The organism is Dehalobacter sp., from assembly GCA_023667845.1.
In the GTDB taxonomy this organism is placed as follows: domain Bacteria; phylum Bacillota; class Desulfitobacteriia; order Desulfitobacteriales; family Syntrophobotulaceae; genus Dehalobacter.
Genome location: JAMPIU010000143.1, coordinates 64,574 through 179,916, shown reverse-complemented (window position 1 = coordinate 179,916; position 115,343 = coordinate 64,574). Strand labels below are relative to the sequence as shown.

Below are 115,343 nucleotides of genomic sequence, written 5' to 3'. Positions count from 1 at the left end.
GCGACGAGACCAAGAATAACCGGAATCCAGGTGTTCTGCATTGCATAAAAAGCGCGCGGCAGAATCTGAATAATAGCCTGAGCGGTAATCCCCAGCGAAAAATACAGCAGCGGCACAGCCATGATATCCGTATCCCCCGCACTGAATTCACCATGCTGGAACAGAACCCGGATCAAAGGAAAGCGCAGAACGACCATCCCAATCGATATTGGAACCGTAATAAAGATAATCAGCCGAATTGCACTCGAGATCGTCTCGAGAAAATCTTTGGCCTTTTTCAGAGCAGCCTGCTCTGTTAAGGTCGGAAAAACAGCGACACCGATGGCCAGCGCGAAGATTCCGACCGGGACTTGGAAAAGACGGTAAGAGTACCAGACCGCAGTCAAGCTTCCCGGATCAAGCGCAGAACCGAGGTTGGAATTCACAATGACTTGAAATTGATTCAAGGTGTACATGATAATCATCGGGACAGCCAAGACCATAATCTTCCGGACCCCGGGATGTTTCAGATCGATCATTGGATAGTAGCGGAAGCCAACCTTTCGCAGGGAAGGCACCTGAACAAGAAAGTTAGCTGCAGCACCGATGACGACCCCAAACGCAAAACCGGAGATACTCCGGGCTTCACCGGAATTAGCCCAAAGCGCTCCAAATAGGATGACGCTGGCATTGTAAAGGACCGTCCCCAGCGCGGACGGCCAAAATATTTTGTACGAGTTCAGGATGCCCATCGTAATCCCGCTCAAAGCCAGAATGACCGGCTGCAGCAGCAAAATACGGGTAAGATAGATGGTAAGTTCCTTATTCGCCGGACTAAATCCGGGTACCTGCATCTCAATAAACTTCGGAGTCAGCAGCATGCCTGCGATAACCAGGATACAGAGCAGAAGAAATGTCGCATTGGTTACCGAGCTGACGACTTTCCATCCTTCTTTTTCCTTTTCTTTGGCAATATATTCGGATAGGACAGGGATAAAGGCAGCACTCAACACCCCTCCGACCAACAGCCAGTAGAGCAGGTCAGGAAGAATAAAAGCCGTATTATACGCATCTGTAGCCGCCGTTTTTCCGAACAGTCCTGCCATCAGGGATTCCCTGACAAAACCGAGAAGCCTGGAAACAAGGTTGGCAGCCATCATGAAGCCTGCCGCTTTCATCATTTTTTGATTGTTTGTCATGTGATGCTGAAGGACCTTTCTATATACAAAGAAATGCACTTACTGCAGATTATATCATTTACCGAGATATTCCTTCAATACTTCGGCTATGGGTCCGGCTGCAGCCTGTGCTTCCTCCAACGTGTTTAGCTGACTGCCAATTTCCAGCAGGATTGCCCCGTCCGTGAGATACTGGTTATAGCGTGCTTCTGAGGCATAGCGAATTTTCGGGAAAAACAGTCCCGGGTAATTTTTCTCCGCAATCTTAATAATTTCACGCGCAATTGCATCATTCTTTTCCCAGTTTTGATTTTTCTGACCGATCACAATCATGACCCTGGCGCACTCCTGTCCGTTAATCTTTGCAGTATCTTTGCCCACCTGGGAAGGAAGTCCGTCTCGGTGAAGATCGATCAGCAAACGGGTTGTTGGGTTTTCCTCGAGTAATTTTTTTGCTACGAGATAGGAATGACTGTAGGCCTGGATATAGATAGCATCATTAACCTCCTCGGAATGTACCGTATTGATCCCTGCCTGGTTCAATTTTTCAGCCAATAGCCGTCCAATCTCCACAATATCTCCGTTTTCACCTCCAGCTGACCGATCTGCACCGCCATCCCCCGAATAGGACTCTGCACTGTGGGTGTGATAGATACCCACCAGGACATCCTGCGCACTTTTAACTGGTTCAGGGTCATGATAGAACGGATTATCAAGGGGCTCGAGCAGCGGTCCCTCCATTTCAGGATCATTGGGATAATAGGCCCAGCCCAGCCAGGTCGGCCCTTCGGAAGGAGGCGCATAAAAACTTAAAAAATACGTCCGGGCATCGGATATGTTGACTCCGGTCAGCAGATACATCCCGATCCCTGCAGCGGAATTCCGTGTATCATTGATATAAGTCCGCTGCGGATAAGACATCCCCGGGGCGCCTTCCAGAAGTAGAAGCTCAAACGGAAAACTTTTTTCGCAAAGTATTTTTATGGTATACTGAAAACTATCATTGGAAATGCAGAAGTAAACAGAAAATGCAAGCAGTGCCAAGAGTAGTATGACCCCAACAGCTTTCAGACGGGTATTCCAAAAAAACAGGATAATCTCCTCCTTTCCATAATTAGGAATATGAAGGACAAACCCGTCTTAGAACATTGAAATATCCTTAATATTTACACCTGCATTAACGTTGAATTTATACCGTGCAGAATTTTTAAGATGTACTTGGCATTTTCGCCTGAGATGTCATATAATAGATATAATTTGAAGACAATTCAAGTATCAAGCAGCAAGGAATGGGACAGTAGCTTAAAAGAAAGTCCACAGAAAGCAATCGAATGCTGAGAGATTGCGGCTGACTTTCAAGTGAAAATCACCCGGGAGCTGAACTTCAGAAATATGTACCTTGTCACTGTCAAGTGATCAATTAACAGGGTCCCAGTAAGAAGTTCCGCCTGCCCTGCGTTAACGGGCAAGAGTGATGTGTTTGACGTATTTTAATGTACCTCAGACATATAATCAGGGTGGTACCGCGGTTTAGTCGTCCCTAAGTTATTTATACTTAGGGATTTTTACTTTTTTCATATTATAACTTGAGCGTTGACGAAGAACTAACAGTCATTAATGAATTGATAAAGGAGAATCTCTATGGAAAAATTTAAATCTTTAGCTGAAAAGCCCGTTGCTGAACGGGAAAAACAAATATCGGATTACTGGAATTCGATTGATATTCTGCAGAAGACAATTGAAAACCGTGAAGGCGCGGAACCGTTCGTGTTTTATGAGGGTCCGCCGACAGCCAACGGCAAGCCGGGTATTCACCATGTCATGGCCAGAACCCTGAAGGATTCCGTCTGCCGGTATCAGAACATGAAAGGTTTTCAGGTCAAACGGAAGGCCGGATGGGATACGCACGGACTGCCGGTGGAAATCGAAGTTGAAAAACAGCTGAATCTTTCCGACAAACAAGGTATAGAAGCGTATGGGATCGCCCAGTTCAATGAAAAATGCCGCGACTCTGTGTTTACGTATGAAAAGCAGTGGCGCGAAATGACGGTCCGGATGGGTTATTCGATTGACCTGGATCATCCGTATATTACCCTGGATAACAATTATATTGAAAGCGTCTGGTGGATTCTGGACAAATTCTTCAAAGAAGGCTATATGTACGAAGGTCACAAGATTCTTCCGTATTGCTCCAGATGCGGAACCGGACTTGCTTCCCATGAAGTCGCGCTGGGCTATAAAGAAATTAAAACAAATACCGTCATCGCCAAATTTAAGCGCAAAGGAGTTGACGAGTATTTCCTGGCCTGGACGACCACACCGTGGACCCTGCCCTCCAATGCGGCACTCACAGTCAGTCCGACTGAGACCTACGTCAAAGTCCGCAGCAATGATGAGATCTATTATTTATCAAAGACGCTTGCGCCGAAAGTACTCGGCGGCAATTATGAAGTCCTGCAGGAATTAAAAGGCACTGAGCTTGAATATATGGAGTATGAACAGCTGATGCCGTTTTTAACCGCCGACAAAAAAGCTTTTTTTGTGACAACTGCCGATTATGTCACGACAGAGGACGGCACCGGGATCGTTCATACCGCACCCGCTTTTGGCGAGGACGACTATAACACCGGAAAGCGGTACAACCTGCCGGTTTTTCAGCCGGTGGACGAATCGGGCAAATTCATCGCAACGCCTTGGAAGGACAGCTTTGTGATGGATGCCGACCTGGATATCATCAAGTGGCTGCATGCCGAAGGCAAACTGTTTAAAAAGGAAAAAATGGAGCATAATTACCCGCACTGCTGGCGCTGTCAGACCCCTTTGCTGTACTACGCCAAACCTAGCTGGTACATCGCGATGACCAAATTGAAAGACCAGCTTGTAGCCAATAACAAAACGGTAGAATGGTATCCCGACTTTGTCGGTGAAAAACGTTTTGGCAACTGGCTTGAAAATGTCAATGACTGGGCATTGTCCCGTAACCGCTACTGGGGGACTCCGCTGAATATCTGGCGCTGCGAATGCGGCCATACTGCTTCCATTGGTTCCAGAAAAGAGCTTGTGGAAAAAGCGGTTGAAACAATTGACGAAACCATCGAACTACACCGGCCTTACGTCGATGATGTTCATATCCTCTGTGAGAAGTGCGGTAAACCAATGACCCGGGTCAGTGAAGTGATCGACTGCTGGTTTGACAGCGGTGCGATGCCCTATGCTCAGCATCATTATCCGTTTGAAAACAAAGAGAACTTCCATGAATTGTTCCCGGCTGATTTTATCTGTGAAGGGATTGATCAGACCCGCGGCTGGTTCTACTCCCTGCTCGCGATCTCGACCTTTGTGATGGGCCGTTCCCCGTATAAGCGGGTCCTGGTCAACGATCTGGTTTTAGACAAGCAGGGACAGAAAATGTCCAAATCCAAAGGCAACACGGTAGACCCGTTTGAACTGTTTGACCAGTACGGCGCCGACACGCTCAGATGGTATTTGCTTTATGTGTCTCCGGCCTGGACACCTAAACGCTTTGATATCGAAGGCCTCAAGGAAGTCCAGAGCAAGTTCTTTGGGACACTCCGCAACGTCTATACCTTTTTTGCGCTCTATGCGAATACCGATGAGGTTGACCCGAGCGATTTCTATATTGAATACAAAAAGCGGCCGGAGCTCGACAGGTGGATTCTCTCCAAATATCACGGCCTGCTCAATGACGTTGAGACCAATCTCGCTGTCTATGATCTGACCAAAGCAGTTCGAAAAATACAGGAATTTGTCAGCGAGGACCTCTCCAACTGGTATATCCGGCGCTCCCGCCGCAGATTCTGGGATTCCGGCCTGTCGGACGACAAGAAGGCCGTCTATAACACCACGTATGAAATCCTGGTCGGCATCGCCAAAATCTCAGCACCGTTCGCACCTTATCTGGCGGAAGAAATCTACCGTAACCTGACCGGTGAGACTTCGGTCCACCTGGCAGATTATCCGGAATATGTCTCGACTATGATCGATGAGAACGTCGAAAACAGAATGGATTTGGTCAGGAATTTAGTCACCCTCGGCAGATCTGCCCGGGAACAGGTCAGGATCAAAGTCCGTCAGCCGATCCAGCAAATCCTAGTTGACGGGAAATATGAAGTCCTGATCGCCGATTTGATTCCACTGATTCAGGAAGAGCTCAATGTAAAAGAAGTTATTTTTGCGAATAACTTAATCGACTTCATGAATTTCATTCTAAAGCCAAACTTCAAAACTGCCGGACCCGTCTTCGGCTCGAAAATCAAACTCCTCGGCAAAGCACTGGAAAGCCTGGAGGCTTCAACGGCTGCGGCTGCCCTGGAGGCTGGAGAATCGCTCTCAGCGGATGTGGATGGAGAACAGCTAAATATCGTCAAGGACTATGTCATCGTGTCGATTTCAGCCAAAGAAGGGTTCACGGTCACAATGGAAAACAACCTGTTCGTTATTCTTGATACCACGCTGACCAGAGAGCTTATCGATGAAGGTCTGGCCAGAGAGCTCGTCTCCAAAGTCCAGCAGATGCGCAAGAGTAATGATTTTGAAATGATGGACCGCATCAGGATCTATTTCGATGGGGATGACCAAGTCACGAGTGCGATTCAAAGCTATCAGGAATACATCAAAATAGAAACGCTCGCTGAAAGTATCGAAAAAACACCGAGTACCGCAGACCTGACTAAGGTGAACCTGAATGACCATGATTCCGGCGTCAGGGTCGAACGGATCTAAATGCTTTGGCTCAACCGTATAATGTTGGGCTAAACCCCAAAAATACGTAACCCTGAACCGATATGATGCTGGTAATAGTTTTTCAGACTGTTACCAGCATTTTTTTTGAATCTTGCTGAGGATGACGACAAGATACTATTTGCTTTTTACTATTATTTTCTAAGTACATGTTATTTTTTATTATTTTTAGTTGTTTTTGGTTGTATTAATTTGTATAATCTGATTGAGGTGATCATGATATGTCGATGGATAAGGAGCTTATGACTGCCCAGGCGCTGGCTGAAGCACTCGATCTTTCAACCGAGACTATTTGGAAATATACACGTGAGAAAAAAATACCGTTTATCGAGTTGAACGGCAAGCAGTACCGCTATATACTGGCAGATGTTCTCAACGCACTCACAAATACCGCCTCTTCCGTGCAGGAAAAATCAAACGAATATACCGCAGAATCTTCCAGGAAGCTGACTTACGAAGACTATCTGAAAATACCTGATGAACCCGGTTACCGCATCGAGATTCTCGATGGCATTATGGTAAAAGAGCCTGCTCCAAATGTCAGCCATCAGCGTGTTTTGCTTCGGTTGACATGGATTCTTGAAGATCATTTTCGGGGAAATGATCCCGAAGGCGAAGTATTTGTGGCACCTCTTGATGTAACATTATTAGATATCAACGTGGTCCAGCCTGACATTCTTTACGTTTCCGGGCAGCAAAAACAGATCATCAAAGAAGCCCGTATCAATGGCCAGCCAACAATCGTAGTCGAAATCATTTCCCCATCCAGCAGGCGCAAAGATCGTCTGCAGAAGCTGCAGATTTACCAGAAGACCAAGATCCCGCATTACTGGCTGGTCGATCCGGCTGAGAAAACCCTCGAATGTTTTGTACTCAGGGATGGTTCCTACGTCTTAGCTGCAGCAGGCATGGATGAAGATGTTGTAGATCATCCATATTTCACTGGTTTATCTATTCCATTGAAATCATTATGGTAGAAATTATGCGATAAATACGCTGGGTAAATCCGCAATATATTCACATCCGGGTCCGGCCCAAATAAGCCTCCTGAAGCAGAGCATCCGAGATTGCTTCTTTGGAGCTTCCGTAGTGAACAATCCTACCTCGCTCCATGACGAGTACACTGTCCGCCACTTTCAAGGCGGCTTTTGTATTTTGTTCGACCAGTACGACCGTGACGCCGGACTCTTTCATCCCGACCAGGATCGCCATGATCTCGCGTACGACAAGCGGGGCCAGCCCGATGGAAGGTTCGTCGAGCAGCAGCAGTGAGGGCCTGGCCATAAGGGCCCTGCCTATTGCCAGCATCTGCTGTAGACCGCCGCTTAAAGAACCGGCCAAATCCTTTTCTCTTCCCTGCAGCAGAGGGAATAATTTCAAGACTTTCTCCACATCGTTTGGGATATCCGCCTTGTCCTGACGATAACGGTGAAAAGCCCCCATCATCAGGTTATCCATCACGCTTAGCCCGCTGAATATCTCTCTTTTTTCCGGTATAAGAGCGATACCGGCTCTGACGATTTTTTCCGGTGACTTGCCGGCTATCTTTTTGTTCTGAAAAATGATTTCTCCTGCAGCAGGCTTGTATAACCCCGCGAGAGTCCCTAGCAGGGTACTTTTGCCTGCGCCATTGGCTCCGAGAATCGCCAGCAATTCTCCCTGCCTGACATTCAGGGATACATTTTTCAGCGCATGCACATAGCCATGATAAACATTGAGACCATTTACACTAAGCAATTTGCTCATCCTCTCCGAGATAGGCCTTGATCACTTCCGGGTGAGCCTGAATTTCTGCCGGGGTTCCCTGGGTGATCACCTCCCCGAAATTTAGGACAACAATCCTATCAGCAGCTTCCATGACCGTTTCCATATCATGTTCAATCATTATCATGGTCATACCTTGACTGCGAAGTTTTTTCAAATATTCTGTCAGGATTTCAGATTCAGCAGCATTTAATCCTGCAGCTGGTTCATCAAGCAGGATCAGTTTGGGCTGAGAAGCAAGGGCTCTGGCAATTTCCAACAGTCTTTGCTGTCCAAACGGCAAAACTGCTGCCGGCAGACCAGCTGACTCCGCTAAACCAACCTCTTCAAGCAGTTTCAGGGATTCAACCCTGATTTTCTTTTCTTCCGCAGAGCGTTCAGGGGAAGAAAGAAACGACTTGACGAAGCCTTTTTTTCCCTGCAGGTAAGCACCAGTCATAACATTTTCCAGCACAGTCATGCTGCCGAAAAGCTGCAGGTTCTGGAAAGTTCTGCTTACTCCAGCCTGAGCTGTCTTATACGGCTTCATTCCGGTGATCATCTTTCCTTCCAATAACACTTCACCCTCATCCGGTTGATACATTCCGGTAATCAAGTTAAAAATCGTCGTTTTTCCTGCACCGTTAGGCCCTATAAGCGCTGTGATTTTTGCTTCTTCAACCCCAAAGCACACATGTTTGACAGCCATAATGCCGCCAAAATGTTTTGTAATTCTGTGTAGCTCCAGAAGCATGGCCCTTTCCCTCCTTCTATAGCATTGATACGCAAATCTATCATTATTTGATATTTGAATCATCGTTCTGTATATAGGTTAGTTGACTTCATTTCCATCTTGAACCAGACTCTTTTTTGAACTTTGAAAGAATTCCCCGATACTGCTTAACCCCTGAGGACGGTATATCATGAGTGCAACCAGGATGATTCCGTAAATAATGATCTGGTATTCACCGCCGGCTCCGGGAACGATGAGCGGTATCAACTCTTTTAATATCTCGTTTAAGGCCACGACGACCACAGCCCCAAGCAAAGGTCCCCAAAAGGTACCCAGGCCGCCAATCACTGCCATCAGTACAAACTGGACGGAAGCATGAAAAGTAAACGGTGACGGACTGATAAAGGTCATATAGAAAGCATAAAGGCCCCCTGCCAAACCCGTAAGCAGCGCACTGAAAATAAAGGCCTGCAGCTTAAGCTTAACACAGTCAATACCGGCATTTTCTGCCGCATACTCACTCTCTCGGATCGCACATAAGGCCCTGCCTGTTCTGGAACGGACTAAATTTCGTATTCCCAGCAGTATCAGGACCAGAATGATCCAGATCAGGATATAGAATTTCCTGTCACTGTTTAAAATAAGACTGCCAATGCCCAGATGCGGAATACCGCTGATCCCGGACGGCCCTCCGGTTATTTCTCCGCCTTCGGTAAATACTATATGGACTAAAATCCCAAAGCCGAGCGTCGCGAGGGCAAGGTATAGCTCGCGCAATTTAAGGGTCTGTCGGCCAATTAGGACCGCAATAATTCCGGGAAAAAGAATTGCTGCCAAAAGGGCTAACAGTGACGGCCAATGAAAACGCGTCGTTAATATCGCGGCCGTATAAGCGCCTAAACCAAAAAACGCCGCATGACCAAACGACACCTGCCCCGCATAACCCATCAGTATTCCCAAGCCCTGGACAACGATCGCATACAGGCCGATAACAATCAGTAATCCATAAAGATAATTGCTGTTAAGCAGGAGCGGGATAATCAACAATACCAGCATGATGACAGCTCCGCTGAATTTAAATATAATCTTTTTCACCAAAGATACGCTCCTTACCATATGATGCTGTAAATCTTACTCAAAAGAAATCAAATCAATACCAAAAGGAAACCCTGTTTTAAGATTAAATTTTACGCTCGCTGATTGCACCCAGGATCCCTTCCGGCCTGATTAAAAGGACTGCAAGAAGAATCACAATAGAGATCGCATCATTCAACCCGGAGGAAATCAGTCCGGAACTGTAGGCTTCCAAAAGCCCCAGGATTAATCCCCCCAGAACAGCTCCGGATATACTGCCCAATCCGCCAATTGTTGCCGCGATAAAACCTTTGACGCCTAACATAAAGCCCATATCATACGTGACCATCGTCACCGGTCCGATGCAGATTCCTGCGGCGGTAGCCAGAGCACCTGAAAAAACAAATGCGGCTAGGGAAATCGTACTCAGATTGATCCCCTGCAGCTGGGCTCCGATGGGACTGAGGACGGAAGCTTTAACTGCTTTTCCCCAGTACGTCCGTCCAAAAAAAGTGTTGACGCAGATCAGTGTTGCCGCTGCCAGCAAAAATACCCAGATGCTCTGAGGATTGAGTGCCGCCCCGCCTGCCATGATTGGTCCGCTAGCCGTAAAGGAGGGCAGAGAGTAGGTATCCGTTCCCCAGATCAGGAGAGCCAGTCCCCTTAAGGATATGGAAATACCAATTGTAATGATCAGCATCGTCAGGCTGCTGGCTCCCCTGGCTTGGTTGATCGTCAGCCTTTCGAGCACCCCCGCCAACAAAGCGACAACAACCATGGCGAGAAGGGAGGCCGCTATTAGCGGCATCCCCATTGATTTGAAACTGACCGTCAGAAGTGCCCCGATAACCAGAAATTCCCCAAGGGCTAGATTTAATATGCCTGTTACTTTATAGGTGATGACCAGGATAAGGGCAATAATGGAATAAATACTTCCAAGCGTAAGCCCGCTGAATAATAGCTGCAGTAGTTGTTCTCCCATCAGGTTTCACTCCGTTACTGTAATTTCGCCCTCGTTACTGTAATATTTTCCATTTGCTGTCTTCGATCTGAACCAAAACGGCGGAATCCTCGCTTAAGCCATTATGATTCTGTTCAGACATATTAAATACCCCGGATACGCCGACAAGTCCCTGCGTTTTTTCCAGTTCATCCCGAATGGCGCTGCGGTCCGGACCAGCTTTTTCGATCGCCTTGACCAAGAGACTTAAAGCATCTGCCGCATAACCACCGAATGAATTGGGTGCGGTATTGTATTTGTTTTGGTAATCATTGATATAACTTGTAAGCACTGCTTTCTGCGGATCAGAATCCGCAATCTGATCGGCCACTGGAAGCTTGCCGATTGGAAGGATCACTCCGTCAGCAGCGTCCTTGGCAAGTTCGATGAACTTTTGATTACCGACGCCATGACTGTGAATGAGCGGAATCGTCAGTCCAAGATCTTTATAGTTCTTCGTCAGGATGGAGGCCGAAGGCGGAATCGCCCATACGACGACTGCCTGAGCTCCGCTGCTCTTGATATTCGTCAATTGCGGCGTCATATCATTGTCTGTCGCGTCAAATTTTTCTTCGGCAACGATGGTGATCCCATTGGGGGGAGCTGCAGCGCTGATGGCCTTCTTGCCATTGTCGCCATAGGCATTGTTCATATACATAAAGGCAATCTTCGTCATGTTATTCTTCTTGAGATATTCCATGATTTTATTGATCATGACAATATCGCTCTGGGCTGTTTTAAATACCCATTGTCTTTCAGCAACCGGTTCAACGATGCTGCTGGCTGCTGCCAGAGAAATCATCGGAGTTTGCGCATCCTGGACAGTTTTAATGATGGCCATCGAGGTTCCGCTGGAGCTGCCGCCTAAAACTGCAAGGACGCCTTTTTCGATCAGCTTATTCGCAGCAAGTACAGCCTCAGTCTCATCACTTTTATTGTCCTCAATGATCAGTTCAATCGGATGGCCTTGAATACCGCCTTCGGCATTGATTTTGTCCACCATCATCAACAGTGTATCGCGTTCAGGTGTGCCCAAAGAAGAGGAAGTCCCGCTGATATCGAGAACCGCACCCACTTTGTAAGGTTCTGCTGTCTCACTGCCTGCCGTACTGCTCTTCCCGGAGCTGCAGCCCCCCAATATCAGGCTGACCGCCAATAATAAAGCTACTACCATACTCCCTGTGAAACCTTTGAACTTTCTTTTCATCATCCTTCACTCCTACATTCATATTTTTCTGATACACCAGAAAACAACAAGCCACAGCCTTCGCCGGGACGAAAGCTGTGGCCTTCCGCGGTACCACCCCAGTTAGCCGGATCACTCCAGCCCTCTCTTAAGAGTACGAATAAAGAAATCTTTCCCTGCTGAAACTTAGGTGTGGTCCGTGGACATCCGTGGCCTTGCTAGCCGCTCCTTGCAGCCAACTAAAAAAACACTTCTCATCCCTGAAGGGACGAAAGTGCTTCGCGGTACCACCCTATTTGGGTCTAAGCAGACCCCACTTTTCAGTAGGTACGGGACTTTATTCTTCCTTATACCCCCTCCCTTTTAACGGTGGGAGCCTCCGTCCAGGCCTACTTACCCAAAGGTTTCAGTCCGGAAGTTCAGGGGTGAACCTTCAACGATCAATGCGATAGAAACGCTTTCAGTCTAAGACGTTTCCTCCCTGGAAAGCTCATACCGTTTACTTTACCCCATCATTACTTTTATACAATAATGTTATTGATTTGAATCTATATTATCACAGAGTTTTGAGATTCGTCAATTAGAAATATATTTGTTCTGTACCTATTTGTTCTGTATCACTATAGTAAAAAAGTAAAATATATTTCAGGATGGTATAAGATTTAGGGTTGACATGGTAATCCGTAAAGGCGGGTTATTCTTTTTTTAGAATTTAGTTGCATAGTATTGCTAAAATATGATAAAATAACTTTTGTCTAAAAAACGTGCGGTAGTTAGATGTTTCGAAGGGGGTGACTGTATGCCAAATATTAAATCAGCAATCAAGAGGGTCCAACTAAGCAAATTACAGAATGCCAAGAATACTGCTGCCAGATCTTCCTTACGAACCGCTATTCGTCGTTTTGAGGAAGCTGTAAACAATAATCCTGAAAATGCTGTTGAAGCTCTGCAAAAGGCTTCCCGTGCACTTGATAAAGCTGCTGCCAAAGGTTTGATCCACAAAAACAAAGCAGCTCGCAAAAAATCCAGAATGGCCAAAAAATTTCAGGCTTTGAGTAATAAAGCCAGCTAAGCAACGCTGCACGAGTCCCTCCATGGACGTCGCAGCATCCGTGAAGGCTATTTAAACGCTTCACGCTCCATAGACATTAGAGAGGATATCTCAGAACCCTGAGGCATCCTCTTTTTATGATTACGTTATTTCTTACATAATCGTATAACCATTATTTCCAGTAGCAGCTGAGGGTTCCCTCCGCTGCTTTTTAACGCCAGCTCAGTCTGAAGACAATCTTCCATGGCCTCAGCCAATCTGTTGGCTGAAAAAGAGCCCGCTTGCTGAAAGAGTTTATTTCCTTCAAAGAATGTCCTGATTCCTGCAGTGCCCATAAAATCATTGACTGTGCCCTTGCGGGCCCGCCAAATGCTCGCTGCCAGCAACAGCCGGATATGGCGGACAATCATGGTATGCACCTTGAGGTAATGTTCCTGACTGAGCACTTCGCTAAGCCTGGCCAATGCGTCTTTGGTATTCTCTGCCGCGATGGCATCCAACATCGCAAAGACCGTCGTCTCGATCATCGGCAAACTTATTTTCCGGATATCTTCAATTTCTATGTTTTGTTTTTCTCCGGTATATAGAGCTAATTTGGCCAGTTCCTGACTGAGCGCCCCCGTCTGGTGACCAGCCCATTCCAGAAGAAACGAAGCGACGGGAACACTCAGGTTCTTCCCGTTTTGAAGCGCTTCTTTTTGCAGCCAGGCCATCCATTCCGACTGGCCCCTCGGAAAAGCAAATTCCACTGTTTTCCCGTTTTTATTGATTTCCTTAAACAGTTTTCTGCCTTTGTTTACTTTTTCCGATATCAGAACCAGGCAAGTGGACGGATTAGGGTTCAGACAGTATTCCAGCAAGATATCCGGGTCGCTTTCTCTCCCTGAATCGGATCGTTCTGTTTCTTCGGTGCTTTTTTCCGGTTCGGAAGTGCCTTTGGTCCTGCCCGTACTGAAATATGAAAGATCGTCAACAACCACTAGTTTTCCGGAAAAAAAGGCTGTCATATTGGCAGCCTGGATCATTTCTTCCCGGGTTTGTTCTTTTCCGTTAAGAAGTTCTGTATTGCTGCCGGAAGGATCATCCAGCAGATAATAATTTTTCAGTAGTTTCAAAGCCTCGGTGAGAGAATAACGGTCCTCGCCGTACCAGAGATAAACGGAGGGAATACCATGGTTCTCTATATCATGTTTGATTATATCTAATGTCATATCCTATTTTCTCCTTGAAGTTAAGAAGAAATTCTCTTATTTGTAATCAAAGGTTATTTTTGATAATTCAACCAAGTTTTGTGAGTTTTCACTTACTTCCTCGATTGCAGCGGTGATTTCCTGTGTTGCTGCTGCCTGATTTTCAGCAATACCGCCAATTTGGTTGATTTCGTTGATAATGCCTTCAATAGATTCTCTCATCTGAGTAAGTATTTCGTTAACCATTTTAGCTGAGTCGTTACTTTGGGCGGCAAGTTTACGCATTTCTTCCGCAACCACCGCAAAGCCTCTTCCCTGTTCTCCTGCGCGGGCCGCTTCAATTGCGGCATTCAAACCCAGCAGGTTAGAATGTGAGGATATATCAGAAATGGCGCTAATGACCTTATTAATTTCTTTAATTTTCACGGCGGATTCATTTGCGGATTTTACCACATTGCTGATTTTGAAAGAAAGCCCTTGTGATCCTGAGGCAACTTCCTGCAATCCGGCGTTTGCTTGCTGAAGCGTTGCTGCTAAACCTTGAGAAATTTCTTCAACTCTGCCCTCTTTTTCTAGGCTTTTACCGATTCCGACACAACCAATGATTTCTCCATCGGGTGCTTTAATTGGGTATGTGAATGACGCAAACGGGATACCGTATCTCTCTTTGGACATAATATCCGATCTGATTTTACCTGTTCTCATCGCTTCAACAAGGTGAGGGTGATCACTAACCTTAAAACTTGAATCCACCTTCGTATTAAGTTTATAGCCGGAGTAGTGACAGAGCGCGTCCGTCCTATTCGTAATCAGCACCATAACGTCTTCCTGCATTATTTCTTTTAAATTGGCTAATACCATCACGTAGGCTTCCAAGATTTCTTCATAGCTTTTTACATGGTTTTCTGCAAGATCCATAGAAATATCTTCCTCTCTCTTCACAAAATGACCTATTTAGTAATTATTTTGAATTATCTCTACTATAACGCAGAACAAATAACTTTTCAACCAAAGATCATTGGGATCTTACAACAAAAAAAGTCCCCCTCAACGGATGAAGGGGAAAGAAAGAGGAGGAGAAAAGAGATGTTCATTTGGTATTATTTCCATGCACTTCCTCTTTTTATTCATGTTCTTTGATATTTTTTTGTATTTCCGTATTAAAATTAAGTCTTTACTGGACAAATTTAATGTTTCAGACCGAAAATATTTAGACGGTTTCCGGTTCAGCGTAATCTACACCTTTGGTGTCGACGGTTACGCTTTTCATTACCTGTTCCTGATTGGGCCTGTCCTGATAGTTACTTTCGACAGATACAATATGATCGACAGATTCCATGCCTTCGATCACCTTGCCGAAAGCTGCATATTGGCCGTCTAGATGAGGTGCATCATTAACCATGATAAAGAACTGAGAACCAGCTGAATCTGCCATTCTGGAGCGGGCCATTGACAGGACTCCGCGGCTATGCTTCAGATCATTAATGAAGCCGTTGCCGGAAAATTCTCCTTTGATACTGTAGCCTGGATTGCCCATTCCCGAACCCTGCGGGCATCCTCCCTGAATCATAAAACCAGGAATGACTCTGTGAAAAATCAGACCGTCATAGAAGCCCTTCTTAATTAATGAGATAAAATTATTGACAGTATTCGGGGCTATTTCAGGGTAAAGTTCGGCCTTCATGACATCCCCGTTGGCCATTTCAATCGTCACAATCGGTTTTTCCATGATCGATAACTCCTTTTCAACGTATGAATTATTCATTCAGTTGTTGATTATAGCATAAATTTACATAAAAAAGAAATGAGTAGTTTACCTGCCTGTCGTTATCTTACAGCCCTTTTTATTGATGATTAATTGTATTGTACCGTCCATATCTGTCCGATATACGGGTACACCTCTTTGGTCCCAATAGCTGATAACTTCCCGGGAAGGATGGCCAAAGCTGTTTTTGCCTACAGAAACAAACACCGCCCGGGGATTGGTTCTGTCAAACCAGGCTGTATCCAGTGAGCCTTTTCCGCCATGATGCGGAATTTTTATAAAATCCGAATTCCAGTCAGCCCCTCTGTCTAATATAGATTCCATTTCTTCTACTTCCATGTCCCCTGTAAGCAGAATTTTCCATCCGAGATATTCCAGCTGCAAAACCAAAGAATTATTATTTGGGTCAGCTCCGGTGTTCTTTATTTCTTCGACCGGGGCCATGATCTCGATCTGCAACCCGGAAAAGAAGTGGATACGGTCTCCTGCCTTGAGGGTTACAAACTTTTTGTAATTCCGGAAATATTCCGCCGGAATTCCCGACTGCCATTCTTCATTTGTTATTCTATCACCCGCTTCGGGAACTGCGACTTCTGCCACAGGCAAATTAGCCAGCAGATATTGCGCCCCTCCCAAATGATCAGCATCCTCGTGCGTGATAAAAAGAAAAGCCAATTTACCTATTCTTTTTTCCATCAGATAAGGAAGCACAATTTTTTCTGCTGCATTGTAGTTCTCCTTACGGGGACCGGTATCGACAAGCAGGTTCTCTCGGGCCGTCTGAATCAGGATACAGTCCCCTTGGCCCACATCAATAAACGAAATTTCCAGGGCCTTGCCGGCCGACCAGGGGTGCCAGAGCAGCATCATCATAAGCAAAGCGAAGACATATCTAAATTTAATAAAACTTAACAGTTTCGCAGAACTTAGTTGTTTTGTAGAATCCAGGAACTTTGCAGCCCACAGATTAAAATATCCCGGCTTCGTATGGTGCGGCTTATTTTCGTTCTTACCAGGCTTGAGTGTGTCACCTATTCTGCTCAGGCAGGGCAGTAATCGTAATCTCTTCGCAGCTGATCTGAGTCTTCTGATCTGTACGCTCCAAATAAATTTTATTCTTTCCGTACCGAATAACACCCCTGCCAAAAGTGCATACCAGGCTATCCAGAAGATCATGCCGGGATTCAATACCCAAAAATAGGCCCAGGGGAAAGATGCAATCAGCGTCAATATATGGTCAGAGATCTCAAGCAGCCATACTGCAGCTTGAAAAAAAATGGATGGGATACCCGGAACAAAAGATAATACCGTTCCAATAAGCCCGATCTGCAGAACCGCGCCGAGCATAAAAAGGATACATATATTGGTGATCAGCCCAGCCAAAGACAGTTTGTGAAAAACATTCGTCATAATGGGTATCACGGCAATCTGAGCGCCAAATGATACTGCTGCAGGTAGTCTCAGTAATTCAGGCAGCCTGCCGAACCAGGCATTTTTCATCAACTGGGGTGATAGAACCAGCATTCCCCAAGTAGCAGCAAAGGAAAGCTGAAAGCCTATATCACGCAAAAATAAAGGATTCCATAAATAAAGAATCAACGCAGCAAAGAGAAGCCATCTAAGCGGCGACATCTTTCCACTGCCTAAGCGGCCGATCAAGACTGAGGTTCCTAAAATGGTTGCCCTTAAGATAGGCGGATTACCGCTGCATAAGACTGCATAACACAAGATAACCCCAATCGTTGCGACAATCCTGGCTTTCCGGGGCAGGCCAAACAGAGACAGCCATGCCAGGGCCATCACAAAGGCCACATTAGATCCCGAAGCCGCAAAAACATGCATGACTCCTGCGGCCTTGTACATCTCCAGTGTTTTCGCAGAGATCCCGCTGGAATCCCCAAACAAAATTCCTTCAAGAATACCGGCTTGCTCCGGCCAGGACGCAGTCAGAATATCATGTACATGCTGACGTATCCTTCAGGTAAAACCCGGAACACCTTCCTCCAGTACATCAGCTTCCCCGAAGGCTGTAATCGTGCCACTTAAGCCTCTTACAGCATAATAAAGCGGAAGGTCAAATTCGCCCTCTGTTCCCGGAGGTTTGGGATGCTCCAGCCTGGCTGTGACCAAGATGGTGTCTCCGGGCTTAACCCGATCCCATCCCTTCATATACACCCCATCTTCTTCGGGGTAAACACGAAAACTGTATTTTTCCCCCAAGCGTTCTTCCGTTCCGGGATAAACATCTTCCAGGATGAAAATCCCCTGACCGGTCTTATCATCAATCCGCCAATCCGATAGTCTGCCCTGTATCTCAATTCTTTCTATAAGCAGCGGAGAAGCGATATTGTTCTCTGCCGGCATCCCATACAAAAAACCTGTTAAAAGCCCGCAGGCCAGCAGTACCGCTTCAGGTTTGGAAGCCCTGCCAAAAAAATCGAGTGGTTTCCAGATAACCACGATTCCTATGACTAAAAGCAAGCAGATGGCCAATATGAATATTCTTGCTTCTTTTTCACTTTGAACGGCCAGCAATCCACCTGTCAGCACAGCTATAGCCTGACTGACCAGTTTATCTTTCATGACGCTTTCATGCCCCTTCATGACCTTTTTTTCATTTTAGTATGCAAACACCCTATGATCAGTCTGAGAGCTGCAGTTCCGCTATGAGCGGAGCAGGATAACGCAGCGCGGCTATTTGCGGATTGTGTCCTTCATGGCACGCGGATATTGTGGCCCACAGACTTGCCTCAGACATACTGTTTTATCACGTTACGGACCGACAGAGATATACTTCTCCATTTTCTCATAGGTCTTTGAACCGATCCCCGAAACATTTTGAATCTCTTCCGGTGCGGAGAACCACCCGTTTTCCGTACGATAATCAATAATTCGCTGGGCTAAGGCCGGACCGATCCCCGGAATAGTATCCAGTTCATTAATACCTGCGGTATTGATATTGACTTTTGTCGATAATCCGTCTGTTGTACCCGCCGACTGAGCTACGCTGTTCTCGGTCTTATTTTGAGTCTTATTTTGGACCTCATTTCCGGTTAATTGACCCGTCCCGGTACTCTTTGAGGCCACAATTATTTTTTGTCCATCCTTGAGCTTTTGGGCAGGATTCAATACTTCAAGGTCAGCTTCACCTGTCAATTCCGCTGCCTGCAGCGCATCATCCAACCTGGCATTCAAAGGGAGGCGCAAAAGACCGGGATGCACAACTGCACCCGAAATATAAACCACAATCTCCCTGTTTTCTTCTGCCTGATTAACTTCAACCGGGCTGTTTACTGGCAAAAACAGTTTCACAACGGCCAGAACCAGTAATACACCCAAAATGCCCCACCAAAGCAGCCTCAGCTTTTTCTCCAAACGTCCATACCCCCCTCTTTTTCCATTATTCTCCATTTACTTCCAAATTCCTTTGTGTGGATCACATTTTTTTGCCGTTTCCAAGTTAATCAGCGCGCTTAAACTTTAAACCTGATCATGAGAATGTTCCCATTTCTATTCCAAAACATAGAATATATCAGCCGAAACTGGCAAATTTTTACAAGGAGGTGCTCTCGCTCCCAATGACATTATTTAGAGGAACCCATCTGAATTATGAACTTGTTGCTCCTTATGCAGGGAATCAGGCCACAGTAAGTCTCTTTGACGGTAAAACCTACCACGGACAAATTGTTGAAGTCCGTCAGGACGGTATTCTGTTTCATTCCAATAACCCGGGATTTCTGTTTCTTCCGTTCCTGGCTATAGCCGCTTTAGCACTGAGTATTCCTTTTGCTTACGGGGCAGGCCTGGCCTACGGCTCCCGTTATGCTTATGGCCCTTACCCGTACGGGCCTTACAGGCCATACCCTTATTATTAATTCCTCATTCTGATCTTCTGAATTGCACCGCAGCATTAGGCCAGTTGAACACTTTGTTATCCCTAACGTGTTGACACCAGGCACTTCGTGTGTCATTTTCCGTGGCAAACCAGCCACGATTCTCTATTCGAATCGTGGCTGGTTTTAACTGTATATTTAAATTTGACACAATTGGTAAATATGTTACAATTGCATTAGCTAATTTTTTATATTAGCTAATGTGGAGGTGCTCTAATGGAAATTACCTCAACTGAAGCCCAGAATAATTTTGGCCGCTATCTGAAGCTAGCCTGGTTTGAAGACATTATTATCACGAAAAACGGCAAAAAAACAGTAGTCGTTAGACGCTATGAGGAGCCCGGAAAAGATGTTTCAGTCGTTGCTGAAAGAGCTGAAAGCTATTCCTGGGGCCAAGAAAAGATCACGTATGAAGACTTTTTAATGCTCTCTGAATCAAGTGAAAATCGCTACGAGTATATTGACGGAGAGGTCTACCTTTTGGCTTCTCCTACTTATGACCACCAGTGCATCATCATGGAAATATCCAATGTCCTGTACAACTATTTCAAAGGCAAGAAATGCCGTCCGCTGACTTCTCCGTTCGACGTAACCCTTTCAGTCAGTGACAATAAAAATGTTGTCCAGCCTGATATGATTGTGATTTGCGATACTGAAAATATCAATGAAAAAGGCAGGTATACCGGCGTACCTACCCTGGTTCTTGAAGTATTGTCCGATTCAACACAAAAAAAAGACCTGCTGAAAAAACTAAGTTTATATCTGCAGGCCGGTATATTGGAATATTGGATTGTGAATCCCTGGCGCAGAGAAGTGTATTTATACTGCTTTGCCGAACAGGATATCAGGGAATACCGCGTTTATCAGAGCAACGATACGGTCAAGTCTCTATATTTTGAAGGCTTGTCTGTCCCTCTTGAACAGCTATTTTCTTAAACCGTCTTACCTCACAACGATATTCACCAGTTTACCCGGAACCGTGATCACTTTGATGACGGTTTTTCCTTCAAGGTGCTGTTTGACTTTTTCTGAAGACAGAATCATCTTTTCCAGTCCCTCTTTAGAAATTTCGGCTGGGACCTGAACCTTGTCGCGAACTTTTCCGTTTACCTGGAGAATAATCGTGATCTCCTCTTCGATCAGCGCCGTCTCATCTTCAATGGGCCAAGCCTGTTTATGAATGCTTTCGGTGTTTCCAAGTTCTGCCCAGAGCTCTTCGGCGATATGTGGCGCAAACGGTGCCAAGAGCTTCAGCAGTGTTTCAATGCCTTCTCTGGCAACGGCCAGGTTGGCATCTTTTTCTTCTTTATATAGGTAAAGCGCGTTAACCAATTCCATAATGGAGCTGATCGCGGTATTGAAATTAAATCTGCTGCCGACATCATTGGTAACTTTCCTGATGGTACTGTGCGTGGTAAAACGCATTTGTTTGGCTTTGGCATCGAGCTCCGCGAAGGATTCACGTGTAGCACTGCCATTTCCTGCAGAAGCCAGAGCAGCTTGATACTGGACAATAAGCCGCCAGACACGGTTTAAAAAGCGGTAGCAACCTTCAACACCCTGTTCGCTCCACTCCAGATCCCGTTCAGGCGGGGCAGCAAACAGAATGAACATTCTAGCCGTGTCTGCACCATATTTGCCGATGATCTCCTCAGGGCTGACGACATTTCCTTTGGATTTGGACATCTTGGAACCGTCCATGCAGACCATTCCCTGGGTAAGCAGATTCGCAAATGGCTCATCCACCTGGAGGTAGCCAAAATCTCTCAGGGCTTTAGTAAAAAAGCGTGAATAGAGCAGATGCAGGATCGCATGCTCGACACCGCCGACATACTGGTCGACGTTCATCCATTTGGCAGCGTTTTTTTCGTCAAAAGCCTTATCCGGATTCCGCGGGTCACAATACCTCAGATAGTACCACGAAGAGCACATGAAGGTGTCCATCGTATCGGTTTCTCTTCTGGCAGGGCCTCCGCACTTCGTACAAGTTGTTTGCACAAAGCTCTGGGAAGTGGTCAGCGGGTTTTCACCGGCCTTGAACACGACATCATCAGGCAGCAGCACCGGCAGCTGGTCATCCGGCACAGGCACAACGCCGCACGTATCACAGTAAATCATCGGAATAGGCGCACCCCAATAGCGCTGACGGGAAATCAGCCAGTCTCTAAGGCGGTAATTGATTTTACGCTCACCAAGCTGCAGCTTTTCCAGTTTGGCAGCCATCCTGTCCCAGGCCATCCGGTTATCCAGTCCGTCAAAATCAAGGGAGTTGACCATGGTCCCGTCTTCAATATACGCTTCTTTCATCGGCATATCTTTATCTGCAGTGGAAACTTTAGGATCAAGAATGACTCTCGCGATCGGCAGACCGTACTTCCCGGCAAAGGCAAAATCTCTTTCATCATGTCCCGGAACCCCCATAACAGCTCCGGTTCCATATTCGAGAAGAACGTAATTGGCAATCCAGATCGGGATCCTCTCTCCGCTTAATGGGTTGATGCAGTAGTTTCCGATAAACATACCTTCTTTTTCTGCTTCCGATGAGGTTCTCGCAATTTCGTTCAAGCCTTTCATCTTCTCGATAAAAGCGAGCACGCCTTGTTCATACTGTGTTCCTTTGACGAGCTGTGTAACCAGCGGATGTTCCGGGGCAAGAACCACATAGCTCACGCCAAAAATCGTATCGACTCTGGTCGTGAATACAGTGATCATATCCGTGGTGCCTTCAATTTTAAATCTAGCTTCGGCCCCTTCAGAACGGCCAATCCAGTTGCGCTGCATGGTTTTTACTTTTTCCGGCCAGCCTGTAAGCTTATCCAAGTCATTTAAGAGCTGCTCCGAATAATCCGTAATTTTGAAAAACCATTGTTCCAGATCTTTTTTGGTAACAGGTGTATCGCAGCGCTCGCAGGCGCCGTCCACGACCTGTTCGTTCGCCAACACTGTCGCGCAGGACGGGCACCAGTTTACAGCGGCCTTCTTCTTATAGACCAAACCATGTTGATAGAACTGATTAAAAATCCATTGTGTCCAGCGGTAATACTCGGGGTGGCAGGTTGCAACTTCTCTGTCCCAATCGTAGGAAATACCCATCTCCTGAAGCTGTCGCTTCATGTTCGCAATATTTTTCCAGGTCCACTCTGCCGGCGGTGTCTGATGCTTGATCGCGGCATTTTCAGCGGGAAGGCCGAAGGCATCCCAGCCAATCGGGTGCAGCACATCATAGCCCTGCATCCTTTTGAAGCGGGCAATCACATCAACGATCGAATAATTGCGGACATGTCCCATATGTAAATTTCCAGATGGGTATGGAAACATGGCAAGTGCATAAAACTTTTCTTTACCGCTATTCTCCTCAGTTTTTCCTGCTTTGTTCTCCAGCCAGGCTTTCTGCCATTTTGACTCAATCTCGTTGAACAAATATCTTTCCTGCATAGATCCGACCTCCAAAGTTCTTTCCAACAGAACAGTCTTTAATTGTTCTGCAAAAATAGATAAAAACCCCCATCCCCAAGGGACGAGAGTTTGCTCCCGCGGTACCACCCTAATTCTGTGCGCTTAAAGATTATAACGGTTCTCACCGGCATCCGTTGCTGCCCGGACACTGCTCAAGAACGAGTTCCCCGCCTGGTGAAAACGGCTCACACCAACCGCCGTCTCTCTGATTCATCCCTTTCAGGTACTGCTTTCCTTCAAAGCGTAAAAATATTAGATTGGATATTCAAATTAATGATTTAATCGTTTAGATTTTAATTCTATATAGAATCAAAAATCAGTTATATAATACGACTTCCCGGGCATCGGCCCACAGTCTTTCCAGACTATAAAACTCTCTGGTATCTGGTGTCATAATATGTATAACCAGATCCCCACAGTCGATCAGCACCCACTGAGCTTCAGGAAGCCCTTCTATCCTTAAAACCGAAATCCCGATCTCGGGTAATTTTTCTGCAAGGTACTCGGTAATTGCTTTGGTCTGAGTTGTGCTGTTTGCCGTGGCAATCATAAAATAATCTGCAATGACGGATATTCCCTTTAAGTCAAGGGTCAAAATATTTCCGCCTCTTTTATCATCAATAAAGTCAACTACTTTCTGCAGCTGGTCATGACTTATTTCCAAATTCTAACCTCCTTTAGACGCTTTTCCATTTTTCAAATCTTCATACGTCAGAATCGTCAGCGGATGAATCGGTTTATTGTTCTCCTTCAGATAGTACAAGGTATGCTCCACACAAGCCAGTGTACCTGTCTTAAGGTCATGATACAACTTCTGACGAAGCTTGTCTACACCGGGGAAATTCCTCCCGGGTTCCGTGAGATCGGCACTGTAAATCAACATTTCCAGAAGGGACATACCCGGTCTCCCCGAGGTATGATTCGCAACCGCATTCAGGACATCCTCGTTTTTTATCGCGTAAAGGTTCTGCAGCATATAAGCTGCGACTCTTCCGTGAATAACCTGGGGAATTTCCAGATCTTCCGGATAAAGAATAAGGCCCCATTCCCGGGCTTTTTTCAGCTGTTCCGGATAAATATACTCCTTAGCCAGGTCATGGGTAAGCGCAGCTAAGCCCGCATCTCCCTCTTTTACACCGAACTTCGGGGCAAGTTCCACGGCTAGAGCTTCTACCCCAAGCGTGTGCTGAAATCTTTCCAGCGAAAGTTTTCGTGAGGCTAAAGTCCTGAAATATTCCAGCCGGTCGTTCACAACGTTCAACCTCTCTTAGTTTAGCGCTCCTTGCCGTCCATGATACCGGCAGCTTTATATCATCCTTGGTAACGCTGCACCGTAAAGGCTATTTAACGCCTTCCTCTCCACGGACGTCGCGGCATTAGGCCACCCGTGGGCAAACTACAAGAATACGGTACAGTTTGCTGTACCGTATTCTCTCGGGTCCAGGGTCCGAAAATGTAAGATAAACCAGGATTCTTCGTGCTATTTATATAGAGCCCTATGACTCATTAAAGATCAGAATTTATCTTAACAGAAACCCCTAACCAAAAACATTAGACAGTTTGGCGAGGTCTCGCTTCGTTTACTGTCAATGAACGGCCATTGAACTCACTGCCGTTAAGTTCTTCTGCTAAGCGCTCGGCGTCCTCTGAAGCAACTTCTACAAAGCCAAAGCCTCTTGAGCGACCGGTTTCTCTGTCGGTAATGATTCTGCTGCCGATTACATTGCCAAACCGAGCAAAGTACTCAGTCAGTTCCTCCGAAGTCGTACTCCAGGGGAGATTGCCCACGTACAGGGTTTTTGTCATGGAATTCACCTCTAAAATAATTTTGTTTATAGTATGAAACAACTATTACTATAGTATACAATCCTATCGGAAGTCAAATGTTTATTTACTGATGTAAATATTATTTTCTATGATGAAACGCCGCACTTCTTCTGGAAGCAAATAACGGATAGACTTGTTATTCCAGATCCTTTTTCTGATATCTGTCGAAGATATAGCCAGAGCGGGAATTTCCATCTCGAATATTCTGTTTTGGGCATAAGGATATCTGTCAAATAATTCTCCCAAAAAAACACCAATTTCATACCCCGGTCTCGAAGCCCCGATAATTTGGGATATTCCAATAATCCCTTCTGCTTCCCGCCAATTCAAAATATCCCGGAGCGCATCCGAACCGGTGATAAAAAAAAGTTCCTGTTCGGGGAACAACAGATGCAGGGCTTTTAAAGTGTCATAGGTGTATGAAGGGCCTTCCCTGTCGATCTCAATTCTGGATGCGATAAAATTCTCATTGTCGCGGATAGATATTTCGACCATCGCAAAACGCAGATCCGAATTTGCAATCTGGTAATCAACTTTATGCGGAGGAATGCCTGTGGGGATGAATAAGACCTTGTCAAGCGCAAATTCGACCCTGGCTGTCTCCGCAGCCACCAGATGGCCGTAATGAATTGGATTAAACGTTCCTCCCATGATGCCAATCCGGCGTCTGCCGGCGATTGACTCGCGAACACTCCGTTCCATTATTTATCTCCTAAATTTTTATTATTAGGCAAGTCTCCGTAACCTATAGCCGTTTACGTCAGGCTGCGCCCTCTATAGTGAATCGTTCTTTGTCATGCATGACGCATTCGGCCCCGTAAAGGCAGCAAAAAAAAATATGTCAGGGCAGCTCTATTTTTGGTTTTTCGCTGGCCTTCCGATAGAGCAGAAAATTCCGCCCGATCACCTGAACCAATTCTGAACGGGTAGCTTCGGCCAGCTCGGAGGCGATATTTTTCGGGGCATCGGCACAATTCTGGAGCACCCGTCCCTTAATCAGCTCTCTTGCCTCCAACACATCGGCGGCCTGTTTAATCATATTATCTGTAATTTCATCTTTGCCAACGATTAAAATGGGTTCCATTTCATTCCCCATAGCCCTTAAAAACCTTTTCTGTTTGCCTGTCAGCATGCTATTGTCCTCCCTCCGACCATTCCAACTCCAACTTTCCGATCGATACTTTATTACCTTCTTTGATCCCCTGTTCCTTCAGTGCATCGTCGACTCCCATCACTTTAAGGATATTCTGGAAGCGCATGACACCGTCATCCGTATCAAGGTAGGCCATCGCCGCATGTCTTTCAATCTCTTTGCCTGTAATGATATACATGCCGTTTTCACGCGTAATGACAAATCTGTCCTCGCTTTGGACCTGCACCATGCGATGTTCATCAGGATCAGCTGAAAGTCCAATCAGCGGTACTTCAGGAAGGATTTGTATCACCTTGTGCAGTAATTTATCGATTCCCTCTCCGGTTACCGCTGAAATTGGGTAGATTTCATAGGCATCCCCAAATTCCTCACGGAGGCGCCGGAGATTTTCCTCGGAACCGTTAACATCCATTTTGTTCGGAACAACAAGCATCGGCCTTTCAGCAAGGGCTGGACTGTGCAGTTTGAGTTCCTGGTTGATGATTTTAAAGTCTTCCAGCGGGTCTCTGCCCTCGGAACCCGAAATGTCCAGGATATGAAGAAGCAGTCTGGTACGCTCGATATGACGCAGAAATTCATGTCCAAGTCCTGCGCCGGAATGAGCCCCTTCGATAATTCCCGGGATATCCGCCATGACAAAACTCTCATCCTCTACCTGAACGACGCCAAGATTCGGGATTAGGGTCGTGAAATGATAGTCTGCGATCTTGGGGCGGGCAGCCGATACCCTCGAGATCAGTGTGGATTTTCCGACGTTCGGGAATCCCACCAGGCCGACATCTGCCAGAAGCTTCAGTTCAAACAGAAGCCAAAGCTCTTCCCCTGGTTCTCCGCGCTCCGCCACTGTAGGAGCCTTGTTTGTATTACTCATAAAACGGGCATTTCCACGGCCGCCCCGGCCGCCTTTGGCAATGGTGATCCTTTGCCCATGCCGGGTAAGATCAGCCAGAATTTCGCCTGTACCCTCATTTTTGATTATCGTTCCCGCCGGTATACGCAACACCAGGTTTTCTGCGCCTTTTCCGTGCATATCCTTGCCTTGCCCATGTTCGCCGCGGTCTGCCTTATAATGGCGGCGATAGCGGAAATCCACCAGGGTCCGCAGACCCTCATCCGCTTCGAGGATGATATCCCCGCCACGGCCGCCGTCTCCGCCATTAGGCCCTCCCAACGGAACATACTTCTCCCTGCGGAAAGATACAGCTCCTGCTCCGCCGTCTCCAGCTTTTACATATATTTTTGCGCGATCATAAAACATTCATTAACCCCTTCATTCGGATTTTTCTAAAGAAAACTTGGCTGGCGCCAAGCCTTTGGCGTCAGCCTTAGCTGCGCTTAGACCTATCAGAAAGCACTTATGCTTTCCGATAGACTGTGGAATATACATTCTGCTCAGAAAGATTGTCTGCTTTATATAGTCTGAATTCGCAGGAAAATCCTCCGCCGACAACGCCGAACTGGATCTTTGCCATTAATGTTTCAACATCCTGATCTCCCTGCACGAATAGGTCTAAACAGTCTTTAGTGTATCCAGAAAAACTCAGGGCATATTCTTCCTGCCAATGATCAAGCCAAAATTCTTCATTTTTCATTTCCGAAGGAAAATCCAACACAAATTCTGCACCTTTCAGACGCAGCTTAAAATACCATCCCAGGAGAATACCAAGCAGTGTTTTTTGGCCAATCTTGTAAATATCTTGCTGCGGCCGAATCTCCCCCAGGACTTCATCAATATAAGCCAACGCTTTGTCCGGCATATTCAGCTGCAAATACCCCTTGATGACCTGAAAATAATTCAGAAAATCATGCCGAAGGATCTGGAAATTATCCAACTGCTCATAAAGGATCTTTTTATCAAGATTGACCATTTTTCTTCTCCTTACCAAAGATAATTAACAATAAAACATACCCCCGGGCTAACCCAGGGGTATGACGTGTAATCTGTTATTGGGCTTGAGTAATCCCGTTTTCCGCATGAACACTTACCTGCTTGCGGAATTTATCTTTGCGTTCGAACTTTACGTAACCATCTGTGAGCGCGAACAGCGTATCATCTTTGCCGATGCCGCAGTTTTTGCCAGGATGGAGTTTGGTTCCACGTTGGCGAACAAGAATATTTCCTGCCAAAACGTACTGTCCGTCAGAGCGTTTGACTCCGAGTCTTTGCGCATTACTGTCTCTGCCGTTTCGTGTACTTCCTACACCTTTCTTGTGGGCCATGAAGATCACCTCCTAAAAAGAACATGCTGATCGTATTCTAATTTCAACCATTAAGCATTGATTGTTTCAATTGAAAGCTTCGTGTAAGGCTGACGATGGCCTTTTTTAACACGAACGTGTTTTTTGGGTTTATAACGGAATGCAATGACTTTGTCGCCTTTGCCCTGTTCCAGAATTTTTGCGACAACTGTCACGCCGTCAACAACTGGAGCTCCAACCGTTACATTACCATCTTTTTCAACAAGCAGTACCTGATTCAGGTCGAGAACCTGGCCGACAGCTGCATCAAGTTTTTCAACATTGATGACATCGCCTTCCTTAACTCTGTACTGTTTGCCTCCTGTTTCGATAATTACATACATTTTTCTACACCTCCCAGTCCCAGACTCGCCTGCGTAGGTCGGTTCGCTGCCGCTTAAACGGCAAGAAACCAGTTCATACCTAATAAGTGCGGTTGTGGTGAGAAGCCACCACGTTCTAATATCTTAGCATTTTTCCTTATATTCGTCAATCAGTTAATCCTACAGTTCAATTCATTCTTCTCTCATGCCAGCCTTTTCCGCCGCACTCCCGGCATTTTTCGGTGTTCCTGGCAGCTAAGGTCTGACCTTCTTTTTTGCGTGTTACCTCAACGAGCCCCAGCCTGGTGCGGCCCACTACTTTACATCTGACCTTATCCTGTTTAAAAGACTTTTCCAGCATTTCCAGCAGCTGATTCCAATCCTCATTTTGTTCCATGTCAATAAAATCGACGATAATAATCCCGCTAAGGTTTCTAAGTCTTATCTGCCTGGATATTTCTGAAGCAGCCTCCATATTCAGACTCAGCAGGGTATGCTGCAGGGAGCTTTCCCCAGTGTATTTTCCGGAGTTGACGTCAATGGCGGTCAGGGCTTCAGTCTGTTCAATCACCAGATAGCCTCCGCTTTCGAGCGGAACCTTGGGTTTTAATGCTTTTAGGATTTCATCACCGATATGATAGCGTTCAAACAAATTCCCTTTAAAATCAGTCCATATTTTCCCGGAAACTGAGCATCTGACTTCCCGGAGCTTTGTCCGGAGCAGCTCAGCCATTTCCCCGTCATCGGTAATAACCCTGGTTACCTCTTCATCGATTGTCTCCCTTAAAAGACGGGACAATGGGTCGCTGCTGCTGTAAATCAGCCCTTTGCCAGACTTGCTTTTGATTCTTTCCGTTAAGGTCTGATTGATTTCTAAAATCTTTTCAATATCATCAGCCAGTTCTTTTTCCGCGACGCCTTCCGCCATCGTCCGGACAATCAGACCAGCATTCTCAATGCTGAGATTCTGGGCAAGTTGATTAAGACGTTCTCTTTCTGTTTCCTCCGTTATTTTACGTGAAATCCCCAAATATCCGCGGTTTCCGGGCAAGAGTACCACAAAACGCCCGGGCAGTGAAAGATTGGTCGTAACTCTGGCTCCTTTATTACCGACAGCTTCCCGGGTGACCTGAACAATCACCTCCTGGCCTTCTTTTAAGAGGCTTTCAATCGGTGGCACCGGCGATCCGGGTACATTTTGCACCTGGACATATTCTGGATTGACAATATCCCCCGCATAGAGGAAGGCATTCTTCTCGAGCCCAATATCGATGAAAGCAGCCTGTATGCCTGTAACAATATTACTGACCTTCCCCTTGTAGATATTGCCGGCCAAACGGGATTCTCTTCCTGAATCATCCAGGACTTCTGTCAGTCTGCCTTCTTCCAGTACCGCAGCCCTCATCCGATCATCCTCAGTGGTAATGACAATCTCTTTCAATCTTATCCCTGCTTTCAGGCTTAGTATCACATCCAAATTTTTAAGATGACACTATATCGCTGCGATCACTTCGAGTGGGTTTCTGAGCACCCCGTCGGACTGTTCGATAAACAGGCCTTCCCGTATTGTCGTTACGCCTGAAATATCCACCGGAAGTCCTTCCATGTTTTTCAGACTTTCCAGGATTTCAACCGGCCGGACTGAACCAGCGTTTCCGGTAATGATATCCAGGCGCAGTTGTACCTGATAATTCTGAGCATCCCCAGAAATAACCCCTTCTTCAGAAATCAGTGTTATGTTTTTAACAAACGGACGAATATTCCGCTCTATTTTTTTGCCCTGCTGATAGCGAATCCCTGTTGCTTCGTCCCTGTTCAGCCAGTTCTGGCAAACTTTACGGAGTTCTTCTGCCTCGACCGGACGAAGGAGAGGCACTTCAGTCCGGTATCTGGCAAGATTAATCACAGCCATCAGTGCCTTGCTTCCCTTTACTGCGATCCCAGCGCCTATGATTTTTATGCCCTCGGGCAGCTGGCTCTGAAGCCGCTCAACGATATTCCCAATATCATATGCCCCGGCTTCTGTTGCTTCTCCGGCTTCTTCCCGAATAGCTTCCTTTTCTTGTTCTTTATTCTCTTTGACTTCGATATCGACATATTCCTGTTCTCCTTCCACACCGACCGGCAAAGGGGGACCAAAAGCAATCTTCGGATGAGGATTGAATCCTTCGGAAAAAGCCACTTCAATTTTGGCTCTGCGCAGGGCCCTGTCCAACATTCTGGTTAGATCCAGATGCGCAATATATCGGGCTTCACCTTTCTTGGTGTAGGCCAACCTTATCTTCATCATAACCGCCTCTTTTCCAATCTTTCCAAGGTAAAAATATCAGAGCTATCTTCCAAAGCTTTGTTGTAAAGCCTTTCTTTATTCCGGCATGTTTGTAAAAAAGCCGAATACATTACTTGTAAACGAGGAGGGATTTCAATGCAATTTTCTTCTGGCGAACAGACGCCGCTAAGATTGCTGGATGAGGCCAACTTCTGGAAACACCAGGAATATGAGCATACGAACGTCATCCGGGAAATTGTGCCGGATCTGGAAAGAAAATTTGTCGAAGAACTTAAAGAATGGGAACGGTCTCTGACAAGGACGCATAGCCAGGTTATCCAGCTCACTGAAACATTGGTCAGATATGGCAATACGCAACCGGTTGTCGCCGATCAGGCTCTTCGTCTGATCAGCTTTTCTCTTGAACAAAGCGGCCGGTTTGTAAAATTCCTTTTTGAAATTCTAGATTTGAGTCAGGCAGTCAAGAAGAATCCGACTGCTGCAGCTGTAATCAAACACATCATCCGTGAATCTGAATATTTCATCGGGATCACCCAGACCATCTGCAGTCAAGGCTAGGTTCTGTATAAAGTTAAGGCGCACTGAATTTTACGGGTCTGGCCAGATCCGGACAGACTCCGCAGTGGCTGCATTTTTCCCGGCAATCAGGCGTGACAGCCTCTGCGAGGGCTTTCTTGTATTCTTCAAGCAAATAAGATTTTCTGACCCCTGAGCTCAGATGATCCCAGGGAAGAATTTCATCCTCCGCTATCTGCCTGTTGGCATAGAAATGCGGATCGATGCCGATTTCCTCCATTCCCTGCTTCCACAGATCATACCGAAAATGCTCACTCCACCCGTCAAATTTGCAACCTGCGTTAACCGCCCATTCCAGTAGCTCCGCAACTTTTCGGTCACCCTTGGCAAATATGGCTTCCAGAAAGCTTGCTTCCACATCATGATAGATAAATTTAATCCGGTAGTCCCGCAGTCTCTTGCGGAGGTATTCCTGTTTTTCCCGTAGAACCACCATAGAATCCTGGGCCACCCATTGAAAAGGTGTGTGGGGTTTAGGAACAAACGAACTTGCCGATACCGTGATCCTGCAGCCGCGTTTTCCAAGTTTTCTGGACAACTCCAGGACTTTTCTGGCCTGTTCGACGATTCCGTCCAGGTCCTCATAGGTTTCGGTCGGAAGTCCGATCATATAATACAGCTTGATACTGCTCCAGCCTCCTTTAAAGGATGCTTCCGCCGTCCTTAAAAGATCCTCTTCCGTTACGCCTTTATTAATAACATCCCTTAAGCGCTGGGTTCCGGCTTCCGGCGCGAAGGTCAATCCGGATTTACGTACTTTTTGGACCTGTTCGGCAATCTCAACATCAAATGAATCCAGGCGGAGTGAGGGAAGGGATACACTGACCCCTTTGGGTTCCATTTTAGCCATCAGACCTTTAAGGACACCGTTGATGCAAGTATAATCGCTGGTCGACAGCGAAACAAGTGAGATTTCTTCATAACCGGTGGTCTTGATGGATTCCTCCGCCTGTTCCAGCAATGCTTCAGGAGACCGTTCCCGAAGCGGCCTGTAGATCATTCCGGCCTGACAAAAGCGGCATCCCCTGGTGCAACCCCTCATGACCTCAAGCATTACCCTGTCATGAATAGCCTCCGTATACGGGACAATCACTTTTTCCGGGAAGTAGGCCGAGCTGAAGTCCTGCAGCACTGCCTTTCTGACTGTCTCAGAAATTCCTTCCCTAACTGTGATTTGCTGGATCGAACCATCAGGTTTGTATTCGGCCTCATAAAAACCCGGCACATAGATTCCCTGAATCTGGGCCAGTTCGACCAGAATAGCTTCCTTCAGTTTTCCGTTTTTCCTGGCTTGCTGAATCACGTGAAGAACTGCGGGAAATTGTTCTTCCCCTTCCCCCAGGAAAAAGAAATCTACAAAAGGCGCCAGAGGTTCAGGATTGTAGGCACATGGACCACCGGCAAATATAAAGGGATACGCGCCCCCGCTTTCCGTCCCGTTTTTTCTGTCTTCGGATTTTAACGGTATCCCGCTGAGCTTCAGAACATTTAATAAATTGGTATAGCTGAGCTCATATTGCAGCGTGAAAGCGACCACATCAAAATCCAGCAGAGGACGAAAAGATTCCAGTGTGTAGAGCGGGATCCCTCCCTGTTTTAGCTTTTCTTCCATATCCGGCCACGGAGCAAAGGCCCTTTCACAGAGAAACTCTTCATAAGAATTGATACGTCCGTACAGGATACGTAACGCAAGATTGGACATGCCGACTTCATATACATCAGGAAAGACAAATGCCACCCGTACATCTGTCTTTTCCCAGTCTTTTTTTATCATATTCCATTCACCGCCGACATAACGACCAGGCTTAATCACCTGCGGTAAAATCCGGTCGAGTTTCTGGCGGATCCATTCATGATCCTTCTGATTCATATGTATTTCCCCCTTGGCCTATTTATCCGGGTAGGTCTCGTAATATATAGCGGTTTTGGGCAATATAACGGCCTTGACCGGCCTTTATGCCATCCATGACATCGTGACACTAGGCCATCCATAGCCGTCGGGCGCCGCGCTCTGCATCCCTGCTCCGCTTGACGTTTGTCTATATATTACAGAGACGGGTCTCTTAAAGTATTTTTGTTGTGGATAAATTATTATAGCACAACACCTTATTCTTAAGCAAAGACCTACCTTCCAGACGCAGGAGGGCTTCCTTTTTTTCCAGGCCGCCGGCATAACCGGTAAGTTTTCCATTGCCGCCAATCACGCGGTGACACGGAATCAAAATGGAGATCGGATTATGCCCGACTGCACTGCCTACCGCCTGGGCGGACATCGAGGTTAACCCCCGGTCCAGGGCAATACGTTGGGCAATTTCCCCGTAAGTTATGACTTTTCCATACGATATCCGCAGCAGGATCTCCCAGACAGTCTTTTGGAAGTCGGTTCCCGCAGGAGCCAGACACAAATCCATTTTGGGGACTGAAATACCTGCCATGATACCTTTCGCGTTTCTTGCCGTGCTTGCTGCCTGTTCCTCTTCCCAAGTTTGTCCTTCTTGTCCCGAAAAATAAAAATCCAGCCGCCGACGCAGCGTCTCAAAAACGGGATATTCCGGATTCTCTGTCCATTCGGAAGTAACGACAGGATAATGCTTCTGGCCAATGAACCATAAACCGCTTAGCTCATCTTGGACTGCCGCAGCTGTCATTTTTCCAAGAGGTGTATTCACAGTGCAGGTATAGGTCGTGTTCGTTTTCATGTTGATAGGGTACCAGCTCCCTTCACCTATTTGAATAGCCGGTCTGCCAGTCCAACCCTCTTCGGAGCTGAAAAGACAGAGTGACCAATTCTCAGATAGGATAATATAATACAGTAATTGCTCGTATGAAAGCAAGTGAAAAGAAGTATTGGAGGGAAAGTTATGTTCAAATATGCCGATGCGCTGTTATTTCCAGTAGAAGTCAATTATCCCGACCCGCAGTTCGGCCGGATCATGCTGGAACATTACGGCGGGAAAGATAGCGAGTTCTCCGCAGCCACCCAGTATATGAATCACCGTGCTAATATGCCCAACCACTTTGTAAGGGAGTTATTGGGTCTTATCGCAGCAGAAGAACATAGCCATATGGAGATGATTGCTGAGGCGGTCAACAGACTTGGAGGACCACCACTTTGCTACGTCAATTCCGAGGGTATACCCTGGAACCTGACCTATGTCGATCAAAGCCTTGATCCTGCTGCGATGCTGCAGGCCGATGCTGAAGCTGAGATCCGCGCAAAAATGCTTTATGACACACATTTGACAATGACCAGCGATCCTGGTCTGAAAAAGATGATTCGCTTTCTGGGTGACAGAGAAGATGTCCACAAACACCTTTTTGAGAAGTCCCAAGCTATGATCCTTCAGGGTGCTGACCCAGGAAGTTTTAGCACATTAATCAGGGAATACCGAATGAGCTTCCCGGTCTGAATGCTCCTCCATATTTACCGGTGCATGATATTTACATGCTTTTGAATCATTACCACAGTATTCCATTCTATATGATCTTTTTTATTCCTTTAATCTTCCGACCATGCAATTGAGTCCAAAGTCCATCATGCCCTGAATAACTTCAGTCTCACTTAGCGTTCCTTCGATCTTACCGTCTTTACCCATTACACTGACGAGACTGAAATGATCAGCAGAAAACTTATCAATAATCTGTTTAAGCGCAGTGTCCCTACTTACCGCGAGACTCCTTCCGGGCATCAACCCCTGCGCCAAAAGACGCTCTTTCTTGCGGCAGAGCTGCTTTAAAAAAACAATTCTGGCATTGTCCAGCTCTTTGCCGCTGCCAATCCAGAAAAAGATGCCAAGAACAATAAAAAGAACCGGTTCATAAATATAGAAGCCCATTCCCTGCATCAGGAAACCAGCGAAAATAAAAACACCCCCAAGGCATTTACCGGCTGCCGCCAGGAGCCGGGTGGTCGGGACAAAGCCAAAAGACCCCGCCAGCAGGCCACGGACCATTCTGCCGCCGTCAAGCGGCAGAACAGGAAGCAGGTTAAAGGCTGCCAGCCAGAAATTTGTTTTGGCAAATTCCAGTGCCCATGCTCCGTTCAAAATGCCGTTTTCGCGAAGAATCTGAATGAAGAAGAATAACACGATATTGACGGCTGGACCAGCAAAGGCAATGATTGTCTCCTCCTTCTTTTTCCCTTCAAAGCTGTCGTCAAGAACGGCCGTCCCCCCATAGGGATAGAGCTCGATACTCCTACACCTGATCCCGTAACCTCTTGCAGCAAGTATATGACAGGCTTCATGAACAATAACCAGGCCAAAGACTAGAAGTGCCCTGACAACCTGACCGGCAAGCATACATAGGATTAATAGGATGATAAAGGTCGGGTGAACCTTAACTTTCATCTTCATCTCCCTCTTTCTCCCCATCCCTGGCAGATCGATTAAAAGTACTAAGTACAATCGGAATTTTTGAATTTATATACTAGTTCTGAATTAGGTATGTCAAGGGGTCGACCGGCTGACCGTCTTTTTGCAGTTCTAGGTAGAGCCAGGGTTTTTCCCGTGCTGAGCTGACTCCGACTGTCCCCAATTTTTTTCCCATCGAAACAGGTTCACCCCGTTCAACATTAATATCGCCAAAATTCCCCAAAAGGCCCTCCCAGCCATTGCCAAAGTTGATCCGTATCACTTTTCCGAATTTTTCATTTTCACTGACTTCGAGTACAACTCCTTCCTGGGGGCAGAGCACAGCAGTCCCCAGCGCACTTTCAATTTCAATGCCGCTGCTGATCGTCCCATCCTCATTTTTGCTCTCAAACGCTACCTTGACAGCTCCGGCTACAGGTGGATAAAAAATCTCTTCTTTTACAGAATTCACCGGCAGGCTTTCAGAGTTCTGAAGGCCTATTGCTTCTTTTGCCATCGTGTTTAGTGCCACATAGATATTTCCACTGCTCATACCGCCTTGATAAACAGCATAGACGCCTTTGGAAACAAGGTCCTCTCCGCTGGCACTGAAAACAATCGTTAAAAACAAAAAAGCCGAAAGAAGTACTCTTTTCTGACTGCCGTTCCAACCGGCCAAAAGACCTCCGGAAGTTTTTTCATTAAAATAAGTCCGACGATCTTTCCAGTTGCTCCTGACATATTCCTGATCATCCCTATAACCACGTCCGATCTCCCGGGCAGCCTTTTCAAATTCCCAGTCATCCCAGCGCTCAAACGGATCCATTCATCCACCGCCTTATAAAGGTTTTCCTTCAGGGAGACAACCCTAATAAAGAATATGAACAAATACGCAAAAAAGAACATCTTCCTGACGAAAATGTTCTTTTACAAATTTCTTTACAGATTCGAATAATGGCTTGTTAACTTTTGTCATTGAAGGTGTCAGAACATTCGTCGTTCTCCTCTGAGACTTACGCTTAAGACCAGCCCGACCGCGAGCATATTTGCCCACATCGAGCTGCCGCCGGAAGTAATAAACGGCAGAGGAATTCCGGTGACAGGCATGATTCCTGAAGCCATCCCAACATTGATGAAAACATGGAAAACAATCATTGATACGACTCCGGAGACAATCAGTACCCCGTACCTGTCTCTCGATTTGGTGGCTACGGTAACCATCCGCAAAAGCAGGATGCAGAATATAAACAACAGTATCGATGTTCCGATAAAGCCAAATTCCTCGCCCACAACTGAAAAAATAAAGTCTGTATGATGCTCAGGTAAAAAATTATACTGGGCCTGGGTGCCTTGCTGGTACCCTTTGCCCCAAATGCCTCCGGAACCTATGGCCCAAACCGACTGAATAACATGATATCCATCCCCTGAAGTATCCTTGGCGGGATCCAGAAAAGCAATAAACCGGTTAATCTGATAATCTTTCAAAGGCAACGGCAATCCTTCCAGAAATTTCAGCGGTCCGGGAAGGTTCGTGGCTAAGTGCAATGCAACAGCACCAACGGCCGCCCCAATGCAGCCGACAATCACCGCCCCAAATTTAATCGGATTCGCTCCGGCAACAAACATCATTCCAATGAAAATCGCCCCGAACACCATCGCAGTCCCCAAATCAGGCTGAAGAAATATTAATAAAGTAGGCGGCAGTACAAACAGCAGGGGTAGAATAAAATCCTTTACATTATTCAGCTTTCCTTCCCTCTCATTGAGAAAGCTGGCAAACGTAACAATCAGCAGCACTTTGGCAAATTCCGAGGGCTGAATGCTTTGCGTAGAGGTGATAGGTATCCAGCGCTGCGCACCCTTCGCTTCAGAACCAAAAGCAAAAACGAGAAGAAGCAGGAATATATTGAAAGCGTAGATCCAGATACCAATCTTTTTATAGTTTTCATAATCAGTAAACGCAACAATGACTGTAAGAACAATTCCTGTAGCGATCCAGACCACCTGAGTTTTCACATAATGATACGGGTCTGACGCCATAACATTAATGGAAGCCGTGCTTAAGATCAGCAGGCTCGCCCCTAAAAGCAGCACAACTGCCAGGACCATTCCAAGATCGAGACCTCTGATAGAATTCCAATCTCTTTCCTTTATCATATCTGAAATACTCCATATATAGACTGCTAACCAAGATTATATCACAGATATCTTCATTCACAATGATAACTTGACAAGTAAAGGGTTTTTTCTTAGTAAAATGCGTTGAAAATCTTCATACTGGCCCAACTCCAACCGTTCAGGCTTACGAGTGTGACAAACCTCATATAGATGGCCTGTCCCAAATTCGAATGCGCATTCAAAATCGACACTGGTGTCGATTTTGGGACAGGCCTGGTTGGAGGCTAACCATCAAAATAAGAAGAGTTCCTGGATTCGTTTCCAAAAACCCTTGGACTTTACGTCTTAAAATTGTTGTAAATCAATCCTAAACTTCAAGTTCCGATACACCCATGTAAAGTCTTGTTCACAAAAAAAGAAGCTTAATGCTTCCTTTTTGTTTGACTTGAGCAGTTTACTCACGAAATCGACTGTGTTCTCTCCATATAGTCCCTTCTAATTTTCTTTACAGGAACACTGGCCATCAGCGCGACTTCCTTCTCATCTTGATTCAGGTATACCTCCAATCCCTCTTCGTTAATCACCATATAATTTGATATCACCTTGACCAGATCTTCTTTTAAGCGATTCATCAGGTAGGGCGATATCGTGGCACGGTCATGAACCAGAACCAGCCGCAGCCGATCTTTGGCCTGACTACGGCTTCCGGAATTGTCCTTGCCCAGCACACGATATAATAATTCCCACAACATAATTACCTCCCCCCAGTGCAGGGCTAGCGTATGCCAACTAAATTTTTCAGTTTATCCATCAGGGAATTCGATACATCCAGGTTCATTAATGGGACTTCTTCGCCTCTTACCCTCTGTGCAATCCTCCGGTAAGCTTCGCCCGCTTTGGAAACGCCGTCCATGACTGCGGGCTCTCCTCTGTTGGTCGATACAATAATCTTCTCGTCCTCCGGTACCACACCGAGAAGATCAATAGCCAAGATATCAACGATATCCTCAATGTCCATCATGTCCCCTTGTTTAACCATCCGTGGTCTGATTCTGTTAATAATTAGTTTTGGATTACGCAGATCCGAACTTTCCAATAGTCCGATAATTCTGTCGGCATCGCGGACTGCACTGACCTCCGGCGTCGTAACGACAATTGCTTTGTCCGCACCGGCGATTGCATTGTAAAAGCCCTGCTCAATCCCAGCCGGACAATCGATCAGCGTATAATCAAATTCTTCACGGAGCTCTTCGCAGAGAACCTCCATCTCATCGGGGCTTACTGCTGTTTTGTCTTTCGTCTGAGCAGCCGGAAGCAAATGCAGGCTGTTGAACCGCTTGTCCTTAATAAGTGCTTGTTTGATCCTGCAGCTGCCGCTTGTAACATCGACAATATCATAGACGATCCTATTCTCGAGGCCCATAACAACATCAAGATTGCGAAGGCCGATATCCGTGTCGACCAATACAACTTTAAATCCGGCAAAAGCCAGGGCTGTCCCCAAATTTGCTGTTGTAGTAGTTTTTCCTACGCCACCTTTCCCTGAAGTTACTACAATTGTTTCACCCATAACCAAGCCTGCCTTTCATCATAAATGGTTAATGCATTGTCTTACATTTTAGTTATAATTTACCATTGCTAAGTAAAAAATAAATCCCCTCTTCAGAATTTCAACCAGTACCTTGTTAGCCCAGCGTAAGCTTTGATCTGTTTCTGTGTAAGAAGATTCTACAATCCCTTTTGCTTTTCCTTTCGTAAAGAGAAAAAACCGAGGATCAAATTCCCCGGTATTTCTTATTTATATGACTATTTCCAGCCAAAATAATATTTAAATGCTGCTTTCGCGACATAACCCGATGTTTCACTGCCGTGTCCGCCATATTCCACCACGCCGGCAAATGCGATCCGAGGATTGTCATACGGTGCAAACGCGATAAACATCCCGTTATAAGCTTCTTCTTTGGATGTTCCCTTCGAACCGATCTGGGCCGTACCGGTCTTGCCGCCGCCGGTGAACTCCGGTATATCTCTGAAAAGCCAGGCCGCTGTCCCCTCACCGCTCGTTACTTCCGACATTGCTTTTTTGATCGTTTCAATATTTTGTTGGGAAACAGAAACTTCGTTTAGAACTTCCGGCTGGTTCTGCTGGACGACTTTCCCGGTCACAGGGTCAAGAATTTTGTCCACAACATAGGGCTTGTAATGTTTTCCGCCATTGACAATGGTCGCGACATAGTTAGCCATCTGAAGAATTGAATAGTGGTTTGCACCTTGACCAATCGAACTGTTATAACTGTCGTACAACCGCCAGTTTACATACTCATTAATGTTATTTTTATATTCCTGTTCGGCCTGAGCAATTTCATCTTCTTTATCATGCTGAAGCTTATTTTTCTCATCCTGATCTTTTGCACTGGCCAGAAGCTGCGCATATTTATCCCCAATTTCCTGAAGTTTTTCTTCTCTCTTTTTATCGTAGTAGGGTTTATAATAAGATTTCTTCCAGGCCGGGGAAGGCACATTTCCTTCCGCTTCATACGGTAAATCTACACCGCTAGTAACCCCCAAACCAAATTCATTGGCGATTTTCTTAATCAGCTCCGGATCTTTCTCGAAAACCCGCCGTCCGACAATCTGGAAATAGATATTTGAGGAGTGGGCAAGACCGCTGTAAAGGTTCACCATGCGAAAATAGTTGTTGCCCCATTCAGCAACACCTGCGCTCTGTACTTCTGGTGAGCCCAGGGAAGACAGCCTATCGTCAAACGCATCATCCGGGGTAACTACGCCTGCTTCCAGAGCGGCCATGGCGGTAATCATCTTAAACGTTGAGCCGGGTGGATACGTACCGGTCAGCGCCCGGTTGAATGACGCGGCATCTTCACTGCTGAAATACTTTTGAGCAGTTTCCTCCGAAATTTTCCCGATTAGGTCATTCGGATCCATGAAAGGACGGGAAGCCATGGCCAGTATTTTGCCTGTATTAACATCGATGACTACCGCCGCGCCGGCCTGGGCATCGGGATGGGTCTTCTGAATATCCTTGATCACTCTGTCCAGTTCGTTCTCCACGACACGCTGCATCTTGCTGTCGATGGTCAGCTGCAGGGTACAACCTGCCTGGGCTTCCTGGAGCGTTTCTTTGTCGATCGGTCTCGCGTTGCCGTCGACGCTGACAATTTCTACGCCATGACTGCCGCGCAGCCAGGTATCGTAACTTTTTTCCACGCCCATTTTCCCTACAAGGTCACCCTGCGTGTAGCGATATTCGTCATCATTGGACTCTGCCTGCTCATTGAATTGTTCAATTTCACTCTCGCTTATTTCCCTAACATAGCCCAAGATCTGACCAAGCAGTGTCTTTTGCGGATAAACCCTTTCCGCTATCGGTTCAATGCTGACGCCGGGCAGCTCATTGCTGTGCTCGGCGATAATCGCCTGTAGTTCTTTCGGTATATCTTCCAGAATGACAACCGTCTTGTAGCTCTTCCACTGCTGGTTACGAATCATCACCAAAAGATCCTCGGTAATCAATTCTACCGATTGGTTTGGATAAGGCCAGTACGGTTTAATATATTCTGCGAGGTTAGCAACAACATCTTTCCAGTTGGTGTTCACTTTCTGCAGGTCCGTCCAGTCCAGGGTCAGCGCAAACCTCGGCACGCTTTGGGCCAAAACGATATTGTTGCTGTCCACAATCTCTCCGCGGACCGCGGACGTCGTGACCGTTTTCATCACATTACCGGCCGCCAGGTCCGAATAATAAGAGGCTTTGGCAATCTGCAGCCACCACAGATTAAATCCTAAAATTAAAAAAAGAAGGACGACAACCACACTAAGCCCGGTTAATCGTCTCTGATAAGGTTGTCTCTCCCTTTCTTCCATCGTGTTCATCTCCTATTAAGCAATCATGTTTAACCAACACTATAATTGTTGTTCGATCTTCTTTTTAGGCTGCAAAATTCCTTCTGTAAAAGACTTGTGGACGAAGGGATAGGTAAGCGGAACCAATAGGCAGTTGTAGAAAGAAATGCCCAGAATGACCTTTACGGCATCGCCGAGGTACCAGTTAAGTCCAGCGGTGGTTGCAATCAAGGCCATCAGGGTCTGCCCAAGAACCGTTACGATAAAGACGAGCACCATGGTAAGGGGAATGTTTTCTCTGTACCAGCGCTGCTGAAGCATACTGATCAGCAGTGCAACCACAGCTAAAATGATCGCATAGAGTCCGATATACCTTCCGAGATAGAAATCCACAATCAGGCCGATCACAAACCCATACACAATTCCCTGAGCCGGCCGGTGATGCAGAGCGATATAAATAACCCAGAGCATGGCCAAATCAGGTTTTATGCCGGCCCATGACCAATAATGGAAGATTGTCCCCGGGAGGATGAGACAGACAATAAGAATCAGTAACATTACGATAAAACGTTTCATCGACTGCCCTCCGGAATGCTCACTACATAGACTTCCTCCAGAGAATCAAAATCAACAATGGGTTCGATCGAGGCTACTTTCAGCAAGCCTTTCGCATCAATTTTAATCTCGGTAACAACACCAATCGGAATGTCCTTAGGATAGACCTCTCCTAAACCCGAAGTATATACCAAATCTCCTGCATTGACTTCATCGTCCTGCCGGAAATTCATTTCGAGTTCTCCTGAGGAATTCAGCCTGGTGTTTTTCTTATACGTACCTTTGACAATCCCAAAAATCGCCTCACCTTTATTACCCCTGGCAAAGGCGCCAACCTGTCCCTCTCCGTCGAGTAGCAGTAAAACATCCGAGGTCTTCGGGGTTACAGAAATGACTTTCCCGACCAGACCCAAATTGGCAACAACAGGATCATCCACTTTTACGCCGTGATCACTGCCTTTATTGACGGTGACTGTCTGATACCAGGCTGAAGGATTACGGTTTATAATGGTGGCACCAATTTTCTCATAGTTCTCCAGCGAGGGACTTTGAAAAACAGCATCAAGTTCCTGATAGCGCAGGGCAGCCAGTACCTGTTGTTTGAGCTGAAGATTGTCTCCCGTGAGCGTTTCTACCTGTTTACGAAGTTCCTCATTTTCTGCTTTGACAGTCCGAAAACTGAAAATCGCCCGAAAATTATCTTTAATCCCATCTCCCAGATTCCAAATCGCACTTTCTATCGGTGAAAGTACTCTTTGCATGGCGTTCCCGACAGGGTTCGGAGACTGACTGCCGAGTCCGGTCAAATGGATCGTCGTCAAAGTGATCAGCAGAACAGCAAAAACGAGAACGGCTATACCCATGGGATTTATTTTTTTCCCCACCGATTTCTCCTCCCGCTTTTAATTCTTCTGCATAGCGGCAATCCTTCTTAGAATTTCCTCATTCTCAAGCACTTTACCGGTACCCAGTGCAACACAGGAAAGCGGGTCCTCAGCAAGGTGGACGGGTATCCCTGTCTGATCGGCAATTAGCCTGTCCAGATTTCTTAACAGTGATCCGCCTCCCGCCATAATAATGCCTCTGTCCATGATATCTGCCGCCAGTTCCGGAGGCGTTTTCTCAAGGCAGTTCTTTACCGCATCAACGATAGCATTTACCGGCTCATTTAAGGCTTCAACAATTTCTTCGGAAGTAATCTCAACGTTCTTGGGGAGACCTGTCAGGAGATCGCGTCCTTTGATGGCATACGTCAAACCTTTTTCCGGCATATAGGCCGCTCCGATCTCCATTTTGATGTTCTCAGCCGACTGATAACCGACGGAGAGGTTATAAGTTTTCTTGATATACGCAATAATGGCATCATCCATCTCATCTCCGGCTACCCGGATCGAGCCGGCTGTAACGATGCCTCCCATCGAGATCACGGCGACTTCAGTTGTGCCTCCGCCGATATCGACAATCATATTCCCGGTAGGATCGCTCACGGGCAGACCTGCTCCGATGGCGGCAGCCATCGGCTCTTCCATAATGATCGGATCTTTTGCTCCGGCTGCAAGAGCTGCTTCCTTGACAGCTCTTTTTTCAACTGCGGTAACTCCGGATGGCACACAAATGACGACCCGGGGCCGCGCAAATAAGAATTTTGATCCTAAAGCCCTGTTGATAAAATATTTAAGCATTTTTTGAGTAACATTGAAATCCGAGATTACGCCGTCTTTCAACGGTCTGATTGCAACAATATTTCCCGGAGTTCTTCCGATCATCTCCTTGGCTCTGTCTCCAACCGCCAGAGGCTCATTCTTCTCTATATCCATAGCAACCACTGAAGGCTCCCGTACTATGATTCCTTTGCCTTTCATATGTACAAGGGTATTGGCGGTTCCCAGATCGATTCCGAGGTCCTTGGAAAAAACCATGTTTTGTAAATCTCCCTTCAAGATAAATCATTTCAAATTTCAAGTGATGCCTGGCAGTCTTTTCTCAGTCTCCCACAAAGTGGAATTTTTCATACCATATTTCGTATTGCTATGGCATCGTTTTATTATATCATTTTTTTGCATCAAATTAATGAATATTTCCTATTTTTCAATATTTTTTTATATTTGTGGTCATCTTTCGACAGTGGTATTGTTAGGCTAAAGGTCGGGCTAGATGATCCCCTGTTCTTTCAGGCTGACATACTTTTTATCCCCGATGATGATATGATCCAATACCTCAATCCCTAATATTTTTCCGCCTTCGGCAAGCCTTTTGGTAATATCAAGGTCTTCCCTGCTGGGCGAAGGATCGCCGCTCGGATGATTATGCAGCAAAATAATTGTATTCGTGTTACGCCGGATGGCATCCTTAAAACACTCCCTGGGATGCACAATGGATGAATTGAGAGACCCGACCGATACAGGACTTATACCCAGTACATTGTTTCGGGTGCTTAAGTGTATGATCCTGAAGTGTTCCCGGTCGAGCTTCCGCATCTCCTCCATGACCAGATCGGCCGCGTCTGATGGCGTGTTGATCACCGGGCGTGACATAGGATCAGCGCAGACACTCCGTTTGCCGATTTCCAAGGCTGCCTTGACTTGAGCCGCTTTGGCCGGCCCTATGCCGTGAACCTGTTTTAATTCATCAACGGATAATCTGGCCAGGCCAGTCAGTCCGCCCGTTTCCGTCAAGATTCGTTCAGATAGTTCCAGGACATTTTCCCCTCTTGAACCGGTCCTCAGCAGTATCGCCAGTATTTCTTTGGTGGACAGGTTTTCCGGACCATGCTGATGAAGACGTTCCCTTGGTTTTAAATCTTCAGGCAAGTCCTTTAGCCGGCGGTAATTCATCCCTTTTCCCTCATGCTTCAAGGTATCTTTTATTTTTTAGGGGAAATCCCCTTATCCTCAAGCTTTCGCACCAGAAGCTCCATCGGCAGTCCGACCACATTCGACCAGGAACCGCTGACTGCTGTCACAAACCCGGCAGCTCCGCCCTGAATCCCGTAAGCGGCTGCTTTATCCATCGGTTCCCCTGTCGTAATATAATCCTTGATTTGCTGAACCTTCAGCTCCCGAAAAGACACAGTTGTAATCTCAACAGCAGTCTCCACGCTGATCTGCTGACGAACCTTGTCCATTGCGGCTAACGCAATCGCGGTCATTACCCGGTGGGTTTTTCCGCTTAAGTTAAGAAGCATTCGTTCCGCTTCCTCCTCGTCAGCAGGCTTTCCGAGCACAATATGGTCCAGCACCACAATGGTATCGGCGCCTAAAACCAAATCATCAGCCGAACCACTTAAATCAAGCCACGCTTCAAATCCGGAAAGCGCCTTGCGTCTGGCAAGACCCTGTACGCCTGTCTCAGGCCAAACATCTGGCGGAAGATACTCGTCGACCGGAGTGCTGACAAGTCTGAAGTCATATCCCCATTCCTCCAGAAGCTCACGCCTCCGCGGCGAAGCCGAAGCCAAAACCAACATCATCTGTCACACCCTTAATCAATGTAAGCTATGATAATGCTTACAAACTTGTGGCACGCAGACCTGCCCAAAAAGATCAAGTAATCATACGGCCCTTACGGAAGAATAATATTAACAAGCCGGGTTATCGTCCCCCGGCTGTTAAGTCTTCTATCAGTCTAGCACTATTCCCTTTTTTTGACAAGTCCAGCGTGTATTGACACTTTTACGACAAAAATGCAAAAGCCTATGCCTTGCCCTGAGAGCTCAAGATAACCAGATAGAGCGCATCAAGCAGCGCTTTGGCGCTGGCCTTAATAATATTGCTGGATACCCCGATCGTTCCCCAAGTATTGACGCCATGCTTTGTTTCAACCACAACCCGGACAACTGAACCTGTGCCCCGGGAACCGTCAAGAACCCTAACTTTATAGTCCGTCAGCTCACTCTCTTCAATAGCCGGGAAAAAGGCACCCAAAGTGCTTCTGAGAGCTTGGTCAAGCGCATGAACCGGCCCGTCTCCCTCGGCTGCAATATGAACCTGCTTGTCTCCGACCTGCACTTTCACAACCGCTACAGAGTCAAGCTCACCGCGCAGCGGATCACTCCAAACGTGATAATCTTCGAGTGTAAACGGCTGTTCGTATTTGCCGAGGATCTCCAGTAATAGCAGATCCAGGCTTCCCTCTGCCGTCTCATACTGGAATCCTTCGTTTTCGGCATTCTTAATTCTTTCCATCGCCTGTTCCACGAGCGGATCATCTTTTTCAATCTCAGGTTTGAACCGGCGCATTTTCAAACACAAATTTGCTTTTCCGGATTGATCGGAGATCAGAACCCGGCGTTCATTCCCGACCGAAGCAGGGTCAATGTGCTCAAAGGTTTTGTTATTCTTCATGACCGCATCGACATGCATACCCGCTTTATGAGCAAAAGCGCTTCTGCCCACAAACGGCTGTTTCTCATCAAACGGATAATTGGCGAGTTCCGCCACATACCTGCTTAAATAAGAAATATTGTGCAGAACCTCAGGTTCAAGCAGTTGATAGCCTAATTTCAGCTGCAACCAGGGTATCAGTGTGCTTAAATTCGCATTGCCGCAACGTTCCCCGAAGCCGTTCCAGGTTCCCTGGATCTGATTCACTCCTGCCTCAACAGCCGCCAGCGTATTTACGACAGCCAGCCCTCCATCATTGTGAGTATGAATACCAAGTATGGCAGGGAAAAGCTCCTGCCTGACAATCTGCACCCCGTTCGTGATCTCCCTGGTATAGGTACCGCCATTCGTGTCACAGAGGACAAGTCCTTTCGCTCCACCAAGCATGGCGGCTTCCAGACAGCTTAACGCAAATGCAGGGTCGTCCTGCCAACCGTCAAAATAGTGTTCTGCATCAAAGAAGACTTCCTTGCCGGCTTTCACAAGATATTCAACAGATTCTCTGATGATTCTTAAGTTTTCCTGTGGGCTTGTTCTTAAGACCGTTTCAACATGAAGTTTCCATGTCTTCCCAAAAATCGTCAGGGTATTCGCTCCTGAAGCAATCAGTCCGTTCAATGAATCACTTTTCTCCGGAGATTCGCCGACCCTGCAAGTGCTGCCGAATGCAACGACCCTCGTCCGCAAACGCCAGTCCTGATTTTCGGCAGAATCCGCCCAGGAGGCCATCGTACGGTAAAACTCATCATCTTTGGGATTCGCACCCGGCCAGCCGGCTTCCACATAGTCGATGCCGGCTTCAATCATTTTCTGCATATAGAAAAGTTTATCTTTGGCTGAGAAGTGAACGCCTTCTCCCTGAGCTCCGTCCCTCAGCGTCGTGTCGTAAATTGAAATACGCTTGTCTGCCATTCTCTTCCCTCCCAAAAGCTCTCTGTGCATCTGATAAATTGCTTAAAAATGTTTAATAACTTATTTTACCTGTAAATACAAAATTAATAAAGCCTTAATCCATTTTAGAACAGAAAAAGAAGGCATCCAGCGTTAGCGTATCTGGAATACCTTCCTTCATATACAAATGATCGATTCTAGGTTCTATGCCATTTTCCCGCCCAGATTAAATGTCAGCACTTCAAGGTTTACAGACAAATCCACATTTCTGAGTTCCACAGTGGGAGGAACATTTAAAACCACAGGTGCAAAATTCAAAATGGCCTGGACTCCGCCTTTAACAAGTTTATCGGCAATTTCCTGGGCCGCAGACGCAGGGACAGTTATTGCCCCGATCTGAATCTGGTTTTGGGCGACGACTTCTTCCATCGTTTCAATCGGCAATACTTCGATATCGTTAATCTTCATCCCAGTTTTTTGGGGATCATTGTCAAAAATATTAATAATCGAAAATCCGCGTTCTTTAAAACCCTTATACGTACTCAGGGCCAGTCCGAGGTTGCCCAATCCTACGAGGCAGACGCTCCACTCATTGCTGAGACCCATGATCCGAAGAATATTTTTATGCAAGTCTTTGACATTGTAACCTACTCCGCGAATCCCAAACTCCCCAAAATAAGCAAGGTCTTTACGAACCTGAGCAGGACTTACGCCTACTCCTTCAGCAATATCACCTGAAGAAATCGTTATGATTCCTTTGCGGTCTATCTCTGTCAAATAACGAGAATATACGGAAAGCCGTATAATCGTTGCTTCAGGAATTTTCAAGGTTTTCAAATCCAAATCCCCCATTTCGTCTACTTCAAAGATAAGTTAATTATATCACTACCTAAAGAAAATGCAATTAAACCGAAGGAAATGCAAGATATTACTGTTTAATCATGTTTTTTGACCCTACCCAAAATAATCAGGGATTCTGTTCAAAATACTTGTAAGTAACCCTTTTATACTCAGCAAAGACTTGAAGAAGCTGCTGATTATACTTATATTGAAGATTCCCCTGTCCATCCAGGGAAGCATTAAGGGCGCTCAAATTATCCTGCAAATGCCTGAAATCTTCCGGATAATCGCTGTCTTTAACATCCTGAATTTTCTCTGCGGCATCAGTTTGACCATTGTCTTGTCCAAGACCTGCACATAATGAATTCGCCAGCTCGAGGATTTCCAGAACCGTTTCCGTTTCGCTGCCGCTGACCTTATAGTGCAAAGCAGGATACGTCACTTCCCTGACCCATGAATCAATACCGTTTTCCAATAAGCCCTGGTAACAAAAAAGCGCCTCTTCATCGGAGCCAAAGGCACCCACCGCAACCTGATAAGGCTCCTTACTGATGATCACGGCCTGCCAGCCCTTGTTATGCAAATTCTGCAGCAATGCTTCGGCATTTTCTTTATCCTTATAAACACCGATTTGACAGGTCCAAAGTTTGATTTCTGGCAAGTTGAGAATCTCACTGTTTGTTTCTGACGGGTTTTCTGAGGTAACGGCGGTCTCTGAGGAAACAAGCCCGACAAACATCTTTCCAGTATACCATACAAACCAGCCGACAGCAGATAATCCTAGTATTACCATTATAATTGAAATCAAAACACCTGATCTATATTTTTTTCCCATCAGGCAACTCCTTCAAATCATTCTATTCCGATCATATGAAGGAGCTGCAATAATTAGTACATGGTAATATAATCAGCGCTTAAATATTGTGCAAATAAAAATAAATTTTAGTTCCATAATATGTTATAATATTTCCTGGAAAAATAAGTATCCCAATAAGGAAGGATATGCCGATATGGAAGAATATTTGATTCTTGCAGTGGATGATCAGGACTTTAATCTTATTTTTCTTAAAAAAACTTTAGCTGAATATCAGTTTCTCTCTGCCAGAAACGGCAGACAAGCCCTGGAATTGCTAAGAAGGTGCTCTCCTGACCTGATCCTGCTGGATATCGTAATGCCAGAAATGGATGGTTATGAAGTTCTCAGACAGCTAAAATACGATGAACGGACCAGGAACATCCCCGTTATTTTCCTGACAAGCCTTGACTCCATTGAAGATGAAGAAAAAGGGTTTAATTTGGGTGCTGTAGATTATATCACCAAACCTTTTAAGCCAACAATCATTCAGGCCCGGGTCAAGAACACTTTACGGTTCATCCATCAGCAAAAACTCTTGGAAAGAATGTCTCACCTGGATGGTCTTACCGAGATCCCAAACCGGCGATTTTTCGAAGAAAAACTTGCTGCCGAATTTGGCTTTGCAGCCACCAACAAGCGTCCGCTTTCGCTGATCATGATTGATGTTGATTTCTTTAAGAAATTCAACGACCAGCATGGGCACTCCAAAGGCGATGAAGCGCTTGTTAAAGTTGCCCAGATCATCCGCTCATGCTTGAATGAACCTCACGAATTTGTGGCCAGGTATGGCGGAGAGGAATTTGTCGTGATTCTTCCGGATACGGATGCGGCTGCCGGAAGTGAAATCGCCGAAAAAATACGTTACCATGTCAGTATATCCCAACTGTTCAACAATCCCGCCGGCAGCCACGCTGCTCTGACCGTCAGTGTGGGCGGATACAGTATGATACCGGCCAATTACGAATACTGTCATAGCATATTGGAAAAAGCCGATGCCTGCTTGTACCAAGCAAAAAAACACGGCAGAAATTGCGTGAAGTGGGATTATTCTTGATGCGTATAATGATCCAGCAAAAATTTTCTTACCCCGGAGATCATGTACAAGGAGCCGGTGACACAAAGCAGATCACCCGGCTTCATTATTTCAAGCCCTTTTCTTACCGCTCCCGCAGGATCTTCAACCGTCAATACGTTTTCCTGCGTTAGATACTTCTCCGCGATTCTGGCTACATACTCCCAGTCACCAGCCCTTGGGGAATCCGGCTTGGTCACGATGATTTTATCGGCCAGCGGTGCGATAATCTCAACGGCTTTTTCTATTTCTTTGTCCCTGAGCATGCCAAGACAAAGCAACAGCCTGTTTCTTCTCAAAGGTCCGCCGGCGTACTGCTGCAGCGCCTTAGCCAGAGACATCATCCCATCGGCATTATGTGCCCCGTCCAGAAGAACTCTCGGATTCCGCAGCAAGAGTTCCAGCCTGCCCGGCCAGCGGACTGCTTTGAGACCTTCCCTGACAGCACTTTCAGATATATCCAGGGAATACGTTTCAACTAATACTTCACAGACAGCTAGCGCAGCCGCTGCATTGGTAAACTGATGTTCCCCAAGAAGCGCGAGCTCCAGGTCCGGATAAGACCAGCACAAGCCTTCATAGCCAAAACGCTGCGAACCATCACCCGGGTGCCGCCAATGTACATCGCGGCCTACCTCAATCATTCTGGATCCTTTTTGGGCAGCCCGTTCCTCGATGACCTTCAGAACTTCCGGCTTGTCCGAGGAAGTGACCACTGGAACGCCATCCTTAATAATGCCGGCCTTTACCCCAGTAATTGCTTGAAGCGTATCTCCAAGATAATCCATATGATCCATGCCAATACTGGTCAGCACAGATATTAAAGGAGTAACGACGTTGGTGGAATCAATTTCACCGCCGAGACCAACCTCCAGAAGGACCAGATCGGGTTGTCTTTCAGCAAAATAACACAGGGCCAGCGCCGTACAGACTTCAAATTCAGTCGGATGTTCAATCCCGAGACTCACCATTTCCTCCAGATGGGGTTTTAGCTTATTGATCCCTGAAACCACATCTTCCGGCGAGATCATCTCTCCGTTGATCGTGATTCTTTCCCGGAAATCATGAAGGTGGGGGGATGTAAACATTCCCGCGCGATAACCGGCCTGCTTCATAATCGACTGAAGCATTGCCGTCGTCGATCCCTTCCCGTTGGTGCCGCCGATATGAATCACTTTCAATTTCTTTTCCGGGTGGTCCAGACGATCCAGCAAAGCCTTGATCCGCTCCAGTCCGAGGTTAATGCCGAACTTCGTCAGATTCTTAATATATTCCAATGTCTTTTCGTATTCCGTCATTATCCTTAATCCTTTGCAGATTTATTCAAGCTCTTCGCTTAAATCGGATAATCTGAGTTTTAGAGAACGCATTCTGACCATGATATCATCCAGTTTCTCTTTTTCCTTTTGAACAACCTCTTCCGGCGCTTTCGAGGTAAACCCTGGGTTGCCGAGCTTGTCTTCCAGCCTTTTCTGTTCCTTGATCATATTTTCGATTTCCTTGCGGACCTTGGCCACTTCTTTGTCCAAATCAAGCAGCCCTTTCAGTGGTATATAAACGGTAACACCAGTAAGAACCGTACTGGCAGACTGCGGCGGCTTATTCTCCATCTGCTGTAAAATTGTGATGTTTTCCGCAACTGCAAGCTGCCGGATATCCGCAAGACCGCTTTGTAGAACCGAGAGCATATCTTTTTCGGGAGCTACGAGCAGGATATCTGCCCTGCGGCCCGGAGCGACACCCATCTCCGCCCGGATATTGCGCACTGCCCGGATAATATCCATCAGGACATTCATATCTTTTTCAACCTGCTCGTTGCGATATCCTTCAACCTGCGGCCAGGAGCTGAGCATAATCGTCTTTCCTTTGATGGGCAGATGCTGCCAGATCTCCTCAGTTAAGAACGGCATAAACGGGTGAATCAGTCTCATTGTACCTTCCAGCACTTCAAAGAGAATGCGCTGGGCGGTCTGGCGTTCAGACTGGTTTTCTTTCATATAAAGTCGTTTTTTAGTCAGCTCGATGTACCAGTCACAATATTCATTCCAGATAAATTCATAGAGTAGTCTGCCGGCTTCCCCAAGGTCAAAGCGCTCTAAAGCGGCCGTGACATTCTGAACCGTATCTTCATAGCGTGACAGGATCCATTTGTCTGCCAGGGTAAGCTCAGCAGCGTACGGTCCGGCAGGCTGTTCCTTAGCTTCCGATTGGTAGTCCTCCAGATTCATCAGCACAAAACGGGAGGCATTCCAGATTTTATTCAAAAAGTTTCTGGTGGACTCTAATTTTTCAAAATGGAATCTCAGATCATTACCCGGTGTGTTGCCGGTGATCAGCATAAACCTCAGGGTGTCCGCGCCATATTGATTAATGACTTCGATCGGATCGACACCGTTGCCAAGTGATTTGCTCATCTTGCGCCCCTGCGGGTCAAGAATCAACCCGTGAATCATCACCTTGTGGAACGGAACATCTTCCCGGAATTCCAGTCCCATAAAAATCATCCGGGCTACCCAGAAGAAAATAATATCCCTGCCGGTAACCAGAACACTCGTCGGATAAAACTGTTTCAGTTCAGCGGTATTTTCGGGCCATCCCATGGTTGAGAATGGCCAGAGTGCTGAAGAAAACCACGTATCCAGAACATCGGGATCCTGCTGCAGGTGATGGCTTCCGCATTTCGGACATGCCGCCGGATCCTCTTTCACGCAAACTTCAGCTCCGCAATCCTGACAATACCAAACCGGAATACGATGACCCCACCAGAGCTGCCGCGATATACACCAATCCCGGATATTTTCCAGCCAGCCTGTATAGATCCTGGCAAAACGGTCGGGCACAAACTGTAGATCGCCATCCTGCACGACTTTGATTGCCGGTTCAGCTAAAGGCTTCATTTTGACAAACCACTGCCTGCTAACCCGGGGCTCAACCACTGTGGAACAGCGGTAACACTCCCCCACTGCATGGGTATGCGGTTCTATCTTAACCAAAAGGCCAAGCTCTTCCAGATCTTTGACAATCCGGCGGCGTGCTTCGTATCGATCCAGTCCCTGGTATTTGCCGCCATTTTCGTTGATGGTGGCATCGCTGTTCATGATATTAATCTGCTCCAGATTATGGCGGAGCCCCATCTCAAAGTCATTTGGGTCATGCGCAGGCGTAATTTTGACCGCGCCGGTGCCAAATTCCTTCTCGACATATTCATCGGTAATCACCGGAATCTTTCTTTTCACTAAAGGAAGGATTACATTCTTTCCTGCAAGATGCCGGTACCGTTCATCCTCAGGGTGGACGGCAACCGCCACGTCTCCGAGCATCGTTTCCGGACGGGTCGTCGCCACAACAACGCCTTCCCCGCCATCCGCTGCCGGATAACGAATATGCCACAGGTTTCCTTCCCGTTCATTATGCTCGACTTCAATATCCGAAATGGTCGTATGGCACTTGGAGCACCAGTTAACAATATAGTTCCCTCTATAAATCAGGCCTTTGTTGTAAAGGTTGACAAAGACTTCTCTTACAGCCTTGGAACATCCTTCGTCCATGGTAAACCGTTCCCGTGACCAATCACAGGAAGCACCTAGTTTGCGCAGCTGACGGGTAATTGTACCACCATACTGTTCCTTCCAGGCCCAGACTCTTTCCAGAAATTTTTCTCTTCCAAGTTCGTGTCTGTTCGTTCCTTCTTTGGCCAACTGTTCCTCAACTTTGGCCTGGGTGGCAATGCCCGCGTGGTCTGTCCCGGGAAGCCATAACGTATTATATCCCTGCATTCTTTTATAACGGGCCAGAATATCCTGCAGCGTGTTATCCATCGCGTGTCCGAGATGCAAAGACCCGGTTACGTTCGGCGGCGGCATCACAATGCTGAAAGGTTTCTGCTCCGGTTCAACTTTTGGCGTAAAAAATCCGTTCTGTTCCCAATACTGATACCATTTTTCCTCTACCTGGCCAGGATCATATATTTTGGCCATCTGTTGATCCTCACTCATAAAAAGGCTCCTTTCGAACCAAAAAAATCTTCCGGCCCAAAGGACGAAAGACTCACATAAATACTTCATACCGGAATATTATACGATTGTACAGTTCCAGCCGGCAATGAATCGGGAAATCTTTCAGCCCCTCTGCCAATTCCACTCTAAATTCTATACTGCCGCTAACAACAAAAGGCTTGGTGGCAGCCAAGTTTTCTTTAGTATGACAGAATGTATACATACTTTCTGTTACATCTAAGTGCAGCTAATGCTGCCGACAGCCACGGATGGCTTAGTGTCGCGATGCCAAGGATGGCAAGAAGCGACCGCCAAAGACTTGGCACCAGCCAAGTTTTCTTTATTATACTGAGGCAGTAAAAAAAAGTCAAAAGGTTTTAAGCGAAAGGATCCCATTCAAATTCGTATTAGCTGAAAGGTTTCCCAGGCAATGTTTGTTTAAAAACACAAATACGTGATATAATAATAATTAATGTGCCTCAGAACGGCTAATAAAAAATTACTGAAATATGCTTAAACACCGGGGCGTTTGGGTTTAACCGTATTTTGGCTTGTTTTCTGCTTGTTTGACACAACACAAAATATGGAGGTAAAAGTTTTTGACAAAAGAGAACAAACTGCAAATTATTCCCCTCGGAGGTCTCGGGGAAATTGGCAAGAACATGACCGTCATCCGGTATAATAATAAAATTATCCTGGTTGATGCAGGTCTGACATTTCCGAATGAAGACCTCTTAGGTATTGACATCGTGATTCCGGACTATACGTATTTGGTTGAAAACCAGGCAATGGTTGCAGGGATACTCATTACCCATGGCCATGAAGATCATATTGGGGCTCTCCCTTATCTATTGAAGGATCTTAATGTCCCTGTTTATGGGACACGCCTTACAATTGGCCTGATTCAGTCCAAACTGAAGGAAGCAAATATTACGAAAGCGACACTCAATGTCATTCATCCGAATGACACGGTCCGGCTCGGCGCTTTCCGGGTTGAATTCATCAACATCAGCCACAGTATTCCGGGCTCTGTCGGCCTGGCCATCCATACACCGATCGGTACCATTGTCCATACCGGAGACTTTAAGCTCGACCATACGCCTGTCAGCGGCGATGTCCTGGATATACACAAATTTACCGAACTAGGGGAACACGGCGTTCTGTGCCTGATGTCGGATAGCACGAATGTCGACCGTCCCGGCTTTACCATGTCCGAGCGGTCTGTCGGCCAAAATATTGATGAAGCCTTTTTCCACGCCGAAGGACGGATTATCTTTGCTAGTTTTGCTTCAAATATCAACAGGCTGCAGCAGGCGATTTCCGCTGCCGTCAAATGCCAACGCAAAGTTGCTGCAATCGGACGAAGCATGGTCAATGTCATTAATATTGCGATGGATCTGGGTTATCTTGATATGCCGGAGGGAACCCTGATTGAGGTAGACAAGGCAATGGATTATCCCGGCAACCAGCTCTGCATCCTGACTACAGGCAGCCAGGGGGAACCGATGTCAGCCTTAAGCAGAATAGCCAGTGGCGACCACCGCCAGATCTCAATCAGTGAGAACGACACGGTCATCATTTCGGCCAGCGCGATTCCCGGTAATGAGAAAGCCATTTCCCGCAATATCGACCAACTGCTCAAACTCGGTGCGCATGTCATCTATGAGCCGATTTCAGGAATGCACGTTTCGGGGCATGCCAGCGAAGAAGAACTTAAACTAATGTTCAGCATGGTGAAACCGAAATACTTCCTTCCTGTACATGGTGAGTACCGCATGCTTGTCAAGCACGCTGAACTCGCGCAGCAGGTCGGCATCCCTAAAGAAAATATCTTTATTGCCGAAAACGGCAGTGTTCTGGAATTTACAGACGAGGGCGCTAAAATGGCCGAAAGTATTCCAGCAGGCAGAGTTCTGATCGATGGTTTCGGGATTGGTGATGTCGGCAATATTGTACTGCGTGACCGTAAACAGTTATCGCAGGATGGGATATTGATTGCTGTTCTGACTGTCAGCCGTCCGACCGGTGCATTGGTTGCAGGACCTGATGTCGTGACCCGCGGGTTTATTTATGTGCGGGAGTCGGAAGAAATTATCAGCGAAGTCAGGTGCCTGATCCGAGAGGCTATGCAGGAATGCCAGCAAAAGGGTATCAACCAATGGGCGCCAATCAAAAACAAGGTCAAAGATATCGTCGGAAAACACCTCTATCAAAGAACCGGCAGACGTCCAATGATTCTGGTCATCATTCAGGAAGTAAACAGCGAAGCAATCAAGGACGCAAACAAGAAAGACACTGCTGCCAGAGAAGCAACCAACAAACCGCCCAACTACAAGGAAATGGCCGTAAAAGCGAGTCCGAAAAGAACAATGAAGCCTAAAATTCAGTCCCCGACATGATATTCCTTTAAAATATTAAAAACATTTTAGAAAACGAATAGATTTAACACATCAGACAATAAAAAGATTACCTGAGTCCGTTGAACGGACTCAGGTAATCTTTTTATCAGAAATTCTTAAAGCAGGACATTACTTCATGTTTAGTACGATGACCCCTGCCACAATCAATAAAGTCCCGCCGACCTTGGCGGCTGAAACCTGTTCCTGAAGAAAGAAAAAGGAAAGCAGCATCACCAGGATATAGCCCAGACTGACCATCGGATAAGCAATACTGAGCTCCAGCTTTCTCAGGACAAATATCCACATCAGCATGCTGAAAACAAAACAGCTTACAGCAAAGACCATCTTCAGGCTGATCATCGAATAAACAAGATTCCAGATTCCGCTGTCCGGCCGAAGTTCCCCTGCCGCCAGCTTAAGAACGAACTGCCCGGTCGATCCCAGTGCAATGGAAATCAAGGCCAGCAAATAAATCATTCGTTTATCTCACCTTAGCCAGCAGCGCAAAGTAACCTCTAATTGTCTTTGACACCTGCATTTTGCTGGCCCCTTCTTTCTGTTGATAATGAAGAATAAGCGGTACCTCCCCGGCTTTAACCCCCATCCTGCTGAATTTAGCAGCGATCTCAGCCATGCAGTCAAATCCGTTGGTTGTAATCAGTTCTTTCCAGCGTTCCTGTGCCTTTCTGATTATTCTCACCCGGTATGCCCTGTAACCAGATGAGTAATCATTAAGGTTTCTGATGCGGAAAAACAATTTGAAGAAATACCTGGCACCCCGGCTGAATAACTTTCGCAAGACTTTCAGCCCAATTTCATATCCTCCCGAAGTAAATCTGGAGGCCACAACCAAGTCAAGATCCCGACTATTCAGCGTTTCAATCATGCTCTCAATCAGCAAAGGGCTGTGGGTATTGTCGGCATCCATGGTAACCAGGACATCGTCATCCTTCAGGTTTTCCAGTGCATAACGCAAAATTGTTTTGACGGCTTCTCCGAGGCCCTTGTTTCCGTGGTGCCTGACCAGTGTTACATAACCATGATCCTGGGCGTAAGTGCTTACAATTTTTGCAGTATTGTCGCTGCTGCCGTCATCCACCAGCAGGACCTGAATATTATACCGGCTGACCTCTCGGTAGGATGCAATGCTGTTGAATAAATGAATAATCCCGGCTGCTTCATTATAGGCGGGCAAGCCAATCAGGACCTTCATATCACTCGCCTCCTCCAGGCAGTATTTCCAAAAGATAAACGTAAGTTTGCGGATAAGCTGTCACCGCTCACTTTAGTACATAAATCGGGTAACCCTGTACGACCTCGATCTTCGGATATTCTCCTTCGATATAGCTCAACAGCCTCTCATCCTGATCCCCATATATTTTCCCCTGAATTGGCACAAAATATTTGGCTCCTCTTGCAATATAATCGTCCAGTTCCTGAATAGGATCTTTGGGTGTTGCAGCATACAGCCTAAGATTGTACCGCCAGCCCCTTCTGTCCGTTAAGTCCAGCAGACACGGATCCAGAGAACCGACCACAAGGAGATCGTCCTGATCCGTCAGCTGCTTTACTACATTTACTTGTTGCGCCATCACCGTATTGATGGTGAACATCGGTTTGACCAGATCATAACTTTCCTTCATTAGGAGCAGCACCAATACCACTCCTGCAATTTTTCCCACTGGACCCGAAGCCGCCCTGGCCAAAAGATTACCGGCCAGCAAACAGCACGGCACCATCAAAAATATCAGGTAATAAAATGCCCGGATCTCGCTTACAATCAAGATTGCCTCCAAAATCATAGCGATAAACCAAACCAGAAATACTTTTTGCTTTTCCTGCAGAAAAAATATCCCTGCAAGGCAAAGAAGCAGCCCGCTTATGCCAAGGGCCCTCGGCAAATTTACCGTGAAAAAGTCAAGTGCTTCCGGACTGTAAAAGGCGGTAACCGCCTGCTTAAAAATAATATTACGGGTAATGCCCAGTGTAAATTTATACTCCGCAGCGGCAGTACTGAAATAGTAATAGCAGGCTGGAAACGCTGCCGTAATGAAGCCGTATATCCAAAAAACACGCATTTTCAGCCATTTCTGCCCATAATACTTAAAACAGAGATACATCATGGGGATTCCAATAAAAATCACAGGCGGTTTGGTCATGATTGCCAAAGCTAAAAAAAACGAGCTCAAAATAAGCAAACCGTATTTGCTTCGCAGATCGCCATAATCGCGATCATTTACATCATCATTCCTATGATTGCCGTTATTCCCATGATTCCTGTGATTGTTTCTTTGACAATCCCTGCTATTGTTTTGCTTGATAATCCATCGGTTAAAATAGTAAAATCCTCCGATCCAGAACATCAGGGCTGCGGACTCCGGCATAATCGCCCGGGAATAATACAGATTAATCGGAAGGATTCCATAAATCAGAAGACTGTAAGCTGCTCCGTTCCACCCCAGATACAGGCGTGCCAGCAGATACAGATATAGGGCTGAGATCAAAAAAAAAGCAATCGGAACAGCCCTTGCCAGAAAATAATGATAGCCGAATACTTTGTACAGGATCGCAATCAGATAAGTCGTAACTTGAATTTCCAATGCCGGAATATTTGGAAACGTCCCGTCGTAGTTCAAATTGGGATGAAACGGATGAAAGTCATAACCCGCAAAATTCCTGGCGATTGATGCTGTGTCAGCCTGCCGCCAGCTCTCCTCAATTTCAACAGGACCGACATTCATGTGATAGAGCCTGAGCAGAAGAATAAAAGTCAATAAGAAAAATAGGATAGTTTTTTCTCTTTTCGTCATCATCGGCACCCCTGTTTTCAGCTATCCAATTGCTTTCATTTCTTACTCTGTCCGCCGCGGCACTCATCATTCGGCTTAGCTTTTCCTGTATATGGATTACCTATACTAAAACTCTTTTCAATGAGAAAAAAACCTCTTCCCTCTTGCTCGTTCACTCTGAAACAATGCAAGTGGAAAAGAAGCTTAAATGAAGTCAACGCTTTTGGATTGTATAGTTACCGTCGCCGAAGCTGCCTCTTGGTTTCGACTTCCCACCAGTTGAAAGCTTCTTCTTCCTCCGTGAGTTCCGGTTCTTTGCTGCACAGTTCGTAGATCCGGGCCCTTTCCGCATTCGGGTCTTCACCGTACCAACTGGAATTTCTCCGAATCTCAGTTGTGGATTTCCGGTCTTCCTCTAACGGCCATTTAGATGGCCGCAGACTGTTTGGATGCGATATACTGTTTAGCCGTTCATAAGAGACAGGCTCGGAACCAAGAAAACCTGTACCGAGCACCCCTGCCAGCAATCCAAGACCTATTCCCTCGGAAATGATTTTGACGGCGCCAAGGCTTTCAATCGGAAAATAAAGAGCCAAAAGCAGTATGCCAACCACAGCATATCCCCCGGCAGCCAGTCCTGCAGGAAGCAGCCGGCCGGAGTCTCTACTGGCTCGAAAACCGGCTACCAGGCAACTCAGCAAAAGACCAAAATCCACAAGATAGGCGATGATCTTTTCATCAATTCCAGCCAGCGTTGTGACCAGTACAGCCAGGAGGGTCAGAACCGTGACGAGCAGACCTATGGTAATGCCTTTTAGAATGCTTGTTCCCATAAAAAATCACCCGGTTTCATATATTATCCTATTATAATATATTAAAACCGGGATAACCTTTATTCATAGTTTTGGGAACATTTGTCTATTTTTTTCTGTGATATCTTCCGCTCGGAATTAAATCGCTTTTAGGGAAAGGAATAAGAAGACCGCATAGAATACCCCGCCAATCATCAGGATTGCAGGATAGAGGGTTTTTGTTTTGACGATGATGAAATACTGAAGGGATGCGGAGGCTAGGGCAAGCAGCGCACTGACCAGCGCCAGCGGTTCCAGAACCCAGGAGGTCAGCGAAATGCCAATTGCCGGAATGACCGAGCTCTGGAAGACCATTGCTCCGGTGATATTTCCCATGGCCAATGTGTCTTTACCACGACGCACCCAGAGAACACTGTTGAATTTCTCCGGCAGTTCAGTTGCAATCGGCGTAATAATTATTGCCAGGATGAACACAGGGACTCCGGCAGCCGTCGATACAGCCTGAACAGAATTAATGAACAGTTCCGCGCCCGCAATGATAATTGCAAGCGCAGCTATGATCTGAACAAATATGACAATCAGTCTAGGCTCCCCCCTGCGGGAAAAGTAGCACACGGGAAGTTCCTCTTCTAAATTCGCTTCACCATGGCTTGATTTAATTGTCCGGTAAACATAGGCACAATAAGCCCCCACAAGAACAATCACGATCAGCATTTTCAAAGAGTGTGTCGGTAAAAAAGAAGCAACGATTGCGAGTAAATAGACAATCAGAAAGAACTTTAGATCCCGCTCAATGACTTCCGGATGAATATACATCGGTCTGTTTGTTCTTCGGAAAATCAGCACAGCAATCCCTGTGACGAAAAAAGCAAGTGTTCCAAGCATAAACGGCGCTCCTAAAATTGCCCCTATTCCAATGTCGTGCCCGCTTGCACCACTGGAGGTTAGAATCGCGAGAATTGGAATCAATGTTTCAGGCAAAGCGGTTCCTACCGCGGCAAAGATACTACCAACAGCCCCTTCACCCAGATTGAGCTTCCTGCCAAGCCACTCTATTCCGTTTGTAAACACTTCTGCACCGAGAAGAATAATACCCAGACTGACAACCAAAAAAATTATATCGATCATTTTTTCTCTCCCGTTTAGCTCAATAAACTATTTTTCTTAAACTATTACTTCAAAGCTATTAATGTTATTATTTTCCATATAATTCTTAAATTATTCTATGTTTTATTTTGCATTACTCTTCAAAATCTATTGCTCTTCTTCATCAATTATTCTTCCGGATCACTCTCCGGGCTTGTCTTCCGTATCGGGAAAAATAATATCATCCATGGCCTGATTCAATTCCTGAAGGCCGGTACCGTCCTCTGAAGAAAAAGGAATAATCGTCTTCCAGTCCGACATTTTGAAAGATTCCGCAATGATTTTGAGATATTTGGGTCGTTGTCCCCTCGCAATCTTATCTGCTTTTGTCGCTACCACCAGAACAGGTATGTTGTTGACCTTAAGCATTTCCATCATCAGCCTGTCTTCCTCGGTCGGCTGATGGCGGATATCAACCAGTTGAATGACGCCTTTCAAATTTTCACGCAGACGAAAGTACGTCTGCATCATCTTCCCCCACTGCATTCGGGTCTCCTGAGGCACTTTTGCATAGCCATAACCCGGTAAATCAACAAGATACCATTCATCATTAATATTAAAAAAATTGATCGTCTGCGTTTTGCCGGGCGTTTTGCCGACCTTGGCCAGTGCCTTTCGATTGACAAGTTTATTGATCAAAGAAGACTTTCCTACATTGGAACGGCCTGAGACAGCCAGCTCCGGCTTTGTTCCCTCAGGATACTGCTGCGGCTTCACTGCCGAAATCATAAATTCAGCTTTACGAAAAATCACACTATCACCTCAACGGAACATCGTGAGTACAATATCCCAACTATGTTATGTCCCAACGATGTCCTAAAACATCAACAGCTAATATTGTACTCCAAAATCGGGATTAATCCAAGGGAGACAAATACATCGGGAGACCGACTAAGGAGTTAGAAAACAAAGGAAAACACAGAGGGACGTTTTCTTTGTTTCCTCTGAAACAAGATACTAAAACGCCCCTCTGTCTCCCGTCTGCCGGTATATAAGACTGAAACCTGTTTAGCAGCAGATTATTTGAGCTGCTTACAGCGGCCTGCTTTCAGGCTGCGTAAAATCCGTGTTATAGACCGGCAGCTGCGGCAGGAATTCTTGTGATTTAGAAACCGGAAGAAGGGCTATATCCAGAACTTCCTCCATTCGTTTGACAAAACGGAATTCCAGTTCTTTCCTGATTTCTTCCGGAATTTCTTCCAGGTCCTTCAGGTTCTTTTCGGGAAGAATAATCGTTTTGATACCCGCCCTGTGTGCGGCCAGCACCTTTTCCTTCAGTCCGCCAATCGGCAGCACATTGCCGCGTAGGGTGATCTCTCCAGTCATCGCAACATCCTGACGGACAGCTCTGGAAGAAAGCGCCGAAGCCATTGCCGTCGCCATCGTGATGCCGGCGGACGGTCCGTCCTTCGGTACAGCTCCCTCCGGCACATGAATGTGCAAATCAAGCTGATCGTAAAAATCCTTGCTAATCCCCAAGCTCTCAGCCTGGGAACGGACAAATGTCAATCCTGCCTGTGCCGATTCTTTCATCACATCGCCGAGTTTTCCAGTCAGCGTCAGTCTTCCTTTGCCTGCCAGAGGCGTAGCTTCAATGGTCAGTACATCTCCTCCGACTTCAGTATAAGCCAGGCCGACGGCAGCGCCGATCTCCGGTTCGAAGCCCACTGTTCGGTAAAAATAGCGGGGAGCTCCGAGCAGGGTTTCAATATCTTCCGGTGTCAGCGTCCTCGGCTCCCATTCCTTTTTCACGACACGGACCGCTACTTTACGCAACACATTAGCAATTTCGCGTTCCAAATTCCTGACTCCGGATTCCCTGGTATAACCCCGGACAATCTTCAGGACGCAGGCGCTATCCAGCCGGACAACAATCTCTTTCAACCCATGCACTTTCATCTGTTTCGGTACGAGGTGCCGAACCGCAATATTGACTTTTTCATCTTCGGTATAGCCGCTTAAATGAATGACTTCCATCCTGTCCAGAAGCGGACGCGGAATATTTTCGATATAGTTGGCTGTCATGATAAACAGCACTTTGGAAAGATCAAATGGAACCTCCAGATAGTGATCCGCATAGGAATGGTTCTGCTCCGGATCAAGCACTTCAAGCATGGCAGAAGCAGGATCCCCGCGAAAGTCTGAAGACATTTTATCAATTTCATCAAATAGGAAGACCGGATTTTTCGTTTCCGCCTTGCGTATCCCCTGGATCACCCTGCCAGGTAATGCGCCGATATACGTCCGGCGGTGACCTCTGATCTCCGCCTCATCGCGAACGCCGCCCAAGGACATTCTGACGAACTTGCGGTCCAGAGACCTCGCAATGGATTTCGCGAGTGAGGTTTTACCTACTCCGGGCGGTCCGATAAAGCAAAGTATCGGGCTGCGCATATTTGGCGTGAGTTTACGGATAGAAAGATACTCCAGGATCCGCTCCTTGACTTTCTCCAGACCATAGTGGTCTTCTTCCAATATTTTTTCAGCCTTATGCATATCCCCTTTGTCCCTGCTCGCCTTATTCCAGGGGAGTGCGATGATCCAGTCAATATACGTCCGGACAACGGTTCCTTCAGCGGAAGCTGCAGCCATTTTTTCGAGGCGGTCCAGTTCTTTCAAGGCCTTTTCCCTGGCCTCATCCGTCAGACTCGCCTTTTCGATCTTCTCTTTATATTCTTCAATTTCAGCCTGTTTTTCATCCTTGTCGCCCAGTTCTTTCTGGATCGCTTTAATCTGCTCCCGCAGGTAATATTCTTTCTGGGCCTTTTCCATCTGTTTTCGGACCCTGAGCCCAATGCGTCTTTCCAGCTCGAGAATCTCGATTTCACGCATGATCAGTTCGGTGAGCTTTTCCAGACGTTCGCTTACATCAATCGCGCCAAGAACCACCTGTTTATCCTCTATCTTTAAATTCAGGTGGGAAGCCACCAAATCAGCCATCCGACCGGGCTCTTTTACAGCAAGCACCGATCCAATCGCTTCGGGGGATACTTTTTTGCTGAGACGCGCATATTCCTCAAACTGGTGGGTCAGACTTCTGGTCATATTCTCCAATTCGGGGGTCATACGCTCATTACCGGAGAATCTTTCTACCTGCGCTTTAAAGAAAGGATCTTCCGCCAAAAATTCTTTGACCTCGGCACGGCAGATCCCCTCGACGAGAACGCGCATTGTCCCGCCGGGAAGTCTCAAAAGCTGTTTAATATCGACAATTGTGCCAACTGTATACAGATCATCAATCGTCGGACTGTCTATTTCCATTTCCTTTTGCGATAGTAGAAGAATCTGGCGATCCAAGAGCATTGCTTCCTCAATGGCTGCCATGGATCTTTCCCTGCCAACATCAAGGTGAATCACCATATAGGGAAAGACAAGGATTCCTCTAAGCGGAAGGATCGGTATCTCTCTTTCTTGCATAATTTATCTCCCCTCAAAAGACTTGCCAGTGCTATATTTTAACACGGTTTACCTTGTTCATGCAAATTGCCGGATGGAATTTTTATCCTTTTCAGCACTTTATTCAGCGACACCTCCTTTTCCGACAAATCCACTTCAATCATGTCGGCGGCTGGCAGAACAGGTTGCAGTACTGCATTCAATATCTCATCAAGCGTTTCCACCGGAATGATCTGGATGTCCTTTTCCCAGTGAGCAAACCTGGCCTGCCAGTTTTCCTGCGGAATAAATACTTTTTTACACCCTGACTGGACGGCTGCCTCAATTTTGGCACTGATCCCGCCAACCGGTTTTACTCTTCCCCTGATCGATAACTCCCCGGTCATAGCTACGGTATTGTCCACCTTGCATTTCTTAATTGCCGAATATACCGCTGTCGCCATAGCCGTACCTGCAGATGGACCATCCATTGGAACTCCCCCGGGGAAATTGACATGGATATCGTAATGACGCGGTTCAATCTTATGCTCCCGGCAAAGCACGGTCAGAACATTTTCCAGCGAGGAGCGCGCCATGCTTTTCCGGCGCGTTTTTTTACCTTCATAGCCTGATTCTTCCTCTTCAACAATTCCGGTTACATAGAGCTCCCCCTTACGGTTCCTTACCGGGTAGGCTGTGACCTCTATTTCCAGGAGCATGCCAAGGTTTGCTCCGTAGATTGCTAAGCCGTTGACCAATCCAATCTGGGGGAAAGGAGGAATTTTTTTCTCAGGTCTTGGCGTGTATTGTCCGGTCATAACCACCCATTCGATATCCTCCTCATCGATACAGCGATGGCCTTCATTTTGAACGACTCCAGCTGCCAGCTGTACGATATTGACAGCTTCTCTGCCGTTCGTGGCATATTTTTTAAGAACTTCCAATGCTCCGTCTGTGATCTCAATATCAATTTTTTCGGCAGCATTTTTGGCGATGACTGCAATTTCTTCCGGCTGAAGCGCCCTGAAGAAAATTTCCATACAGCGTGAGCGTACTGCCGCCGGTATTTCCTCCGGTCTTCTGGTCGTCGCACCGATCATTCTAAAATCTGCCGGCAAGCCGTTTTGGAAAATATCGTGGATGTGCTCAGGGACATTGCTGTCCTCAGAGCTGTAGTACGAGCTTTCCAAAATAACCTTGCGGTCCTCCATTACTTTAAGCAGTTTATTAATTTGGATAGTGTGAAGTTCACCAATTTCATCAATAAAAAGAATCCCACCGTGGGCTTTGGTGACTGCACCCATCTTAGGCTGCGGTATTCCCGCCATCCCCATGGCGCCAGCTCCCTGATAAATTGGATCATGGACAGAACCGATCAGCGGATCAGCGATCCCTCTCTCATCGAATCTGGCCGTCGTACCGTCAATTTCAACAAATTTTGCCTCACTTTTAAACGGCGAGAGCGGATTTTTCATAGCTTCTTGAAGGACAAGCCTGGCCGCGGCTGTTTTGCCGACACCCGGAGGCCCGTACAGTAGAACATGCTGAGGATTCGGCCCACATAAAGCAGCCCGAAGTGCTTTCACACCTTCTTTTTGTCCAATGATTTCCGCAAAGACTTCCGGTCTGGTCTTTTCCGACAGCGGGATCGTCAAAGATATTTTACGCATTCTTTGCAGCTTTTCTTTTTGTTTCACGGACTCCTTCTCCACAGCAGATCTCGTCGAGTACTGCTGCCTTAACATCGTCCAGAAATAAATTCCAACAACCAATACAAAAGCCAACTGAATCATTGCCAGTAGTGACCCAAACCCCAAACCTTCCATTCCAGTACCTCCTGCTCAACACTCTCTATGTAGTATTTACCAGATCAGAAGATTCAAAACATATTGCGAAAGTCACCCGCAAAAATCGTTGCATTAATTATATTAGAATGATATCATTATTATATCAATTAAATGTTTGATCCAGTTTGATTTAAACTGGTTTTTCACAAAGAAAGGATGATAGCTATGATTGAAAAAAAAGCATGGAAAGTTAACGGGTTCCTGGGCATTCTCATTTTTTTAGCCCTTTTGGCTGCTGCAACATTTAATATTGTTGCCTCAGTTCAAGAAACAGGATTCACGAATATCGTACTAGCAGTGGTTCTGCTTCTTCTGGCACTGATTGTCTCAACCGGCATCCAGGTTATCCAGCCGAATCAAGCCAAAGTACTGACATTTTTCGGCAGCTATATCGGCAGTATCCGCGAACCCGGTATCTGGCTGACGGTTCCGTTCGTTGCCGCGAAAAAGATTTCCCTGAAAGTCCGCAACTTCAACAGCGAACGTTTGAAAGTCAATGATGTCGACGGCAATCCGATTGAAATTGCTGCAGTTGTCGTGATCAAAGTGGTGGACTCGGCTAAAGCTGTATTTGATGTAGACAATTATGAACAGTTTGTAGAAATCCAAAGTGAGACAGCGCTGCGTCATGTTGCAACCAAATATCCTTATGACAATTATGAAGAAGGTGATGTTTCCTTAAGGGGCAACACCGAGGAAGTAGCCGAAGAAATTGCGAAGGAACTTCAGGAGCGCCTGACACTTGCCGGCGTGGAAGTAATTGAAGCACGCCTAACCCACCTGGCCTATGCCACCGAGATTGCGAGCGCCATGCTTCAGAGGCAGCAGGCTAACGCAATCCTGGCTGCCCGTCAGAAAATTGTGGAAGGTGCTGTCGGAATGGCCCAGATGGCTATTCAGCAGTTGGAAAACAGCGGGACAATTGAACTCGACGACGAACGCAAGATGGCAATGATCAACAACCTGCTGGTCGCAATTGTCTCTGACCGTTCAGCCCAGCCAGTACTCAATACCGGCACTCTGTATTAAAAAATAAAAAAGGCGTCAGCAGGAGCAGGATAATGGCAGACAAGAAGAACTTTCCGCTGCGTATCGATCCAAAGTTATTCAGCATGATTGAAGAATGGGCGTCCGACGAATTCCGAAGCGTCAACGCTCATATTGAATATCTCTTACGGGAAAGCGTCCGGAAAGCAGGAAGGATTCCTAAAAAAAAATCCGATTGACAAAAAGGGCCTTCTATGCAATATTGTAAGCGTAGAGAAATGAGAAATGAATGATTGATCCTAGGTGCCTCAGAATGAGGAGACGAATTCTGAATGCCACTGGATATGATCCGGGAAGGCCGGAAGGAGAATGACCCGTAAGCCAGGAGACCTGCCTCGGATTAGGAAGATGATGTATGGTAAAAACGCTTCCTTTAATGATTAAGCCGACTTAGAATGGGAAAGTCTCTTAGAATTAAGAGACTTTTGTTTTTGTTTTATCTTAAAAGAATCAAAACAAAGGAGAAATGATTATGAAGAAAAAACCATTTGTACTACTGCTGATTCTGACCATGGTCCTTACCCTGGCCCTTGGCTTGGCCACAGGCTGTTCAACAAAAAACCAACAGGCCCAACAGGAAAAGATGTTTACGGACACGCTGGGCAGAGAGATTACCATCGACAAGTATCCCCAGAAAATTATTTCTTTAGCCCCTGCTATCACCGAAATTCTCTTTGCCATTGGACTTGATCAAGAAATCATTGGTGTTTCAGAATACTGCGACTATCCTGAACAGGCGCTGACCAAAGAAAAAATGGGCGGCTTTAAAGACCCGAATGTGGAAATGATTGTCGCTGCAGATCCGGATATGGTCTTTATCTCCGCCGGCGTACAGGAAGATGTTATCACGAAGCTTGAAGAACTAGGCACGACTGTCGTTGTGCTCGATGCCGATACGATTGATCAGGTCATCAGCAATATTGAATTGGCCGGTTCTCTGACCGGCAAGGAAGCTGAGGCTACTGCGCTGAATGCAAATATGAGAACCAGAGTAGAAAATATCACTTCCAAAGTCAAAGGCCTGGCCAAACCAAGCGTATTTGTTGAAATCTGGGATGATCCTTTGATGTCAGCCGGTTCAACCAGTTTTGTCAATAATATTATTGAAGTTGCCGGTGGTGTTAATATTGCTGCCGACAACACGGAAAGGTATTATAATTACAGCATGGAAAATTTGCTTCAAGCCGATCCGGATTACTATATCATCAATACCCATGCACATACCCCTGCAGATATCCAAAATCGAGCCGGCTATAAAGTCTTAAGCGCCGTGAAAAACAACAGGGTATTTGCAATTGATGACAACCTGATCAGCAGAGCAGGCCCGAGAGTTATCGAGGGTCTGGAACAAATGGCGGTAACGATTCATCCCGAAGTTTTCGGTAAATAAACGGAGTTATCAATCATGGATGTATTAAAAAGCAGGAAAAATTGGAAGTACTTGCTGATCATCTTCACTTTATTTTTGGTCATCGTGGGCATTTTCTGCACAACGATTGGCTCCGCGAACATTTCTTTTAAAGAGAGTGCCGGGGTTATCCTGAGCAAAGTACCTTTATTGAATCACTGGTTTCACGCGGAAGACTATTCACAGGTCCACCAGACAATTATCTGGACTCTGCGTATTCCAAGAATCATTCTGGCAGCTTTGGTCGGGGGAGCCCTAGGGGTTATAGGAGGTACGCTGCAGGGTTTTTTTAAAAACCCAATGGCAGATCCTTACGTGATGGGGGTATCTTCAGGTGCAGGTTTGGGAGCCACGGTCGCCATTGTTACAGGAGCAGCCGGTTTCCTGGGTATGATTGAAATTCCTGTTTTTAGTTTTGCCGGAGCATTTCTCACAACCTGGATTGTCTACTCCCTGGCCAGAGTTGGAAAAAAAGTTGTTGTCACTACACTGCTACTGGCAGGTGTCGCACTCAGTGCGTTCCTGTCAGCAGTCATGTCTTTTCTGATGGTTTTAAATACGGAAGATATCGATAAAATCTATCTGTGGCTCATGGGCAGTTTTGCCAATAAGAGCTGGGAACATATCCAGCTTGCCGCTCCGTTCACGATTATTGGCATCATTGTCTTATTTACTTTAGCCAAGGAAATGAATGCGATGGTTTTTGGCGACAGTACCGCTCAGCATCTGGGTATCAATCTTGGGAAACTGCAGATTATTCTTCTTGTCGCTACTTCACTGACAACAGCTGGCGCTGTGGCTGCCTGCGGCTCGATTGGTTTTGTCGGATTGATAGTTCCGCACATTGTTAGGATTCTAGTCGGTCCGGATCACCGGATCCTGCTTCCGCTCTCTTTCTTAGTGGGCGGAACTTTTTTGGTGATTACCGATACGATTGCCAGGACATGCATGGGTTCACAGGAAATCCCTGTCGGTGTCATTACCGCGCTTTTTGGCGGGCCCTTTTTCATCTATCTGCTGAAGAAAAAGAAAGAGAGAGGAATATAAGTGGAGCCTTCAATCATTGCCAGTAACCTCACATTTGCCTACGGCAGTAAAAATATTCTGGAAAGCTTAAGTCTGGAAATCAGCAGGGGCAGTTTTGTGTCCATTATTGGACCCAACGGGTCCGGCAAGTCTACCCTGCTAAAAAATATTACCGCAGAAATTACTCCCCAGAAGGGGGTTGTCTTGCTCGACGATCAGGATATTTTTAAGATTAAGAAAAAAGATCTTGCCAAAACGATTGCAGTCGTCCCCCAGGATACCGGAGGGGATTTTGCTTTTTCTGTCATGGAGACGGTACTGATGGGCAGAATGCCCCATCAAAAGCGATTTGAGGGCGATTCTGAAAAGGATGTGGAGATTGCTCAATGGGCGATGGAGCTGACAAACGTCTGGCACCTGAAGGACCGCTCTGTGAACGAACTAAGCGGAGGTGAGCGGCAAAGAGTCATTGTGGCCAGAGCCTTAACTCAGGAACCCAAAGTCCTGCTGCTCGATGAACCAACCTCTCATTTAGATATCCAGCACCAATATGAATTGCTGGAGCTTCTGGATCGTTTGAATAAAACTAAAGGCCTGACCGTGATCGCTGTTTTGCACGATCTTAACCTTGCCGCCCAATTCAGCCATAGAATCATTCTTCTGGATAAAGGCAAAATTGTGGCTTATGGCAGTCCCGTTGAAGTGCTTACAGCCCAGAAGATCCGTGACAGCTACCATATCGAAGTTGCGATTTCGACGAATGAAATCACCGGACGCTTTAATATTATTCCGTTAAGTAAAAAGAAGGACCGGAGTGAGGCTGCCAGGGATGTACGTATTCATTTACTCTGCGGAGGTGGAAGCGGTGTCTATCTGATGGAACAGTTGGTTCAGGCCGGTTATCAAGTGAGCTGCGGCGTCCTGAACATTGGAGATTCGGACTGGAAAAAAGCCAAAGAACTTGGCATTGCCGTATCAGAAGAAGCTCCTTTTGCCCCCATCTCCGCCGAAGCGTTTAACATGAATGAAGACCTTCTAAACGAAGCGGACCTGATCATTGTTTTGTCTGTTCCTTTCGGGTACGGGAACATCGTCAATTTAGAACAAGTTTCAGCGGCTTTACACCTTAAAAACAAAAAAGTAATGATTGTGGAACCTGAATCAGAACAGTGGGATTACACAGGAGATTTTACCGGTGGCAAAGCTGACAGCCTTCTCACCGGCATGATACAGCATGGTGCAGAGAAGTTCGAAAGCATCCGGGAACTATTAGGTAGGATCGGAGGAAAATGATTTGCTTCTGTGGACTTACGAAACAGGTGATACCGTTGAGCGCTATAAAGACAGTATCATTATTTTTTTCAAGGATGACCGCAAGGTTCTGAGTACCGCCCATTTGAACGGTGGCTACCGTGAAAACCTGAAATTTGTTTTTAACCACGATATTAATTCGGGAATGGGCTTGACGTGTGACATCACTCCAACCGTCTATGAGGAACATATGAAGCTGATTGCCACGGAATTGGGTCTTGATCCTGAAGCCTCCGCAGGTCTTCTGACAGCTGCTGCCATGAATAATGCGGCTATTCGGACAGCAAGCTACGAAGATCTGACCGTCACCGCAGTGGTAACCGGCGGCATCGAAATGAACGGCGGCCGGATCGGTGATCCAGCTTTCTTCCATGAACGGCAGGGGGAAACGGTAAACATTCCGGCTGGAACGATTAATATTCTGCTGTATATCAATGCCGATCTTCCGGAAGAGACCCTGACCCGAGCACTTGTGACTTGTACAGAAGCCAAAACGGCTGCCCTGCAGGAGCTTATGGCAGGCAGTTGCTATTCTAGGGGCATCGCCACAGGATCAGGCACAGACGGGACGGTCATCATCTGCAACAGCAACTCTGGCTCCAGGCTCTTCTATGCCGGCAAACACAGCAAATTGGGAGAACTGATTGGAATCACCGTCAAACAAGCTGTGAAGGAGGCTCTTTTCCTGCAGACCGGCCTATGCCCGGTCTGCCAGTTCAGCCTGCTGAACCGCTTAAAAAGATTCGGTATCAATGAAGAAACCCTCTGGCAAGAATACCAGAAGGGCATCGGTGTCCTGGAATGTCAGGGATCCACGTCTCGAACAGGAGTTCTGAATCAAGCGGAATCGAGAAAACCGGAATCGCTGGATAAGCAAAAGTTCCTGAACAGGTTAATAAAGATAGAACGCGAAGGGGAACTAGTGGTCCCGGCTACGCTCTATATCCATCTGATGGATCAATTGGACTGGCAGTTATTATCGCCTGCCCAGGCTGCCTCCGAAGGGAAAATCATCATTGAACGTCTCAGGAGAAGCTATGATTTACCGGATGATTTCCTGCATGATTTTCTGAATGATTTCTTAATTTCCTACAGCTCCGTTGACGATGCCATAACGGCAATGTCCCATTGCTTTGCAGTGCTAACAGTAAGGATCATTGCTGCAGCGAAGTTCGACTAGAACAGTATCCTCAAATTGTTGTTTTTTCATTTTGTATATTACATTACCATTATGTGAGGGTAAGTCTGTGAGCCACAATACCGCTCTTCGGCTATTGCGCCATCCATGGCGCAATAGCCGAAGAGCGGTTAGGGTACATGACGTAAACCCTAAGTTTACAAAAAATACTGCCAATAGCATAAAACTATTAACAGTATCTCATAGGTTTAGATTTATTCTGTTTAAGCTGATTCTTCCTTCTTGTTGTCCACCGTGATAAGCTCAGGCTCAATCCGCTGAAGGATCGTATCCTTGGTAACGACGCATTTGGTGACATCCGAACGGGTTGGAATATCATACATGACATTCAGCATGATTTCTTCCATAATCGCCCTGAGACCCCTCGCTCCTGTATTACGGCGAATCGCTTCTTCAGCAATGGCTTTAAGCGCATCTTCTTTAAACTCCAGCCCTACACCGTCCATTTCCAGCAGTTTTTCATACTGTTTGACTAAGGCGTTTTTGGGCTGGGTCAAAATGCTGACTAGCGCATCCTGATCTAGGGCATCCAAGGTGACAATAACAGGAAGTCTTCCGACAAACTCGGGAATTAACCCGTATTTTAAGAGGTCTACCGGCAGGATCTGCCTTAAGAATTCCCCGACGTTCTTTTCATTCTTCTTTTGAATTTCCGCCCCAAAACCCATCACTTTCTTGCCGATACGGTTTTGAATCAGCTTGTCAATCCCATCAAAAGCCCCGCCGACAATGAACAGGATGTTCGTGGTATCGAGCTGGATGAATTCCTGGTGGGGATGCTTGCGTCCTCCCTGCGGAGGAACACTGGCTACTGTGCCTTCCAGGATCTTGAGCAGTGCCTGCTGAACACCTTCCCCTGATACATCCCTGGTAATGGATGGATTCTCAGATTTTCGGGCAATCTTATCAATCTCATCAATATAGATAATCCCTCGCTCTGCCCTCTCAATATCATAATCAGCAGCCTGAATCAGTTTGAGGAGAATATTCTCGACATCTTCTCCGACATAGCCGGCTTCCGTCAATGAGGTTGCATCCGCTATAGCAAATGGGACATTCAGAACTTTAGCCAGTGTAGAAGCAAGCAGCGTCTTACCGGAACCTGTTGGACCGAGCATAATAATATTGGATTTCTGAAGCTCGACATCATCGACCTTCATGCCAATGCTGATACGCTTGTAATGGTTATAAACTGCAACAGATAATGCTTTTTTTGCTTCGTCCTGACCGACAACGTATTGATCAAGAATACTTCTGATTTCTTTGGGTTTAGGAATCTCTCCAATTTCTGAGCCTACATCATCCTGGAGTTCCTCTTCAATGATTTCATTACAGAGCTCGATGCATTCATCACAAATGTATACCCCGGGACCTGCTACCAGTTTCTTGACCTGTTCCTGCGTTTTACCGCAAAAAGAACATTTCAGTTGATTCTTTTCATCGTTAAACTTTGCCATATGCTCACCCCTTTATTGAGAATTCCCTTATCATTATCGCAATAATTATCTTATTCATTTTCCTCCGCAACATTACTCTCCGAATCCGTGTTCTGTGCTGCGGCACTTTCCTGTTCAATACCATTGTTCTTGACCAGGAAATCAACGGTATGCTCTGATGTTAAACTCATTTTGAACATCTGCATCTCACCGCGAGCTTCAAAAGCTGACTTCAGTTCTTCAGCTGTCCTGCCATACTGCATAGCCATCCTATTAATCTCGGATTCAATTTCTTCATCAGTAACCGTAATTCCTTCTTTTTCCGCAATTGCTTCAAGGACAAGTTCAGTTTTTAGTCCATCAGCTGCCTGCTGACTGAAGGATTCACGAAGCGCTTCTATGCTGGTATTGACATACTGACAATACTGCTCCATGGAAATCCCCTGATAGGCCATGTTCTGCTGCAGGTCTTCCATCAACGCATCAATGCGTTCCTGTTTCATTCCTTCAGGAATTTCACAGACTGCGTTTTCAGCAACCTTCTTCATAACTTCAGTCTTATATTCATTGTCGCGTCTGTTTTCTGCAGCCAAAATCATCTTTTCTCTAATATCCTGCTTCAATTCTTCTAACGTGTCAAATTCGCTGACGTCTTTGGCAAACTCGTCATCCAGAGCAGCCAGTTCTTTTCTCTTAATACCGTTGATCTTGACTTTAAACATGGCATCTTTTCCAGAGAGCTCTTCGCTGTGATAGCCTTCCGGGAACTTAACATTGATTTCGAGTTCCTGACCATTCTTAGAACCTTTTATTTGTTCCTCAAATCCTGGGATAAAAGTGCCGGAACCGATGGTTAACTCGTGATTCTCGCCTTTTCCTCCTTCAAACGGCACATCACCCAGGAATCCTTCAAAGTCAATCGTGACGATATCCTGGTCAATGATTTCTCCGTCTTCAACCGGAATAAGTTTAGCATGTCTATTTTGACGGCGTTCCAATTCTTCGGCCACCTGCTCGTCTGTAACCTCAACAGCCTGTTTTTCGATGCCAAGACCCTTATATTCTCCCAGCTCTACATCAGGTTTTGTCTCTACCTTAACTTTATAAATGAAATCTTTATCTGCCTCAAATTGAACAACCTGTATAGCCGGTCTGGAAACAGGCGTAATGGAATGCTCTTTAAAGGCTTCAAATAAAGCCGGGTAAGAGACCTGCTCCATCACTTCATTTTTCACAGCGTCTTTATCAACATACCTTTCTATTATATGCTTAGGGGCTTTTCCTTTGCGAAAACCTGGTATGCTGAGTCCCTGTCCGGCTCTTTTCATTACCCGGTCAAAAGCTGCAGAAACCTCTTCAACCCCAACCGTAATTTCCATTTCGTAGGTGTTATTGTTCTTCTTTTCGATCTTGACAGACATGTCCGCTCCTCCTTGGAATTTAACCTTGCTTTTTATTTTTATATTTAAATAGTATCAACATTTCACACCAGGATATTCTGCCCTTTTTCAAATAAATGCAAACCTTGCTAAAGAGTAAATCCCTGGAAAAAAAGCAATAAGTTTAGAAAGAGGAAACATCCGTTTCCCCTTTCCAGTAAACCTGATATTGACCAGTTAATATTATCAGAAGTTTTCCAAAGAATCAAGGAAAACGCTTGATATTCTGTTTAAATCTAGTGCCTTGTTAATCCTTGTTTCGGAATATAATGACGGGCAGATTTTCTGCCGGGTACTACATCGCTTCTGTTTTGAACGGATTGGTTTTGGTGTTTTTCCTGAGTGTCAAAATATAGGCAGCTGCATTTTGTGAAGGATTGACCGGCAGTATCATCCGTGCCGCTAAACTCATTGTTTCCAGTCTGGCCGGATGCTTAAACAGTTCTACTGTGTAGCGGATCAGTTCATCCGGGGTACCAAAAGCCTTCCCCGCTCCCGCTTGTTCAACGAAATAAGCATTTCCTTTTTCATGCCCCGGGATTGGTCTGTACATCAGCAAGGGAAGTCCCATGGTCAGTGCTTCGGAAATTGTCAATGCTCCTCCTTTAGTGATCATAAGATCAGAAGCTGCCATCAATTCCTGAACATTGTCGACATGACCGTAGAGTCTGATGCAGAGATTCGTTTCCCGAATTTCACTGTTAAGCGCATGGTACAGCTCTTTATTGTAGCCGCAAACCACCAATAATTGTGCCGAAATATCCTGAGCCAGGTTCCGGACAATCTCCTTCAGTTCTGCGACATTGCTCACGGGTTTACCGTTAAGACCCATGATGAGTACCGTCTTCCGGTTCAGGTCAAGCTTCAGTTTTTGTTTAGCGGCGCATTGTTGGATGGCTTCTTCAAATCTTAACCGGAGAGGGATCCCGGACTGAATCACGTTCTGGGGTGCTATTCCTGCCTCCGCAAGCCTGGTACATGCATCCTTGCAGCCTACAATATACTTATCCGTTCCGGAGTGGATCCATACACCGTGAACAAGGTAGTCCGTCACCACCGTGACCAGCGGAACAGAAAGGAGACCTTTGAGTTTCAGTTCGCCCAGTATGGCAGCCGGTATAAAATGGGTACTTACAATCACATCAGGATTGAACTTCCAGATACAATCTAACAGCTTCTTCGTTTCCAATCCCCGCACAAACTTCCGGCAGTCTTCGGCAGTCAGTCCTGCCGTCTTTTCAAAGAGTATTCTCCAGAGTTTCGGCGTCTTCTTGATCATTGTTGCGTAGGCTTTCCTCATAAAATAATCCGTGTTAAAGTAAAAAAAAGAACCAAAATCTAAGTGCTTTACCTGTATTGGAGAAGGCTGATGGCCAAAAGCTTCGGCAAGTGCTTCACCCGCCTGGAAATGTCCTTCACCATAGTTTGATGAAAAAATCAAAATTCCCGACACTTCTTTTTCCCCCTCCAAGACTCTTTTCATCTGGTGTTATTACTATTCATATTATAAACCGGATCAGATAATTATATATGAAAAGATATTCTGGTCCAAGAATCTGGGATTATTCCTGTTACATCCATATTATAATAATTGCCGGTTGACATTTAAATACTTTTTCTCGATTTTTTACATTTGGTGTTATCTCTTCTGTGACTTCTTTGTTACGGCACATCCATTTTGGCGATTTGTGATCGTAATGTGTAGAAAAAAGACAGTCAACCATTTATAGGTCAACTGCCTTGGAATCCTTAATTTTGGTGCGGGAGACAGGACTTGAACCTGCACGGAGTTACCCGCTGGAACCTAAATCCAGTGCGTCTGCCAGTTCCGCCACTCCCGCATATAAAAGTTGGCTGGGGTAGATGGATTTGAACCACCGGTGTCGGAGTCAGAGTCCGATGCCTTACCGCTTGGCGATACCCCATTGGAATAGAAAATCGGTTATGCAATTCGCTGACGGTTCTAACACGCAAACAGTATTATACTTAAAAAAAATTGCCCTGTCAAACAAAAGTTAATACAAAAAAATAGTGTCCTTATTTTATTGGACACTGAAAGTTTTTGCAAAAAGAGTTAAAACCAAAGACATAAAGCGCTGCTTTTTCAATTCTAAGATTCTGCCATTGTTTTATATCCATTTTTTCACCAAACCGGTTCTCGGCAATTCCATCTTTCCCAATCCAGCCTGAAGCTTCCCCCTCACCTAAACGAATTTCCCATTTGCCTTCATTTATATCAGGTAAGATCTGAACATTGCATCGGGCATGGAAAATCTCCACAATTTTGACGAATAATCTAAATAAATATTCTTCATATTCAATGGGCTCACTTTGTGGGATCGCAAGGTCGGAACAGATATCCTCGACCAGCACCGTCAGCCCCTTAGCAGGGTTATAGCGATGATAAAATGCTGTCGTAAGGGATCCGTAATTAATCACTCCGGAATCATAATCAATCGTCAGCGGATGGTCTAGGTCTGTAAATCGAAGTGTAATCCTGTTGCCCGAAATACCCCATTTCCCGTGATAGCGCGACATCAGCTGGTCTGCTATCTGAAAAGACAGAATATAGGTGGATATTTGCTTTTCATCTCTAATGGCACATCCTATACAATCTCTGTCCTGATTATAAGCTATTGATGAAATCCTCATCATGATCAATCACTCCCCACCGTGTTTCACCATATAAAACAATGTTTCATTTTATACCTATAAAAATTAGTTTTGTTTTATTATCTGAAACATTGTTTCATTTTTAAACTAAACCTTCATCATTGTCCCCATCTTTTCAATTTTTTTGCTGAAGCTTAATGTCTGATCTTTTGGCTATCTTATGCAAACCAACACAAAAAGATTCTGAAATATTTGAAAATATAGTATTAATATTATGTACTAGTTTCCTACTTCCGTCAAGCGTTTTTTTGGGTAGTACTGTAAGATCAGCGGCCGGAATATCCTAATCTGGAGGATATATCCTGACCAACACGCTTGATTTCCTGACCGACCTTTTCAATCCCTTTCTCCATCAGCCTATTAATGGGTCCGGAAATGCTGATCGCACCAATGGTTCTACCCGAATAATCATAAATGGGTGTTCCTATATTAATGACCCCGACTTCAGTTTCTTCAGCGGCAACTGCAATGCCTGTTTTTCTTATTTCCTTCAGCTGTTCGATCAGTTTTTCCGGATCTGTAATCGTCTGCTGAGTAAAACGGGGCATACCCTTTTTTTGCAGAATAAGCCTTACTTCCTCTTCCGGCAAAGTGGAAAGAATTGCTTTACCAACCGCCGTACAATGCATGTAGCCTCTGCTGCCTACCTTGGAGTACATGCCGATTAACTGGGAACTCTCTTTATGATCGATGAACACTACTTCTCCGTTGTCGGGCAGGACAAGATGAACTACTTCATCAAAGGTTTTGGCCAGGCTTTCCAGATAGCGTTCGGCAATCTTCCGGACTTCAAGCTGATTGAAAAATGCGTTGCCGACTTCAATTATTTTTATCCCGAGACGGTACCGTTCCCTATCTTTTTCTTTTTCAACATATCCCCGATAGCATAAAGTCTGAATAATCCGATGTACCGTGCTTTTATGCAGCCCTATCCTGCTGCCGATTTCAGTCACACCAAATGATTCCCTAGAACTGGCCAGTACTTCCAATATATCCAGCGCTCTTTCCACAGTCTGAACATATCTTTCTGTCACAAACAGGCCCCCCATTCTTCTTGCTGATTTCTATTATGGATGATTTTACTAAGAATAACAATAAAAATTTAAATTGAATATTCTAAAAGATTTACATATAATTTACAGATGATAAACCAAAAAATGGTATAATTGTTTCATGATTCTTTAAAAGAGAATGCAACGGGAGGTGAATATCATATGGGAGAAATCAAATCCAAATCATTGGTGATACTCTTATGCTTCCTCGTCAGTTTCTTGACTATGCCTCAGATTTCTGCCGCTGCCTTGTCCGCTCCGACAAACTTATCCGCTTCTGCACTCGGTCCAAATGAAATTGCGTTAACCTGGACTGCAGTAAGCGGCGCAGACAAGTACAATGTCTACCGATCAACTTCCCATTCCGGAACCTACACTTTTACTAATTCGGTTACCACAAACCAATATACCGACACCGGTTTGGCCTCCAATCAAACCTATTACTATAAGATCCAGACTGTCGACAACAATGAAACAAGTTTACTTTCTTCCTATGCCGGCGCCACGACCCTTTCCTCTTTCTCAAGTCTTTCAGCGAAATCCTCCGGACCAGGGCAAATCTATCTTTCCTGGAATTCAATCAGCGGAATAACCTCTTACACGGTCTACCGCTCAGCTTCGTATTCAGGGGCCTATACGGAGATTGCCTCGACGTTCTATACCAATTATACGGATGGCAGCCTGACATCAGGCAATACTTACTATTACAAGATCAAAGCTATGGGGAATTCCGGCACAGACTATTTTTCCAATATCGTTAATGCAGCCGCCGGCAGTCCAGGATCCTCTTTCATAACCTCCAATCGTTTGTCAGGCAGTGACAGATATGAAACATCCGCCCTGATTTCCCAGTATGGCTGGAGTTCTTCCAACTACGCCATCATTGTCAATGGTGAAAATTATCCGGATGCCTTATGCAGCGCTCCGCTCGCCTCTAAATATAATGCTCCTATTCTGCTGACCTCCAGCGAATCATTAAGCACCAAGACCAGGACCGAACTTTCCCGTCTGCACGTCTCACATGTCTTTCTTATCGGTGGGACTTCAGCCATCTCCACAAGTGTGGAACGGGAGATCTATTATATGGGAATATCCATATCCCGGATTGCCGGTTCTGACCGCTATGATACCTCGGCCAGAATTGCCCAGACGCTGGGAAGCTATAACCAGGCAATCATTGCAACGGGTGAAAACTTTGCGGATGCTTTATCTGCCGCTCCTATCGCCGCGATCAAAGAAATTCCGATCCTGCTTACAGCTAAAAACAGCTTGCCCGGTAACATCCAGCAAGCTCTGCAAAATGTCACCAGCACATATGTTGTTGGCGGAACCGGTGTCATCAGCACCAGTGTTTTAAATCTTCTTCCTGCGGGGAAAAGGCTGAGTGGTGCTGACCGCTATGAAACCAACCTTAAAATTATCGATGAATTTTCAGCTCAACTTAATCTGGCCGCCTGCTGTATCGCAACCGGGCAATCATTTCCCGATGCGCTCGCAGGTTCGGCCTTGGCAGCACAGACAAATTCCCCCGTTATTTTGGTCAACAGTCTGACCAACACTTCTGTCGGGAATTATATCAATCAAAAAAGTAATCTGATCAGCAAATTGATTGTCTTCGGTGGTACAGCCGTGATACCGCAAAACGTCGTGAACACCCTTTTAGACGATATTGCTTCTGTCCCGGCTGCTCCGCCAAATCTTACAGCGAAATCGCAAAGTATCAGTCAGATCGCGTTATCCTGGCCAACAGTAAACGGTGCCACTTCCTATGCTGTATACCGCGCTTCTTCCTACTATGGGTCTTACTATCAGATTGCAAAAGTTTCCTCGACTTCGTATATCAATAGTGGACTATCCCCCAACACAACATATTACTATAAGATAAAAGCTACGAACGGTACCGGATCGAGCGCCTTTTCACCTGTTGCTAGCACCACGACTGCGCTCAGCATCCCGTCTGCCCCGGCAAATCTTACGGCAACACCGAAAAGTACCAGTCAGATCACACTTTCCTGGTCCGCTGTCAGCGGGGCAGCATCCTATTCCATTTACCGGTCTTCCTCAGCATCAGGACCGTATTCTCTGCTTACGACCATTACCGCTACTTCTTATACCAATAGTGGTCTGACAGCCAATACGACTTATTATTATAAGGTGCTGGCCACAAACAGTGTCGGTTCGAGTTCTTATTCTGCCATTGCCAGTGCCAAAACCATTGCTGCCAGCGTTCCTTCCATTCCTGATAATCTCACTGCTGTGCCAAAGAGCTCAACACAGATTTCCCTATCCTGGTCTTCGGTCAGCGAAGCAGATACTTATTCCATATACAGAGCCAATTCAGTATCAGGGACTTACACGCTTATGGCCACGACCACAACCAATGCGTATACAGACAGCAGTCTGACCGCGAGTACTGCCTATTACTACAAAGTCCTGGCTGTGAACACTGCCGGCAGCAGTGCCTATTCGGCGGTCACCAGTGCCACTACCCTTGCCTCGAGTGTGCCAACTGCTCCAGCAAATCTGACTGCTGCAGCGCTAAGCTCTTCGCAGATATCGCTGTCCTGGTCCGCCGTAAGCGGAGACCCGACTTATTCCGTATACCGGTCTCACTCTGCTTCCGGAACTTATACACGTATCACGACTTTATCTTCAACCTCCTATACCAATACGGGTCTGGATGCAGGAACCACCTATTACTATAAAGTTTTGGCCTCCAACAGCGCCGGAGATGGCCCTTATTCTTTAACAGCAAATACCATCACATTTCCGTCCGTACCATTAGATCTGACGGCAACAGCCGATAATTCCAGCCAGATTGTTGTGGATTGGACTCCGGTCACCGGTGCAAGCTCCTATATCGTTTACAGGGCATCCTCTTCCGAAGGCACCTATAATCCGATAGCGGAAAATGTGGCAGCGCCCCCTTACACGGATACAGGCTTAGATCCGGAGACAACCTATTATTATAAAATTGTTGCGTTAAACAGCAGCGGCCAGAGCGGTCTATCCGCGAAAGCATCCGCCACGACGCAGGCAGCATCACCATAAAAAATCTACACCGCCCTAAAGGGGTCAGGTTACTGACGAACCCCATGATTAAAAAAAATGATGGGACTTGCTCCGCCGCTTCGCGGCTATCACGCCGAGGCGGGTAATCAAAAAGCTTTATCTTGCGATAAAGCTTAATCTTTTTATATGGGGTGAATGATGGGACTTGAACCCACGAGTGCCGGAGCCACAATCACTCTGTGACTGCCGCGATACCACAAGCCATAATCCATGCGTGTTTGCGGGCTTTTACCTTTGAAAAACACCGTTTCTCATGCTGTATTTGATTTCTTAACCTACCTGGATTTTAACTAATTATTTTATAGAATACAAGTAATTAATTTCACAATTAGTATTTATTATAACTATACTTGGGTTAGAAACAAACTATAAGCAATTATGCTCCTTTAGCCTTATATACCTGCCGGTACCCGGTTGTTTCAATGCAGACTATTTGTTCAATCTCTTCATCCGGATTTTCCGGTGCAACAAAGTCCCGGTGATCTTCATACTTGACGCAGCTGCCGCAAGAAGAGCTGAGACTTCTGGGAACAGGCATTACGACCGCATGAAGGTTATTGGCTATACACTTTTTTTTAAAGCGCATCGCGCCATAATGCGAATAAAAGGTTGCGATGTATTCCATAAGTGGATTTCCCTTCGATGTTTGTGCTACATTATTATTTTTTTGTTATTTTCAATGTAAAGATCCCATTTTCTTCAGTATAATCACTATGATATCCTGCAACTCTCGCAAAACGTGAGACATTTTCCAAAGAGGTACGGTTGTCAAGCAGTATGGCATATTCATCCTCGTTGGAAGCCATTGCTTTCTTGATCATGATAACAGGCTCTGGACATGAACGGCCTCTTGCATCGAGCATGTCAATTCTCCTCTCAATGTAATGTAATTTTTTACATTTGAATAAATATCAAAGCGTATGTCAATTATTCACAGTTGCAGCGGCCTTCCGGGTGTTGACCACAGCGATTATCAGCATGACAACCAAACCAATAGCGACCGCGATCATGCCGTTGGTCGTAGGTCCTTTAGCTGAAGAAGCTAAAGAAAAATTGTGCGCAAAGGCTGCACCGGCAAATAGGCCAATCACTGTAATAACGGAGTCCGTATTGCCTTCCCCGGCAAGAATCATTTGCCGAAGCGGACAGCCTCCAAGAAGTGTCGAGCCAAAACCAACCGTAAGCATACCGAGAAAATTCCATAAACCATCCGTATGGGCAATGGGTTGATTGGCAAATCCCACGGATAAGTTACCGGTAGCGGTATTCATAACAAAAGCAGATGCCAGGATAGCCAGAAAACCAAGCAACAATTTCCATTCTCTAAATAATACTAGATCCCGAATGCCGCCAACCATGCAAAGTCGGGTTCTTTGCGCTAAGATACCAACAAGGATACCCGCAGCTAGAGAAATTGCGATCGCGGCATGTTTGGCTCCGGGACCGGCTCCTGCTTCCGTAAAATAAATAAAGGCAGGCGCTGCCAAGAGCAAAGAAAGAAACACAATTTGTATCACCGGGAATATGACTCCCTCAATTTTCGGAAGACTATAGGTTCTTTTTAATGTATAGCCCCTGTTAAGGAAGAATATCCCTGCTAAAATGCCACAGATGAATCCAACCAAGCCAACAAGAGCATTTAAGTCTCCGCCGGCAAGTCGTAGAATCATCCGGAAGGGGCATCCCAGGAACATCAGCGCTCCGATCATAACAAAAAATCCAAGAATAAACCGCGTTAAAGGGGAAGAACCACCTCGCGGTGAGAATTCTTTTTTACTTAAAGCCATCAGACAGGATCCCAAAACCAAACCAATAATTTCCGGTCGTATGTATTGGACGGCATTGGCCCGATGCAAACCCAGCGCACCTGCTGTGTCGCGGACAAAGCAGGCAATACAAAAGCCCATATTGGCTGGATTGCCTAGAAGTACCAGTGTGACAGAAATAATACCAATGATAATTCCAGCGATAACAATTACAATCTTTTCGTTTTTGATCACTCTTCAATGACCTCCTTCTGTAATATCATTATTTAGACATTATGTGTCTAACATATGGAGATAATATTACCATAATAGGTTTATAAAAAAAAATTGAAATTTTCAATAATAAAAGTCTTTATGAATAGATTATTCGAATATATTAACGCAACAAAATTGAGCTATAATATAAGCTGAATAACATCAGTTAGAAAGGGAAAAAATGAATCTCACCAAAATATATTTTGATAATGCTTGTACAACTTTTCCTAAACCAGCTTCAGTTTCTGCTGCAGTAGTGCACTACATGCAGAGTATCGGTGCAAATATCAGTCGGGGTGGCTACGAAAGTGCCTATACAGCGGATGAAATTGTGATTGAAACCAGAGAACTCATTTGTGAGTTATTCAATTACCCCAACTGTAAAAACGTTATTTTCACTCCAAATATCACAACTAGTTTAAATATGATCTTAAAAGGCTTCTTGCAAAATGGCGATCATGTGCTTGTTTCAGCAATGGAACATAACGCGGTCATGCGGCCTTTGATCCAGCTTCAAACTTCCGGAGTAGAATTTGATAGGATTCCCTGTACTGAGGATGGAGAGTTATTGTTCGAAGAAGTACCCAGGCTACTCAGGCCGAACACTAAAGCGATCGTCATGACCCACGCTTCCAACGTTTGCGGGACACTTCTTCCTATTCAGAAAGTAGGCAGTTTTTGCAAAGAACAGGGGTTGGCTTTTATTATTGATAGCGCCCAGACGGCTGGAGTTATTCCAATCGATATGCAAGCAATGGGTATTGATGCCCTCGCTTTTACCGGACACAAGGGTTTACTGGGACCGCAGGGGATCGGCGGCTTTATCACGACAGAAGCTATGTTTCCGTTAATAAACCCCCTTATCAGCGGCGGAACGGGGAGTTTATCCCATACAGAGGAAGTACCAGGCTTCATGCCGGACCGATTTGAAGCAGGCACGATGAATCTTCCGGGAATTTTCGGACTTCATGCAGCTTTGCGGTATCTATTGGAAACAGGCATTGATAAGATTCGAGAAAAAGAACTCGAATTGACCGCCCGTTTTTTGAAAAAGCTGAAATCATTACCGGATATTCGGATTATTGGGAGGCCGGATATAACCAATCGCACAGCGGTTGTATCCATTCAGACCACCAAACGCGATCTTGCCGAGATTTCGTTTGAACTTGACAATCGCTATGGCGTGATGACAAGGGTAGGTTTGCATTGCGCTCCAAATGCCCATAAAACATTGAAAACTTATCCAACTGGAACTCTACGCTTCTCATTTGGGCACTATAATACCAACAAGGAAGTGGATTATTCAATTGAAGCCATTAGGAGAATTACTGATGGACTTTAATCTTTGCGGCAATTGCAATTAGCACCTTAGCATAGCAAATATGGGCTTAGAATAAATCTTGTAAGGTACGTTTACTTTTTTGTTTTGCGCTACTATAAGCAAGATAGTTTTTTAATGATGTTTCCCAATTCTTTGCGTAGTCTTGTTGATTATTTTACGCATACGTGACATAAAAAATAACCTCCTTTTGATTTGGAAGTTATTCATGCCGGACTGTCTATTTTCGGTGACCGGATTACGTGATTTTGCAACTTCTTGCTAATCTCTGAAACCCTTGGTACACACTGCTTTACGATTTTGGGGTGAATGATGGGACTTGCTCCGCCGCTTCGTGGCTATCACGCCGGGGCGGGTAAATGCTTCCATAGGTCGCATTTCCTTTTTCCGACGGCCATGGATGGCCTACCGCTATGAAGCGGAGTTTGCATGATCGGCCACCTCCCATAGCCGGAAAACGCTTCTACAGGGCGCGCTTTCTGTTCAAGTCCCATCATTCCTAATAATAAAAGCTTTATCTTGCGATAAAGCTTAATCTTTTTATATGGGGTGAATGATGGGACTTGAACCCACGAGTGCCGGAGCCACAATCCGGTGCGTTAACCACTTCGCCACATCCACCATGTCTGAATTACATCATTTGTTTTCGAGAAATGCACGCTCAATGAAAAATGGCGCGCCTGGAGAGATTCGAACTCCCGACAACCTGCTTAGAAGGCAGATGCTCTATCCGGCTGAGCTACAGGCGCACGTTTCGGTCACCGCAGCATTTCATTATGGTCGGGGCAGAGGGATTTGAACCCCCGGCCTCCTGCTCCCAAGGCAGGCGCGCTACCAAACTGCGCTATACCCCGCCGCTTTTTGTGACAATGATTAGTATATCCCAAGAGAAAAAACTAGTCAAGAAGCATTTTTAATTTCACATTCAGAATAATAAAAAATTATTTCAGTAACGTTGTCAACAATGGAACTGCTTTCGCAAAAGCCTGCGCTCTGTGGCTGAGGCAATTTTTTTCATCCGAGCTGAGCTCCGCCATCGTTTTCTGAAGGTCAGGCAGGTAAAACACAGGGTCATAACCGAACCCGCCGGTTCCGATTTTTACGGTCAGTATTCTTCCTTCAATCGCTCCCTCCGTCAGATATTCCTGGCCGTCAGGACAGACGATAGCCAACGCACAGCGGAAGCGGGCAGTCCTATTTTCCTCAGGCACGTCTTCCAGGTCTGCTAGGAGTTTTTCGATATTACGCTCATCATTTTTCGGCTCTCCGGCATAGCGTGCTGAAAAAACACCGGGAGCTCCAGCCAACGCATCGACTTCAAGCCCTGAATCATCTGCCAGCGTAATCATTTGGCCTGCAGCACAGGCAGCCCGCGCCTTGATAAAAGCATTCTCGGCAAATGTAATGCCGGTCTCTTCAACCTCCTGGTAATCCTGAAGATCGCTTAACGATAAAATTTTGATTTTTTCGTTATGAAGCAATCCCTCTAGTTCCTTTATTTTGCCCTTATTCGTTGTTGCAAGCAAGACCTGCATCCTTACAGACCTCCTTCGGACTAGGCTACCGGAAGCTCTTTGGCCAGAGCTTCCTTCTGCAAAGCGCTGAGTTTTTGAATACCCGATTCCCCGAGGTTTAAGAATGCATTCAGATCCTCTTGGTCAAACGGCTGACCTTCTGCAGTACCCTGAATCTCTACAAAACGCCCCGAACCGGTCATCACAATATTCATATCAACTTCGGCTTTGGAATCCTCCTCATAGGCAAGATCGGCTACAGGTACCCCATCTACTTTACCTACAGAAATGGCCGCAATACTGTCCGTTAAAGGGTCCTGCTTAATTAATTGATTTTTCAGCAGGTAATTGACAGCATCAGCCAGGGCAACATAAGCACCCGTAATCGAAGCTGTCCTAGTCCCACCGTCTGCCTGCAGAACATCACAATCCAGCCAGATAGTCCTTTCCCCCAGTTTACTCAGATCCACAATGGAACGCAGTGCCCTGCCGATCAGTCGCTGGATTTCCATTGTCCTTCCACCCAATTTTCCCTTGGAGGCTTCACGCTGATTGCGCACGGCCGTCGCCCTCGGGAGCATAGCGTATTCCGCTGTAACCCAGCCGCTGCCGGTCCCCTTTTTAAATGGCGGTACTTTATCTTCAACAGTAGCCGTACAAATCACCCTGGTTTTCCCAACCTCAATCAGGACGGAGCCTTCAGGAAGGTCCGTAAACTTCCTGGTAATCTTCACAGGCCGGATTTCATCGGGTTGTCTTCCATCAAATCTTAGCATATTATCGAGCTTCCTTTCTGTTCTCAAAAAATTATTGATATTTATCAATTGTATGACCGGTCATCAAGCACAACGGTACTTATACTTTCTGATAGGCGAACCAAATTCTTGCAGCAACAAGAGCGAGGATCAGTACGGCAGAAGTAAAAAGAGCCAGAATCCTGACAACCAAATCAAAGAAGAACTGCTGCGGCACCATTTGGATCAGGATATCGGTCTCCGGATTAAGCAGCCAAAGGTCATTTGTAAAAATCAGATAGTGAAAGTTGTCCCAGAACACTTGAAAATCCCGCCAGACCGCAATCCCTACTGCCCCAAATACACAAAGAAATATGACTGCCGCGGCCAGAAAACCACCGGCCCAGGAACGAAAGTATTTCTTCCCACTGCTTACCCTTAGTAAGATCAGAAACAGAAGCAGGATAATCAAGCCTGTGTTACGGACCATGCGGCTGCCCAAGTACAACCTTTGAACATCTGCCATATGGACGATTTCCCGCTGATTAAACACCTGTCTTTCCTGACCGTTAATCTCTCCACGGATTTCAAGGTTATCCTTGTCCCCCTGGATATAAGCCAGCAGTTCCGTGGTCGTCACCATCAGATCCTTTTCCGGCATCCCAGTCACAGATACCGTATCTAGTCTGGCATATTCCGACCGGAAGAAATTGAGATCAAAGACGCACTGTTCAATCACCGTCAGCAAGATGATAGTAATCAGAATCAATCCGCTGACAATTGCAAGAAACCCGTTCGCAGCCTTCTTACCTGACATCATTTCTCCTCGTATATCCTAATATCCTTACCCAATACATTAACCAAATATCCTAGTTAAATACGTTAATCCTGACTTCATATCTTGCCCGAATTCCTACTTGTTCTTTCTGGCCAGCGCAATACCGTCGCCGAATGGAAGCACGCTCACCTCAAATTCCGGCAAACAGGCCAGGCGCTGCAGGAAATCCCTCATACAACCGACCATTCTATCATATTTCCGGTCAAAAACCGAATCAGGCACAACCCAGCCCCTGAATAGAACATTATCCGCCACCAGAACACCACCGGGAGAAATAAGTGGTGCGATAAGATCAAGATAATCCAGGTACTCACCTTTGGCTGCATCCACGAATATCAAGTCATATGTTTCCGTCAGTTTCGGCAGACAGTGCAGCGCATTCTCACAGCTGAAATCAACCAAATGGGTAAGACCGGCTTTTTTCAGATACTCTTTGGCTCTGTTGAGCCTCCCTCTGTTCATATCCAGCGTAAAAACCCTTCCTCCAGTCTCGGCTGCGCCTCTGGCCAGATAGACAGTGGAGTAGCCAATCGCCGTACCAATCTCCATGATGCGTTTTGCACCTGTCATCTTTACCATAAGCTGAAGAAAATGACCCACGGCCGGTGTAACCACAGGAATCGTTTCCTCCAAAGCTACGCTTTCCATCTCACGAAGCAGTTCATCTCTGGCAGGAAGTAATTCCTCGAGGTACTTTTCCAATTCAAAAGGATAGAACAAACCATCACCCCAATATTTGATATTCTTCCCTGCCAGTCTCGTAAAGATTCTGCCCGAGACTGTCAATCAGGACGATGGCAGGAAAATCTTCGATAACCAGTCTCCGGACTGCCTCCGTTCCGAGTTCAGGATAGGCAATGACCTCAGCTTCCTTGATACAGGAAGCCAGGAGTGCTCCGGCACCACCGATCGCCCCAAAATAGACTGCGCCGTTTTCCCTAATGGCCTGTATGACCTCAGGTGAACGAAGCCCTTTGCCAATCATCCCCTTTAGACCATTGGCCAACAGACCAGGAGAATAGGCATCCATTCTGCCACTGGTTGTCGGTCCGGCAGATCCGATGACTTTGCCTGGAGGAGCTGGGGCGGGCCCCACAAAATAGATCACCTGTCCCTTCATATCAAAAGGCAGTTTCTCTCCCCGGCCCAAGGCCTCAGCCATTTTCTTATGAGCGGCATCTCTTCCGGTATAGACGACTCCGTTGATCAGCACCTTTTCACCGCATCTGAGAGAAGCAGCAGTCAAATCATCTAACGGTACTGAAATTTTCCGGGTTTCAACCATTTGATCGTTACTCACAGGAAGGGACCCTCCCTTCCAAAATCACTTGACGATGTCGGGTAACATGACAATTAATATTGACTGCTGCGGGCAGCCCTGCAATATGCGTCGGAAATACCTCAATATTTACGGCCAGCGCCGTCATCCGACCGCCAAAACCCTGGGGACCTATCCCTAAATGGTTAATTTGGGTCAGAAGCTCCTGTTCCAGCCGGGCATATTCCTCAGCCGGATTCGATTCTCCGATCGGACGAAGCAAGGCCTTTTTAGCCAAGTAGGCAGCCTTTTCCATCGTACCTCCCAATCCAACTCCGACCACAATGGGCGGACAGGGATTAGGCCCGGCTTTATCCACTGTTTCCACAATAAAATTCTTTACTGCAGGTAAACCATCTGAAGGCTTAAACATTTTCAAGGCACTCATGTTTTCGCTGCCAAACCCTTTCGGTGCAATCGTAATCCCAATCTTGTCCCCTGGTGTGATTTCATAATGAATAACTGCAGGTGTATTATCTCCGGTATTGATTCTGTTAAAAGGATCTTTGACGATAGATTTACGCAAAAAACCCTTTTCATAGCCCCTGCGCACGCCCTCATTCAGGGCTCCCGTCAAATCTCCACCGACAATATGTACGTCCTGGCCGACTTCTACAAACAATACCGCCATCCCGGTATCCTGACATATCGGTATATTTTCTTTGCCTGCAATCTCCGCATTTTCCAAAAGCTGCTGAAGTACTTCTCTGCCCTGGGGGGATTCCTCAGTGCCGAGAGCCTTGTTCAAAGCATCAATAACGTCCTGATTCAGAATACAGTTCGCCTCAATACACAGTCTCTCCACTGCAGAAATGACCTCGTTAACATGAATCTCTTTCACAATTACCTCCGCTTTTTGTCCGGAACACTTTTATTCAGTATAGCGCAAATACGGAATTCAAGAAATATAACTTTTAAAAAAAGGTTTGCCGTCAAAAAAAAACATCTTTGCCGGGAAGATCTTACTCCGACAAAAATGTTCAATAACCTTTGTATTCGATTTTTACTCTTTTCTGGAAAGTCTCTCATATTTATCGGATAACGTTTCTAGAATACCAATAATACGCATCCGGTCTTCCTGTTCAAAAGATTCCAGAATACTTTCAAGCCTTTCTGTCCTTGTCTCAATTACCGATTTGACCAATTTTTCTCCCTTGGGTAAAATATTAAGCCTCACAATCCTGCGGTCCCGTTTTTCCCTAATTCGCTCCACATAGCCGGCTCTTTCCAGTTTGTCAGCTAGATCGGTTGCCGTACTGCAGGCTGAAGAAATTTCCTTGCAGAGCTCACCCATCGTAATCTGGCCCTTTTCAAAAATAATCGTTAACACTTCAAACTGCTGACGGGAAATACCAAGCTTTTCTGCAAAATCACTCTTTTGCCTTTGGGTAGAAACGGTGAGCCTCTGAAACAGATGGTCAAGATGACCTGCTAACTCTCTGTTCTCTAACATGCGAACACCCCACCTCAAAAATCAAATAGATAACCCCTATATATAAGTATATATTTGCACATATCATTTTTAAAGTATTTTACCATATTCCGGAAATTAACACTAGTAAAATTTTCATAATTCAAATATTATTGATGATTTTAACGATAGGTGTTATATAATTAATATCATAACGTATCTTGATCTTTTCAACAAATGGTAAAATATTGAAGTCATTGTTCGAAAAGATTGATTCCGCTTGGGGATACTTTAGCAGTTTCTTCATCATCCTGCACGGTTCCTGAGGCGTAGCCGATCAAATCATTACGGTACCTTAAGTTCTCCAGACCGATTCCGCGATAGGTTTGAATGTCCTTCCCCTCGACCCGAATCTTTACGATCTGGACAGTTTGAAACTGAGTCAAGGTATTGACCAAACCGTAAAGAGCAGTTTCGGCCGCGACATTGCTGTAAGGCTCAAGAAATTCCTTGCTAAGATCTACTGTGGCAATGCCGTTTTTGATTCCAATGTCCAATAACACCGTCTGCGGGTTTACCATCGGATAAGCGCTTGATCTTCCGGCCGGCCCCAGCAGCCATTGGCTTACTGTTTCGCGGGCCAGGCTCAGTGTCTTGGGAATTGTTCGGTTTTCTTCCATTAAGACTTTTCCGTCAGCATCTGCGAAATAAAGTTTTACAGTTTGTTCCGTCTGCTGAGAATCTGTAGTCACTTCGACCGTATCTTCCTGAGCAGTCTTATCCAGAAGTTTGCTTAAAGGAGCATCACCGCCCCCTTCCTTGATCAGGTCATTCAGGATATTGCAGCCGACCAGAAGCATAATGGCTGCGATCAGCAGAACGAAAGTCAGCAGCAGCCGTATTTTTCTCATAGGAAGTTCTCCTTTCTAAAATGAATATAGAAATGTCCGCTAAAAAGAAATTTCTAAAAAGATAATATGCTTTGTCCCAAAGAAATAGAATTCAGGGAGGTCAAAAAATATGAAAATAAGAGCCTTGCTGGTTGATGATGAATCCCCGGCCCGTAAAGAACTACGCTATCTCTTGAAATCATTTGAAGACGTGCTAATTGTCGGGGAAGCAGAAAACGCGCTTGAAGCCATGGAACTGATTGATAGTGTCGACTATTCCGTCATTTTTCTCGATATCAATATGCCCGGCTTAAACGGCATTGAACTTGCCAGAAAGCTTTCCCAGAGCCCGAAACAACCAGCGGTGATTTTTACGACCGCCCATGAAGAATTTGCTTTTGATGCGTTCAGTGTTCATGCTTACGATTATCTTCTCAAACCGATTCATCCGAAGCGGCTTGAAGAAGCCTTAAATACGGTAAGAAAGCGTAAAACGCCTGCTCCAGGTCAACCTAAAGCTGAACCGGTCAAGGAGGATATCCCTGAATTCAAACCCCTGGAAGTGATTGCTGCTGAATATAACGGGAAAACCATCCTGATCCGGCCGGAAGAAATTATATATATTTCCACAGATAAGGACAATGTTTACGTCAAAACAGAAGCTGACTTCTACCTGACTCGTTATACGCTGCGGGATTTGGAATCTAGACTCGATCCAAAAACTTTTTTCAGAACCCACCGCTGCTATCTGGTCAATATAAAAAAAATGAGGGAGCTTGTCCCTTACTTTAATGGTACGTATACTGTGATCGTGCAGGACAAGGACAAAAGCGAAGTCCCAGTCAGCCGCACTCAGGCCCGCCGACTCAAAGAGATCCTTGGGATATAGTACCATGTTAAACCTAATCTTCATATATTGACGGCAACGCTTTATTGCGGAAAATTGCTTGCCACTATATGATCATTATAGGGTTAATAAAGTACTAGAAAAAACGCTCCAGATAAAAGCCGATTTCTTTCCCCTGATAGGTCGGCTTTTTTTGTTTGGCCGCTGTATTCAGCGGCACAGCAGGCTTGCCGTCAACAGGAAGTGATGTGGATTCCTCGACATTAACAAAGCATAAAGGCGGGAACAAAACACACCACCAATTAGCCCCTTCAGCATTTCCTATCTTGATCTCAACCGCTTCGTAGTCTCCCGCCGGGAGTACAATATTACCATAAGATTTTGTTGGGAAAGCAAATACACCATAATCAAGGGTCACCGGATAGGTTTTTCCCCACTCTTTGACTACGCTCCTGGAAATCTCCAGTAACTGGCCTTCCATGCTCAGAAGGATTTCTCTGGATTCGGCCAGAGATTGTGATTCAGCCAGGTTCGGGGAAGCAGCCTTCAAAACTTCATCCCTTACCGCATATTTCAGGAGCTGATCCTGTTCATTGTCCGAATTCGCAATAACATGAAAGCGAATGAGACTTGTACTGTCATACGTTTCTGTTTCAGCACTGTTTGCTGACCGGCCGCAGGGATTAATCACCAAGAAACTGAAACACAAGACCAGGCAGACAATTAACTTTATTATGATTTTATTCACAAATTCTAACATTTAATTTCCCTCTCCCATACCTTGTAAATCCTAAAATTATTATATACACCAAAAACTTCTTTCTATGGTAATTATTTCCAACAAAGGAGTTTTCTATTCAGTGCGTCTCAGAAGTTTTTTAGGTAGTGCGAATATTTATTGAAGTCTGAAAATAAGATTCATAAGGCCCTGTCAAATTTGCTGACAATCTGCCGAAAGAATCGGGTGAAAAAATGCTCCTGGACTTCCAATCTCCGCTGTATCTGCTGTACATCAGTACAATTGCCGGGCTGGCCACAACAGCCGGCTGTCTGATTGTGCTTTTCCTGGGAGACCCTCCAGATTGGCTTCTGGCCGTTCTACTGTCCGCGGCAGGGGGCGTCATGTTTGCTGTGGTAGCCTTTGATCTTTTGCCGCTGGCTGCATCCTTCAAACAGCCGGGACTGCTCCTGGGCGGGATTTTGGCCGGTATGATACTGATGTCGTCTGCCGACAGACTGCTCAAAACAAGAAATCGTCAACTTCCCAATCACAGATACAGCCGTCTGAAACGGATGGGCATCCTGATTGCCTCAGGCATAGCACTTCATGATATACCTGAAGGAATGGCCATTGCTGCAGGGCACGAATCCGCCGGTCAATTGGGTACATTCATCGCCCTTGGTATTGCTCTGCATAACCTGCCTGAAGGAATGGCCACTGCTACACCTCTGGTAATGGCCGGGATCAGAAAACCGAAGATTCTAGCGCTGACTCTCCTGATTGCAATATTTACTCCGCTGGGTGCCTTGCTCGGCAGGGTGGCCATGGAGCTTGTCCATACCTCGCTCTGTTTTTTTGTGGCCCTGGCCGCTGGGGCAATGGTGTTTCTGGTTCTGGCCGAATTATGGCCGCTGTCCCGTGAAAACCACCCGGTCTGGGCCTTTCTTGGAGGAATAGGCGGATTTATTTTCTTCGGATTTATCTCCGTCTTCTTACCGCATTAATACCGCCGCTCCTTGGCCATCCATGGACGTCAAAAAGACAGCCCGAAGGCTGTCTCTGACTCTTTGTTAATACGTTAAATATTACTGCAGGACTGTGGCAGCATAATCGCCCATGGCCTGATAGCCGTCCTTATTCGGATATCTCCCGTCATCGGAATATTTTCTGAGGATCTCTTCCCCGTCGCCAAACAGTACTCCTTTAAAATCAAGTGTCGTAATCTTTTGCTCCTGTGCATAAGCTGTTTCCCATTCCCTGTATTGTTTATAGAGCTCACGTGTGTCAGGGAAAGGAACCGGCAGCACCAGGACAGGCTTGATTTGATTGGCCGTGGCTTTTTCGACCATAGCTTTGATATTGTTTTGGTATTCTTCCAGTGGTGTGCCGCGGATGGCATCTCCAACGCCGGCAAAAATAATAACTGTGCCCGGTTTCTCAGCAATTACATCCTCTTCAAAGCGATCCAGCAGGCTGGATGCATTCTGATAAGTCTGACCGGAATTTACCACTTCCACTTTCAGGACATCCGCAAGATGCTGCGGCCAGGAATTAATTGGATCACCCGGGTAACCGTATGTAAATGAATCACCAAGACACACCATTTTGGTATTGACAGTCGTACCGCTGCCATTCAAAACAGCATCACCGTCGGTATTGCCGGCTTCATTTTCTGCACCGCCCCCATTACTTGCTCCGCCATTCTGGACTGTCGAGCTGCCGCTGGCGGACTGTTGCGGTGTTCCTCCGTTCCAAACATTTACATACCCAAAGACCAATACAATAACAGCCATCAATACGGAAAGCTGAATAACCCTAATTTCCAAACGGTAAGTGCGCAATGTTCATTCCTCCTCATCGCAATATTTTTCTACATATTTCCCTTAAATCCTTCCCGAATAAAACTTTTTTCGTTCTTTGTTTCCTGTCGGTTACAGTTTGTTTAGTATTTTAAGGCACTCCGGCATTTTGAACTGCATAACCTGATACATAAGGAGGTGCCTGATTCATATGGAATACATTGTTAAAGCACGTGAACTCGGCGAAGCGCTTCTGCAAACACCGGAAGTACAAAGGCTGAAAGAAGCAGAAGCCGAAATCCAAAACGACCCTGAAGCTGCCAAAGCTTTTGCGGCATATCAGGATAAAGAACGTCAAATCCTGACCGCGCAAATGTTCAGCAAAGTGATATCTGAAAAGGATACCTTAGCGCTCATCGACTTAAAAATGCGCCTGATCAAACTATATCCTTCTATCCGAAGCTTCTTCTCCATCCAGCAGGATCTGGAGAAAATAATGGCAACTGTGAACCTGACGATCACAACCACAATTTACGGTATGCCCAGTGCCGAACAGCTGCCTTTCCCCAAAGAAATTCAAAATCTTGCCCAGCAGCTTCTGGATACGATCGGAGGCGACAAAAACAGCCCTGCCATGACGATCCCGGAAGGCTTCCAAGTCCCTGAAGGACTCAATGTTTCCGAACTGCTAAGCCGGTTAAACCCCAAGAGCAAGTAAATCACGTCTTATTCTGCCGTTTGGTCTTTTCTTATTATAAAGGGATAGGAGATTCTTCAATGATGTTTTTAAACAGCAGCCAATATCTGAATAATCAATACTTTGGAAGTCCTTCCTCTGCAGAAATGTTCCCACCCTTAACACCTATCCCTTTAACACTCACCCTTTTTCTGACAGATAGTCTGTTTCCGCAAAGCAGCTACAGCCCCACCGGAGCATTGCTGATACCGCTGAAAATATTGAATATCCCCCTCAGTTACCTGACAGTTATTGCGCTTGGACTCGCAACTTCTCTGCTGGCGAAGTGGTCTTCTGCTTTCTCGGGCATTTCTGCTTTCAGTCAATATCAGCAGGCTTATCCGGATATCACGCTATTCCTTGATGGCCTGCCATCATCTTCCCAGACAAATGCTGCCGGAGCAGGTGGTAATTACACGGGAAATCAGCAGGAACCCGAGACTCCGTTGGAACCAAAAGGTTTGGCTTTTAATTTGGCTTTGGTTGCACCTTACTCCGGAGTGCCTCAAAGCATCGGCACCAAATTTGTATTGATTTATGGCATTGAAATATTTGAAATTAAGAAACTCCCGAAAACTTTTATCCCCTTGCTTATCTTATTTATTTACTTCCTGCTCTACCCGAAATACAGAAATGATCAGGGCAATACTGAATAATAAAAAGGAGGCCAATGCAAAAAATGTCTGCCGTATTCCATCACCGTAGTCAAATTTATCAGAACACCGCTCCTGCCAAATCTTTGACTGGGGAAAAAATAATAGAGGCAGCGGTCCCTTTTTATATCTCCCTCCTGATCTCCAACGCACTCCATCCAAGTAACAACAGTCCAGTCGGCACCCTGATCATCCCGCTGACCAAAATCATGATTCCGCATGGGTATTTTATTATTATCGGTCTGGAACTTGCAACGGCCCTATTTTATAAATGGTCCGCTGTTCCGGTTTCAGCCCGAATATTCTTTCCGGGAGGATACGGTCAGTCCCTGCCGGACATCAGTGCTTTAAGGGAGGACAGAATACTTCGGCTCAAGATGACTCAGACTCCGCTGATCCCGAAGGAAGGAATGACAATCAATGTTTCTTTGAGTGTCCCTTTTACGCCTGTGCAAAGCCGTGTTTCCACCTTATATGCTTTTAAGCTCAAATCCATCGACAGTGTTCCGGGATACGTGGTACCGCTGGCTTGCCTTATTCTCTATGGCCTGCTGACCATTTTTGGCAGGACGGACACGGCGAATACGGCAAACGGCAGTTAATCATTAAAACGCACCTGACCTTTACGGCCACGTGCGTCTTATCAGGTATTATTAATATTTATTTTTTCGGACTCCGGCAAAGATGAACTTTCCTTCCCGTTATGATTCCTTCGGCTCGTCGGCCGATACTTGCTGTATCGGCTGGCTCTTGGGTTGTTCTGTGACCTGAGCGGCCGGTTGAAATTCCAGAGGTTGAACCGGCGCCGGAGACGCTGGAGCTTGCATCATCGGACTTTGCATAGCTGAAACTTGTGAAGCAGGATTCTGCCCATAAACCGGTCCCTGCTGATATCCGCCCTGAGGCATATACGGTCGGTCATATCTTTGCCTGTTTGGCTGCATCTGCGCTCCCCATTGCGGATAACCCTGCTGCGGATAAGCACGTTGCTGGGCGGCATACTGAGGATACTGCTGCTGTGAGTTCCGAAGATACTGAGGGCTCTGCGAATAATTGGGATACTGCTGATTTTGAGGCTGCTGTGAATATTGCGGAATCTGGGACTGTTGGGGCTGCTGGGGATATTGCTGAACTGACGGCTGGGCAGGGACCTGCCCGGAATTTTGCCCGGGAGCAGGCTGATTCTGGCTGATTTCATCTTTGCTGCCGAACCTGCTGCCGACAAAGCCTCTCACCTTTCCCCACATATTGCTGCCGGCTTTTTTGACCGGTCCCAGCCCTGGGAAAAAGCCTTCTTTGACTTTCATGACAATAGGACCCTGCGGGGACTGCATGATGGACTGCGGGCTCTCCAGTGAAATGACAACTTTGTCATAATGTACGAGCGGCACAGGACTCCTGAAATTGGCTTGATACATTCCATTGCCGGCCGGTCTTAGCGTTCCTGCATAAAATCCGTTTTTTCCCTTGCCGTCAACCAGATAAGCCGCATAAACTGCCGGAGCATAAGGACTAAATGTATGGGCGGGCGGTAGGTGCGCAATGACCGAAAAATTGTTATCCATCCCGATTGTCGCCATTCCGTTTCCGCTAAAGCCTTCCGAAGCGACCAAATTGAGCTGTCTTGGCGTCATACCCATCATTGATTCTCCGGGCATACCCCCAATACCCTGGGGAAAGATTCCTAACCCTTTGTTATGTCCGAACATCTTTTAACCTCCTCGTATGTTTACAAATTGCGCTGCGTTGTGCTATGTCATAATATGAAAAGCAGGCTGCAGCTGTGACACCGCGAAGCTTACTTAGCTTTCTATTTTATGTTAGCTCTTTATTTTTGTAGTAAAAGAGGCAGCTGCAGTGAATGATGTTCATTCGCTGCAGCTGCCTTCCAGAATAGAATCCTTATTAGACGCAGAAATTATGGTTTCCGATGTTTTTTACAACATCTAGGGTTTTGATCCAACTGTCGGTCGCTGTCTGCGGATTGTAATAGAAGAGAGCGCCCTCACTTGGATCCTGCCCCTCAAGCGCTGCCTGCGCAGCCTGATAGGCTTCATCTCCCGGTGTCAGTTCAATCTGCCTATCAAGGACTGCAGAAAACTGTCCCGGCTGGTAAATGACTTCCCGGATCGTATCCGGGAACTTCGGGCTTTCCACCCTGTTCAGAACCACTGCCCCTACGGCAACCTGACCTTCAAAGCTTTCTCCACGGGCTTCCGCATAAATGATTTTTGCTAAAAGTATCACATCTTCCTGGTCATAAACAATCTGACTGCTGCGGGAAATATCCGAAGTAACCCTTTCAGGCTCCCGGGCTGAATCCACCGAATTAATCAAATCTGCTGAATCAGCCGATTCGGCCAGTTTAGCCGTCTCAATCACCGTATCTGGCTCTATGTTTGCGGTAACAACTTTATTTTCCAAAGGCAGCTGTTCGATCACAAAGGAAATCTGATTTTCCGGCTGTCTGGAAAATTTGTCCAAAAGAATCCGGAATATACGATTCTCATTTGCTTTCGTCAGAATAATATCTCTGGCATCTGACATGACATTCTCAAGGACAGTCTGTTGGATTTCCAATACCCGGGAGTAGAGCAATTCTCTTGATTTTTCAGGTACAGCATATACTGTCTGGGCAGTAGCAGTCAGGATAATCGCCGTGGTCAGCATCACTGCCAAACCTTTCCGGCATCGTCGGTCTTCCAAAAAAAATCACCTCTTGGGATTAATCTATTTCTATTCTTTCCCATAAAAGGTGATTTTTATACGTTATTTGTTATAAGAATCACAAAGAAAAGTTATTTCACCGTTGTGGCTGACGCTACACCCCCGGTAATTGCCTGGCCCTTAGCATCCTTGATTGTAGGATGTATCACCAGCCAATACCCGGCATTGGCTTGAAGTTTCATTTCCGGTTTCACAGTCATACGCTGCTGATCGACAAACGTGTATGCGCACTTGACTCTTTCTCCTGTAGCAGTATTGATCAGTTCAATACTGTCTGCCGTTACGGAATTCCAATCCATTTCCCGGTTAAAGCTCACGTTGAACACCTTACCGAGTGGGATATTCTTAAGATCTCCGGACTCTTCATATCCCGGGTAGTAGATCTGCCAGCGGTCCTGGAGAACCTCTTCGGGAAATGGTTCCCAACCGTTAGGGCCTCCGAGTTTAAGTGTTGTGGTTACATAAGCGGAATCCAGGATTTTCTTGCCGAGTACCCAATTTTCGGTTTGACGAAGCTCTTTTACCGAAAGCGGATAAAGATAAGGGCCCGCCTCCAGCTGGATATACCCTGATTTATCTTGTGATTTATCTTCAGCCTTATAGTTTTTAAGCATCAAAACAGCCGTATTCAGCTCATTGACGCCGGTCAAATCCAGATGAGGCTTGATTCCAATCTCATCAATCGGGTTATAGTACGGAGAGAAAAACCTGTAAACGGACATTTTCAAATAGTCTCCGTTGCTTAATGGGATCAAAGCCTTAACCCGGCCTGAACCGTAGGTCGTTTCCCCGATGACGGTCGCCTTGCCATAGTCCTTCAGCGCGGCCGATGTAATCTCAGAAGCGCTTGCCGTGTACCCATTGATCAGCAAGACAATCGGCCCTTCCATCGTGAAAGCCTGCTTGACGGCTGTATCGACAATACCCAGGTTTCCCCTTGCTTTCATGATATACGCGCTTTTATCCCCGATAAAATAACCCAACAGCTCCATTGCCGCTTTTGTATACCCTCCGGAGTTATTCCGCAGATCAATAATCCAGCAGTCTACACCTTTTTCCTGCAGGGCCAGGGCCTGCTTGCCAAACTGCGTCGCAACATCCTCGCCAAAGGAATTAACTGCGATATAGCCAATATGCCCTTCCAGTACCCGGCCTTCAGCCAGCGGCATCACAATCTTCATCCGTACGACAGCGAAGCTTAGGATTTGAGCGTTTCTTTTGACTTTTACCCGAACCTTGGTTCCCTCCGGTCCCCGGAGTTTGCCGGCGCAATATTCCGAGGTTTTTCCCGCCAGGGAATAGCCATCTGCTTCGAGGATAATGTCCCCTTGTTTGATTCCTGCCTTATCAGCCCCATAACCAGTAATGACCCAGGTAACCTTAACCCCCTGCTGTACCATTTCCAGTTCTATCCCTATTCCGGAAAAGGACATATTCAGTGAACTGATCATATCTTCATATTCGGCCGCGGTCATATACTCGGTGTATTTATCACCCAACCTCTGAAGCATTTTTTCGATCGTCGGCGCGTTCAGTACCTCATCCGGAACAACATCGACATATTGCTCCTGCAAAATTGTTCTGACTTCATCCAGGGCATCGTTTTCCGCGCCATAAGCCTGCAGCGGAAGTCCCAAACCCAGACAGAATACCAGAAGCGCTGTCATCAAAAACCTTAGACTTTTGCCAAATTTCACGTTCTTTTTTCCCTCCTGTATGATTTGCAGGTCCGGCCTAAATTCAATAATCTTGCATGAATAAGCTTCGTGTAAGCTTGTTCAGTTTTTCTATCTTAGCAATAATTCGACGAAAACAGGCATTCCCCTTTCCATTTCAAGATTATTTGTCATGCGCTTCCCAGACTTTGATTGCATATTCAAGGCTTTTCCGATAATATTATCTAAACAGGACTATTTTTAAAACATATTTTTCTGATCATCGCTGATAAGAAAGGTTCGGACAATGTCAAATCTTCTTGATTACTCCAAAAAAGTATTTATCGCCGTATTAATCATTGTTGCAACCCTCGTCATTCCATATGGCCTTTATAAGATTCTTCCGCATTTTATGCCATTTGTTCTTGCTTATTTCACGGCTCTTTTTCTGGAACCTGCAGCAGCATGGTTGAGCAAGGTCTCTAGATTTAAAAGCAAGACACTCTCGGTGTCTGTGACCTACCTGTTTTTTCTTGCCAGTATTGTTATTTTCCTCTACCTGATCATCAGTAAGCTCTATGTTCAGTTTTTGGACCTGCTTGACTTTATTCAATCGAACGGCCCGGCAATTCAGGTTTGGTTTTTGAACCTTACGGGGCGTATCCAGGAAACGATCGGATTGCTGCCTCCCGAAATAAACGATATGATCATGAAATGGATCAATGACCTGGCTAACATCAACCTGGTATCCGCGATCGGTTCCTCAACACTTAGTATCTCCACGGCGATACCGAACATGTTCTTCCTGTCGATTATCTACCTGGTATCCGTTTTCCTGTTCACATTCCAGTTAAGCAATATCCACCGTTTCTTCTACTCCTTTTTCAAAGATTCCTCCAAGCTGAAAGCTGTTTACGTCTTGGGTGATTTACGCAATGCTACATTAGGGTTTTTAAAAGCGCAGGTCATTTTGAGCACAATCACCTATATTATTGCTTTTGCCGGTCTCGCTATCCTCCATGTAAAATACGTGGCAGTCATTTCATTGTTGATCGTAATCGTAGATATCCTGCCGATCCTCGGTACCGGATCCGTGCTAATGCCCTGGGCTGTTGTCTCACTTTTCCAGGATCAGCTGTTCTTGGCCGCAGGTCTGGCCATTCTGTATATCATTATCATTGTCGTACGGAGAGTGATTGAACCCAAGATACTGGGCGAGCGCATCGGTTTAAGCGCTCTGACGACTCTGATCAGTATCTGGATTGGTTTCAAAGTGATGGGGGTCCTCGGCGTATTCCTGTTCCCGCTGGCCTGTATTTTCTATAGAGCCCTTGTCAAGGTCGGCGTCATCAAACTGAATTTCAAGATATAACTAAGCTATATTCTAGTACCTTGTAACCCCTAAAATTGTAATATAATGGTGAGCAGATTTCTTTTAAGACAAGGCGGAGGATTGAGCCATACCGAGTGTATGGCGATTGACGACAACGCAGTATGAAAAGAAATCCGCCGCCAGGATATACAAGATTTAGGGTTACATGGTACTAGTCAACATTCTATATAATAAAAAACAGGTACGTCCCGCAGAGAGCACCTTCAGCCCATCGGAAACGTACCTGTTTTTTATTGATTCTTTATGATCTGCTCACTATCTTCTGTTATCATCCGGCTTTATTCCAATTCCCGACATCAGGATCTGAACGATTTTGTCATAGTCCGCTTCCTCAGGCATGGCCTCAGCAAATATCACTTTTTTGCCGCAATACTGCATGATTATGCCCATGATTGCCGCCGAAGCAAATTCCGGATCGATATCAGCCCTGACTTCCCCTTGATCCATGGCCTGCACGACTTGCTTTTTGATAATCTCTCCGACCCGGATATTTTGTTCAATAAAGACCGCTCCCATCTCCCTGACCATAATCTTGGAACAGGACATCATCCTGGCAATCGGCATATGCTCCTTGACCAACTCTGCCTGATATTTTGCCAGAACTCTGATTTTTTCTTTGAAAGAGCCTCCTTTTTCCAAAATGTCCTGAATGTTGCGTCCATGCTCTTCGCAGTTATAAACGGCCATTTCCTCAAAGAGCTGTTGCTTGCTATCAAAATATTCATAGACGGTCCCTTTGCCGATCCCGGCTTCTTTGGCGACATCGTCCACTTTTGTTCCTTCAAAGCCTTTGATATAAAATACTTTGCCGGCTGCCTGGAGGATTTCAGTTTTTTTCCGTTCCTTGGTCACCGTTGTTCCCCCCTTTATCCGATCCGATGCCTGTAAAATCAAATTCTTCGTCTTTTAATTACAGCTTTTTTTGAGTAAAGCTTTTTCCCTTGTTACAAGTTAAAGGGTATGCTGATCCGTGTTTACTGCGATCACCGGTTTAGACTTTTTGTCTTTTCTGAATTTGCGTTTGAATTTATTGGACAGATCATCCGTGAAAGAATACATGACCGGAATCAGCACCAGGGTAACCAGGGTTGAAAATAGGAGACCTGTGATAACGACAATGGCCATCGGCGCCTGAAACTCCGAGCCTTCCCCGATCCCGAGTGAAAGCGGCAGCATGGCTAGAACAGTCGTTAGCGTCGTCATGATGATCGGCCGCAAGCGGATCGGTCCTGCATTGATTATTGCCTCATGCACGTCCTCCTTGTACGTTCTTCGTCGTGTATTGATATAGTCGACCAGAACGATCGCATTGGAAACGACAATACCGGCCAGCATGATAATACCAATAATCCCCATAACGCTTAATGGTTTACCGGTGATGAATAATCCTAAGAACGCTCCGGCAAATCCAAGAGGGATGGAAAACATGATGACAAACGGATAAACCAGCGACTCAAATTGGGAAGCCATGACCATATAGACCAGAACCACGGCAAGTCCGAGCGCAAGGAACAGGTCACTGAATGCATCGACCATTTCCTGCTGCTGTCCGCCCATTTCATAGGTATAATTATTCGGCATCCGGTAATCTGCCAGCGCCGTCTGAATATCTTTGGAGACACTGCCGACGTCCCTGCCGCTGATCTGACCGGAGACCGTCAGGGTCCTCGCCTGGTTGTCCCTGCTGATGCTGACAGGACCGCGGCTGACGGAAACATCCGCCACTTGGCCCAACGTAACGGTATAGCCGAGGCCCGTGGTAATGGGAATTTGCTCAAGGGCTTGGAGATTCCGGTTAAACGTTTCGTCCCCTTTGATCTTTACATCGATTTCGGTCCCATTGTATTTGAACTGTGTCGCGGTTGCCCCGCTGATCGATGCTTTTACCGCAGAGGCGATTGTTCCGGCACTCAGACCATACTGGCTGGCCGCCTTACGGTCCACGTTGATTTCAACTTCCGGTATTCCGTCTTCATAGCTGGATTTAACTTCGCGGGTTCCCGGGACTTTTTTAATCACGGTGACAAAATCGTCTCCGATCTTCTTCAGCTGATCCAGATTTTCACCTTTGATGGTGATGCTGATCGGATCACCGGCACTCATCACGGACTGGGTTGCTGCGACACTGGTTTTGGCCCCGGGTACGTCCTTAATCCGGTCCCGGATTTCATCGGAGATCTCCACGACGCCGCGTTTCCGATCCGTTAAAGGAAGCAGCTTTACGGTAAAGGTACCAACGTTGCCTTGTGCGCCTGTCAGGCTCATGGTTCCGGATGATCCGGCATCCAGGAAGATGGTATCGATCTCGGGAATATCTTCTATCTTCGTTTCAATTTCACGCATGACCGCCGAGGTATCGCCGACCTTTGCCCCGTCAGGAAGCGTAACGCTGATCGAGAGCATGCCTTCATCCGTCGTCGGGAAGAATTCTGTCCCAACAGCGGCAACAGAGGCAATGGAAACGACAAAGACAATGGTTGTAACGATAAAAACGCGTTTCCTGTGGCCCAGGGCCCATCTGAGCAGTTTCTTATACCCCTGGAGCAGCGCTTCATAGCCCTGGTCAAATTTATCGTGGGCTTTCGCCAGGAACGCAGGAGTACGGAAGAATCCCCTGCCATTTTCTTCATCTTCCGCTGCATCCGTTATGGCTACTTTCACTGTTTCGGATGTTTCGGATGCTTCAGCCGCTTCGGTCTGTGTATATGCTTTATCCGTTTCCCCTGTCTTACCAGCATCAGCAAAACCAGCAGTCTGATTCTTCCGCTCTACTTTCAGCAGCTTGGAAGCGAGCATCGGGACAACCGTCATCGAAACGACCAGCGATGCTCCGAGCGAAAACGCGATCGTCAAGGCAAACTGCCGGAATAGTGTGGAGGTTAATCCCTGGACAAAGACGATCGGTAAAAAGACTGCGACCGTCGTCAGCGTGGAAGCCATGACAGCGATGATTACTTCCGAAGATCCTTTCACTGCCGCTTCGACCCTGGAATAGCCGTTCTGTCGGAAGCGGTAGATATTTTCGAGCACCACGACCGAATCGTCAACCAGACGGCCAATACCAAGCATTAATCCGCCCAGCGTCATCAGATTCAGCGTAATGCCGGTAAAATATAATAGACAAAACGTCGCAATAATGGAAATCGGGATAGCTGAAGCAATAATCAGGGTAGAACGGATATTTCGCAGGAAAATGTACAGGACCAGTACCGCCAGGAGAGCGCCGATAACCCCATGCTCCCCGACCGAATACAAAGAAGCCTTGATATAGGCCGCGTTGTCCATAACCACCGTAATCTTGACGTCTTTTAGTTCATCCTGGATTCTGTCGATCTCTACATAGGCTGCTTCCGCAACTTGGACTGTATTGGCGTCGGAACGTTTTTGGATCGAAATATTGACACCGGGATTGCCGTTCGCTTTGGAAATGGTTGTCTGCTGATCCGGCTTTAATTCGATATCGGCTAAATCTTTCAGCTGGACATTTCCGCCGGTAGGCAGCGGAATAAGCAGCTGCTCGATCTCAGCTACCGACATGAATTCCCCGGTTGTTTTGACAGTCAGCTCCTGGGTCCCTTTCTTGACCGTACCTCCGGGCAGGTTGACATTCTCCGAAGCCAATATTCCCTGAAGGTAAGCGAGGCTAATGCCATAACCGGCTAATTTCTCACTTTTTGTCCGGATTTCAATAATATCCTTGGTTCCGCCGGTCACGGACACGGAAGCAACGCCTTCCGCCCTTTCCAACCTTGGTTGGATTGTATCTTCGGCCAAGGTCTGCAGTTCGGAGAGACTCATCGTCGGTGACGAAATAGAAAGCGTCAGGACCGGAGTTGAATTCATATTGAGTTTCAAGACCATGGGGCTGCTGACATCATCAGGAAAGTAATCTTTAATCAGGTCAATTTTTTCTCTGAGGTCGAGGGCAACCTGATCCATATCGACTCCATAATTAAACTCCAGAATAACGAGTGAACTGCCTTCCGAAGTGATGGAGCTGATATTTTTGACATTCTGGGCTGTGGAAACAGCCTTTTCGATTGGCTGCGTGACCAGGTTTTCAATCTCCTGAGGGCCTGCTCCGTTATACGATGTACTCACGATCGCATAAGGCAACTCCATTTCGGGCATCAAGTCCAGCGGAATACGTGTAAAGGACACAAATCCGAGGATGATGACAATAAAAACAAGCATCAGGACCGTAACCGGGCGTTTCACCGAGGTTTCAGATATTTTCACTTCTGAACGCCTCCCCCTGTTTGCGCCGAAGCCGTATCCGTCGTTTCGTGAGCAACCTGCTTTCCGTCAACGGTTACGACTTTGATTTCCGTACCATCCTGTACAAAGTTCTGCCCTTTGATAATGACGATGTCCCCTTCCGTCAGTCCACTGATGATCTCCGTCTCGGTGCCGCTCTCAAGTCCTGTCGTTACTTCCATCTCGGCTGCAGCATTATCTTTGGCAACATACACGACATCTTTTCCGCCGTGAAAAATCACCGCATCGGTCGGCACAGCCAGGACATTATCTTTGCCGGCAATGTTTAAGGTCACATTGGCAAACATGCCGGGTTTGATCGTGTTGTCTTTATTGTCAATGTAGGTTTTTAGCGTATATTTCCCCTGAGCATTGGCTGCGATACTTACACTATCAATAACCCCTTTGACTTTCACTAAAGCTGCAGGCACTTCAATCTGGACAGACTGGCCGCTGTGTACACGGTTAATCTCCTGCTCGCTAATGCTGACCGTTACAAATACTTTGCTCAGGTCCACCACCCTGGCCGGAGAAACGGCACTCGTCACCATTGACCCTATTTTTACATCAAGAGCCGTAAGAATACCGTCGATCGGCGCCTTTACATCCATATCATTCAGGGCTTTCTGCGCCGCGTCATAAGCAGCCTTGGCCTGAGCCAGCTGGCCTTTATACGTTTCCAGAACCGCATCCGAAGCCGCCACGGCAGCCTGATCAAGCTCCGACTTGCTGACCGCGCCGATTTCATACAGCTGTTTCATATTCTCATAATTCTTTTTACTGTTTTCATAATTGGCCATATTGGTTTCATAGCCGGCCTGCGCCAGCTGATAGGCCGCTGAAGCCTGGTTATAGCTGGACATCAGATCGGTTTTATCAAGGCTGAAAAGTACCTGGCCCTTGCTGACTCGATCCCCAACTTTGGTATAGACCGCCGCCACTTTGGCCGGGGTACCGACGACCACGGAAGCTTCTTTATCCGCTTCAACTTTACCGCTTAAGGTAATCGCAGAGGAGATGCTCTGTTTATGTAAGGTCAACGCTTCCACCGGGACATAATTCTGTCTGTTTTGTTCTGCCGCCTTCTTTTCCGCTGCGGATTGCGCTGCCCCGTAGATCCTTACCCCAATCAAAAGGACAAACAGGATTACGATCACGGTAATGATCATTTTCTTCTTCCCAATCGGTTTTTTCAAGTCCGGGCTGCCACCCTGCTCAGACCGTTTCATTTTGAATTTCATTTTTCTACTCCCCCGTAAAATCAATATCTTTCTAAGTGTATTCTTTTTAGGACATATTCATGAATGTGATAGCCGTTAAAAACCGACTGGTCGGTCGGCACACCATCTCTCTTATCTTATCTTCCTTTGTGCCTTGGGTCAATGGGTTCAAGTTAGATATTACCAAATATTTTCTTCCCATAAATGGCAACAGTATTTTGTAAATTTTTGGTATTTTATGGTTGTTTTTTTCTTTTTTATATTGCATAATATCTATTAAAGGATTCATTTTGTTTTGGAGGGAAGCCGCTATGTCCAATGATGAGTTTCAGACTATCGTGCTTCGTGAAATCAGAGAAATGAAGAAAGACATTTTTCAACGATTTGATGGTGTCAATCAACGGTTCGATGGTGTCGACCAACGGTTCGACGGTATCGACCAACGATTCGACGGTATCGACCAACGACTGGATTCCATGGATCAACGACTCTGTAAGGTTGAACATAAACTGGATGTTGTCGTTGAGCAAACAGCCGGACTGATGGAATTTCGGACAGAGACCAATCATAAATTAGACAATATCTCAGATGACCAAAAATCGATTATCCAGGTACTTGGCGAACATGAAATTGCCATCAGATCCCTGCAGAGAAGGCCCGTATAAAACAAAGTCTCGACAACAAATCATTATGATATTAAAAATCTCACGGATTCAAAACCCGTGGGATTTATTTATTATTGCGCTGCGTTTATTGTCTATGGCTATTCCTGCTATCTTTAGCTATCTTCGCCATTGCTATTACTCCTGTCTGTTACGTCACAAAACCAAGCCCTCACCATCCGAAGCCCATCTGCATATGCTGTAATTAGACTCATAATGAAAGGGCGGACGGCATGGATAATCCGATCACCGAACGCACGCCGCTTATCATAGCGGCTGAAATAAATATAATAACCTACCAGACCAAAAAAATCCTGCTTACCAGCGCCATTGAAATCGGCCGTCATTTGCAGGAAGCCAAGGCCATGCTCAAACACGGGGAATGGATTAAGTGGCTGGAAGAGTCTGTGAACTATTCTCGCCGAACTGCCTCCAGGCTGATAAATATCTACGAAGAGTATGGGTCTAGCTTCCCCGAAGGATCCGACAGCTCAAATGGGACACCAGTGTCCCATTTGACTTACACCCAGGCTCTCCTCTTACTGGGTTTACCGACAGAGGAGCGGGAGGAATTCATCACGCACAATGACGTCGGCAGTATGACGAAACAGGAGCTGCAGCAGGCTCTGAAAGACAGAGATCAGGCCAATCAAGCGAAGGAGCAGGCGCTTCAGGAGAATCAGCTACTTAAAAAAGGGCTGGAGACGATCGATAGCACCATCTTCGAATTAAAAAAGGAGCACGCTAAGGCTGCATCAAGGCCAACAAATCCGGAAAATGCCAATGCAGCGCAATCTGACGACAGCGCTCACCAATCTGGCGCATATCGATCCGAACCTGAAAGAAGAAAAAAGAAAAGAGGCCAATCGGCTGATTGAATACATGGCAGAGACAATTAAAGAGTGGCCGCCCCCCAAGAAACCGCTTAGAGTTCGTTCCTGATTTTTTTAGAACCTTTGGACAAGCCAAGCATAGTATATACAAAACGGCAAAAGGATATAAAGGTCATTGAAACCACGACCAATGACCTTTATGATCCTCCGCAAGTGTAAGCGGGCAGCACCGACATTAGAGATCAAGAGAGGGGGCGGGCCGACGGCAATCAGGATTTGCCGGCGGACTCGCCCTCTCTCTTCTTTTGCCTGATCACTGTTAATAATATTATATGAACCTCAGCTAAGTTTGAACTATAAAAAATTCAAAAATAGTGCATGCCATTTCCTAACCCCTCTGTTGTGGATTGATAAAGACCACAAAAACAGACAGCCCTGGCACTTTATCTGCCTGATAGCTGTCTGTTTCTTCTAAGGAGGTATTTAATACAATTTGAATGATTCTCAGTTATCGAAAATATAAAGTCCTATCTTTTTCCTTGCCCTTTACCGTTATGTCCGTTATTTGAGGAGGTATTCGTGACTGTGTTCTGAACGGTCTGTGCATCGACTGTTGTTTCATCCGAAGTAGACTGGCCATCGGCTGTGGCAGTCTGATCGCCAGTAACCGTTACATCCTGATTATCTACAGTCGTTGCATCCTGTTCGTCCCCTGCTTCCAGGCTATCTTCCTGGTCGCTCACGGCTTGGCCCTTATTGGCCTTCTTATATTCTTTTATGTTTTGGGTTTGCTCTTTTAGGACTTCCTTCGTTTCCTTATTCGTCTCTACTTTGATTTTCTGAACATCTTTCCTGAGCTCCTGCATGTCGTTTTTGTACTGTTCAGCCTGTTCGACTTTTTCCAGGGCAGCGGTAATGGCAGCCTCATCACCTGAAGCACGAGCTTGTCCCAATTCCGCCTTGGCCGCTGCAAATTCCTGCACAGCTTCAGCATAGGCTACTTTCGCAGCCACATAAGCTTTCATGGCAATGGTATTCTGGACTTCGGCTTGGATGATATTCTGCATGATTTCAGCCTGTTCTTCCGTCAAACCTCCGGTGATTTTAAGGACGATCTTTTCGGCATCACTTTGGACAAGTTCAATGCTGGCGAGTAGATTGCTGATGACGGTATTTTCTTCTGTGTCAACAGCCACCGTTTCATCCGTGGCTGTTTCATCCGTAGTTGTTTCTTCAGTGGTAGCTGCGGTGGTTTCTTCCTCGGCAGTGGTGGCATCTGTACCCGTAGTATCCGTTCCGTCAACTGCTTCTGTATCCTCAATGATTTGTTGAACCTGGAAGTTGGCTTTCTTTATCGTATCTGAATAGACTTTCAGAACCTGTTCCATCAAATCCAACTGGTTTTGCTCGGACATGATTTCCGCTTCAGCCAGTCTTTCATTCGCAAACTCGACCAGCAGTTCTGCTTTTCCTTCCGCAGAGAAGGTCACGGCCACCTGAACACTTTCAATCATTTGTTCGAGTGAGTACAGCCAGCTGTCCGGCGTTACACCGGCTTCATCGGCAATTTCTTCATCGACTGTATCAGCTGTGGTATCATTTGCAGCATCGTTCGTAGTTTCGTTAGCAGTATCGTCTGTTGTATTCGTAGCATCCTCGCCAGTTGTTATGGTCTCGGATTCATTTGTTGTAGTGTCACCCGTCACTGTTTCAGCAAAAACATAAGTTGGAGCAACAGCAAAAGTGAAAAGCAAACACAGAACCGATACCAAAATCCTTTTTTTGAACATTTTTCTACTCCTTCCAAAACCTTAATTTGTTGTTCTTGCCGTCTGGGGTGAAAAAAATACCTGCTCCAAGTTCTGGAACAGGTACCCTAATTAAGTGTTAATTCAGTTACCCATTCGGCAACCCGGCTGCCATAACCTTTCGGCTTTAGACCCGTGGCTTTGCGTCTCCGCCTTTCGACGGATTTGCCCTTATCGTGTTAATATGGTTATTATAATTCACCAAAAAACTTAATACAACTGTTGACAGGCATTTTCATACCAATGGAGCATAAAGAATAGGACTTTGGTCATATCTATTCGGTCGTTGTCTCAGCCACTGAGGAATAATCACTTAGACTGCTGCCATTATAGGCCTTGATTTTGTAATAGTATGTTTTTCCTGAAGTGAGCCCAGTATTTGTATATTCAAGAGCGGTTACGGTTGCAATCTTGGTATACGTTCCGGTCTCGGAAGTTGCCCTGTAAATATAATAGGACTCGGCATCACTGACGGTCTCCCAGGTCAATTTGATCTGGCTGGAACTCAATGCTGTAGCTGTCAACGTAGCGGGTACGCTTACTGCGTCTGTCTTGTCATACTTCACAGATGAAAAGGCGCTCAAACCATCGCTTCCGTATGCCTGTATCTTGTAATAATAGGTTTTCTCCGCTGTGAGTCCTGTATCGGCATACGAATTGGTCGAAACAGTTTTGATTTTGGTGTAAGTGCCTGAGGATGAGGTCGACCTGTAGATATAGTAATAACTGGCACCATCAACTTCATCCCAACTCAGGTAAATTTCTTTTGAATTCAAGGCAGTTGCCTCAAGGTTTGAAGGGGTATCCAACGCATAGTCTGCATCTGTTGTGTCATACGCCCTTGTGGAATAGTCGCTCTCTCCATAGCTGTTATAGGCTTTCACTTTATAATAGTAAGTTTTTCCAGCTGTGAGACCATCATCCGTGTAAGAGCTCGATTGGACGGTATCAATTTTTGTATAGGTCCCGGTAGATGATGTCGCTCTATAAACATAGTAGTCTGTCGCATCGGTTACCGTATCCCAGTCCAGATCAATCTCGATCGGGCTTGAGGCAATAGCGGTCAGATCATCCGGTATGGCAGGTATCTTGCTGCTTGTTCCTGACACCGATGCGACCATACTGTTTAAGACAGATGATGACAGGACATTGGAACTTCCAAATGCGGTAACTGACGATATGTTTTGATCCTTAATATAGTTTAAAAGAGAAAGGCTCACCGAACTGCTGACCAGAAAGACTGGCGCATTATTTTTAGCTGCGAGTGCCGAGCCGGTTAATGCATCCGGGTAGTTTTCACCGGTTGCAGCGTAACAGTTTTTAAAATCAAAGCTGCTCGCAAAATATTTGATAATACTGAGGTTCGTTGTGTACCGGCTATCACCGTTCAGTCTTACAGGGGAAGGCAGCTTGTTATAAACGCTGTCACTAATTGCACCGGTACCTCCGACCACAATCGTAGTCGTGACTTTACTTTTCAAGCAGGAAAGAATATTAGACTGGATCGAATACTTGTCCGTTAGCAGAATCGGATACCCTTTAATCCCGGCTATCGAAGCAATAGACAATGCATCAGGGAAATTGTTCCCGGTAGCAACCACTGCCTGGTCGAAAGTTCCTATCTTTTCCGCTACCAGCAAGGATGTATTATAGCGGTCCGTACCGGCAATTCTGGTAACGCTGATACCAAGGTTTTTAATTGCCTGTTCGACCGAGGGAGATATTATTCCAGTTCCTCCGATAATAAATACTTGCTTTACCCCAAGGCTGGCCAATTCATTTTTTGCCTGCGCATTCAGTTCATACCTCGATGTCAGTAAGATCGGCGCATCGTATTTGGCCGCCAGTGGTGATCCGCATAAAGCATCCGAGAAACCTTCTCCGCTGGCAATTACTGCATAATAGGAAGAGTCCCAACCATCTTCTGCAATTTTGGCAGCAGTAGCATAACGGTCTGTACCGGCCAGTCGATAGGCATTCGAGGTGTCTCCAGTACTGCTTGCAGATTTAGTTGTCGCATAGGCATACGAAGAATAATCGCTTGTTCCATAGCTATTGTAAGATCTAATTTTATAATAATAGGTCGTATTCGCAGAAAGTCCCGTATTATTGTAGCTTTCATCCGTAACTGTTGCTATTTTGGAGTACGTCCCGGAAGAACTGGTGGCTCGGTAAACATAATATGATGTTGCTGCAGACACCGAACTCCAGGTCAGATTAATCTGGCTGGAACTCACAGAAGTTGCAGCCAGATTATCCGGCATATCAGGCACTGCTGTTTCCGTCGTGGCATAGGCGTAAGATGATTTACTGCTGGTCCCAAAACCGCTGTTATACGCCTGAACCTTGAAATAATACCGTTTGCCTGCAGTCAACCCAGTGCTGGTATACGTGGTCGTCTTCACTGTGGCAATTTTTGTAGCAAAAGAGCCTGAAGCCGAAGTATCTCTAAAGACATAATAAGATTCTGCGTCTGTTGTCGGATCCCAGACAAGCTCAATCTGACTCGAACTAAGCGGTGTTGCCTCCAGACCAGTTGGGGTTAACGGTTCCCCAGTGGGAGCAGAGGTCTTTGTGGATACGGCTGATGTATAAGTGCTTGTCCCGCTGCTATTATAAGCTCTTATTTTGTAATAGTATGTTGTGTTCGCGCATAAGCCTGTATTGGTATAAGATACATCCGTGACCGTTGCAATCTTCAGAAAGTTTGTTGTTGAAGACTGCGACCGATAAACCCAGTATGAGGTAGCCCCATCGACAGTATCCCAGGTCAAGTCAATTGAGCTGGAGCTTGCAGCAGCCGCAGTTAAGTTGGTCGGTACTGTAGGTGCCGTTGCTGCTTGAATACTTGTTGGCAATGCTGTTGCTACCAGTAAGAAACAAAGGATAATCGCGGCTGAAAAAAAAGATCTGTTTTTTTTCATGTTGATTCCTCCTGAATGATGTTCTTGACCTCTATCGACTGTATTATACGAAATTGATTTTTAGAACTATTGTACGATACTCATATCCTTACATATTATACCATAATCATATCCAATTTTTTCATATTATAAGAGATTCAATTTTATACTTTTCCATTATTACTGCGCAATCGATAAATATAGGATATTACTACGTTGCAAACCTGCAAAAGAGGCTTTCATGGTTACCTCAAAATAGACGGTAAAAAGAATGATTAAATGACGCTAAACCCCGGCACGAAATAACATCGTTCCGAGGTTCACCTTTGTCAAGACGCTTTTTAATTGATCCCTACAAATTTTCCATTTTCTAGAGTAAGATCATAAATTAAGGATTCATCTATAGATCTGGAACGCAAGTTACAGTATCTGTATACCCTGAGAAGTTTCCGGCACTGTCTTTGGCTTTTAGCCGGAACTGATAGTTCCCTCCATTGCTCAAACTGCCAATTGTTGTACTCGTCACTGTGCTTGTGAAAGTTTTTATCGTCCAATAGGCCGCCCCTTCTGCTTTATACTCCAGTTGGTATCCGGCTATATCACTCTCCGCATTTGCTGTCCAGCTTATTATCGCACTTTTATCGCTCGGCGCCGCAGCTAAACCCACTGGACTAGCCGGAGCGACTTGATCCT

General features: G+C 46.0%; 102 protein-coding genes, 5 tRNA genes, 1 pseudogene, 2 riboswitches and 3 other annotated features (1 of these 113 cut by a window edge). Of the genes and pseudogenes, 25 read left to right on the top strand and 83 right to left on the bottom strand.

The features are described from left to right. Positions 1–1,178: the 5' portion of a murein biosynthesis integral membrane protein MurJ gene (gene murJ / locus NC238_11700; GenBank protein ID MCM1566583.1), read on the bottom strand. The gene continues 382 nt to the left of window position 1, outside the view; the window shows 1,178 of its 1,560 coding nt (coding positions 1–1,178); it begins with the start codon at positions 1,176–1,178; the stop codon falls past the left edge of the window. 54 nt (positions 1,179–1,232) lie between these two features. Beyond that, positions 1,233–2,201, bottom strand: a complete 969-nt coding sequence (locus tag NC238_11695; GenBank protein MCM1566582.1) for a stage II sporulation protein P — start codon at positions 2,199–2,201, stop codon at positions 1,233–1,235. A gap of 232 nt (positions 2,202–2,433) precedes the next feature. Next, positions 2,434–2,702, top strand: a binding site (T-box leader). A gap of 96 nt (positions 2,703–2,798) precedes the next feature. Here NC238_11695 and ileS point away from each other — a divergent pair. Then, entirely contained in the window at positions 2,799–5,900 is a 3,102-nt protein-coding gene (gene ileS / locus NC238_11690) for an isoleucine--tRNA ligase (GenBank protein ID MCM1566581.1), read from the top strand. A gap of 239 nt (positions 5,901–6,139) precedes the next feature. Further along, complete coding sequence (locus tag NC238_11685) at positions 6,140–6,895, top strand: Uma2 family endonuclease (GenBank protein ID MCM1566580.1); 756 nt, start codon at positions 6,140–6,142, stop codon at positions 6,893–6,895. A 40-nt stretch (positions 6,896–6,935) separates the two neighbouring features. Here the strand turns inward: NC238_11685 and NC238_11680 are convergent, their stop codons facing one another. From NC238_11680 to NC238_11660, 5 genes are all read right to left on the bottom strand, one after another. Continuing rightward, the gene (locus NC238_11680; GenBank protein MCM1566579.1) at positions 6,936–7,655 is read right to left on the bottom strand and encodes an ABC transporter ATP-binding protein; all 720 of its coding nucleotides are present in this window, start codon (positions 7,653–7,655) and stop codon (positions 6,936–6,938) included. Then, on the bottom strand, positions 7,648–8,415 hold the full coding sequence (locus NC238_11675) for an ABC transporter ATP-binding protein (GenBank protein MCM1566578.1): 768 nt from the start codon (positions 8,413–8,415) through the stop codon (positions 7,648–7,650). The genes NC238_11680 and NC238_11675 overlap by 8 nt, the downstream gene beginning before the upstream one ends. A 78-nt stretch (positions 8,416–8,493) precedes the next feature. Continuing rightward, positions 8,494–9,489 (bottom strand): branched-chain amino acid ABC transporter permease, encoded by a 996-nt coding sequence (locus NC238_11670; protein ID MCM1566577.1) that lies wholly within the window; start codon positions 9,487–9,489, stop codon positions 8,494–8,496. Positions 9,490–9,574: 85 nt separating this feature from the next. Continuing rightward, complete coding sequence (locus tag NC238_11665; GenBank protein ID MCM1566576.1) at positions 9,575–10,450, bottom strand: branched-chain amino acid ABC transporter permease; 876 nt, start codon at positions 10,448–10,450, stop codon at positions 9,575–9,577. Positions 10,451–10,484: 34 nt separating this feature from the next. Then, positions 10,485–11,675 carry an ABC transporter substrate-binding protein gene (locus tag NC238_11660; GenBank protein ID MCM1566575.1) on the bottom strand — a complete coding sequence of 397 codons (1,191 nt, stop codon included), beginning with the start codon at positions 11,673–11,675 and terminating at the stop codon, positions 10,485–10,487. A gap of 240 nt (positions 11,676–11,915) precedes the next feature. Beyond that, positions 11,916–12,179 (bottom strand) — a binding site (T-box leader). A 274-nt stretch (positions 12,180–12,453) separates the two neighbouring features. Between NC238_11660 and rpsT the strand changes: the two genes are divergently transcribed. After that, positions 12,454–12,726: a 30S ribosomal protein S20 gene (gene rpsT, locus NC238_11655; GenBank protein MCM1566574.1), complete on the top strand. Its 273-nt coding sequence runs from the start codon at positions 12,454–12,456 to the stop codon at positions 12,724–12,726. 125 nt (positions 12,727–12,851) lie between these two features. Here the strand turns inward: rpsT and holA are convergent, their stop codons facing one another. The 6 genes from holA to NC238_11625 form a co-directional block, all read right to left on the bottom strand. Beyond that, on the bottom strand, positions 12,852–13,916 hold the full coding sequence (gene holA, locus NC238_11650) for a DNA polymerase III subunit delta (protein MCM1566573.1): 1,065 nt from the start codon (positions 13,914–13,916) through the stop codon (positions 12,852–12,854). A gap of 36 nt (positions 13,917–13,952) precedes the next feature. Further along, complete coding sequence (locus tag NC238_11645; protein ID MCM1566572.1) at positions 13,953–14,813, bottom strand: methyl-accepting chemotaxis protein; 861 nt, start codon at positions 14,811–14,813, stop codon at positions 13,953–13,955. Between the two features lie 292 nt (positions 14,814–15,105). Continuing rightward, a complete protein-coding gene (locus tag NC238_11640; protein MCM1566571.1) occupies positions 15,106–15,624 on the bottom strand; it encodes a peptidylprolyl isomerase in 519 nt (172 codons plus the stop codon). Between the two features lie 84 nt (positions 15,625–15,708). Beyond that, on the bottom strand, positions 15,709–17,565 hold the full coding sequence (locus NC238_11635) for a ComEC/Rec2 family competence protein (protein MCM1566570.1): 1,857 nt from the start codon (positions 17,563–17,565) through the stop codon (positions 15,709–15,711). Between the two features lie 72 nt (positions 17,566–17,637). Next, positions 17,638–18,243, bottom strand: coding sequence for a DUF4131 domain-containing protein (locus NC238_11630; protein MCM1566569.1), 606 nt, complete (start codon positions 18,241–18,243; stop codon positions 17,638–17,640). A 189-nt stretch (positions 18,244–18,432) separates the two neighbouring features. Next, positions 18,433–19,035: a helix-hairpin-helix domain-containing protein gene (locus NC238_11625; protein MCM1566568.1), complete on the bottom strand. Its 603-nt coding sequence runs from the start codon at positions 19,033–19,035 to the stop codon at positions 18,433–18,435. A 203-nt stretch (positions 19,036–19,238) separates the two neighbouring features. Between NC238_11625 and NC238_11620 the strand changes: the two genes are divergently transcribed. After that, complete coding sequence (locus NC238_11620; GenBank protein ID MCM1566567.1) at positions 19,239–19,535, top strand: hypothetical protein; 297 nt, start codon at positions 19,239–19,241, stop codon at positions 19,533–19,535. Between the two features lie 234 nt (positions 19,536–19,769). Then, complete coding sequence (locus tag NC238_11615) at positions 19,770–20,489, top strand: type II toxin-antitoxin system Phd/YefM family antitoxin (protein ID MCM1566566.1); 720 nt, start codon at positions 19,770–19,772, stop codon at positions 20,487–20,489. Positions 20,490–20,495: 6 nt separating this feature from the next. On the opposite strand, the gene leuS is transcribed toward NC238_11615, so the two are convergent. The 12 genes from leuS to NC238_11555 form a co-directional block, all read right to left on the bottom strand. Continuing rightward, positions 20,496–22,988, bottom strand: coding sequence for a leucine--tRNA ligase (leuS, locus tag NC238_11610; protein MCM1566565.1), 2,493 nt, complete (start codon positions 22,986–22,988; stop codon positions 20,496–20,498). Positions 22,989–23,063: 75 nt separating this feature from the next. Beyond that, positions 23,064–23,258 (bottom strand) — a binding site (T-box leader). A gap of 67 nt (positions 23,259–23,325) precedes the next feature. Continuing rightward, complete coding sequence (rsfS, locus tag NC238_11605) at positions 23,326–23,673, bottom strand: ribosome silencing factor (protein MCM1566564.1); 348 nt, start codon at positions 23,671–23,673, stop codon at positions 23,326–23,328. Positions 23,674–23,676: 3 nt separating this feature from the next. Beyond that, positions 23,677–24,261, bottom strand: a complete 585-nt coding sequence (gene yqeK / locus NC238_11600) for a bis(5'-nucleosyl)-tetraphosphatase (symmetrical) YqeK (protein MCM1566563.1) — start codon at positions 24,259–24,261, stop codon at positions 23,677–23,679. Positions 24,262–24,560: 299 nt separating this feature from the next. Further along, the gene (locus NC238_11595) at positions 24,561–24,815 is read right to left on the bottom strand and encodes an RNA-binding protein (protein MCM1566562.1); all 255 of its coding nucleotides are present in this window, start codon (positions 24,813–24,815) and stop codon (positions 24,561–24,563) included. An 81-nt stretch (positions 24,816–24,896) separates the two neighbouring features. After that, on the bottom strand, positions 24,897–25,538 hold the full coding sequence (nadD, locus tag NC238_11590; GenBank protein ID MCM1566561.1) for a nicotinate-nucleotide adenylyltransferase: 642 nt from the start codon (positions 25,536–25,538) through the stop codon (positions 24,897–24,899). Positions 25,539–25,677: 139 nt separating this feature from the next. Next, positions 25,678–25,968 (bottom strand): ribosome assembly RNA-binding protein YhbY, encoded by a 291-nt coding sequence (gene yhbY, locus NC238_11585; GenBank protein MCM1566560.1) that lies wholly within the window; start codon positions 25,966–25,968, stop codon positions 25,678–25,680. A 1-nt stretch (position 25,969) separates the two neighbouring features. Beyond that, complete coding sequence (obgE, locus tag NC238_11580; protein MCM1566559.1) at positions 25,970–27,247, bottom strand: GTPase ObgE; 1,278 nt, start codon at positions 27,245–27,247, stop codon at positions 25,970–25,972. Between the two features lie 97 nt (positions 27,248–27,344). After that, positions 27,345–27,857 carry a Spo0B domain-containing protein gene (locus tag NC238_11575; protein MCM1566558.1) on the bottom strand — a complete coding sequence of 171 codons (513 nt, stop codon included), beginning with the start codon at positions 27,855–27,857 and terminating at the stop codon, positions 27,345–27,347. 76 nt (positions 27,858–27,933) lie between these two features. Further along, a complete protein-coding gene (gene rpmA, locus NC238_11570; GenBank protein MCM1566557.1) occupies positions 27,934–28,209 on the bottom strand; it encodes a 50S ribosomal protein L27 in 276 nt (91 codons plus the stop codon). Between the two features lie 50 nt (positions 28,210–28,259). Further along, positions 28,260–28,571 carry a 50S ribosomal protein L21 gene (gene rplU / locus NC238_11565; GenBank protein MCM1566556.1) on the bottom strand — a complete coding sequence of 104 codons (312 nt, stop codon included), beginning with the start codon at positions 28,569–28,571 and terminating at the stop codon, positions 28,260–28,262. Between the two features lie 166 nt (positions 28,572–28,737). Continuing rightward, complete coding sequence (locus NC238_11560) at positions 28,738–29,991, bottom strand: Rne/Rng family ribonuclease (GenBank protein ID MCM1566555.1); 1,254 nt, start codon at positions 29,989–29,991, stop codon at positions 28,738–28,740. Positions 29,992–30,042: 51 nt separating this feature from the next. After that, complete coding sequence (locus NC238_11555) at positions 30,043–30,840, bottom strand: TIGR03936 family radical SAM-associated protein (GenBank protein MCM1566554.1); 798 nt, start codon at positions 30,838–30,840, stop codon at positions 30,043–30,045. Between the two features lie 135 nt (positions 30,841–30,975). Between NC238_11555 and NC238_11550 the strand changes: the two genes are divergently transcribed. Then, complete coding sequence (locus NC238_11550; GenBank protein ID MCM1566553.1) at positions 30,976–31,398, top strand: DUF2935 domain-containing protein; 423 nt, start codon at positions 30,976–30,978, stop codon at positions 31,396–31,398. A 13-nt stretch (positions 31,399–31,411) separates the two neighbouring features. Here the strand turns inward: NC238_11550 and NC238_11545 are convergent, their stop codons facing one another. Beyond that, complete coding sequence (locus NC238_11545; protein ID MCM1566552.1) at positions 31,412–33,286, bottom strand: TIGR03960 family B12-binding radical SAM protein; 1,875 nt, start codon at positions 33,284–33,286, stop codon at positions 31,412–31,414. 193 nt (positions 33,287–33,479) lie between these two features. Further along, a complete protein-coding gene (locus NC238_11540) occupies positions 33,480–34,115 on the bottom strand; it encodes a methylated-DNA--[protein]-cysteine S-methyltransferase (GenBank protein ID MCM1566551.1) in 636 nt (211 codons plus the stop codon). Between the two features lie 162 nt (positions 34,116–34,277). On the opposite strand from NC238_11540, the gene NC238_11535 reads away from it, so the two are divergent. Then, entirely contained in the window at positions 34,278–34,826 is a 549-nt protein-coding gene (locus tag NC238_11535; GenBank protein MCM1566550.1) for a manganese catalase family protein, read from the top strand. Between the two features lie 81 nt (positions 34,827–34,907). On the opposite strand, the gene NC238_11530 is transcribed toward NC238_11535, so the two are convergent. From NC238_11530 to NC238_11465, 14 genes are all read right to left on the bottom strand, one after another. Further along, complete coding sequence (locus tag NC238_11530; protein ID MCM1566549.1) at positions 34,908–35,771, bottom strand: M50 family metallopeptidase; 864 nt, start codon at positions 35,769–35,771, stop codon at positions 34,908–34,910. A 73-nt stretch (positions 35,772–35,844) separates the two neighbouring features. Further along, a complete protein-coding gene (locus tag NC238_11525; protein ID MCM1566548.1) occupies positions 35,845–36,594 on the bottom strand; it encodes a peptidoglycan DD-metalloendopeptidase family protein in 750 nt (249 codons plus the stop codon). Positions 36,595–36,752: 158 nt separating this feature from the next. Then, positions 36,753–37,925, bottom strand: a complete 1,173-nt coding sequence (rodA, locus tag NC238_11520) for a rod shape-determining protein RodA (GenBank protein MCM1566547.1) — start codon at positions 37,923–37,925, stop codon at positions 36,753–36,755. 419 nt (positions 37,926–38,344) lie between these two features. Next, complete coding sequence (minE, locus tag NC238_11515; protein ID MCM1566546.1) at positions 38,345–38,635, bottom strand: cell division topological specificity factor MinE; 291 nt, start codon at positions 38,633–38,635, stop codon at positions 38,345–38,347. 26 nt (positions 38,636–38,661) lie between these two features. Then, a complete protein-coding gene (gene minD / locus NC238_11510) occupies positions 38,662–39,456 on the bottom strand; it encodes a septum site-determining protein MinD (GenBank protein MCM1566545.1) in 795 nt (264 codons plus the stop codon). A gap of 236 nt (positions 39,457–39,692) precedes the next feature. Further along, positions 39,693–41,771: a penicillin-binding protein 2 gene (gene mrdA, locus NC238_11505; GenBank protein MCM1566544.1), complete on the bottom strand. Its 2,079-nt coding sequence runs from the start codon at positions 41,769–41,771 to the stop codon at positions 39,693–39,695. 39 nt (positions 41,772–41,810) lie between these two features. After that, the gene (gene mreD / locus NC238_11500; GenBank protein ID MCM1566543.1) at positions 41,811–42,326 is read right to left on the bottom strand and encodes a rod shape-determining protein MreD; all 516 of its coding nucleotides are present in this window, start codon (positions 42,324–42,326) and stop codon (positions 41,811–41,813) included. Continuing rightward, entirely contained in the window at positions 42,323–43,189 is an 867-nt protein-coding gene (gene mreC, locus NC238_11495; protein MCM1566542.1) for a rod shape-determining protein MreC, read from the bottom strand. Before mreC ends, mreD begins: the two co-directional genes overlap by 4 nt. 18 nt (positions 43,190–43,207) lie before the next feature. After that, entirely contained in the window at positions 43,208–44,248 is a 1,041-nt protein-coding gene (locus tag NC238_11490) for a rod shape-determining protein (GenBank protein ID MCM1566541.1), read from the bottom strand. A 207-nt stretch (positions 44,249–44,455) separates the two neighbouring features. Continuing rightward, the gene (gene radC / locus NC238_11485; GenBank protein MCM1566540.1) at positions 44,456–45,139 is read right to left on the bottom strand and encodes a DNA repair protein RadC; all 684 of its coding nucleotides are present in this window, start codon (positions 45,137–45,139) and stop codon (positions 44,456–44,458) included. A 29-nt stretch (positions 45,140–45,168) separates the two neighbouring features. Further along, positions 45,169–45,774 (bottom strand): Maf family protein, encoded by a 606-nt coding sequence (locus tag NC238_11480; protein MCM1566539.1) that lies wholly within the window; start codon positions 45,772–45,774, stop codon positions 45,169–45,171. A gap of 223 nt (positions 45,775–45,997) precedes the next feature. After that, complete coding sequence (gene cimA / locus NC238_11475) at positions 45,998–47,599, bottom strand: citramalate synthase (GenBank protein ID MCM1566538.1); 1,602 nt, start codon at positions 47,597–47,599, stop codon at positions 45,998–46,000. 183 nt (positions 47,600–47,782) lie between these two features. Continuing rightward, positions 47,783–48,415 (bottom strand): redox-sensing transcriptional repressor Rex, encoded by a 633-nt coding sequence (locus tag NC238_11470; GenBank protein ID MCM1566537.1) that lies wholly within the window; start codon positions 48,413–48,415, stop codon positions 47,783–47,785. Between the two features lie 130 nt (positions 48,416–48,545). Then, positions 48,546–49,253 carry an SPOR domain-containing protein gene (locus tag NC238_11465; GenBank protein ID MCM1566536.1) on the bottom strand — a complete coding sequence of 236 codons (708 nt, stop codon included), beginning with the start codon at positions 49,251–49,253 and terminating at the stop codon, positions 48,546–48,548. Positions 49,254–49,428: 175 nt separating this feature from the next. Between NC238_11465 and NC238_11460 the strand changes: the two genes are divergently transcribed. Further along, positions 49,429–50,328: a diguanylate cyclase gene (locus tag NC238_11460; GenBank protein ID MCM1566535.1), complete on the top strand. Its 900-nt coding sequence runs from the start codon at positions 49,429–49,431 to the stop codon at positions 50,326–50,328. On the opposite strand, the gene NC238_11455 is transcribed toward NC238_11460, so the two are convergent. Together NC238_11455 and NC238_11450 are read right to left on the bottom strand one after the other, a co-directional pair. After that, the gene (locus NC238_11455; GenBank protein MCM1566534.1) at positions 50,319–51,644 is read right to left on the bottom strand and encodes a bifunctional folylpolyglutamate synthase/dihydrofolate synthase; all 1,326 of its coding nucleotides are present in this window, start codon (positions 51,642–51,644) and stop codon (positions 50,319–50,321) included. The genes NC238_11460 and NC238_11455 overlap by 10 nt on opposite strands. 21 nt (positions 51,645–51,665) lie before the next feature. Continuing rightward, positions 51,666–54,341, bottom strand: coding sequence for a valine--tRNA ligase (locus tag NC238_11450; protein MCM1566533.1), 2,676 nt, complete (start codon positions 54,339–54,341; stop codon positions 51,666–51,668). 599 nt (positions 54,342–54,940) lie between these two features. Between NC238_11450 and NC238_11445 the strand changes: the two genes are divergently transcribed. Further along, positions 54,941–56,740 carry a ribonuclease J gene (locus tag NC238_11445; GenBank protein ID MCM1566532.1) on the top strand — a complete coding sequence of 600 codons (1,800 nt, stop codon included), beginning with the start codon at positions 54,941–54,943 and terminating at the stop codon, positions 56,738–56,740. A 129-nt stretch (positions 56,741–56,869) separates the two neighbouring features. On the opposite strand, the gene NC238_11440 is transcribed toward NC238_11445, so the two are convergent. The 8 genes from NC238_11440 to lonB all read right to left on the bottom strand — a co-directional run bounded on the left by NC238_11440 (position 56,870) and on the right by lonB (position 66,688). After that, complete coding sequence (locus NC238_11440; protein ID MCM1566531.1) at positions 56,870–57,217, bottom strand: EamA family transporter; 348 nt, start codon at positions 57,215–57,217, stop codon at positions 56,870–56,872. Between the two features lie 4 nt (positions 57,218–57,221). After that, positions 57,222–57,953: a glycosyltransferase gene (locus NC238_11435; protein ID MCM1566530.1), complete on the bottom strand. Its 732-nt coding sequence runs from the start codon at positions 57,951–57,953 to the stop codon at positions 57,222–57,224. A 67-nt stretch (positions 57,954–58,020) separates the two neighbouring features. Beyond that, positions 58,021–59,550, bottom strand: coding sequence for a glycosyltransferase family 39 protein (locus NC238_11430; protein ID MCM1566529.1), 1,530 nt, complete (start codon positions 59,548–59,550; stop codon positions 58,021–58,023). Between the two features lie 215 nt (positions 59,551–59,765). Next, on the bottom strand, positions 59,766–60,362 hold the full coding sequence (locus NC238_11425; protein ID MCM1566528.1) for a hypothetical protein: 597 nt from the start codon (positions 60,360–60,362) through the stop codon (positions 59,766–59,768). A gap of 117 nt (positions 60,363–60,479) precedes the next feature. Further along, positions 60,480–61,469: a sodium:calcium antiporter gene (locus NC238_11420; GenBank protein ID MCM1566527.1), complete on the bottom strand. Its 990-nt coding sequence runs from the start codon at positions 61,467–61,469 to the stop codon at positions 60,480–60,482. A 159-nt stretch (positions 61,470–61,628) separates the two neighbouring features. Continuing rightward, positions 61,629–62,240, bottom strand: coding sequence for a ribosome biogenesis GTP-binding protein YihA/YsxC (gene yihA, locus NC238_11415; protein ID MCM1566526.1), 612 nt, complete (start codon positions 62,238–62,240; stop codon positions 61,629–61,631). A gap of 279 nt (positions 62,241–62,519) precedes the next feature. Next, positions 62,520–64,904, bottom strand: coding sequence for an endopeptidase La (gene lon / locus NC238_11410; GenBank protein MCM1566525.1), 2,385 nt, complete (start codon positions 64,902–64,904; stop codon positions 62,520–62,522). Positions 64,905–64,942: 38 nt separating this feature from the next. Then, positions 64,943–66,688, bottom strand: a complete 1,746-nt coding sequence (lonB, locus tag NC238_11405; GenBank protein MCM1566524.1) for an ATP-dependent protease LonB — start codon at positions 66,686–66,688, stop codon at positions 64,943–64,945. Between the two features lie 186 nt (positions 66,689–66,874). Here lonB and NC238_11400 point away from each other — a divergent pair, with 186 nt between their 5' ends. The 6 genes from NC238_11400 (at position 66,875) to NC238_11375 (ending at position 72,681) form a co-directional block, all read left to right on the top strand. After that, a complete protein-coding gene (locus tag NC238_11400) occupies positions 66,875–67,738 on the top strand; it encodes an SPFH domain-containing protein (GenBank protein ID MCM1566523.1) in 864 nt (287 codons plus the stop codon). A gap of 32 nt (positions 67,739–67,770) precedes the next feature. Next, a complete protein-coding gene (locus tag NC238_11395) occupies positions 67,771–67,935 on the top strand; it encodes a toxin-antitoxin system HicB family antitoxin (protein MCM1566522.1) in 165 nt (54 codons plus the stop codon). Beyond that, positions 67,925–68,109: riboswitch (cobalamin riboswitch) on the top strand. Its footprint overlaps the gene before it by 11 nt. A 119-nt stretch (positions 68,110–68,228) precedes the next feature. Next, the gene (locus NC238_11390) at positions 68,229–69,146 is read left to right on the top strand and encodes a cobalamin-binding protein (protein MCM1566521.1); all 918 of its coding nucleotides are present in this window, start codon (positions 68,229–68,231) and stop codon (positions 69,144–69,146) included. 15 nt (positions 69,147–69,161) lie between these two features. Further along, positions 69,162–70,211, top strand: a complete 1,050-nt coding sequence (locus NC238_11385) for an iron chelate uptake ABC transporter family permease subunit (protein MCM1566520.1) — start codon at positions 69,162–69,164, stop codon at positions 70,209–70,211. Continuing rightward, complete coding sequence (locus tag NC238_11380; protein MCM1566519.1) at positions 70,212–71,483, top strand: heme ABC transporter ATP-binding protein; 1,272 nt, start codon at positions 70,212–70,214, stop codon at positions 71,481–71,483. It abuts the gene before it with no gap. A 1-nt stretch (position 71,484) separates the two neighbouring features. Next, positions 71,485–72,681, top strand: coding sequence for an adenosylcobinamide amidohydrolase (locus tag NC238_11375; protein ID MCM1566518.1), 1,197 nt, complete (start codon positions 71,485–71,487; stop codon positions 72,679–72,681). Positions 72,682–72,902: 221 nt separating this feature from the next. On the opposite strand, the gene clpX is transcribed toward NC238_11375, so the two are convergent. The 7 genes from clpX to NC238_11340 form a co-directional block, all read right to left on the bottom strand. After that, the gene (gene clpX / locus NC238_11370) at positions 72,903–74,156 is read right to left on the bottom strand and encodes an ATP-dependent Clp protease ATP-binding subunit ClpX (GenBank protein MCM1566517.1); all 1,254 of its coding nucleotides are present in this window, start codon (positions 74,154–74,156) and stop codon (positions 72,903–72,905) included. 50 nt (positions 74,157–74,206) lie between these two features. Next, positions 74,207–75,556 carry a trigger factor gene (gene tig / locus NC238_11365; GenBank protein ID MCM1566516.1) on the bottom strand — a complete coding sequence of 450 codons (1,350 nt, stop codon included), beginning with the start codon at positions 75,554–75,556 and terminating at the stop codon, positions 74,207–74,209. Positions 75,557–75,869: 313 nt separating this feature from the next. Further along, on the bottom strand, positions 75,870–77,027 hold the full coding sequence (locus NC238_11360) for a glycosyltransferase (protein ID MCM1566515.1): 1,158 nt from the start codon (positions 77,025–77,027) through the stop codon (positions 75,870–75,872). 303 nt (positions 77,028–77,330) lie between these two features. Further along, a tRNA-Leu gene (locus NC238_11355) sits at positions 77,331–77,415 on the bottom strand. Between the two features lie 10 nt (positions 77,416–77,425). Beyond that, positions 77,426–77,499: transfer RNA gene (locus NC238_11350), tRNA-Gln, on the bottom strand. A gap of 112 nt (positions 77,500–77,611) precedes the next feature. Then, entirely contained in the window at positions 77,612–78,229 is a 618-nt protein-coding gene (locus tag NC238_11345; GenBank protein ID MCM1566514.1) for a hypothetical protein, read from the bottom strand. Positions 78,230–78,513: 284 nt separating this feature from the next. Further along, positions 78,514–79,281 (bottom strand): IclR family transcriptional regulator, encoded by a 768-nt coding sequence (locus NC238_11340; GenBank protein MCM1566513.1) that lies wholly within the window; start codon positions 79,279–79,281, stop codon positions 78,514–78,516. Positions 79,282–79,461: 180 nt separating this feature from the next. Here NC238_11340 and NC238_11335 point away from each other — a divergent pair, with 180 nt between their 5' ends. After that, complete coding sequence (locus NC238_11335; protein ID MCM1566512.1) at positions 79,462–82,350, top strand: cell wall-binding repeat-containing protein; 2,889 nt, start codon at positions 79,462–79,464, stop codon at positions 82,348–82,350. A gap of 397 nt (positions 82,351–82,747) precedes the next feature. Here NC238_11335 and NC238_11330 read toward each other — a convergent pair whose 3' ends face one another. Genes NC238_11330 through yedE form a run of 3 tightly spaced genes read right to left on the bottom strand, consistent with a single transcriptional unit; the run spans position 82,748 to position 84,371 of the window. Then, positions 82,748–82,996 (bottom strand): DUF3343 domain-containing protein, encoded by a 249-nt coding sequence (locus NC238_11330; GenBank protein MCM1566511.1) that lies wholly within the window; start codon positions 82,994–82,996, stop codon positions 82,748–82,750. Between the two features lie 34 nt (positions 82,997–83,030). Further along, positions 83,031–83,234, bottom strand: coding sequence for a sulfurtransferase TusA family protein (locus NC238_11325; protein MCM1566510.1), 204 nt, complete (start codon positions 83,232–83,234; stop codon positions 83,031–83,033). A gap of 60 nt (positions 83,235–83,294) precedes the next feature. Continuing rightward, the gene (gene yedE / locus NC238_11320; protein MCM1566509.1) at positions 83,295–84,371 is read right to left on the bottom strand and encodes a YedE family putative selenium transporter; all 1,077 of its coding nucleotides are present in this window, start codon (positions 84,369–84,371) and stop codon (positions 83,295–83,297) included. A gap of 202 nt (positions 84,372–84,573) precedes the next feature. Between yedE and NC238_11315 the strand changes: the two genes are divergently transcribed. Then, entirely contained in the window at positions 84,574–85,734 is a 1,161-nt protein-coding gene (locus NC238_11315) for an aminotransferase class V-fold PLP-dependent enzyme (GenBank protein MCM1566508.1), read from the top strand. 542 nt (positions 85,735–86,276) lie between these two features. On the opposite strand, the gene NC238_11310 is transcribed toward NC238_11315, so the two are convergent. The 11 genes from NC238_11310 to NC238_11260 all read right to left on the bottom strand — a co-directional run bounded on the left by NC238_11310 (position 86,277) and on the right by NC238_11260 (position 92,457). Continuing rightward, a tRNA-His gene (locus tag NC238_11310) sits at positions 86,277–86,352 on the bottom strand. A gap of 51 nt (positions 86,353–86,403) precedes the next feature. After that, positions 86,404–86,480, bottom strand: a tRNA-Arg gene (locus NC238_11305). Between the two features lie 28 nt (positions 86,481–86,508). Beyond that, positions 86,509–86,585, bottom strand: a tRNA-Pro gene (locus tag NC238_11300). Positions 86,586–86,672: 87 nt separating this feature from the next. Next, entirely contained in the window at positions 86,673–87,266 is a 594-nt protein-coding gene (locus NC238_11295; protein ID MCM1566507.1) for an XTP/dITP diphosphatase, read from the bottom strand. A 20-nt stretch (positions 87,267–87,286) separates the two neighbouring features. After that, positions 87,287–88,021, bottom strand: coding sequence for a ribonuclease PH (gene rph, locus NC238_11290; GenBank protein ID MCM1566506.1), 735 nt, complete (start codon positions 88,019–88,021; stop codon positions 87,287–87,289). 79 nt (positions 88,022–88,100) lie between these two features. Further along, a complete protein-coding gene (locus tag NC238_11285) occupies positions 88,101–88,796 on the bottom strand; it encodes a TIGR01906 family membrane protein (protein MCM1566505.1) in 696 nt (231 codons plus the stop codon). A gap of 96 nt (positions 88,797–88,892) precedes the next feature. Continuing rightward, a complete protein-coding gene (locus NC238_11280) occupies positions 88,893–89,537 on the bottom strand; it encodes an O-methyltransferase (protein MCM1566504.1) in 645 nt (214 codons plus the stop codon). Positions 89,538–89,541: 4 nt separating this feature from the next. Further along, the gene (locus NC238_11275; protein ID MCM1566503.1) at positions 89,542–90,117 is read right to left on the bottom strand and encodes a Fe-S-containing hydro-lyase; all 576 of its coding nucleotides are present in this window, start codon (positions 90,115–90,117) and stop codon (positions 89,542–89,544) included. After that, the gene (locus NC238_11270; protein MCM1566502.1) at positions 90,110–90,976 is read right to left on the bottom strand and encodes a fumarate hydratase; all 867 of its coding nucleotides are present in this window, start codon (positions 90,974–90,976) and stop codon (positions 90,110–90,112) included. The genes NC238_11275 and NC238_11270 overlap by 8 nt, the downstream gene beginning before the upstream one ends. A 162-nt stretch (positions 90,977–91,138) precedes the next feature. Next, entirely contained in the window at positions 91,139–91,588 is a 450-nt protein-coding gene (locus NC238_11265; protein MCM1566501.1) for a MarR family transcriptional regulator, read from the bottom strand. Positions 91,589–91,800: 212 nt separating this feature from the next. After that, positions 91,801–92,457, bottom strand: a complete 657-nt coding sequence (locus NC238_11260; GenBank protein ID MCM1566500.1) for a GerMN domain-containing protein — start codon at positions 92,455–92,457, stop codon at positions 91,801–91,803. A 109-nt stretch (positions 92,458–92,566) separates the two neighbouring features. Here NC238_11260 and NC238_11255 point away from each other — a divergent pair, with 109 nt between their 5' ends. After that, a complete protein-coding gene (locus NC238_11255) occupies positions 92,567–93,325 on the top strand; it encodes a LytTR family DNA-binding domain-containing protein (GenBank protein MCM1566499.1) in 759 nt (252 codons plus the stop codon). A gap of 94 nt (positions 93,326–93,419) precedes the next feature. Here the strand turns inward: NC238_11255 and spoIIR are convergent, their stop codons facing one another. Continuing rightward, positions 93,420–94,043 (bottom strand): stage II sporulation protein R, encoded by a 624-nt coding sequence (gene spoIIR / locus NC238_11250; GenBank protein MCM1566498.1) that lies wholly within the window; start codon positions 94,041–94,043, stop codon positions 93,420–93,422. Positions 94,044–94,255: 212 nt separating this feature from the next. On the opposite strand from spoIIR, the gene NC238_11245 reads away from it, so the two are divergent. Beyond that, positions 94,256–95,008 (top strand): ZIP family metal transporter, encoded by a 753-nt coding sequence (locus NC238_11245; protein MCM1566497.1) that lies wholly within the window; start codon positions 94,256–94,258, stop codon positions 95,006–95,008. Between the two features lie 81 nt (positions 95,009–95,089). Here NC238_11245 and NC238_11240 read toward each other — a convergent pair whose 3' ends face one another. Continuing rightward, positions 95,090–95,845, bottom strand: a complete 756-nt coding sequence (locus NC238_11240) for a GDSL-type esterase/lipase family protein (protein ID MCM1566496.1) — start codon at positions 95,843–95,845, stop codon at positions 95,090–95,092. A gap of 169 nt (positions 95,846–96,014) precedes the next feature. Between NC238_11240 and NC238_11235 the strand changes: the two genes are divergently transcribed. The 3 genes from NC238_11235 to NC238_11225 are packed head-to-tail and all read left to right on the top strand — an operon-like array spanning position 96,015 to position 97,794. Continuing rightward, the gene (locus NC238_11235) at positions 96,015–96,521 is read left to right on the top strand and encodes a YlbF family regulator (GenBank protein MCM1566495.1); all 507 of its coding nucleotides are present in this window, start codon (positions 96,015–96,017) and stop codon (positions 96,519–96,521) included. A gap of 59 nt (positions 96,522–96,580) precedes the next feature. After that, positions 96,581–97,195 (top strand): hypothetical protein, encoded by a 615-nt coding sequence (locus NC238_11230; protein ID MCM1566494.1) that lies wholly within the window; start codon positions 96,581–96,583, stop codon positions 97,193–97,195. Positions 97,196–97,209: 14 nt separating this feature from the next. Next, entirely contained in the window at positions 97,210–97,794 is a 585-nt protein-coding gene (locus tag NC238_11225) for a hypothetical protein (protein ID MCM1566493.1), read from the top strand. Between the two features lie 99 nt (positions 97,795–97,893). Here NC238_11225 and NC238_11220 read toward each other — a convergent pair whose 3' ends face one another. From NC238_11220 to NC238_11210, 3 genes are all read right to left on the bottom strand, one after another. Beyond that, positions 97,894–98,901 (bottom strand): hypothetical protein, encoded by a 1,008-nt coding sequence (locus tag NC238_11220; protein ID MCM1566492.1) that lies wholly within the window; start codon positions 98,899–98,901, stop codon positions 97,894–97,896. 196 nt (positions 98,902–99,097) lie between these two features. Then, positions 99,098–99,898, bottom strand: coding sequence for a cell wall hydrolase (locus NC238_11215; GenBank protein ID MCM1566491.1), 801 nt, complete (start codon positions 99,896–99,898; stop codon positions 99,098–99,100). A 92-nt stretch (positions 99,899–99,990) separates the two neighbouring features. Further along, a complete protein-coding gene (locus NC238_11210; GenBank protein MCM1566490.1) occupies positions 99,991–101,616 on the bottom strand; it encodes a S41 family peptidase in 1,626 nt (541 codons plus the stop codon). A gap of 265 nt (positions 101,617–101,881) precedes the next feature. Between NC238_11210 and ytvI the strand changes: the two genes are divergently transcribed. Continuing rightward, positions 101,882–102,946 (top strand): sporulation integral membrane protein YtvI, encoded by a 1,065-nt coding sequence (ytvI, locus tag NC238_11205; protein MCM1566489.1) that lies wholly within the window; start codon positions 101,882–101,884, stop codon positions 102,944–102,946. A 276-nt stretch (positions 102,947–103,222) separates the two neighbouring features. Here the strand turns inward: ytvI and NC238_11200 are convergent, their stop codons facing one another. The 3 genes from NC238_11200 to NC238_11190 all read right to left on the bottom strand — a co-directional run bounded on the left by NC238_11200 (position 103,223) and on the right by NC238_11190 (position 108,465). Next, positions 103,223–103,819, bottom strand: a complete 597-nt coding sequence (locus NC238_11200) for a TetR/AcrR family transcriptional regulator (GenBank protein ID MCM1566488.1) — start codon at positions 103,817–103,819, stop codon at positions 103,223–103,225. A gap of 99 nt (positions 103,820–103,918) precedes the next feature. Next, a complete protein-coding gene (locus tag NC238_11195; protein ID MCM1566487.1) occupies positions 103,919–107,206 on the bottom strand; it encodes an efflux RND transporter permease subunit in 3,288 nt (1,095 codons plus the stop codon). Next, positions 107,203–108,465, bottom strand: coding sequence for an efflux RND transporter periplasmic adaptor subunit (locus NC238_11190; GenBank protein MCM1566486.1), 1,263 nt, complete (start codon positions 108,463–108,465; stop codon positions 107,203–107,205). Before NC238_11190 ends, NC238_11195 begins: the two co-directional genes overlap by 4 nt. A gap of 290 nt (positions 108,466–108,755) precedes the next feature. On the opposite strand from NC238_11190, the gene NC238_11185 reads away from it, so the two are divergent. Both NC238_11185 and NC238_11180 read left to right on the top strand, forming a co-directional pair. Further along, entirely contained in the window at positions 108,756–109,109 is a 354-nt protein-coding gene (locus tag NC238_11185; GenBank protein MCM1566485.1) for a hypothetical protein, read from the top strand. 230 nt (positions 109,110–109,339) lie between these two features. Then, positions 109,340–110,048 (top strand): annotated as a pseudogene (locus NC238_11180) (DUF3102 domain-containing protein). Positions 110,049–110,466: 418 nt separating this feature from the next. Here the strand turns inward: NC238_11180 and NC238_11175 are convergent. The 3 genes from NC238_11175 to NC238_11165 form a co-directional block, all read right to left on the bottom strand. Further along, on the bottom strand, positions 110,467–111,729 hold the full coding sequence (locus tag NC238_11175; protein MCM1566484.1) for a DUF5667 domain-containing protein: 1,263 nt from the start codon (positions 111,727–111,729) through the stop codon (positions 110,467–110,469). Positions 111,730–111,842: 113 nt separating this feature from the next. Continuing rightward, positions 111,843–111,927, bottom strand: a riboswitch (cyclic di-GMP riboswitch). Positions 111,928–112,022: 95 nt separating this feature from the next. After that, positions 112,023–114,671 (bottom strand): cell wall-binding repeat-containing protein, encoded by a 2,649-nt coding sequence (locus NC238_11170; protein ID MCM1566483.1) that lies wholly within the window; start codon positions 114,669–114,671, stop codon positions 112,023–112,025. 379 nt (positions 114,672–115,050) lie between these two features. Next, a partial coding sequence (locus NC238_11165) for a fibronectin type III domain-containing protein (GenBank protein ID MCM1566482.1) occupies positions 115,051–115,343 on the bottom strand: 293 nt, incomplete at its 5' end.

Coding starts and splice junctions, on each gene's coding strand:
- ytvI (MCM1566489.1), top strand. CDS start 101,882: ATGTCAAATCTTCTTGATTACTCCAAAAAAGTATTTATCGCCGTATTA.
- NC238_11465 (MCM1566536.1), bottom strand. CDS start 49,253: ATGGGAAAAAAATATAGATCAGGTGTTTTGATTTCAATTATAATGGTA.
- NC238_11435 (MCM1566530.1), bottom strand. CDS start 57,953: ATGAAGGTCCTGATTGGCTTGCCCGCCTATAATGAAGCAGCCGGGATT.
- minD (MCM1566545.1), bottom strand. CDS start 39,456: ATGGGTGAAACAATTGTAGTAACTTCAGGGAAAGGTGGCGTAGGAAAA.
- NC238_11260 (MCM1566500.1), bottom strand. CDS start 92,457: ATGAGAAAAATACGGCTGCTGCTGACTTTCGTTCTGCTGATCGCAGCC.
- NC238_11480 (MCM1566539.1), bottom strand. CDS start 45,774: ATGATGTTGGTTTTGGCTTCGGCTTCGCCGCGGAGGCGTGAGCTTCTG.
- NC238_11425 (MCM1566528.1), bottom strand. CDS start 60,362: ATGGGAACAAGCATTCTAAAAGGCATTACCATAGGTCTGCTCGTCACG.
- yhbY (MCM1566560.1), bottom strand. CDS start 25,968: ATGCTGACAGGCAAACAGAAAAGGTTTTTAAGGGCTATGGGGAATGAA.
- NC238_11545 (MCM1566552.1), bottom strand. CDS start 33,286: ATGAATCAGAAGGATCATGAATGGATCCGCCAGAAACTCGACCGGATT.
- ileS (MCM1566581.1), top strand. CDS start 2,799: ATGGAAAAATTTAAATCTTTAGCTGAAAAGCCCGTTGCTGAACGGGAA.
- NC238_11235 (MCM1566495.1), top strand. CDS start 96,015: ATGGAATACATTGTTAAAGCACGTGAACTCGGCGAAGCGCTTCTGCAA.
- NC238_11395 (MCM1566522.1), top strand. CDS start 67,771: ATGGCAGACAAGAAGAACTTTCCGCTGCGTATCGATCCAAAGTTATTC.
- NC238_11535 (MCM1566550.1), top strand. CDS start 34,278: ATGTTCAAATATGCCGATGCGCTGTTATTTCCAGTAGAAGTCAATTAT.
- NC238_11330 (MCM1566511.1), bottom strand. CDS start 82,996: ATGGAATACATCGCAACCTTTTATTCGCATTATGGCGCGATGCGCTTT.
- NC238_11575 (MCM1566558.1), bottom strand. CDS start 27,857: ATGGTCAATCTTGATAAAAAGATCCTTTATGAGCAGTTGGATAATTTC.
- NC238_11660 (MCM1566575.1), bottom strand. CDS start 11,675: ATGAAAAGAAAGTTCAAAGGTTTCACAGGGAGTATGGTAGTAGCTTTA.
- NC238_11325 (MCM1566510.1), bottom strand. CDS start 83,234: ATGCTCGATGCAAGAGGCCGTTCATGTCCAGAGCCTGTTATCATGATC.
- NC238_11345 (MCM1566514.1), bottom strand. CDS start 78,229: ATGATGAGGATTTCATCAATAGCTTATAATCAGGACAGAGATTGTATA.
- NC238_11525 (MCM1566548.1), bottom strand. CDS start 36,594: ATGGATCCGTTTGAGCGCTGGGATGACTGGGAATTTGAAAAGGCTGCC.
- NC238_11390 (MCM1566521.1), top strand. CDS start 68,229: ATGAAGAAAAAACCATTTGTACTACTGCTGATTCTGACCATGGTCCTT.
- cimA (MCM1566538.1), bottom strand. CDS start 47,599: ATGGCAGACAAGCGTATTTCAATTTACGACACGACGCTGAGGGACGGA.
- NC238_11400 (MCM1566523.1), top strand. CDS start 66,875: ATGATTGAAAAAAAAGCATGGAAAGTTAACGGGTTCCTGGGCATTCTC.
- NC238_11630 (MCM1566569.1), bottom strand. CDS start 18,243: ATGAAAGATAAACTGGTCAGTCAGGCTATAGCTGTGCTGACAGGTGGA.
- radC (MCM1566540.1), bottom strand. CDS start 45,139: ATGAATTACCGCCGGCTAAAGGACTTGCCTGAAGATTTAAAACCAAGG.
- rodA (MCM1566547.1), bottom strand. CDS start 37,925: ATGATAAAGGAAAGAGATTGGAATTCTATCAGAGGTCTCGATCTTGGA.
- lonB (MCM1566524.1), bottom strand. CDS start 66,688: ATGGAAGGTTTGGGGTTTGGGTCACTACTGGCAATGATTCAGTTGGCT.
- NC238_11530 (MCM1566549.1), bottom strand. CDS start 35,771: ATGAAGATGAAAGTTAAGGTTCACCCGACCTTTATCATCCTATTAATC.
- NC238_11455 (MCM1566534.1), bottom strand. CDS start 51,644: ATGACGGAATACGAAAAGACATTGGAATATATTAAGAATCTGACGAAG.
- NC238_11295 (MCM1566507.1), bottom strand. CDS start 87,266: ATGCAGGTCTTGCTTGCAACAACGAATAAGGGCAAAATAAAGGAACTA.
- NC238_11190 (MCM1566486.1), bottom strand. CDS start 108,465: ATGAAATTCAAAATGAAACGGTCTGAGCAGGGTGGCAGCCCGGACTTG.
- NC238_11220 (MCM1566492.1), bottom strand. CDS start 98,901: ATGTTCGGACATAACAAAGGGTTAGGAATCTTTCCCCAGGGTATTGGG.
- NC238_11550 (MCM1566553.1), top strand. CDS start 30,976: ATGCAATTTTCTTCTGGCGAACAGACGCCGCTAAGATTGCTGGATGAG.
- rph (MCM1566506.1), bottom strand. CDS start 88,021: ATGCTAAGATTTGATGGAAGACAACCCGATGAAATCCGGCCTGTGAAG.
- rplU (MCM1566556.1), bottom strand. CDS start 28,571: ATGTATGTAATTATCGAAACAGGAGGCAAACAGTACAGAGTTAAGGAA.
- NC238_11460 (MCM1566535.1), top strand. CDS start 49,429: ATGGAAGAATATTTGATTCTTGCAGTGGATGATCAGGACTTTAATCTT.
- NC238_11685 (MCM1566580.1), top strand. CDS start 6,140: ATGTCGATGGATAAGGAGCTTATGACTGCCCAGGCGCTGGCTGAAGCA.
- NC238_11555 (MCM1566554.1), bottom strand. CDS start 30,840: ATGATGAAGATAAGGTTGGCCTACACCAAGAAAGGTGAAGCCCGATAT.
- leuS (MCM1566565.1), bottom strand. CDS start 22,988: ATGCAGGAAAGATATTTGTTCAACGAGATTGAGTCAAAATGGCAGAAA.
- NC238_11595 (MCM1566562.1), bottom strand. CDS start 24,815: ATGACAAAAACCCTGTACGTGGGCAATCTCCCCTGGAGTACGACTTCG.
- lon (MCM1566525.1), bottom strand. CDS start 64,904: ATGCAAGAAAGAGAGATACCGATCCTTCCGCTTAGAGGAATCCTTGTC.
- NC238_11175 (MCM1566484.1), bottom strand. CDS start 111,729: ATGTTCAAAAAAAGGATTTTGGTATCGGTTCTGTGTTTGCTTTTCACT.
- NC238_11620 (MCM1566567.1), top strand. CDS start 19,239: ATGACATTATTTAGAGGAACCCATCTGAATTATGAACTTGTTGCTCCT.
- NC238_11540 (MCM1566551.1), bottom strand. CDS start 34,115: ATGAAAACGAACACGACCTATACCTGCACTGTGAATACACCTCTTGGA.
- NC238_11285 (MCM1566505.1), bottom strand. CDS start 88,796: ATGTCAGGTAAGAAGGCTGCGAACGGGTTTCTTGCAATTGTCAGCGGA.
- NC238_11265 (MCM1566501.1), bottom strand. CDS start 91,588: ATGTTAGAGAACAGAGAGTTAGCAGGTCATCTTGACCATCTGTTTCAG.
- obgE (MCM1566559.1), bottom strand. CDS start 27,247: ATGTTTTATGATCGCGCAAAAATATATGTAAAAGCTGGAGACGGCGGA.
- tig (MCM1566516.1), bottom strand. CDS start 75,556: ATGTCTGTCAAGATCGAAAAGAAGAACAATAACACCTACGAAATGGAA.
- rpmA (MCM1566557.1), bottom strand. CDS start 28,209: ATGGCCCACAAGAAAGGTGTAGGAAGTACACGAAACGGCAGAGACAGT.
- NC238_11440 (MCM1566531.1), bottom strand. CDS start 57,217: ATGATTTATTTGCTGGCCTTGATTTCCATTGCACTGGGATCGACCGGG.
- nadD (MCM1566561.1), bottom strand. CDS start 25,538: ATGGAACGGAGTGTTCGCGAGTCAATCGCCGGCAGACGCCGGATTGGC.
- NC238_11315 (MCM1566508.1), top strand. CDS start 84,574: ATGAATCTCACCAAAATATATTTTGATAATGCTTGTACAACTTTTCCT.
- NC238_11665 (MCM1566576.1), bottom strand. CDS start 10,450: ATGGGAGAACAACTACTGCAGCTATTATTCAGCGGGCTTACGCTTGGA.
- spoIIR (MCM1566498.1), bottom strand. CDS start 94,043: ATGTTAGAATTTGTGAATAAAATCATAATAAAGTTAATTGTCTGCCTG.
- NC238_11255 (MCM1566499.1), top strand. CDS start 92,567: ATGAAAATAAGAGCCTTGCTGGTTGATGATGAATCCCCGGCCCGTAAA.
- mreD (MCM1566543.1), bottom strand. CDS start 42,326: ATGAAACGTTTTATCGTAATGTTACTGATTCTTATTGTCTGTCTCATC.
- holA (MCM1566573.1), bottom strand. CDS start 13,916: ATGACATTAGATATAATCAAACATGATATAGAGAACCATGGTATTCCC.
- NC238_11230 (MCM1566494.1), top strand. CDS start 96,581: ATGATGTTTTTAAACAGCAGCCAATATCTGAATAATCAATACTTTGGA.
- NC238_11185 (MCM1566485.1), top strand. CDS start 108,756: ATGTCCAATGATGAGTTTCAGACTATCGTGCTTCGTGAAATCAGAGAA.
- NC238_11675 (MCM1566578.1), bottom strand. CDS start 8,415: ATGCTTCTGGAGCTACACAGAATTACAAAACATTTTGGCGGCATTATG.
- NC238_11335 (MCM1566512.1), top strand. CDS start 79,462: ATGGGAGAAATCAAATCCAAATCATTGGTGATACTCTTATGCTTCCTC.
- NC238_11645 (MCM1566572.1), bottom strand. CDS start 14,813: ATGGATCTTGCAGAAAACCATGTAAAAAGCTATGAAGAAATCTTGGAA.
- NC238_11245 (MCM1566497.1), top strand. CDS start 94,256: ATGCTCCTGGACTTCCAATCTCCGCTGTATCTGCTGTACATCAGTACA.
- NC238_11615 (MCM1566566.1), top strand. CDS start 19,770: ATGGAAATTACCTCAACTGAAGCCCAGAATAATTTTGGCCGCTATCTG.
- NC238_11640 (MCM1566571.1), bottom strand. CDS start 15,624: ATGGAAAAACCGATTGTGACGATTGAAATGGCCAACGGGGATGTCATG.
- rpsT (MCM1566574.1), top strand. CDS start 12,454: ATGCCAAATATTAAATCAGCAATCAAGAGGGTCCAACTAAGCAAATTA.
- NC238_11420 (MCM1566527.1), bottom strand. CDS start 61,469: ATGATCGATATAATTTTTTTGGTTGTCAGTCTGGGTATTATTCTTCTC.
- NC238_11385 (MCM1566520.1), top strand. CDS start 69,162: ATGGATGTATTAAAAAGCAGGAAAAATTGGAAGTACTTGCTGATCATC.
- NC238_11225 (MCM1566493.1), top strand. CDS start 97,210: ATGCAAAAAATGTCTGCCGTATTCCATCACCGTAGTCAAATTTATCAG.
- NC238_11430 (MCM1566529.1), bottom strand. CDS start 59,550: ATGACGAAAAGAGAAAAAACTATCCTATTTTTCTTATTGACTTTTATT.
- NC238_11170 (MCM1566483.1), bottom strand. CDS start 114,671: ATGAAAAAAAACAGATCTTTTTTTTCAGCCGCGATTATCCTTTGTTTC.
- mrdA (MCM1566544.1), bottom strand. CDS start 41,771: ATGGAAGAAAGGGAGAGACAACCTTATCAGAGACGATTAACCGGGCTT.
- NC238_11450 (MCM1566533.1), bottom strand. CDS start 54,341: ATGAGTGAGGATCAACAGATGGCCAAAATATATGATCCTGGCCAGGTA.
- clpX (MCM1566517.1), bottom strand. CDS start 74,156: ATGGCAAAGTTTAACGATGAAAAGAATCAACTGAAATGTTCTTTTTGC.